This window comes from Flavobacterium pokkalii (assembly GCF_014596575.1).
Lineage (GTDB): Bacteria > Bacteroidota > Bacteroidia > Flavobacteriales > Flavobacteriaceae > Flavobacterium > Flavobacterium pokkalii.
Genome location: NZ_NASZ01000017.1, coordinates 1 through 88,868, shown reverse-complemented (window position 1 = coordinate 88,868; position 88,868 = coordinate 1). Strand labels below are relative to the sequence as shown.

Annotated in this window: 81 protein-coding genes and 1 pseudogene; 41 read left to right on the top strand and 41 right to left on the bottom strand. The window is 35.6% G+C overall.

The window, feature by feature from the left end; translation table 11 throughout:
• Together B6A10_RS11485 and B6A10_RS11480 are read left to right on the top strand one after the other, a co-directional pair.
• Positions 1-2,221, top strand: a pseudogene (locus tag B6A10_RS11485) (hypothetical protein); the annotation flags it as partial.
• 163 nt (positions 2,222-2,384) lie between these two features.
• Positions 2,385-2,915 (top strand): hypothetical protein, encoded by a 531-nt coding sequence (locus B6A10_RS11480; protein ID WP_188220981.1) that lies wholly within the window; start codon positions 2,385-2,387, stop codon positions 2,913-2,915.
• Positions 2,916-2,970: 55 nt separating this feature from the next.
• On the opposite strand, the gene B6A10_RS11475 is transcribed toward B6A10_RS11480, so the two are convergent.
• Positions 2,971-3,921 (bottom strand): TerC family protein, encoded by a 951-nt coding sequence (locus B6A10_RS11475; protein ID WP_188220980.1) that lies wholly within the window; start codon positions 3,919-3,921, stop codon positions 2,971-2,973.
• 114 nt (positions 3,922-4,035) lie between these two features.
• Positions 4,036-5,055: a glutamine synthetase beta-grasp domain-containing protein gene (locus B6A10_RS11470; protein ID WP_055090904.1), complete on the bottom strand. Its 1,020-nt coding sequence runs from the start codon at positions 5,053-5,055 to the stop codon at positions 4,036-4,038.
• A 272-nt stretch (positions 5,056-5,327) separates the two neighbouring features.
• Between B6A10_RS11470 and B6A10_RS11465 the strand changes: the two genes are divergently transcribed.
• From B6A10_RS11465 to B6A10_RS11455, 3 genes are all read left to right on the top strand, one after another.
• Entirely contained in the window at positions 5,328-7,517 is a 2,190-nt protein-coding gene (locus tag B6A10_RS11465; RefSeq protein WP_188220979.1) for a glutamine synthetase III family protein, read from the top strand.
• A gap of 134 nt (positions 7,518-7,651) precedes the next feature.
• Positions 7,652-8,830 (top strand): AIR synthase related protein, encoded by a 1,179-nt coding sequence (locus B6A10_RS11460; RefSeq protein WP_188220978.1) that lies wholly within the window; start codon positions 7,652-7,654, stop codon positions 8,828-8,830.
• A 100-nt stretch (positions 8,831-8,930) separates the two neighbouring features.
• Complete coding sequence (locus tag B6A10_RS11455; RefSeq protein WP_188220977.1) at positions 8,931-9,293, top strand: hypothetical protein; 363 nt, start codon at positions 8,931-8,933, stop codon at positions 9,291-9,293.
• A 46-nt stretch (positions 9,294-9,339) separates the two neighbouring features.
• On the opposite strand, the gene B6A10_RS11450 is transcribed toward B6A10_RS11455, so the two are convergent.
• Both B6A10_RS11450 and B6A10_RS11445 read right to left on the bottom strand, forming a co-directional pair.
• Complete coding sequence (locus B6A10_RS11450) at positions 9,340-10,821, bottom strand: PAS domain-containing protein (protein ID WP_188220976.1); 1,482 nt, start codon at positions 10,819-10,821, stop codon at positions 9,340-9,342.
• Positions 10,822-10,944: 123 nt separating this feature from the next.
• Positions 10,945-12,840: a heavy metal translocating P-type ATPase gene (locus B6A10_RS11445; protein WP_188220975.1), complete on the bottom strand. Its 1,896-nt coding sequence runs from the start codon at positions 12,838-12,840 to the stop codon at positions 10,945-10,947.
• A 216-nt stretch (positions 12,841-13,056) separates the two neighbouring features.
• On the opposite strand from B6A10_RS11445, the gene B6A10_RS11440 reads away from it, so the two are divergent.
• Entirely contained in the window at positions 13,057-13,497 is a 441-nt protein-coding gene (locus tag B6A10_RS11440) for a hypothetical protein (RefSeq protein WP_055090898.1), read from the top strand.
• A 56-nt stretch (positions 13,498-13,553) separates the two neighbouring features.
• Here the strand turns inward: B6A10_RS11440 and B6A10_RS11435 are convergent, their stop codons facing one another.
• The 7 genes from B6A10_RS11435 to B6A10_RS11405 form a co-directional block, all read right to left on the bottom strand.
• Positions 13,554-13,775 (bottom strand): hypothetical protein, encoded by a 222-nt coding sequence (locus B6A10_RS11435; RefSeq protein WP_188220974.1) that lies wholly within the window; start codon positions 13,773-13,775, stop codon positions 13,554-13,556.
• A 116-nt stretch (positions 13,776-13,891) separates the two neighbouring features.
• Positions 13,892-15,052, bottom strand: coding sequence for a peptidylprolyl isomerase (locus B6A10_RS11430; RefSeq protein WP_188220973.1), 1,161 nt, complete (start codon positions 15,050-15,052; stop codon positions 13,892-13,894).
• A gap of 30 nt (positions 15,053-15,082) precedes the next feature.
• Positions 15,083-16,201 (bottom strand): peptidylprolyl isomerase, encoded by a 1,119-nt coding sequence (locus B6A10_RS11425; protein WP_188220972.1) that lies wholly within the window; start codon positions 16,199-16,201, stop codon positions 15,083-15,085.
• Between the two features lie 15 nt (positions 16,202-16,216).
• A complete protein-coding gene (gene gldI, locus B6A10_RS11420; RefSeq protein WP_188220971.1) occupies positions 16,217-16,885 on the bottom strand; it encodes a gliding motility-associated peptidyl-prolyl isomerase GldI in 669 nt (222 codons plus the stop codon).
• Between the two features lie 5 nt (positions 16,886-16,890).
• A complete protein-coding gene (locus tag B6A10_RS11415; RefSeq protein ID WP_188220970.1) occupies positions 16,891-17,895 on the bottom strand; it encodes a DHH family phosphoesterase in 1,005 nt (334 codons plus the stop codon).
• A gap of 69 nt (positions 17,896-17,964) precedes the next feature.
• The gene (locus B6A10_RS11410; RefSeq protein ID WP_188220969.1) at positions 17,965-19,212 is read right to left on the bottom strand and encodes a voltage-gated chloride channel family protein; all 1,248 of its coding nucleotides are present in this window, start codon (positions 19,210-19,212) and stop codon (positions 17,965-17,967) included.
• 106 nt (positions 19,213-19,318) lie between these two features.
• Positions 19,319-19,705: a RidA family protein gene (locus B6A10_RS11405; protein ID WP_188220968.1), complete on the bottom strand. Its 387-nt coding sequence runs from the start codon at positions 19,703-19,705 to the stop codon at positions 19,319-19,321.
• A 245-nt stretch (positions 19,706-19,950) separates the two neighbouring features.
• Here B6A10_RS11405 and B6A10_RS11400 point away from each other — a divergent pair, with 245 nt between their 5' ends.
• From B6A10_RS11400 to B6A10_RS11345, 12 genes are all read left to right on the top strand, one after another.
• Entirely contained in the window at positions 19,951-20,553 is a 603-nt protein-coding gene (locus tag B6A10_RS11400) for a hypothetical protein (RefSeq protein ID WP_188220967.1), read from the top strand.
• A gap of 131 nt (positions 20,554-20,684) precedes the next feature.
• A complete protein-coding gene (locus B6A10_RS11395) occupies positions 20,685-21,380 on the top strand; it encodes a hypothetical protein (RefSeq protein ID WP_188220966.1) in 696 nt (231 codons plus the stop codon).
• A 123-nt stretch (positions 21,381-21,503) separates the two neighbouring features.
• Positions 21,504-23,033, top strand: a complete 1,530-nt coding sequence (guaA, locus tag B6A10_RS11390; protein ID WP_188220965.1) for a glutamine-hydrolyzing GMP synthase — start codon at positions 21,504-21,506, stop codon at positions 23,031-23,033.
• A gap of 109 nt (positions 23,034-23,142) precedes the next feature.
• A complete protein-coding gene (locus B6A10_RS11385; RefSeq protein ID WP_188220964.1) occupies positions 23,143-25,020 on the top strand; it encodes a PBP1 and LysM peptidoglycan-binding domain-containing protein in 1,878 nt (625 codons plus the stop codon).
• Positions 25,021-25,024: 4 nt separating this feature from the next.
• Complete coding sequence (locus B6A10_RS11380) at positions 25,025-25,258, top strand: DUF3820 family protein (RefSeq protein WP_188220963.1); 234 nt, start codon at positions 25,025-25,027, stop codon at positions 25,256-25,258.
• Between the two features lie 142 nt (positions 25,259-25,400).
• Entirely contained in the window at positions 25,401-27,014 is a 1,614-nt protein-coding gene (locus B6A10_RS11375) for a CTP synthase (RefSeq protein WP_188220962.1), read from the top strand.
• A gap of 67 nt (positions 27,015-27,081) precedes the next feature.
• On the top strand, positions 27,082-28,974 hold the full coding sequence (yidC, locus tag B6A10_RS11370; protein ID WP_188220961.1) for a membrane protein insertase YidC: 1,893 nt from the start codon (positions 27,082-27,084) through the stop codon (positions 28,972-28,974).
• A gap of 105 nt (positions 28,975-29,079) precedes the next feature.
• Positions 29,080-29,793, top strand: coding sequence for a toxin-antitoxin system YwqK family antitoxin (locus B6A10_RS11365; protein WP_188220960.1), 714 nt, complete (start codon positions 29,080-29,082; stop codon positions 29,791-29,793).
• A 90-nt stretch (positions 29,794-29,883) separates the two neighbouring features.
• The gene (gene mnmA, locus B6A10_RS11360; protein ID WP_188220959.1) at positions 29,884-31,071 is read left to right on the top strand and encodes a tRNA 2-thiouridine(34) synthase MnmA; all 1,188 of its coding nucleotides are present in this window, start codon (positions 29,884-29,886) and stop codon (positions 31,069-31,071) included.
• Between the two features lie 79 nt (positions 31,072-31,150).
• On the top strand, positions 31,151-32,770 hold the full coding sequence (locus tag B6A10_RS11355; protein ID WP_188220958.1) for a S8 family serine peptidase: 1,620 nt from the start codon (positions 31,151-31,153) through the stop codon (positions 32,768-32,770).
• Positions 32,771-32,776: 6 nt separating this feature from the next.
• Positions 32,777-33,718 carry an NAD(P)H-dependent flavin oxidoreductase gene (locus B6A10_RS11350; RefSeq protein ID WP_188220957.1) on the top strand — a complete coding sequence of 314 codons (942 nt, stop codon included), beginning with the start codon at positions 32,777-32,779 and terminating at the stop codon, positions 33,716-33,718.
• A 14-nt stretch (positions 33,719-33,732) separates the two neighbouring features.
• Positions 33,733-34,146, top strand: a complete 414-nt coding sequence (locus B6A10_RS11345) for a hypothetical protein (RefSeq protein ID WP_188220956.1) — start codon at positions 33,733-33,735, stop codon at positions 34,144-34,146.
• Between the two features lie 9 nt (positions 34,147-34,155).
• Here B6A10_RS11345 and B6A10_RS11340 read toward each other — a convergent pair whose 3' ends face one another.
• Positions 34,156-34,596, bottom strand: coding sequence for a DUF4268 domain-containing protein (locus B6A10_RS11340; RefSeq protein WP_188220955.1), 441 nt, complete (start codon positions 34,594-34,596; stop codon positions 34,156-34,158).
• Positions 34,597-34,682: 86 nt separating this feature from the next.
• Here B6A10_RS11340 and B6A10_RS11335 point away from each other — a divergent pair, with 86 nt between their 5' ends.
• Together B6A10_RS11335 and B6A10_RS11330 are read left to right on the top strand one after the other, a co-directional pair.
• Complete coding sequence (locus tag B6A10_RS11335; RefSeq protein WP_188220954.1) at positions 34,683-35,330, top strand: NUDIX hydrolase; 648 nt, start codon at positions 34,683-34,685, stop codon at positions 35,328-35,330.
• 85 nt (positions 35,331-35,415) lie between these two features.
• The gene (locus tag B6A10_RS11330) at positions 35,416-36,231 is read left to right on the top strand and encodes a lysophospholipid acyltransferase family protein (protein ID WP_188220953.1); all 816 of its coding nucleotides are present in this window, start codon (positions 35,416-35,418) and stop codon (positions 36,229-36,231) included.
• 1 nt (position 36,232) lies between these two features.
• Here the strand turns inward: B6A10_RS11330 and B6A10_RS11325 are convergent, their stop codons facing one another.
• A complete protein-coding gene (locus B6A10_RS11325) occupies positions 36,233-37,303 on the bottom strand; it encodes a DUF3810 domain-containing protein (protein ID WP_188220952.1) in 1,071 nt (356 codons plus the stop codon).
• A 112-nt stretch (positions 37,304-37,415) separates the two neighbouring features.
• Between B6A10_RS11325 and B6A10_RS11320 the strand changes: the two genes are divergently transcribed.
• A complete protein-coding gene (locus B6A10_RS11320; protein ID WP_188220951.1) occupies positions 37,416-38,879 on the top strand; it encodes an aminoacyl-histidine dipeptidase in 1,464 nt (487 codons plus the stop codon).
• Between the two features lie 70 nt (positions 38,880-38,949).
• Here B6A10_RS11320 and B6A10_RS11315 read toward each other — a convergent pair whose 3' ends face one another.
• The 8 genes from B6A10_RS11315 to B6A10_RS11280 all read right to left on the bottom strand — a co-directional run bounded on the left by B6A10_RS11315 (position 38,950) and on the right by B6A10_RS11280 (position 48,577).
• Positions 38,950-39,717: a carboxypeptidase-like regulatory domain-containing protein gene (locus B6A10_RS11315; protein WP_188220950.1), complete on the bottom strand. Its 768-nt coding sequence runs from the start codon at positions 39,715-39,717 to the stop codon at positions 38,950-38,952.
• An 89-nt stretch (positions 39,718-39,806) separates the two neighbouring features.
• A complete protein-coding gene (locus tag B6A10_RS11310; RefSeq protein ID WP_188220949.1) occupies positions 39,807-41,633 on the bottom strand; it encodes a DEAD/DEAH box helicase in 1,827 nt (608 codons plus the stop codon).
• A gap of 204 nt (positions 41,634-41,837) precedes the next feature.
• Positions 41,838-42,416 (bottom strand): non-canonical purine NTP diphosphatase, encoded by a 579-nt coding sequence (locus B6A10_RS11305; RefSeq protein ID WP_188220948.1) that lies wholly within the window; start codon positions 42,414-42,416, stop codon positions 41,838-41,840.
• A gap of 291 nt (positions 42,417-42,707) precedes the next feature.
• Positions 42,708-44,216 (bottom strand): FMN-binding glutamate synthase family protein, encoded by a 1,509-nt coding sequence (locus B6A10_RS11300; RefSeq protein ID WP_188220947.1) that lies wholly within the window; start codon positions 44,214-44,216, stop codon positions 42,708-42,710.
• A gap of 47 nt (positions 44,217-44,263) precedes the next feature.
• Positions 44,264-45,067: an NYN domain-containing protein gene (locus B6A10_RS11295; protein ID WP_188220946.1), complete on the bottom strand. Its 804-nt coding sequence runs from the start codon at positions 45,065-45,067 to the stop codon at positions 44,264-44,266.
• Between the two features lie 241 nt (positions 45,068-45,308).
• Positions 45,309-46,301: a bile acid:sodium symporter family protein gene (locus tag B6A10_RS11290; RefSeq protein ID WP_188220945.1), complete on the bottom strand. Its 993-nt coding sequence runs from the start codon at positions 46,299-46,301 to the stop codon at positions 45,309-45,311.
• A gap of 168 nt (positions 46,302-46,469) precedes the next feature.
• Positions 46,470-47,501 (bottom strand): methionine synthase, encoded by a 1,032-nt coding sequence (locus B6A10_RS11285; protein WP_188220944.1) that lies wholly within the window; start codon positions 47,499-47,501, stop codon positions 46,470-46,472.
• Between the two features lie 29 nt (positions 47,502-47,530).
• The gene (locus B6A10_RS11280) at positions 47,531-48,577 is read right to left on the bottom strand and encodes a DUF1852 domain-containing protein (protein WP_188220943.1); all 1,047 of its coding nucleotides are present in this window, start codon (positions 48,575-48,577) and stop codon (positions 47,531-47,533) included.
• Positions 48,578-48,714: 137 nt separating this feature from the next.
• Between B6A10_RS11280 and B6A10_RS11275 the strand changes: the two genes are divergently transcribed.
• Positions 48,715-49,200 (top strand): Lrp/AsnC family transcriptional regulator, encoded by a 486-nt coding sequence (locus B6A10_RS11275; protein WP_188220942.1) that lies wholly within the window; start codon positions 48,715-48,717, stop codon positions 49,198-49,200.
• Positions 49,201-49,295: 95 nt separating this feature from the next.
• Here B6A10_RS11275 and B6A10_RS11270 read toward each other — a convergent pair whose 3' ends face one another.
• The 3 genes from B6A10_RS11270 to B6A10_RS11260 form a co-directional block, all read right to left on the bottom strand.
• Positions 49,296-49,646 (bottom strand): DUF2200 domain-containing protein, encoded by a 351-nt coding sequence (locus B6A10_RS11270; protein WP_188220941.1) that lies wholly within the window; start codon positions 49,644-49,646, stop codon positions 49,296-49,298.
• Between the two features lie 22 nt (positions 49,647-49,668).
• A complete protein-coding gene (locus tag B6A10_RS11265) occupies positions 49,669-50,169 on the bottom strand; it encodes an OsmC family protein (RefSeq protein ID WP_188220940.1) in 501 nt (166 codons plus the stop codon).
• A gap of 263 nt (positions 50,170-50,432) precedes the next feature.
• Positions 50,433-51,227 carry a DUF4145 domain-containing protein gene (locus B6A10_RS11260; protein WP_188220939.1) on the bottom strand — a complete coding sequence of 265 codons (795 nt, stop codon included), beginning with the start codon at positions 51,225-51,227 and terminating at the stop codon, positions 50,433-50,435.
• Positions 51,228-51,620: 393 nt separating this feature from the next.
• Here B6A10_RS11260 and B6A10_RS11255 point away from each other — a divergent pair, with 393 nt between their 5' ends.
• Complete coding sequence (locus B6A10_RS11255) at positions 51,621-52,886, top strand: aminotransferase class I/II-fold pyridoxal phosphate-dependent enzyme (RefSeq protein ID WP_188220982.1); 1,266 nt, start codon at positions 51,621-51,623, stop codon at positions 52,884-52,886.
• A 163-nt stretch (positions 52,887-53,049) separates the two neighbouring features.
• Here B6A10_RS11255 and B6A10_RS11250 read toward each other — a convergent pair whose 3' ends face one another.
• Together B6A10_RS11250 and B6A10_RS11245 are read right to left on the bottom strand one after the other, a co-directional pair.
• Positions 53,050-54,168 carry a GTP cyclohydrolase gene (locus B6A10_RS11250; protein WP_188220938.1) on the bottom strand — a complete coding sequence of 373 codons (1,119 nt, stop codon included), beginning with the start codon at positions 54,166-54,168 and terminating at the stop codon, positions 53,050-53,052.
• A 20-nt stretch (positions 54,169-54,188) separates the two neighbouring features.
• The gene (locus tag B6A10_RS11245) at positions 54,189-55,142 is read right to left on the bottom strand and encodes a transporter (protein WP_188220937.1); all 954 of its coding nucleotides are present in this window, start codon (positions 55,140-55,142) and stop codon (positions 54,189-54,191) included.
• A gap of 121 nt (positions 55,143-55,263) precedes the next feature.
• Between B6A10_RS11245 and B6A10_RS11240 the strand changes: the two genes are divergently transcribed.
• From B6A10_RS11240 to B6A10_RS11215, 6 genes are all read left to right on the top strand, one after another.
• On the top strand, positions 55,264-55,545 hold the full coding sequence (locus tag B6A10_RS11240) for a DUF4834 family protein (protein ID WP_026714064.1): 282 nt from the start codon (positions 55,264-55,266) through the stop codon (positions 55,543-55,545).
• Positions 55,546-55,718: 173 nt separating this feature from the next.
• Positions 55,719-58,145: a YfhO family protein gene (locus B6A10_RS11235; RefSeq protein WP_188220936.1), complete on the top strand. Its 2,427-nt coding sequence runs from the start codon at positions 55,719-55,721 to the stop codon at positions 58,143-58,145.
• A gap of 100 nt (positions 58,146-58,245) precedes the next feature.
• On the top strand, positions 58,246-59,538 hold the full coding sequence (locus B6A10_RS11230) for a glycosyltransferase family 4 protein (protein WP_188220935.1): 1,293 nt from the start codon (positions 58,246-58,248) through the stop codon (positions 59,536-59,538).
• The gene (locus B6A10_RS11225; RefSeq protein WP_055090244.1) at positions 59,539-61,008 is read left to right on the top strand and encodes a lipopolysaccharide biosynthesis protein; all 1,470 of its coding nucleotides are present in this window, start codon (positions 59,539-59,541) and stop codon (positions 61,006-61,008) included.
• 113 nt (positions 61,009-61,121) lie between these two features.
• Positions 61,122-61,415 (top strand): hypothetical protein, encoded by a 294-nt coding sequence (locus tag B6A10_RS11220; RefSeq protein ID WP_055090246.1) that lies wholly within the window; start codon positions 61,122-61,124, stop codon positions 61,413-61,415.
• Complete coding sequence (locus B6A10_RS11215; RefSeq protein WP_188220934.1) at positions 61,403-61,999, top strand: hypothetical protein; 597 nt, start codon at positions 61,403-61,405, stop codon at positions 61,997-61,999. Before B6A10_RS11220 ends, B6A10_RS11215 begins: the two co-directional genes overlap by 13 nt.
• A 64-nt stretch (positions 62,000-62,063) precedes the next feature.
• On the opposite strand, the gene uvrA is transcribed toward B6A10_RS11215, so the two are convergent.
• Entirely contained in the window at positions 62,064-64,871 is a 2,808-nt protein-coding gene (uvrA, locus tag B6A10_RS11210; protein WP_188220933.1) for an excinuclease ABC subunit UvrA, read from the bottom strand.
• Between the two features lie 314 nt (positions 64,872-65,185).
• On the opposite strand from uvrA, the gene B6A10_RS11205 reads away from it, so the two are divergent.
• Both B6A10_RS11205 and B6A10_RS11200 read left to right on the top strand, forming a co-directional pair.
• The gene (locus tag B6A10_RS11205; protein WP_026714071.1) at positions 65,186-65,770 is read left to right on the top strand and encodes an RNA polymerase sigma factor; all 585 of its coding nucleotides are present in this window, start codon (positions 65,186-65,188) and stop codon (positions 65,768-65,770) included.
• 54 nt (positions 65,771-65,824) lie between these two features.
• The gene (locus B6A10_RS11200) at positions 65,825-65,968 is read left to right on the top strand and encodes a hypothetical protein (protein ID WP_169736897.1); all 144 of its coding nucleotides are present in this window, start codon (positions 65,825-65,827) and stop codon (positions 65,966-65,968) included.
• 56 nt (positions 65,969-66,024) lie between these two features.
• Here B6A10_RS11200 and B6A10_RS11195 read toward each other — a convergent pair whose 3' ends face one another.
• Positions 66,025-66,672 (bottom strand): endonuclease III domain-containing protein, encoded by a 648-nt coding sequence (locus B6A10_RS11195; protein WP_055090250.1) that lies wholly within the window; start codon positions 66,670-66,672, stop codon positions 66,025-66,027.
• 112 nt (positions 66,673-66,784) lie between these two features.
• On the opposite strand from B6A10_RS11195, the gene bcp reads away from it, so the two are divergent.
• Positions 66,785-67,237, top strand: a complete 453-nt coding sequence (gene bcp, locus B6A10_RS11190) for a thioredoxin-dependent thiol peroxidase (RefSeq protein WP_055090252.1) — start codon at positions 66,785-66,787, stop codon at positions 67,235-67,237.
• A 185-nt stretch (positions 67,238-67,422) separates the two neighbouring features.
• Here the strand turns inward: bcp and B6A10_RS11185 are convergent, their stop codons facing one another.
• Complete coding sequence (locus tag B6A10_RS11185; RefSeq protein WP_188220932.1) at positions 67,423-68,280, bottom strand: hypothetical protein; 858 nt, start codon at positions 68,278-68,280, stop codon at positions 67,423-67,425.
• A gap of 248 nt (positions 68,281-68,528) precedes the next feature.
• The gene (locus tag B6A10_RS11180; RefSeq protein ID WP_055090254.1) at positions 68,529-69,983 is read right to left on the bottom strand and encodes a TonB-dependent receptor; all 1,455 of its coding nucleotides are present in this window, start codon (positions 69,981-69,983) and stop codon (positions 68,529-68,531) included.
• A gap of 102 nt (positions 69,984-70,085) precedes the next feature.
• Between B6A10_RS11180 and B6A10_RS11175 the strand changes: the two genes are divergently transcribed.
• Positions 70,086-70,850: an MBL fold metallo-hydrolase gene (locus tag B6A10_RS11175; protein ID WP_188220931.1), complete on the top strand. Its 765-nt coding sequence runs from the start codon at positions 70,086-70,088 to the stop codon at positions 70,848-70,850.
• A 10-nt stretch (positions 70,851-70,860) separates the two neighbouring features.
• Positions 70,861-71,361: a hypothetical protein gene (locus B6A10_RS11170; RefSeq protein WP_188220930.1), complete on the top strand. Its 501-nt coding sequence runs from the start codon at positions 70,861-70,863 to the stop codon at positions 71,359-71,361.
• A 551-nt stretch (positions 71,362-71,912) separates the two neighbouring features.
• On the opposite strand, the gene B6A10_RS11165 is transcribed toward B6A10_RS11170, so the two are convergent.
• On the bottom strand, positions 71,913-72,980 hold the full coding sequence (locus B6A10_RS11165; protein ID WP_188220929.1) for a branched-chain amino acid aminotransferase: 1,068 nt from the start codon (positions 72,978-72,980) through the stop codon (positions 71,913-71,915).
• Between the two features lie 289 nt (positions 72,981-73,269).
• Here B6A10_RS11165 and mnmD point away from each other — a divergent pair, with 289 nt between their 5' ends.
• The 3 genes from mnmD (at position 73,270) to B6A10_RS11150 (ending at position 74,695) form a co-directional block, all read left to right on the top strand.
• Positions 73,270-73,929 carry a tRNA (5-methylaminomethyl-2-thiouridine)(34)-methyltransferase MnmD gene (mnmD, locus tag B6A10_RS11160; RefSeq protein ID WP_055090261.1) on the top strand — a complete coding sequence of 220 codons (660 nt, stop codon included), beginning with the start codon at positions 73,270-73,272 and terminating at the stop codon, positions 73,927-73,929.
• 142 nt (positions 73,930-74,071) lie between these two features.
• Positions 74,072-74,269, top strand: coding sequence for a hypothetical protein (locus tag B6A10_RS11155; protein WP_026714080.1), 198 nt, complete (start codon positions 74,072-74,074; stop codon positions 74,267-74,269).
• Between the two features lie 225 nt (positions 74,270-74,494).
• The gene (locus tag B6A10_RS11150; RefSeq protein ID WP_055090263.1) at positions 74,495-74,695 is read left to right on the top strand and encodes a hypothetical protein; all 201 of its coding nucleotides are present in this window, start codon (positions 74,495-74,497) and stop codon (positions 74,693-74,695) included.
• 34 nt (positions 74,696-74,729) lie between these two features.
• On the opposite strand, the gene B6A10_RS11145 is transcribed toward B6A10_RS11150, so the two are convergent.
• Positions 74,730-75,671 (bottom strand): LysR substrate-binding domain-containing protein, encoded by a 942-nt coding sequence (locus B6A10_RS11145; RefSeq protein ID WP_055090265.1) that lies wholly within the window; start codon positions 75,669-75,671, stop codon positions 74,730-74,732.
• A gap of 225 nt (positions 75,672-75,896) precedes the next feature.
• Here B6A10_RS11145 and B6A10_RS11140 point away from each other — a divergent pair, with 225 nt between their 5' ends.
• From B6A10_RS11140 to can, 3 genes are all read left to right on the top strand, one after another.
• Positions 75,897-76,181, top strand: coding sequence for a hypothetical protein (locus tag B6A10_RS11140; RefSeq protein WP_188220928.1), 285 nt, complete (start codon positions 75,897-75,899; stop codon positions 76,179-76,181).
• An 81-nt stretch (positions 76,182-76,262) separates the two neighbouring features.
• Positions 76,263-77,900, top strand: coding sequence for a SulP family inorganic anion transporter (locus B6A10_RS11135; protein WP_188220927.1), 1,638 nt, complete (start codon positions 76,263-76,265; stop codon positions 77,898-77,900).
• A 63-nt stretch (positions 77,901-77,963) separates the two neighbouring features.
• Positions 77,964-78,599, top strand: coding sequence for a carbonate dehydratase (can, locus tag B6A10_RS11130; protein ID WP_055090270.1), 636 nt, complete (start codon positions 77,964-77,966; stop codon positions 78,597-78,599).
• A gap of 18 nt (positions 78,600-78,617) precedes the next feature.
• Here the strand turns inward: can and B6A10_RS11125 are convergent, their stop codons facing one another.
• From B6A10_RS11125 to B6A10_RS11115, 3 genes are all read right to left on the bottom strand, one after another.
• Positions 78,618-79,817 (bottom strand): LETM1-related biofilm-associated protein, encoded by a 1,200-nt coding sequence (locus B6A10_RS11125; protein ID WP_188220926.1) that lies wholly within the window; start codon positions 79,815-79,817, stop codon positions 78,618-78,620.
• 119 nt (positions 79,818-79,936) lie between these two features.
• Positions 79,937-80,464: a superoxide dismutase family protein gene (locus B6A10_RS11120; RefSeq protein WP_055090347.1), complete on the bottom strand. Its 528-nt coding sequence runs from the start codon at positions 80,462-80,464 to the stop codon at positions 79,937-79,939.
• Between the two features lie 75 nt (positions 80,465-80,539).
• Positions 80,540-81,064 carry a hypothetical protein gene (locus B6A10_RS11115; RefSeq protein ID WP_055090275.1) on the bottom strand — a complete coding sequence of 175 codons (525 nt, stop codon included), beginning with the start codon at positions 81,062-81,064 and terminating at the stop codon, positions 80,540-80,542.
• Positions 81,065-81,225: 161 nt separating this feature from the next.
• Here B6A10_RS11115 and B6A10_RS11110 point away from each other — a divergent pair, with 161 nt between their 5' ends.
• Positions 81,226-81,750: a DUF4251 domain-containing protein gene (locus B6A10_RS11110; RefSeq protein ID WP_188220925.1), complete on the top strand. Its 525-nt coding sequence runs from the start codon at positions 81,226-81,228 to the stop codon at positions 81,748-81,750.
• Positions 81,751-81,821: 71 nt separating this feature from the next.
• Here B6A10_RS11110 and B6A10_RS11105 read toward each other — a convergent pair whose 3' ends face one another.
• The 6 genes from B6A10_RS11105 to B6A10_RS11080 are packed head-to-tail and all read right to left on the bottom strand — an operon-like array spanning position 81,822 to position 88,593.
• Positions 81,822-83,612 carry an acyl-CoA dehydrogenase family protein gene (locus tag B6A10_RS11105; protein ID WP_188220924.1) on the bottom strand — a complete coding sequence of 597 codons (1,791 nt, stop codon included), beginning with the start codon at positions 83,610-83,612 and terminating at the stop codon, positions 81,822-81,824.
• Between the two features lie 49 nt (positions 83,613-83,661).
• On the bottom strand, positions 83,662-84,015 hold the full coding sequence (locus tag B6A10_RS11100) for a four helix bundle protein (RefSeq protein WP_055090281.1): 354 nt from the start codon (positions 84,013-84,015) through the stop codon (positions 83,662-83,664).
• A 44-nt stretch (positions 84,016-84,059) separates the two neighbouring features.
• A complete protein-coding gene (locus tag B6A10_RS11095; protein WP_188220923.1) occupies positions 84,060-85,241 on the bottom strand; it encodes an acetyl-CoA C-acyltransferase in 1,182 nt (393 codons plus the stop codon).
• Positions 85,242-85,294: 53 nt separating this feature from the next.
• Complete coding sequence (locus tag B6A10_RS11090; RefSeq protein WP_188220922.1) at positions 85,295-85,651, bottom strand: four helix bundle protein; 357 nt, start codon at positions 85,649-85,651, stop codon at positions 85,295-85,297.
• A 40-nt stretch (positions 85,652-85,691) separates the two neighbouring features.
• Positions 85,692-88,082 carry a 3-hydroxyacyl-CoA dehydrogenase/enoyl-CoA hydratase family protein gene (locus B6A10_RS11085; protein WP_188220921.1) on the bottom strand — a complete coding sequence of 797 codons (2,391 nt, stop codon included), beginning with the start codon at positions 88,080-88,082 and terminating at the stop codon, positions 85,692-85,694.
• 46 nt (positions 88,083-88,128) lie between these two features.
• Positions 88,129-88,593, bottom strand: a complete 465-nt coding sequence (locus tag B6A10_RS11080; protein ID WP_055090286.1) for a MarR family winged helix-turn-helix transcriptional regulator — start codon at positions 88,591-88,593, stop codon at positions 88,129-88,131.
• Between the last annotated feature and the right edge of the window lie 275 nt (positions 88,594-88,868).

Here is an 88,868-nt window from a genome sequence, read left to right as displayed (position 1 = left end):
TGATAAAGTATTGACTTGTACTGTAACTTCGATTGCTTTGAGTGGTTCTTCTTCGACAGCAGGAGCTACTTTTGCCTGGGTTGCCAGCAATGGCGGACATATTGTTTCCGGTGCTAACACTGCAACACCAACAGTTGATATGGCTGGTACTTATACTTTGACAGTTACTAATCCGACTAATGGTTGTACCGCTACCGATGTTGCTCTAGTTACTCTTGATGCTTCATTGCCAAATGCCAATGCAGGGGCAGATAAAGTATTGACTTGTACCATCACTTCAATTGCATTGAGTGGTTCTTCTTCAACAGCAGGAGCTACCTTCTCATGGGTTGCAAGTAATGGCGGACACATTGTTTCAGGAGCCAACACTGCTACACCAACAGTTGACATGGCTGGTACTTATACCTTAACAGTTACTAATCCGGCAAATGGCTGTACTGCAAGTGATATTGCTTTGGTAACTTTAAATAATACTCCTCCTAATGCTAATGCAGGAGCCGATAAAGTATTGACTTGTACCGTAACTTCGATTGCGTTAAGTGGTTCTTCTTCGACAGCAGGAGCTACTTTCGCCTGGATTGCCAGTAATGGAGGACATATTGTTTCAGGAGCTAATACGGCAACACCAACAGTTGATATGGCTGGTACTTATACTTTAACTGTTACTAATTCGGCAAATGGCTGTACCGCTACCGATGTTGCTTTAGTGACTCTAAATAATACAGCACCAAATGCTAATGCAGGAGTCGATAAAGTATTGACTTGTACTGTAACTTCGATTGCTTTGAGTGGTTCTTCTTCGACAGCAGGAGCTACTTTCGCCTGGGTTGCCAGCAATGGAGGGCATATTGTTTCAGGAGCTAATACTGCAACACCAACAGTTGACATGGCTGGTACTTATACTTTAACTGTTACTAATCCTGCCAATGGCTGTACAGTTACTGATGTTGCATTGGTAACCTTGAATAATACACCTCCTAACGCGAATGCAGGGGCTGATGCTCAAATTTTATGTGGTGCTGGAGCTGTGGTATTGAATGGTTCTTCATCAACAGTGGGAGCTACTTTTGCCTGGGTTGCCAGCAATGGCGGACACATTGTTTCCGGAGCCAACACTGCAACACCAACAGTTGATATGGCTGGTACTTATACTTTGACTGTTACTAATCCTGCTAATGGTTGTACTAATACAGATATAGCTGAGGTCACTGTTCAAATATGTTCTGCGGCTTTGTGTTCTTATACTCAAGGCTATTATGGTAATGAAGGAGGTATGTCTTGTGCGCCTGACGGTCAAGGCGGATTTGCTAGTTATACAACAGCAGAACTCATAGCTAAAGCTTTGACTTCTTATGGTGGAACCATGACAATTGGTTTACCAGGACATTCTGTTTGGATGATGACACCTGATGATATAGATGATATTATAAGAGTGTTACCTGGAGGGGGTATGAGTAAAGTATTAGCACCTTTTGATTATCAAATCAGTAATTTACCACCTAATTATTTGAAAAATGGAGTAATTAATAATACTTTGTTAGCTCAAACAATTACCTTAGGTCTTAATTTAGGTGTTAATGGTCAGCTTGGTAATTTTGAATTGCAGGCAGGGATTTTAGCAACGGCTGCTTCAGAAGGTGGTTGTGGTTCCGATGTGGCTAAAGTACGTTCTTGTAATCCTGATGGAACAGTGAATAATGAATACGAATACTATACTATTCCAAGTAATGTGGTTAATGCTTTGGGAGGTAACCCTACCGTTCAGGGATTGTTTGCTTTAGCAAATCAAGCTTTGGGAGGAGGAGATACATATGGTCTATCACTTTCCTCTATTGCTGATGTGGTTGATAAAATTAATAATGCGTTTGATGGATGTAGAATACCTGTAGGTTATGGTATTTCGCCTTTAGTTTGTCCGGTAATTGAAACTACAGCTTTTAGCGCTATGATGACTTCAGATGCTGCTAGTTTTGATGCTTATCCAGTGCCTTTTAAAGACCAATTAACCATCAGATACAATTTTGATTATGTGTCAGATGTGAAAATAGAAGTGTTTAATTCAAAAGGAGAGTTAGTTTATTCTATGATTGATACAGGTAGTTATTTAGGGAAAGAAGTAGCTGTAAGTTTTAGTTCTTTCTTAGAACAACAACAAGTTTATGTTGTGAAATTAACTACTAGCTTAGGAAGTAGTACAAAAACTGTGATGTCTTCATATTAAATAGAGTAATTAATTTAATTAAAAACACCCGTTACTGCGGGTGTTTTTTGTTTGTATGAAATAGTCTGATTTCATTTTTTTAAGAAAAAAATATAATTCAAATTAATTTTGGCATAGTTCGTGAATAACAGATTATAACCTTAACCTTTTAAAATTTATTATCATGAAAAAAATAGTTACACTTTTCGCTTTTGTGAGCTTTTTTGCTTTAACAAGTTGTACCACTACCGAAGAATATTATGGAGATGATCAGGATACTATTAGTGAAGTCTTCCAGTTAAGCAATGTGGATTTTGGTTTTAATCCTGATGATGGGTATAATATTTATGAAGAATTAGATCCTGTACTCTTTAATGAGGATGTTATTTTAATTTATAGAAAAGTTGGGTCTATAAATGGTACAAATGCTCCTATTTGGGAACAAATACCAAGAACAATTTATAACTCTAATGGAGAGGTTGATTATGATTTTGATTTTAGTATTGGGCATTTTATAATTTATGCACGTGCAACTTATGATTTAGCGCTAACTCCAAGTTATTTGAATAATCAAACTTTTAGAATAGTTATTGTACCAGGCTCTCCGTCAGGTACAGCAAAAATAGCTAATAAAGTAAAAGAAGATTATTCAGATTATGATGCTGTTATCAAAAAATATAATATCGATGATAGCAATGTTAAAGAGTTGAATTAATATTTTATTAAAAAGTATAAAAAAAAAGGAAATCGCGAGATTTCCTTTTTTTGTATCATGACTTTTTGTGTTTCTTGTCTTTTTGTATTGAAGTTATAATTCCGGATAACAATGCAGTGATTATAAAAAGAAGAGAGGCCCATTCGGGAAGTTGGACAAAATGATGGAAAATCATTTTTAAACCTACAAAGCATAAAATAGCAATCAGACTGTATTCTAAGTAGCTGAATTTTTCGAGCATATTGGCTAAAAAGAAATACATCGAACGCAATCCCAGAATGGCAAAAATATTGGAACTAAATACTAAAAACGGATCTGAAGTAATGGCTAAAATAGCAGGAACACTGTCTAGTGCAAAAACGATGTCCATTAGTTCGATAAGAAACAAAGTAACAAATAATGGTGTAGCGGTATTGATATTGTTTATTTTGACAAAAAAATGTTCGCTTTCGATTTTTGTGGTTATCGGAGTCAGCCTTTTTAGGTATTTGTAAAAAACGGAATTATGAGGATCGTATTCGTGATCTTCTTTTTTGAAAAACATTTTAATTGCCGTGTAAATTAAAAAAGCTCCGAAAAGGTAAGTTGTCCAGGCGAATTTCTTGATGATTAATACCCCAAAATAAATCATGATTCCTCTAAAAACAATAGCTCCAATAATTCCCCAAAACAAGACGCGGTGTTGGTATTTTTTAGGAATTCTGAAAGAAGAAAAGATGATGGCTATCACAAATATGTTGTCGATACTCAGGGAAAGTTCAATTAAATATCCGGTAATGTATTTCATTGAAGCGACCGTTGGTTTTAGTTGGTCCGGATTTTCAATGTAATTGTTTTGGTAAAGCCAGTACACAATTATAGAAAACAGAAAAGATAAAGTAATCCAGATTGCAGTCCATTTTCCGGCTTCTTTAGAACTTATTTCGTGTGGGGTTTTGTTAAAAATTCCTAAGTCCAGCGCCAGGAATAAAAAAATCATCGCTAAAAAACAGATCCAAACTATCATAAAAATTGTATTGTGTTTTTACAAAGATAGTTTTTTGTGTAGGAAGGGCTTAATTTATAGTATAAAAAAATGCCTCCATTTCTGAAGGCATTTTTTAGTTTTATCATTGTGAGATTACAAAGCAGATTTAACTGTTTTGATAATTCTAGCAGCAATTTTGTATGGGTCACCATTAGAAGCAGGTCTTCTGTCTTCTAACCAACCTTTCCATCCTTTTTGAACCGTGATTAACGGAATACGGATAGAACATCCTCTGTCGGAGATTCCGTAAGAGAAATCGTTGATAGAAGCAGTTTCGTGTTTACCAGTCAAACGTTGGTCATTGTAAGCTCCATAAACAGCGATGTGCTCTTCAACAACCGGACGGAAAGCCTCACAGATTCTTTCGTAAGTAGCTTGGTCTCCACAAGTTCTCAACACAGAGTTAGAGAAGTTAGCGTGCATACCAGAACCATTCCAGTCCATATCTTTTCCTAGAGGTTTTGGGTGGTACTCAATATAGTAACCATATTTCTCAGTCAAACGATCTAATAAGTAACGAGCAACCCAAATTTCGTCTCCGGCTTTTTTAGCACCTTTAGCGAATAATTGGAATTCCCATTGTCCGCAAGCAACCTCTTGGTTGATTCCTTCAAAGTTGATTCCGGCAGCGATACATAAATCAGCGTGCTCTTCAACTAAGTTTCTACCGTGAGTGTTTTTTCCACCAACTGAACAGTAGTACATACCTTGTGGAGCTGGGTAACCTCCTACAGGGAAACCTAATGGCAATTGAGTTTTAGTATCCATGATGAAGTATTCTTGCTCAAATCCGAACCAGAAATCATCATCCTCATCATCAATAGTAGCTCTTCCGTTAGATGGGTGTGGCGTTCCATCAGCATTCATAACCTCACACATTACTAAGTATCCATCTTTACGATCTGGATCTGGGTAAATAGCTACTGGTACTAAAGAACAGTCAGAAGATCCTCCTTCAGCTTGTCTTGTAGACGAACCGTCAAATGACCATTTTCCTAATTCTTCTAAAGTTCCTTGGAAGTTGTCATGCTCTTCAACTTTAGTTTTACTTCTAAGATTTTGAGTTGGTTCGTATCCATCTAACCAAATGTACTCTAACTTTATTTTTGCCATAATAATATAAATTAATTTTCTTGATTTAATTTCGAAGTGCAAATATAGAATATTTTTTTTAGTGCTGAAACCTTGGGGGTACTTTTGTTTTGAACAGCTGTTATTTTTCGCATTACTATATTTTGGCGGGGGGTATATTTAAAAAAAAGCAATTTTGAAGCTAAATAAAAAGCAATTTAGCAATAGAGGCTTCGGTTATTTTAGCATAAGATTCTTTATCTTTGTGTTTTTAATTTGAAATTGATTACTAATCGTTTAATAAACAGTATATAATGTCTACAATACGTTTTCAGGCGTTAAGAGAAGCCTCCGGCAGAAAAGCCATTCATTTTGAAGAAAGTCATAGAAAATCCAATATTTTTGGTTCGAATGTGTTTAATGAAAAAGCGATGAAGCAATATTTGACTTCGGATGCTTTTAAAGCGGTTCAGGGAGCTATTGAAAGTGGTGCCAAGATTGATCGAAAATTAGCCGATTATATTGCCATGGGTATGAAAGAATGGGCTTTGTCTAAAGGAGTGACTCATTATACACACTGGTTTCAGCCTTTAACAGGAACAACTGCCGAAAAACATGATGCCTTCTTTGAAACTTCGTTTGACGGAAGTGATCCTGTAGAAAAATTTGGAGGTGCGCAGTTGGTACAACAGGAGCCGGATGCTTCCAGTTTTCCCAACGGAGGAATTAGAAATACTTTTGAAGCCAGAGGATATACTGCCTGGGATCCTACTTCGCCGGCCTTTATTTATGGAACCACATTGTGTATTCCTACTGTTTTTATTTCGTACACCGGTGAAGCATTGGATAACAAAATTCCTTTGTTAAGAGCTTTGGCTGCAATGGATGAGGCAGCTACCGAAGTTTGTCGTTATTTTGATAAAAATGTAAAAAAGGTTACGGCAACTTTAGGTTGGGAGCAGGAATATTTTTTAGTTGATAAAGCTTTGGCACATTCCCGTCCTGATTTGATGATGACCGGTAGAACTTTATTAGGACATACTTCAGCTAAAGGACAACAATTAGATGATCATTACTTTGGTTCGATTCCTACTCGCGCCTTGACCTATATGCGCGATTTGGAACAGGAGTGTATGCTGCTTGGTATTCCGGTAAAAACCCGTCATAACGAGGTAGCGCCTAATCAATTTGAGTTGGCTCCTATTTTTGAAGAGACTAATTTAGCGGTGGATCACAACTGTTTGTTGATGGATATTATGCAAAAAGTAGCCGAACGTCATGAGTTTAAAGTGCTTTTGCATGAAAAACCATTTAAAGGAGTAAATGGTTCCGGAAAACATAATAACTGGTCGCTGGCAACGGATACCGGAGTGAATTTGTTGAGTCCGAGCAAAACGCCAATGAGTAATTTGCAATTCCTGACTTTCTTTATTAATACTATTAAGGCGGTAAATGATTATGAAGAATTATTACGCGCTTCGATTGCTACAGCAAGTAACGACCACCGTTTAGGAGCTAATGAAGCACCACCGGCTATTATTTCTGTATTTATCGGGGAACAATTAACAAAGGTATTAGCTGAATTAGAAAGTGTAACCAGAGGGAAATTATCACCGGAAGAAAAAACCGATTTAAAGCTAAATGTAGTTGGGAAAATTCCGGAAGTAATTTTAGATAATACGGATAGAAACCGAACTTCGCCTTTTGCTTTTACTGGTAATAAATTCGAGTTCAGAGCAGTGGGTTCTTCTGCTAACTGTTCGAATGCGATGACTACTTTGAATACTATTGTAGCCAAACAATTAAGAGATTTTAAAGCGGAGGTAGATGCTTTGATTGAATCCAAAGCCATGAAAAAAGACGATGCTATTTTTAATGTTTTGAGAGAATATATCAAAGTATCGAAAAATATTCTTTTTGAAGGTGACGGTTATAGTGAAGCCTGGGAAAAAGAAGCGAAGAAAAGAGGGTTGAGTAACTTTAAAACAACTCCGGAAGCTTTGAAAGCCAGAGCTTCTAAACGTGCCTTGGATTTGTTTTCCGAATTAGGAATTATGAATCACATCGAAATGGAAGCGCGTTACGAGATTGAATTGGAAGAATATACGAAAAAAATCCAAATCGAGAGTAGAGTTTTAGGTGATATTTCTAAAAACCATGTAATTCCAACGGCTATTCGTTATCAAAATACTTTAATCGAAAATGTAAAAGGTTTGAAGGATATTTTTGGGAAAGAATTCGAATCTGTTGCGAAAGAACAAATCGGTTTGATTAAAGAAATTTCGGTTCATATTGAAGGAATTAATGCTAAGGTGGAAGAGATGACTAATGAAAGAAAGAAAGCTAATGCGCTGAACAATGCTCAAAAAACTGCTGAAGCTTATTGTAACAAAGTGAAGCCTTATTTTGAAATCATCAGAAATCATTGTGATAAATTAGAATTATTAGTAGATAATGAGTTGTGGACTTTGACTAAATACAGGGAGTTATTGTTTACGAAATAATATATTAGTTACAGGTTTTGAGTTAGAGGTTAGGGGCGAGAGTTTCTAACCTCTAACTTTTAATCTCTAACTTCTAAAAAATAATTATCTTTGCGCCAAAATCAAGTTGCCCGGCAACTACACAAATAGAATTCATGAGTTCAGATACTTCAAAAAGATACGCACAGCGTGGTGTTTCGGCATCTAAAGAAGATGTACACAATGCAATAAAAAATATTGATAAAGGATTGTTTCCTAAAGCATTTTGCAAAATTGTTCCGGATTATTTAACCCAGGACGATGATTATTGTTTGATTATGCACGCGGACGGAGCAGGAACAAAATCCTCTTTGGCTTACATGTATTGGAAAGAAACCGGAGATCTTTCGGTTTGGAAAGGTATTGCTCAGGACGCTTTAATCATGAATATTGATGATTTACTATGTGTAGGAGCAACTGATAATATTTTGCTTTCTTCTACTATTGGAAGAAATAAAAATCTGATTCCTGCTGAAGTGATTTCGGCGATTATCAACGGAACAGAAGAATTAATTCAGGAGTTGGCTTCTTTCGGAGTTAGTATTCACTCAACTGGTGGTGAAACTGCCGATGTGGGTGATATCGTTCGTACCATTATTGTGGATTCGACAGTGACTGCCCGAATGAAACGTTCTAAGGTTATTGATAATGCTAATATTAAGGCGGGTGATGTAATTGTAGGATTGGAATCTTTCGGTCAGGCTTCTTATGAAAAAAGTTATAATGGCGGAATGGGAAGTAACGGATTGACATCGGCACGTCATGATGTTTTTGCTAAATATTTGGCAACCAAATATCCGGAAAGTTACGATGCTGCAGTTCCGGAAGAATTAATTTATTCCGGTCAGGTACAATTGACGGATGCTGTTGCAAATTCGCCAATTGACGCCGGACAATTAGTGCTTTCGCCAACGCGTACTTATGCGCCAATTATCAAACAAATTTTAGATAAATATTCGGCAAATGAAATTCACGGTATGGTTCACTGTAGTGGTGGAGCACAAACTAAGATTTTACATTTCGTAGATAATTTACATATTATAAAAGATAATTTATTTCCGGTTCCGCCATTGTTCCAATTGATTCAGGAGCAATCAAAAACCGATTGGAAAGAAATGTATCAGGTTTTCAACTGCGGTCACCGTATGGAATTGTATGTTCCTGCAGAAGTAGCCGAAGATATTATTGCCATTTCAAAATCATTCAATGTTAATGCGCAAATTGTAGGTAGAGTAGAAGCTTCTGAAAGTAAAAAGTTAACTATCAGCAGCGAATACGGAACTTTTGAATATTAGGAATTGTTGAACTGTTTATTTGTTTAAAAGTTTAATCGTGTTGGTTGAACTTATAAACGACTAAACCCTTAAACAAATTAACGATTAAACTTTTTTAAAAATGTACGAATTAGTTTTTTGGAAATATTTAGAAGAGGTTTATTTAAACCATCAGCTTGTTTACGAGGCAATTGATGACCAAGAAACTATTGAAGGTTTGGAAGTATTGCCTGTGGAAGTAATTTTGAATCGTATTGCTTCGATATTTTCAAAATGGGAACGGGTAGATGAAAACAGCTGGAAAAACAAGGATGGTGTTGGTGCTTTTCAGGTGAAAACTACTCCGCAAATCATTCAGATAGACTGTTACGGAACGCAGGGAAAAACCATGGATAAATTGGTGGATATTATGGAAGAATTCAAATGTCCGTTGTATGATCCGCAAATTCCTGCCCGATACGATGAAATGTACGAAGAAGAATAAAATACAAAAGCGTTAAGATTCTCAAACTTAACGCTTTTTTTATGATTTATTCTAAAGGCTTTTTCTTGTCTTTGTCTTCTTCTTTTTCGTCTTTTTTATCATTTTTGAAGCCAATAAGTTTGCGGTATTTGTTTTCGGTTTCTTCGAGTTCTTCTTCCATTTTTTTGTATTGGCTAATGTCTTTGATGGTTACTACGGCAGCTACAATATTGTTGTCTTGATCTACCAAAGGTCGTCCACTGATTAAGACTCTTCTCTTTTCGCGGGAATCCGGATCCCAAAGCACGACATCAACATCGTCGGTTATTTCGCCGTTAAAAGCGCGTTCCATCGGCAGGTTTTGTGCCGGAAAAACCGTTTTTTCGTCCGGGAAATAGAGTTCGAAATGAGCAGTTAAATCCGTTGAAATTTTATCGTCTTCTTCGATTCCAAAAATGTCATTCGCCATATAATTGGCCAGAATTACTTTTTTATCAGCATTGGCAACAATTACCCCTTCGCCAATATTTTCTACAATGACACGCAATTTTTCTTCGTTTTCATACAATTCGTCAACGGCTTTTTGTTGTTCAATTCCCATTTCAACCGTTTCGGTAATATCTCGTGCCGCCGAATAAATAATACCTTCTTTCAGATCGATATTACTGTTCCAGTCCAGCCATCGGTAGGAACCGTCTTTGTGACGTACTCTGTTTTTAAAGCTAATCACAGTCTTGCCTTTTCGAATTTCAGCCAATACTTCATCGGAAGTAGCACGATCCTCAGGGTGAGTTAAATCCATGAATTTTATTTCGTCCAGGTCTTGTTGTGTGTAGCCTAAGGTATTGGTAAAAGCTGCGTTGATTTTGATAAAATGGTCGTTTTTGGCAACTGTAAAAATATCAAAAGACATGTTGAAAAAGGCATCGGTAGCTCTGAGAGAATCTTCGAGTTTTTTTCTTTCGGTAATATCGGTCGAGATACCGCCAATAGCATAAATTCTGCCTGTTGCGTCATATAAAGGAAATTTAACCGCAATATAAGTATGTATTCCGTCTTTTTGTTCGATGGTTTCTTCCGACTTTAATTCGGTGAGTTTTTTGGCTACTTCTAAATCCGAATTGCGATACATTTCGGCAATTTCTTTGGGTAAAAAATCATAATCGGTTTTTCCGATAATGCGTTCGTTAGTTGTGCCAAAAAGTTCTCCGAAATTTTTATTTATTAAAAGGTATTCGCCATTTAGTTTTTTGATAAAAACAGGATTGGAAGTATTATCAAGAATAGATTGCAGTAGTTTTTTATTTTCTTCCAAAAGATTTTGGGCTTTTTCTTTGGCTTTGAGTTGGCTTCGAATGATGAAATAAACCACAATGAGGAGTAAGATAGAAAGAGTAAATAAAAAGATTTCTAAGGCATCGAGTTTGGCATCCATCATGGTGTCACGAGATGTATTGATGCGGATTAAAAAAATCCATGCAGCAACAATTACCACTATTATATTGATGATAAAACCCAGAAAAATTTTTTTTTGAAAAGAGATTGTCATGGTTTTTTGGTTTTGGTTGGAAATCTTAAAATAGCCTGATAGCCAATTTGCTATAAGGAAAGTTACTAAATAATATGCGGATTATTCATTTTATGAGTTGTTTTGTTCGGTTGAAATAACAATTTAAGATTTTGTTTTTTCAAATCGCATCAGGTTCAAACTGAAAAGAATTACAATTAAAGTAACGCCTACATCGGCGGCGATTGCTAAAACTAAGTTGCTGTAACCAAACACAGCCAATAAAATAAAAACCAATTTTGTAATGATTGCTCCAAAAGTATTGGCTTTAATCTGTTTCATGGTTTTTTTACTCAACCGGATGAGGAACGGAATTAAGGAAAGTTGGTCGTTCATTAAGGCAATATTCGCTGTTTCGATAGCGGTGTCGCTTCCGGCAGCGCCCATCGCAATTCCTACGGTGCTTAATGCTAAGGCCGGAGCATCATTGATGCCGTCTCCTACCATGGCTACTTTATCGTATTGTTGTAAAAGAGCTTTTATTTCTTCCGATTTTTGTTCTGGAAGTAAGTTGCCAAAAACTTTGGTAATTCCCACCTGACGCGCTACAAAATGAGCGGCTTTTTCGGTATCTCCAGTAAGCATAATCACTGAGATATTTTCTTCCTGTATTTCCTGAATGGCTTGGCGACTATCGGGTTTCATTTCATCGGTTAAGCCAATGATACCAGCTACTCCCTGTCCAAAACTCACCACTACACTGGTTTTTCCTTCGGTGGATAATTGCGCAACAATGGCTTCTACTTCTTCTGAAATATCATGATATTCGCGGATAAATTCCAGTTTTCCTACCAGAACGGTGTCTATTTGACAAACCACACATTTGGCAGTAGCTCCTTTACCCAAAATACTTTTAAAATCCTGAGCAATATGAGGTTCAAAACCTTCTTGCTTACTGGCTGTAATGATGGCTTGCGCCAATGGATGTTCAGAGAACATTTCGGCTCCGGCCGTGCAGGAAAGCAATTCTTCCCGGCTGGTTCCTATTAGCGGAAAAACATCTGAAACAACCGGAGTTCCATAAGTAATCGTTCGGGTTTTATCAACCGCGATGGCTTGAATGTCGGCTAAGGCTTCAATGTATTTTCCGCCTTTTACCAGCGCTCCTCTGGAGGAAGCGTTCCCAATAGCAGCATAAATGGCAACCGGAGTAGAAATCACTAAAGCGCAGGGGCAGGCAATAACCAAAAGGGTGACGGCCTGTTTTAACCAATGATTAAAATCCAATCCCAAAATAAAAACCGGAATTGTGAAAATTAAAATGGCTATTCCTATAATAATGGGAGTGTAGAGTTTAGAAAATCGTTGAATGAATTTTTGAGTTTCACTTTTGGCGGCTCCTGCTTCAAAAGTCATTTGGATGATTTTGGCAAAAGTGGTATCGGTAGAAAGTTTGGTGGTTTCAATTTCGATGTAGCCATTGGTGATTAGCGTTCCTGCAAAAACGCTGTCGCCTGTTTGTTTTTCCTTCGCAACGGGTTCTCCGGTTATAGCCGATTGGTCAATAAGGCATTCGCCAAAAGTTATTTTGCCATCCAAAGGTATTATAGCCCCGTTTTTTACCTTAATAATGGTACCAATTTCAATTTGGTCAATTGGAATTTCTTTATTTAGTTGTTTTACAAAAGCAGTCTTGGGAGTACTCTGAATTAATTCGTCTAAAGCCGATTTGGAGTTTTCCAGTCCGATGTCTTCCAGGCGTTCTCCTAAAACATAGAGTACAATTACCACCGCAGCTTCGGGATATTCGCCCAAATACAAAGCGGCAATTACCGCGATAGTCATCAATAAATTAATACTGCTGAAATTGAATTTAATCAGGGATTGAAAACCGTTTAAAATAACATTATGACCAATTAAAATAATGAAAGTGCAAAAAACAAAAGGCGCATAAGGCATTGGTAAATGGATTCCTAAAAGCGAAAGAATTTCTAAAACAATGACAACAATTACGGATAGGAGTAAGAAGACAAACTTTTTATCTTGGAAAGGTAGATTCATGAGATTTAGATTTTATTCGAAATAAACAGTTAAATGGTTTATTAGTTTCGATATTTTGAGCAAAATAGCTTTAAAACTTAAAAATCAGCATTATATATTAAATTTACTCAAAATATGTGGTAACCTCTTTAGCTTTAATAAAATCTTAAGATAATAAATTATTAAATTTTTCCGAATATGAAAAAGTTTGCGAACTTTGCGGCAAAATTATTTACTATGAAAATAAACCTAAAAAACGGTATCGATAAGCTTATTTTTGGAATGACACAAAAAGATGTGACTGCCGTTTACGGAACGCCGGACAGGAATTATAAAGACGAAGATGAGAATGTGATTTTTGTGTACAACAGCCATAAAATGCGTTTGACTTTTTATAAAGATGAAGCTTTTAGAATGGGTTATATAGTGGCTTCGAGTCCGGATTTAGAATTGTTTGGTAATAAAGTTATCGGCAAAAATATTAAGGACGTTAAGAAAGAGCTGGCTTCTAAAAGTATTACCAAATTTACGCAGGAAGAATTTGATACGTTTGAAAATTACTTTAATGAAGAGAATTGGTTGTTGTTTCAAACCGAATTTGAAGAAGTGGTTAAATTAGAAGTTGGTGCCATCATCAATGATAAAGATGAATTTGACTGGAAATTTGGAAAAAAATAATCTGTTTTTTATAAAATCAGAAAGGCTTATCGTTTGTAATGATAAGCCTTTTTCATTTATTTCGATTTGTTGATGGTGTAAATTCCACCGCCAAAAAGTAATACCGCCAAACCCAGGTAAATATAGCCTTGCCGCTTTTCGGATTCATTAGAAGCTTCGATTTTCAGTCCCAGAAAATTAACTTCAGTGGTGTTTTCTTTTACTTTGTTCAGCCCGAAATAGCCTAATCCCAGACTTATAACAATTAAAATTATGGCTATTATTTTGGATACATTCATCGTTTAATTTTTCTCTAATATAATAAAAAAAGACGGAGCCTTTTCGTTTTTGGTATAAATAAAAAATCCGATTTGCGATAAACAAACCGGATTTTAAGGATTTTTGCGTTTGGATTTTATTTCTGTTTGTCGAAAATTTCCATTTCAAAAATTAATGTCGCATTAGGCGGAATGACACCACCGGCACCGCTTTCACCATAAGCTAATTTTGAAGGAATGTAAGCAATTATTTTGTCACCGAAAGAAAGCAAATTAATAGCTTCTATAAAGCCGGGAATCATACCGTCTTTTTTACCAATTTCAAATGGAAACGGATTGTAGCCGCCCTGCATTTTTCGCATTTCGTTGTATTGGTTGTAGTTTTTGGCAATTTCTTCACGGCTGCTGTCAAAAAGTTTTCCATTTTCAAAAAAACCGGAATAATGGAAATATACAGTTGTTCCGGCAGCAGGTTTTGCACCGTTTCCTTTTTGGATTATTTTGTAAACTAATCCCGAAGGAGTAGTAGTTGCAGTTGCTTTTTGAGTGTTAAAATAAGCCAGTTTTTCGACTTCTAAAGCGGCCATTTTTTCTTTTTGAATTCTTTCGGCTTCAGCTTTAGCGGCTGCTTCTTTTCTTTCTTCTTCTGCTTTATTGTTGTAATAGTTTGCAAATACTTTCTCGGCTTTGAATTTTTTAGCCAAAGAACCTTTTTGGGTGATGATAATATTTTTTATCACATCATCCTGCGCAATACTGTTTACTACGTCCATTCCCTGAACGACATGTCCAAAGATGGTGTGCTTTCCGTTTAACCATGAGGTTTCTTTATGAGTAATGAAAAATTGACTTCCATTAGTTTTAGGTCCGGAATTAGCCATAGCCAAAATTCCTCCTTTGTCAAATTTCAGGTCAGACAAAAATTCGTCTTTAAAAGCATAACCCGGATCTCCGGAACCATTCCCCATAGGGTCTCCTCCCTGAATCATGAAATCGCTAATCACACGATGGAATTTTAAACCGTCGTAAAAAGGTTTTCCTTTTCGTTTTTTATCGGATACAAATTCATTTTTGCCTTGTGCTAAACTAACGAAATTGGCCACCGTTACAGGTGTTTTATCAAAATACAATTGCAGAACAATAGCACCTTTGTTTGTATTAATAGTAGCGTAGATTCCGTCTTCTTTTATCGGAGCCGCTTTTTCGGTTTTCTTTTTGGTAATTTTTTTTGAAGTTTCCTGTGCCTGAAGCGTGAATAAGGCAAAAAAGGCAACTAATGTTAGTAATTTGGTTTTCATTGGTTCTATTTCTAAGATTGTTTTTAAGAATTATTTTTTGTCAATTAATTCAACTTCAAAAATAAGATTGGCATAAGGCGGGATAATATCTCCGGCTCCACCGGCACCGTAAGCCAAATGAGAAGGAATAAACAGAATGGCTTTGTCTCCAAAAGACATTTTTTCAAGTCCTTCTATAAATCCCGGGATCATGCCTTCTTTTCTGCCTGCCTGAAACGGAATTGGTTCGTAACCGCCTTGTTGAGCTCTTGCAGCATCATATTTTCCAAAAGTTTCGGCTACACTTTGAATATTAGTATCAAAAAGTTTTCCATTTTCAAGAAAACCGGCATAATTCATCGTAATTTGAGTTCCTTTGGTTGGTTTTGTACCCTTTCCTTTTTGAGTAATGATGTATTTTAACCCCGAAGAAGTTCTGCTGGCTTTGCCTTTTAAAGCGTCAAAATACAAGAGTTTGTCTTCAATAACTTTTCCGTATTTGGCTTCGTATTCTCTTTTTTGTTTTTCTTCAAGATCTATTTGTGCTTTTTGTCTTTTGGATTCAACAGAAAAGTAATCGTAGAAAGTTTTTTCGGCATTGAATTTTTTGGCAGCTTCTCCTTTTCGAATAATCGATATCGATTCGATAAGGTCGTTTTGTTCAATAGTATTAACAACTTCCATTCCCTGAACCACATGACCAAAGATGGTGTGTTTTTGGTCTAACCAGGGAGTAGGAACGTGGGTGATAAAAAACTGACTGCTGTTAGTTGCCGGACCATTATTAGCCATAGCCAAAAGTCCGCCTTTGTCAAAAATTACATCGCTGTTAAATTCGTCTTTAAATTTATAGCCTGCGTCTCCGGAACCGGTTCCTAAAGGATCTCCGGCCTGAATCATGAACTCATTGATTACACGGTGGAATTTTAAACCATCGTAAAAAGGACGTCCTTTTAAATGCTCATTGGTAACAAAATCATTGTTTCCTTCGGCAAGCGTAACAAAGTTGGCTACTGTTATGGAGGCTCTTTTATAATCTAATTCTAAAAAAATATCCCCTTTACTGGTTTGAATTTTAGCATATAAACCATCCGGTAAATTATTGTATTCTTTTTTACAGGAATAAAGAGTGCTAACAAGAAGCAATACAATCAGAATGCTTTTTCTCATAAGATTGAAATTTATTTATTGTCCCAAGCTGTCCTGTATTATTGGTTTTGTTTTGGCGCTTGCTTTTCTGGTTTTTTTGATGCTGTCCTGCATCAGTAATACGTTTTTGTTTTGTTCCAATTCTTTTTTATAAACCGCCTCAGGTTTAAAATCATTGAGTGTTACGGTGCAAATGAGTGGCTGGTTAGGACCAATTTTTTTATTGTCACCATGATAGCCGTAAGCAATGTGTGAAGGAAACAGGAAGTTTATTTTTTCGTGTTTTCGCATTAATTTGATTCCTTCTCTCAATCCGGTCATGATTTCCTGCTTGTCCACCCGGTACAGCTGTGGTCTTAATTCGACTTCCGAATAAATGATTGTTCCGTCAAGATCTTTTAATTCGTAGTTAAAAAAAGCAATATCTCCTTTTTTAGGAGTCAGTGAATCTGTTTCGTTTCGGGTTTCATAGGAATACCAATAGCCTTTTGTGGAAGCAAAATAGTTGATTTTAGGATTTTTTTTCATCAAATTTTTGATCAAATCCTCCTCAGAAGCCACGAGTTTTTTATTTCTTGCCACCGATTTTTTCATGAAAACGCCGGTAGCTCTGGAAATTGGGCGTCGTGCATCCTGATGTTGTTTACAGCCAGCGAAAGCAAGGCATAAGCAGAAACTTATCGCAATGATTTGGGGTGCTTTCATGAGGTTTATAGATTTAGGTTTTGGACTAGATTTTCAAATTTAGCAATAGTTTCTTCCATCGAAATTTCCGATTTCCCTCCGGCCGCATTACGATGTCCGCCACCATTAAAATGTGCTCTTGCAAATTCATTAACATCAAAATTTCCTTGCGAACGGAACGAAATTTTAATAATGTTTTCGTCTTTATTTTCGATAAAAATAGCCGTAAACTGAATTCCTTTGATGGTTAAACCGTAATTAACGATGCCTTCGGTATCACCTTTTACATGATTGAATTTGTCTAATTCTTCCTGAGTTAGCGTGATGTAAGAAGTTTTATGTTCCGGAATTACTTTTAAATTTTGCAAGGCCTGACCTAATAATTGTAATCGGTTATAAGAGCTGTTGTCAAAAAGTAAATTAGGAATAATGGTATTTTCGACGCCTAAATCAATTAATTCTGCTACAATTCGGTGTGTGTTTCCGGTAGTATTTGGGAATCTGAAAGAACCGGAATCAGTTAAGATTCCTGTGTAAATACAAGTTCCGATGGTTTTGTCTATTTGGTCTTTTTGCTCTAAATAGCAAATAAAATTATAAAGCATTTCACAGGTAGAACCAAAAGAAGTATTCGAATACATATAGGTTGCATAATCATCCGGTTTTTGATGATGATCAATCATGATATAAGTTGTATCAAGTACTTCCAGTACTTTTTCCATTTCTCCGGTTCGGTGAAAAGCATTAAAATCCAAAGTGAAAATAATTTCGGCTTCTTTTAGGATTTTGGTGCAGTTTTCTTTGTCTTTTTCAAATATCTGAACAGTTTCTGAACCCGGAAGCCAGGCTAGAAAATCAGGAAATTCATTTGGAGAAATTACGGTAGCCTGATGATTGTTTGTTTTTAAAAAATGATACAGCCCCAATGTAGAGCCCATGGCGTCTCCGTCGGGGTTTCTGTGCGGAATAATGGCAATTTTTTTTGGCGTAGCCAATAGTTGCTGGATTGCTTGTATATCTTGTATATTCATAGTTCGCGAATTTACATTTTTTTAGTGTAAACTATGAAATCATTTGAAAATTAACTTCTTTTTACCAACTTAGAAATCATCAAGTTTGTTTCTTCTGAATTTTTCATACAATCGGTGTTTGACGCCTTTTACAGTTTGTGCGTGATAAATACCCACTGAACCTGAAGAAATATAAGCAATGAAGCAGGAAATAGCTATGAAAACAGCGCTTTCGATTCCAAAAAGTTCAATTCCCATAACGGTACAGGCAACCGGTGTGTGCGTGGCTCCTGAAAAAACAGCTACAAAACCCATTCCGGCTAAAAGCGCCATTGGTAGCGGAATATAATTTGATAATGCACTTCCTAAGGTCGCACCCACGAAAAATAAAGGTGTCACTTCGCCACCTTTAAAGCCGGCGCCTAAGGTGAATCCTGTGAATAAAATTTTAAGGATAAAATCGTAATTTTCGCTTGGAGTGTTAAACGCTTCCACAATAGAAGGAACGCCCAGTCCCATGAATTTTGTAGCGCCAAAATAATAAACGACCAAAGCAAAAATAATTCCGCCTACATACGGACGTAAAGGAGGATACGAAATAGTTTTGGAAAATAGCGAACCCCAAAAATGAGTGCTTCTCGAAAAAAGCATGGCTGCAAAGCCAAATAAAATTGCTGCCGGAATAATCCAGAGGAAATTTTCCAGATTGAATTCGGCTACAACAGGAATATGGTAATGTGTATGGTGTACCGGCCAAAGTTCAACCGTGAAATAAGCAAAATAAGCCACTACAAAAGAAAGAATGGCGCTTTTTAAGCTAAATTTATTGCAAAATATGACTTCCAGTGCAAAGATGGCTCCGGCGAGCGGTGTTCCAAAAACTGACGCAAATCCGGCACTGATTCCTAAAATAATGAGTGTTTTTCGGTCATTGGCATCCAAATGAAAAATTCGGCTAAATTGGTCGGCTATGGCTCCGCCCATTTGTACAGCGGTACCTTCGCGACCTGCCGAACCTCCGAAAAGATGTGTAATAATGGTCCCTAAGAGAACAAAAGGAGCCATTTTGAGCGGGATTACTTTTTGTGGTTTTTCGTATTCCTCCAATAAAAGATTGTTTCCTTTTGCAACATCTTTACCATAATAATGATACAGTAATCCAATTAATAATCCTCCAACGGGTAATAGCCACAGCAACCATAAGTTTTGATCTCTAAGCCGGGCAGCCCATTCTAAAGCAATTAAAAAAAAAGCAGAAGCTGATCCGGAAAGGAAACCTATTAAAGCGCAGATTAAAATCCATTTGCCGGAAAGCAGTAAGTTTTTTTTGAAATCCATTATTTCGGAGTTTTAGGATAGTTGTAAAATTATTCGAGCGCAGAAAAAGTGAATTTTAGAAAGCTAAACTACTTTTGCTGCGCTCGAAGATTTTTTAGAAGCTTAATTATTCTGCAATCACGGCAGTTAATTCAATTTCTACCAGGTATTCAGGAGCAACTAATTGGTTGATTCCGTAAAAACCGGTAGTTGGCTTCACGTCTTTAAAGAATTTAGCGTGAGCAATAGCAACTGCTTCAAAAGTGCTTACATCTGTTGTGAAAATACGGGTACGAATCACATCTTTCATGCCGGCATTTAAGTCTTCTAATACTTTTTCAACTCTTTCTAAAATGTTTAAGGTTTGAGCATGTGCGTCATCCGCTTTTACTTTATCACCGTCAACAATTGCAACAGTTCCCGAAACTTCAATGATGTTCCCAATGCGAACTGCACGACAATATCCCATTTTATCTTCCCATGGCGATCCTGTCAGGATGTTTTCTCTTTTCATTTTTTTGATGTAATTAAGTGGTTTTTAGAGGGCTAAACCTCTGTTTGAAATTTAGAATCTTTGGGTGCAATTTATAAAAAATACCAGAATAAAAAACAATGATTTTGATAAATGAAAATTGGTTTTTTCTGCCTTTGTTTTGTTAGTATTTATAATAAAATGAAAAGTTTGTTGTTATCTATTTGGAATAAGTTCAGAAAAATCGTTTTTTTGAATATAGTTTTTTAATTAAAAAGATAAAAAAGATGAATCGATATTTTAATGTAAAAGGTCGGGTTTTTACTTTAGGCTTACTATTGAGTGTGTTTTCTGCAACTTATGCTCAGGAAGAATTTGGCAGTGAATTTAAGGTAAAGGCGGCTCCGCAAAAAAAGAAAAAGGAAGCGCCTGTAAAAGATGTGAAGTTTAATACAGGAGATTTTAATAAAATTAAATCTTATGTTATACAGGATGTTGAGGAGAATACCTATGAAATTCCTAAAGGAGAGGAAAAAGATCCGGAGAAATTAGCTAAACGCGATCAGGATTTTGGAGTGGTTAAAACCGCTTCGGGAACTGCTAAAGTACAATATCGTGACGCGGCTTATGTTGACGGAGATAAGGTAAGAGTATATGTGAATTATGAAATTGTTCAGCCGGAAGTGCTTTTGAATGGAGAACCTCAGGGATTTGATATTACTTTGAAAAAAGGGGTAAATCGAATTGATTTTGAAGCGATCAACGAAGGTTATGCGGCTCCAAATACAGCTGATTTTAAGATTTTTGATGATAATGGAGCGGTAATTTCGTCTAATCAATGGAATATTGCGCAAGGGTATAAGGCGACGATTATTTTGGAAAAAGAATAATCAAAATCGGGTTAGGCGGGTTATTAGGTTAAAATTTCTTTAATGTTCCGTGAGGTTTTGTTTTATACAATGAAAGCTTGGTATATTTGTTGATACTATAGGATTGTTAATAAAGCAAAACAAGAAGTACGATGAAGCAATTATTATTAGGTATAATGATGTTTTTGGTAATGAATAGCTATGCTCAAAGTGAGTTTAGCAAGAAATTCAAACCTATTGCGCCATTGAATCCGACAGTTGCTCCAAAGAAAGTAACACCTGCTGCAACTACTGATGCTCCGGTTATTAAAGCGCCAGATTTGTTTAAAAAACCGGAAGAGACTTTGCCTTCTTTTTCAAAATACCAAATCGGTCAAGCCAAATCTTTTTCGATGGAGCAAACCAATGATTATGTGAATCCCGGGGATAGAATTATGGAAAAGATGACTAAGGATTTGGATAAAACTCTGGTTAGGGAAGGGTTGAAAGAAGATGATCGTTTTTTGGTTAAAATTGATAAAAATTTTGGAGAGATTCGAACCAAATCTAAATATTTTACCGTTTTCTATCGTGATTATATTTATATCGATGGTGATTTAATTAAAGCGACGATTAATGGGCAAATGATAGGAGGAATCATGGAGTTGTATTCCAGTTACGGTCAGTTTGTTTTTAATCTGAAAGAAGGATTCAATACTTTTGAAATGGAAGCTTATAGTAAAGGTACATCAGGAGGGAATACCTGTGAATTTAAGATATATGATGATAAAGGAGTTTTGGTTCGTTCAGAATTGTGGGACAACTGGGATAAGGGAGTTAAAGGAAAATTTGTTATTGTGAAAGAATAGAAATTAATGTGCTGAAAGTGTTGTTTTTTGGATTTAATTAGATGAGAAATTGGGAAAGAAAAAAAATGAAAAATTTCAAAAATCTATTTTTGCATTCCAAATTTTAAAAGTAATTTTGCGCCCATGCAACACAACGTACTTATTTTAGATTTCGGTTCGCAATACACTCAGTTGATTGCGCGTAGAGTTCGCGAATTAAATATATTCTGCGAAATATTTCCATACAATAATATTCCATCAGATTTGTCAAGTTATAAGGCTGTGATTTTGGGAGGGAGTCCTTTTTCTGTAAGAGCAGAAGATGCACCGCATCCCGATTTATCACAAATCAGAGGAAAGATGCCTTTGCTTGCCGTGTGTTATGGTGCGCAATATTTGGCTCACTTTAGCGGAGGTGAAGTTGCTGCATCAAATACCAGAGAATATGGTAGAGCAAACCTTTCTTTTATAAAAGAAGAAGAGCTTTTCTTTGAAGGAATTTCACCAAACAGTCAGGTTTGGATGAGTCATAGTGATAGTATTAAGGCTTTACCAACAAATGGTGTTAAATTGGCAAGTACACATGATGTGGAATTTGCGGCTTACAAAATTGAAGGTGAAACTACTTATGCAATTCAATATCATCCTGAAGTTTACCATTCGACAGAAGGGAAACAAATGTTGGAGAACTTTTTAGTGAAAATTGCTCATGTTCCTCAAAACTTTACACCAAATGCTTTCGTTGAAGAGATTGTAGCGGAAATGAAAGCGAAAATCGGAAACGATAAAGTTGTTCTTGGACTTTCCGGAGGTGTAGATTCTACAGTAGCTGCCGTTTTATTGAATAAGGCTATTGGTGAAAACTTATATTGTATTTTTGTTAATAACGGTTTGCTTCGTAAAAATGAGTTCGAAAATGTATTGAATCAATACAAAGGAATGGGGCTTAATGTGAAGGGAGTAGATGCCGGAGAGCGTTTCTTGTCAGAATTGGCAGGAGTTAGTGATCCGGAAACCAAACGTAAAATTATTGGTAGAGTATTTATCGAAGTATTTGACGATGAATCTCATTTGTTAGAAGATGTAAAATGGTTAGCTCAGGGAACTATTTATCCTGATGTAATTGAGTCGGTTTCTGTAAAAGGACCATCTGCAACAATCAAATCACATCACAATGTGGGTGGTTTGCCTGATTTTATGAAATTACAAGTTGTTGAGCCTTTACGTATGCTTTTTAAAGATGAGGTGCGTAGAGTAGGAGCAAGTTTAGGAATTGATCCTGAATTATTAGGAAGACATCCTTTCCCTGGACCTGGATTGTCAATTCGTATTTTAGGAGATATTACTCCGGAGAAAGTTAGGATTTTGCAAGAGGTTGATTCTGTGTTTATCGAAGGATTAAAATCTTGGGGATTATATGATAAAGTTTGGCAGGCTGGAGCAATCTTGCTTCCGGTAAATAGTGTTGGTGTGATGGGTGACGAGCGTACTTATGAAAAAGTAGTAGCGTTGCGTGCTGTAGAATCTACCGATGGTATGACTGCTGACTGGGTTCATTTGCCTTATGATTTCTTGATGAAAGTATCTAATGATATTATCAATAAGGTAAGAGGAGTGAACAGAGTAGTGTATGATATTAGTTCAAAACCACCGGCAACAATCGAGTGGGAATAATAGAAACACCTTAAAGGGGATTTCTAATAGTATAAAAACGGTATCAGATTTAGAATAAAATTTGGTACCGTTTTCTTTTTAAGTCTAGTAATTTTAATTAATCGATAGAATGAAGTATTTTTTTGCCATTTGGATTTCGCTTTTGATATTTTCTCAAAATGTTTTTTCGCAGGAAACAATAACACATAAGGTGGAAAGAGGAGAAACTATTACTGAAATAGCTAAAAAGTATCAGGTAACTCCTTATGATATTTACAAATTAAATCCTGATGCTAAAGATAAATTAAAGCCGAGAACGGTGCTTTTAATTCCTTCTAAATCGGGTTTGAAAGTTGTAAATACTGGAGTTGAAATTACGCATAAAGTTTTACCAAAAGAAACGTTATTTGGCATTGAAAAAAAATACAATGTTTCGGATGCTGATTTGAAAAAAGTCAATCCTTTTTTAGAAAAAGACGGTTTGCAAATTGGGCAAGTTTTGGTGATTCCTTCTAAAAATGCGGTGAAGTCTGCTGAAAAAGTAATTTATCACGATGTACAGCCTAAGGAAACTAAATATTCTATTGCAAAACAGTACGGAATTACGATTGCGGAATTAGAAAAGAAAAATCCGGAAATTGTTTCTAATTTGCCAATTGGTTATCATTTGTTAATCAAAGGGAATCCGGTTAAGGATAAAGAAATTGTTTCTAATAATGCTTTCACAAATTCGCCATATAAAAATTACGAAATAAAACCAAAGGAAACTTTGTACAGTTTGTCTAAAATGACAGGGATGACTCAGGAGGAATTGTTGGCTTTAAATCCTGAATTGAAAAACGGAGTTGAAATTGGAATGAATATAAAAGTGCCTTCGAATACTGCTTTTTCAAGTGTTTCGGATACTAAAGTATATGATGATTTAACTCCGAAAACTAATTTTTCAGGACGAAAAAAAATAGCTTTGTTGTTACCGTTTAATATCTCCAGAGTGCAGGGAGATACGGTGAATTCAGTTGCGGCACGTTTGAAAAAAGATAAATTTTTAAATATGACTCTGGATTTTTATGCCGGAGCTTTGATGGCGATTGATTCGGCTAAAACCATGGGATTGCCAATTGATGTAAGTATTTATGATTCGGAGGAAACAAAATACGGTTCGAATGTGGCTTCGATTGTAAGTGCTAATAATTTGCAAACAGCAGATGCGGTTATTGGACCTTTTTATCAAAATAATGCCGAGGCAACTGCCCGTTTGTTAGCGGCAAATAATGTTCCGGTGATTTCACCTTTGTCTAAAGACGCCGGAAATCCAATAGCAAATTTATATCAGACGGTTCCTTCGAATGATGTGTTGAGAGCTAAAATGTTTGATTTTATGAGGGCTAAAAGAGGAAATGTAGTTGCGGTTGTGGATAAAAAGAAAACTTCGGTTATTCAGTATTTGAATCAAAATCAAAAAGACGTGCGGTTAGTTCCATTGAATGCTAACGGAACAGTTTCTGCGGAAGCTTTGAAAGCGATGTTGCTTCCTAATGTGATGAATTATGTGGTGATGGAAACGGCGAATACCTGGATGATAAAAACAACTATTGCGGCGATGCTGAGTGCAATGCCTGCCTATCAGGTGCAATTAGTGATGCTGGAACCAAATGATACTTTAGATTCGGATGAAATTAGTTTTGCTAATTTGGTTAAGTTGAAATTGATGTATCCTTCGGTAACAAGAGATAATACATCGCCTGAAGGATTGGTTTTTGGAAATAAATTCAGAAAGTTAAATTCGATAGCGCCAAGTGATTATGCAACCAGAGGTTTTGATGTTACTTTTGATACGATGATGCGTTTGATGCAAAATAAATCTTTTGAAGAAACGGTTAATGCGGTCGCTACGCAGCAGTTTGAAAATAAGTTTCAGTATTACAAAAAAGAGGGGGAAGGTTATGCTAATGAAGGGGTTTATATATTGTATTATGACAGCGATTTGACTGTAAAAGTAGCGAATTGATTTTATGGATGCTTATCAAAAACAGCTGATAAAACTGGCTTATACGCAAATGCCTTTTGGAAAATATGAAGGTCGTTTTTTGATAGATTTGCCTGAGTATTATGTGGTTTGGTATCACAATAAAGGCTTTCCAAAAGGAGAGTTAGGACAACAACTTCAGTTGGTTTATGAATTAAAATTAAACGGATTAGAAGAATTGATACGAAATATTAAAAAAAGATATCCAAAACCTCATTAATTGTAAAATTAATGAGGTTTTTCTTTTTGAGTTGACAAATGTCAATTTTAGAAATTATCTCATTTCCAAATTAGCATAATCTAAATTTATAATCGTATTTTTGCCACGTTTTTTACACAACTACAATACAAACTAGAACAACATGAATCAAACAAAATATATTTTTGTTACTGGAGGGGTTACTTCTTCTTTGGGAAAAGGAATTATAGCGGCATCATTAGCAAAATTATTACAGGCGAGAGGGTATCGAACAACTATTCAAAAATTTGATCCTTATATTAATGTTGATCCGGGAACTTTGAATCCTTATGAGCACGGTGAATGTTATGTAACTGATGACGGAGCGGAAACAGACTTGGATTTAGGTCACTATGAGCGTTTTTTAAATGTTCCAACTTCTCAGGCTAATAACGTAACAACCGGTAGAATTTATCTTTCAGTTATTGAGAAAGAAAGAAGAGGAGAGTTTCTGGGGAAAACGGTTCAGGTTGTACCTCATATTACGAATGAAATTAAAGACAGAATCCAAATTCTTGGAAAATCTGGTGATTATGATATCGTAATTACAGAGATTGGAGGAACTGTTGGTGATATCGAATCTTTGCCTTATATCGAGTCGGTTCGTCAATTAGTTTGGGAATTAGGTGAAAATAACGGAATTGTAATTCACCTTACTTTGGTGCCTTATTTAGCTGCTGCAGGGGAGTTAAAAACAAAACCTACACAACACTCTGTGAAAACTTTGATGGAAAGCGGAATCAAAGCTGACATCTTAGTTTGTAGAACAGAACATGAACTTTCGAATGATTTAAGAGGAAAATTAGCTTTGTTCTGTAATGTAAAAAGAGAAGCCGTTATTCAGTCTATCGACGCTTCAACTATTTACGAAGTGCCAAACTTAATGTTGGAAGAAGGTCTGGATGTGGTTGCTTTGAAAAAATTAGATTTACCTAAAAAAGCGGCTCCGGATTTAAAAACCTGGAATACTTTCTTAAAAAGATTAAAAAGTCCAAAACATACTGTAAACATCGGTTTGATTGGGAAATATGTAGAAATGCAGGATTGTTACAAGTCTATTTTAGAGGCTTTCATTCATGCAGGTGCTGCTAATGAAACTAAAGTAAACGTAGTTTCTATCCACTCTGAATATATTGACAGCGAAAATGTTGCTGATAAATTTAGTGATATCGATGCTATTTTGGTAGCTCCGGGATTTGGAGAAAGAGGTATCGAAGGAAAAATTACAGCGGTGCGTTATGCCCGTGAAAACAAAATTCCATTCTTCGGAATTTGTTTAGGTATGCAAATGTCGGTTATTGAATATTCCAGAAATGTGTTAGGTTATGCTGAGGCAAATTCTACCGAAATGAACGAGCAAACGCCTCATCCGGTTGTGAACTTAATGGAAGAACAAAAAAATGTGACCGATAAAGGAGGAACTATGCGTTTGGGAGCCTGGAAATGCGAAATCAAACCGGATACTTTGGCTTATCAAATTTATGGTGAAACCACAATTTTTGAGCGTCACCGTCACCGTTATGAGTTTAACAGTGCTTACACGGCTGAATTAGAAAAAGCAGGTTTAAAAGCTTCTGGAGTTAACCCGGATACCGGATTGGTGGAAATTGTAGAAATTGAAGATCATCCGTTCTTTATTGGAGTACAATACCATCCGGAATACAAGAGTACAGTAGCTAATCCGCATCCTCTTTTTGTAAACTTTGTGGCGGCAGCTGTAAAAGCAAGAAAGAAATAAGGATTTTCTGAAAATGGAATCTTAAATAGTTTAGGCAATACGTCTGGAAAAATAATTTAAATTAAAAATGGAAGAAAAAAAGTTTGACCCCAATTCGCTGATTGGTTTTATATTGATTTTCGGTATACTACTTTGGATAATGTATCAAAACAAACCTTCTGATGCAGAACTTGCGGCAGAAAAAGCCAAAAAAGAGTTGGTTGTTAAAGGTTCAAAAACTCAGGAAAATGCAGCTAAAATCAGCTCCGTTTCCGGAACAGTTAATGATAGTTTACAATTAGCCCAATTGCAAAAAAGCTTAGGAAGTTTTGCATATTCAGCTACTTTGCCATCGGCTAAAGACGAATTTACTACTATTGAAAATAAATTAGTAAAACTTACTATTGCTAACAAAGGTGGTTATATCGTTGAGGCTACATTAAAAGATTTTGAACGTTCCAAAAAAGGTTCCGGTCAATTGGTACAATTGATTAAAGACAACAATGCGCAATTTAATTTGCAATTGGCCACTGCTGATAATCATACTTTAAATACTAAAGAACTGTATTTTGAGCCAACATTGACAAAAAATGGGGAAGACCAAATTTTGACAATGAAATTGAAAGCTTCTGAAAATGCTTATTTAGCTTATAAATATGTGTTGAAAGCTAACGATTATATGTTGGATTTTGATATTCAGACACAAGGGTTGAATACTATTTTAAAAACAAATAAACCTTTGCAATTAGAATGGGATTTTAAAACCTATGCTAATGAAAAAAGTGTTTCTTATGAAAATCGTTATTCGGAATTGTATTTCGAATATGAAGACGGTAAGAAAGATTATTTAGGTCAGGGACACGATAAAACGGAAACTGTTGATGAAGTTTCTTATGTAGCTTACAAGCAACATTTTTTCTCGTCAATTTTATTGACAGAACAGCCGTTTAAAACCGTAGAGTTGTATTCTAATAATTTGGTAAATGATACCGACAAGGATACCATTTTTACGAAACAGTTTAAAACTGTAGTGCCATTGGCTTTCAAAAACGGAGAGATTGACCAAAAAATGAACTGGTACTACGGTCCTACAGATTATAAATTATTAAAATCTTACGATAGAAATTTAGAAGACATCGTAGCTTTGGGTTGGGGGATATTCGGTTGGATTAACCGTTATCTTTTTATTCCTGCTTATGGATTTTTAAGTATGTTTATTTCTCAGGGATGGGCGATTGTGTTATTTACTATTTTGGTGAAATTAGTAATGTCGCCGGTAACTTATAAGTCGTTCCTGTCTCAGGCTAAGATGAAAGTATTGCGTCCGGAGATTACTGAAATTGGTGAAAAATACAAAGATGAGCCAATGAAAAAACAACAGGAAACGATGAAACTTTACAACAAAGCCGGAGTAAATCCTATGGCGGGTTGTGTGCCCGGTTTGTTGCAAATGCCAGTTTTCTACGCCTTATTCCAGTTATTTCCAGCCTTAATTCAATTAAGACATAAAGGATTCTTATGGGCAGATGATTTGTCATCGTTTGATTCGGTGTATAAATTACCGTTCCATATTCCTGCTTATGGAGATCACGTGAGTTTGTTCCCAATTTTAGCTTCGATTGCCATTTTCTTCTATATGAAAATGACAACAGGAGACCAACAAATGGCGACACCACAACAGGAAGGAATGCCGGATATGGCTAAAATGATGAAAATTATGGTGTACATTTCGCCATTAATGATGTTGTTTTTCTTCAACAGTTACGCCTCAGGATTGAGTTTGTATTATTTTATTTCAAATACGATTACAATCGGAATCATGTTAGTAATTAAAAATTACATCATTGACAGTGATAAAATTCACGCCGAAATTCAGGAGAACAAGAAAAAAGAGCCAAAGAAACAAAGTAAGTTTCAACAACGACTTCAGGAAGCTATGGAGCAACAGGAAGCGATGAAGGCTCAAAGAAAAAAGAAATAATTTGATTCCAAATAGCAATCCCGTTCTGATAATTATCTGAACGGGATTTTTTAATTTGATATACTTTTGTATTTCAAAAAGCGTTTTACAGATAAAAATAATTTTATGAATAGAATAAAAAATATTTGTTGTTTGGCATTTTTATTTTTGACAATGTTGAATGTTCATTCGCAAAATGCAATCAACAATGTAGATGCCAATGGTAAAAAAGACGGCTTGTGGAAAGGTTTTTATCCGGAGTCTAAAAGATTGCGTTACGAAGGCACTTTTTCACACGGAAAAGAAATTGGCGAGTTTAAGTTTTATGATGATACGAAAGCCGGAACCGTAATTGCAACCCGAACCTTCAATCCTAATGATAATGTGGCTTACACGGTTTTTTATGATCAGCAAAAAAATAAAGTTAGCGAAGGAAAGGTCGTTAATAAATTGTTTGAAGGCGAATGGAAATACTACCATCAGGCGGCTACAACCGTTATGACAATTGAAAATTACAAAAACGGAAAATTGGAAGGCTTACGTTCGGTTTATTTTCCGAGCGGAAAAATTGCCGAAGAAACGTATTATAAAAACAATTTAAAAAGCGGAAGTTCAAAAAAATATTCTGAAAAAGGAATTGTTTTGGAAGAAGCTACTTTTAAAAACAACCAATACGATGGAGAGGCGATCTTTCGTGATGTAGATAATAATATTGTTTCCAAAGGGAAATTTTTAAACGGAAAGAAAGTGGGCATCTGGCAATTTTTTGAAAACGGAAAGTTGACTAAGGAGGAGAATATGAGTTATCCGAAAACAAAAAATGCTGTAAAAACGAACTAATTTTTTGAATCGCAAACACGAAATTCAGTAATGAATAAAATCGTTTAAAAACTTCGTACCTTTGCAGCCATAAAAAAACAAATTTTTAGAATGAAACGTGTTGTAGTTGGACTTTCCGGAGGAGTAGATTCGAGTGTTGCGGCTTATTTGTTGCAGCAACAGGGGTATGAAGTGATTGGTCTTTTTATGAAAAACTGGCATGATGATTCGGTAACGATTTCAAACGAATGTCCGTGGTTAGAAGACAGTAATGACGCTTTGTTGGTAGCCGAAAAATTAGGAATTCCGTTTCAAACCGTTGATTTAAGTGAGCAATACAAAGAAAAAATCGTTGATTATATGTTCAACGAATACGAAAAGGGAAGAACTCCAAATCCTGATGTACTTTGTAATCGCGAGATAAAATTTGATGTTTTCATGAAAATCGCTTTGAGTCTTGGTGCCGATTATGTGGCTACAGGACATTATTGCCGAAAAAGTGAAACTGAAGTAAATGGCGAAAAGGTTTATCAATTGCTTTCGGGTGTGGATAACAACAAAGATCAGTCGTATTTCTTATGTCAATTGTCACAGGAACAACTGGCTAAGTCACTTTTCCCAATTGGAGAATTAACAAAACCTCAGGTGCGCGAAATCGCCGCCGAAATGGAATTGGTTACCGCCGAAAAGAAAGATTCTCAAGGATTATGTTTTATTGGGAAAGTACGCTTACCTGAATTTTTACAACAAAAATTACAACCTAAAGCGGGTGTAATTGTTCAGATTGATAAAGACAATTCGGTTTATAATATTGGAATTCCAAAAGGATTGACAGATGAAGAAATTTTATCTTTAGAAGCAAGTCCGATCGAATATACTCCGGAGATGGGGAAAATGGTAGGAAGACATCAGGGAGCACATTATTTTACTATCGGTCAGCGAAAAGGATTGAATGTAGGCGGAACGGTGGAACCTTTGTTTGTCATTGCAACTGATGTGGAATCGAATGTGATTTATACCGGAATGGGTAGTCATCATCCGGGATTGTTCAGAAAAGCTTTGTTTGTAGAACAATCAGAAGTACACTGGATTCGGGAAGATATGACTTTGAATGACGGAGAAATTATGAAAGTAAAAGCCAGAATCCGTTACCGTCAGCCTTTGCAGGACGCTACTTTGCATCAATTCGAGTCGGGATTGTATGTTTCTTTTGAAGAACCGCAATCGGCTATAACCGAAGGACAATTTGTAGCCTGGTATCTTGACGACGAATTAATAGGTTCGGGAGTAATTTCGTAGTTGTAGTTTCAAAAAATAAACAATATATTTAAGTGATTAATTCAAAATGAGTTAATCACTTTTTTTATTTGCCGAAACTATGAAGAAAATTGCTTTGTCGTTTTTTGTACTAATCCCGCTTCTTGTTTTTTCGCAACAGGATGCCTGGGTGTATTTTAAAAGCAAAGCTAATGAATCTTATTTTTGCAATAATCCGTTAGAAATGCTCTCGCAACGGGCTTTAGATAGAAGAACCAGACAAAACATAGTTTTGGATTTCAAAGATATTCCCATAAATCAGGATTTTGTTGCGATTGTGAATAAGGTTACAGACATAAAAGTCATGGCAAAGTCCAAATGGATGAATGCGATACATGTAAGAGGTTCGCAAACGGCAATTAATAGTTTGCAACAATATGATTTTGTAGCTCAAATAGATTTTGCGGATAAATCTTTAAATAATTCGGCTAAAATAGTTTCGGAAGGGAATGTTGTTTTGAATAAAACCAATAAACAAAAGAAAGAGAAATCAATTTTAGCAACAACCGCTTTTGCTACGCAAATAGAAATGCTTAACGGACAATATTTGCACCAGCAAAATTATAAAGGTTCTGGTAAAATTATAGCCGTTTTGGATGCCGGTTTTTTAGGAGTTGATAGTGCTCCTGCTTTTAAAAGAATAAGAGAAAATAACCAAATTCTGGGAGGTTATAATTTTGTTGCCCGTGACAATAGTTTGTATGCGCATGATACGCATGGAACGAATGTGTTGTCCACTATGGCGGCTTATACGGAGAATGCTCTGATTGGGACCGCTATTGATGCTTCTTATTATTTGTTTGTCACCGAAGATTCCGCTTCTGAGAATCCGGTAGAAGAATCCTTATGGGTTGAGGCAACCGAAAAAGCGGACAGTTTAGGTGTGGATATTATCAATACTTCTTTGGGTTATTCAGACTTCGATAATCCGGCTTATAATTTAACTTATAGTGAAAGAGATGGTAAAACCGCTTTTATTTCCAAAGGAGCTGAAATAGCCTTTAGTCGCGGAATGTTAGTTGTTGTTTCAGCGGGCAATGAAGGAAGTAAGTCAGAACCCCATATTAGTGCTCCTGCGGATGCTTTTTCGGTAATTACAGTAGGAGCTGTTCATGCAAATCAGCAAAAAGCAGCTTTTAGTTCGATTGGACCAACAAGTGATGGTAGGATAAAACCGGATGTGATGGCTTTAGGTCAAAATATAATTGTATCGGATGAAAATGGAAATCCAGTGTATTCCAATGGAACTTCTTTTTCAGCACCCATTATCTCCGGAATGTTAGCCTGTTTGTGGCAGGCTTATCCAGATGCAAGTAATCAGGAAATTAGAGATTTAGTCTTGCAATCATCAAATTTATATGCCAGTCCGAATAATAATTACGGTTATGGAATCCCCGATTTTAATTGGGCACTGAATAATGGAAACGATGTTAGAAAGCAGCAATTTGAATATTTTGTTGCTTATCCTAATCCTACCGCTGATCTGTTTTCGATTCATTTTCCGCCTAATTTTAATTCAGCTACGATTTGGCTTTTTAATGCATTGGGACAACAAATTTTTGAAAAAAAGATAAAGGAAACAGAGTCTGCTTTTTCGGTAGAAACTTTGAGTAATGGTATTTATTTTTATAAAATTCAATCGGAGCTTTTTTCGAAAGAAGGAAAAGTGATTAAAAATTAACAGTTTATGAATCGCATCACAACACTTTTTGATATTCAGTATCCCATTATTCAGGCGGGAATGGTTTGGGTCAGTGGTTACAAATTAGCCAGCGCCGTAAGTAATGCCGGAGGTTTGGGTTTAATTGGCGCCGGTTCCATGTATCCGGAAGTGTTGCGGGAACATATTCAAAAATGTAAAAAAGCGACTTCGAAACCTTTTGGTGTTAATATTCCAATGTTGTACCCCAACATTCAGGAAATCATGCAGCTCATAGTGGAGGAAGGCGTGAATATTGTATTTACTTCTGCCGGAAATCCGATGACCTGGACACCTTATTTAAAAGAACATGGCATAACCGTTGTGCATGTGGTGAGCAGTACCAAATTTGCGCTGAAAGCTCAGGAAGCCGGAGTGGATGCCATTGTAGCAGAAGGTTTTGAGGCCGGAGGGCATAACGGGCGGGATGAAACAACTACTTTTACTTTGATTCCGATGGTAAAAGAACAAATAAAAATTCCTATTATTGCAGCTGGTGGAATTGCTAATGGAAACGGAATGCTGGCCGCTATGATTTTAGGTGCCGATGGGGTTCAGGTGGGAAGTCGTTTTGCGGCTTCGATAGAATCTTCGGCACATGAAAATTTCAAGCAGGCAATTTTGAATACTAAAGAAGGAGGAACGCAATTAACCCTGAAAGAATTAACGCCGGTGCGCCTGATAAAAAACAAATTTTTTGATGATATTCAGGAATTATATGCCAAATGTCCAACAAAAGAGGACTTAGCTGCGTTATTAGGAAGAGCGCGTGCCAAAAGAGGAATTTTTGAAGGAGATTTAACCGAAGGCGAATTAGAAATAGGTCAGATTGCCGGATTAATTCACGAAATAAAATCGGCGGAAGCGATTGTTTTCGATATGATGCAGGAGTATCAGTTAGCCAAAAAGAAAGTGTCCCAAATTTTTTAATAATGAAATTTCAAATGACAAAAATAAAATGCCTGTATCTATGCTTCCTTTTTTTAGGAATCGGTATGCAGCAATCTTACAGCCAAACGTATAAATTCCGAACTTCGGGTTTTAGTGTTTTGGAAAGAAACGAAAAAGGCAAATGGGGCAAATGGTCTGATTTGAATTTGGTAAACATTTTGGTTACTCTGGATACTGATAAAAATCGATTTTTGATTTATTCCCGCAACATTCAATTGTATGAAATCCTGACCTACCAACCGGAATCAGAATCGGAAACGGATTTGGTGTATTCCTTCATTTGCCGGGATAATGACGGAGTCGATTGTACCGTGTCCATTATCACCCGTAAAAAACAAGACAACCGAAAGCAATTGTATATCACTTATCCCAATCATGTGATTGTCTATAATATTTTTACAATGTAAAATCTGGTTTTACTCAATCTCAATATCCTTGATAAATTCATCATACTCTAGGTAGAATCGTTCTAAGGCGTCCATTTTTTCATTGTAAAAGTCAAAAATAAGATCCCAGTTGTTGCGGTTACTGAAGCCAACCCCTGATTTTTCTACCCAAATGCGGCTGATAGTTTTACCGCTGTCTAAAACATAGTCTTTTTCAAAAACCAGATCGCTGATGAATTCTTCTTCTAAGATGTTTTTTAAAGCTTCTAATTTTTCAAAATAAGCCGTTCTTTTTTCCGTATTACGAGGCTCAATATCAATAAGAACCTGCGCTTTTTTATTGTCAACAAAAAATTTAAAAGAGAAATCTTTGATTTTTGTGTCATATAATAACCATTTTCTTGGATATTTTTCGGCAAAAGCGACCCAGAATTCCCTTTTTAATCGTTGTGTTTCTTCTTTACTGTACATTTTAGATGCTTTGGTGTTAGAAAACTTGTGCAAAGTGGTTTTCTAAAGTATATTTATATAATGTTTTGCAAAAATAGCTTTTGATTATGGATTTTCAATATTTTTTACAATTTATCCCTGCATTAGTTGGCGCACCGCTTTCGGCTTCGGTTTCACATGAAAAGATGATGCCTTTTGAACGAAAAGAACTTTTGTCGAAAATAAATTTGAAAGATAGAAATCCAAAGGAAGCCGCAGTAACCATGCTTTTTTATCCTAAAAATGGTGAAACGCATTTGGTTCTGATTGTTCGTAATTCTTACAAAGGCGTGCATTCGGCTCAGGTGGCTTTTCCCGGAGGAAAATACGAACCTGAAGATGCCGATTTGAAAACTACAGCCTTGCGGGAAACCGAGGAAGAAATTGGCGTCAGCCGTGATAAAATTGAAATTCTAAAAGCGTTTAGTTCCTTATACATTCCGCCCAGTAATTTTATGGTGCATCCTTTTTTAGGAATTTGTAAAGAAGAAATTCAGTTTGTTCCCGATCCGGTAGAAGTGGCGGCTATTATCGAATTGCCTTTGGCTGATTTTCGAAATGATGCAATTGTAGGTTATGAAACGCTTACGACTTCCTACGCCCGAAGTATCGAAGTTCCGGCTTTTAAGATTGATAATCATGTGGTTTGGGGTGCCACAGCTATGATGCTTAGTGAATTGAAGGATGTGATGAATTCTGTTTTTACAAATGATTAAGGATTAATGGCTAAGCTTTGGATTTAAGCACACAAATGTTATTTTTGTGGCTTCGCTTTCAAATTTTGAACAGAAAACAGCGTTTATGAAACTCTTTAAAAGAAATCCGTTCGGACATATTTTATTCCTGAAAAAATGGTTAATCCGTATTTTTGGGAGTTTTACGCATAGACGTTACCGCGGTTTTAATGATTTACAAATCGAAGGTTCGGAGATTATTCGGAATTTACCCGATACCAATGTTTTGTTTATTTCTAATCATCAAACCTATTTTGCCGATGTAGTGGCGATGTTTCATGTGTTTAATGCGAGTTTAAGTGGTCGAATCGATTCAATAAAAAATATTGGTTATTTGTGGGAGCCTAAAATGAATATTTATTATGTGGCGGCCAAAGAAACCATGCGTTCCGGTTTATTGCCTAAAATTTTGTCTTATGCCGGAGCCATTCCGGTGGAGAGAACCTGGCGTTCTGAAGGCGTTGATGTGACGGAAAAAAGAGCGGTAAACCCCAATGATACCGAAAATATCAAAAAAGCACTCGACGATGGCTGGGTAATTACTTTCCCGCAGGGAACTACCCGTTCTTTTAAGCCGGTTCGTAAAGGAACGGCTCATATTATTAAACAACATAAGCCCATTGTTGTCCCTATAGTTATTGACGGTTTCAGACGTTCTTTTGACCGTAAAGGGATCCGAATGAAAAAGAAAGGTATTTTGCAGTCCTTTATTATCAAAGAGCCTTTAGAAATTGATTATGAAAATGACTCCATTGACGCTATTGTAGAAAAAATAGAGTATGCCATTGAGCAACATCCTTCTTTCCTGAAAGTAATTCCAATTGAAGAATTAGAAGAGCAGGAAGAGTTAAATAAATTGCGTCAATGGGAAATTGATTCTTAGTTTACAAAGATTTCTTTTTAGAATAATTGATTAACAAATCGATAAATTTACTGTAGCTGTCCATGCCGTCTTTTTGCTGATTGATTCTAAGATAGCGGTCGTAAAAAGCATGGAATCCTTTTTCAATCGGGGTTTCATATTCCATCCAGAATTGTTCGCTTTCGATATAGTTTTTGATAATTCCCCGATGAACCGTTTTTAATAATTTTAGATAAATTTTTTCGTCTCTCATTTGCCAATTTGCCAAACAATAACGCAGTGCAAAACTGTAGCCGGAATATTTAAAATACAAATTCTCATTATTTACCGAAGCTAAAAAACCGATGAAATTGCATTCGCTTTCGCTGGCATAACCCATTTGATGTGCCATTTCGTGGCAACTGGTGGTGGGTAAATTGTATTTGGGCATTAAATCATTTACCTGCGCTTCATTGGTAAACGGATTCAAATAACCGCCAAATCCCATGTAAGTGAGCGGTAAACTAAAAAGCGATTTTTTGATACTTAAATTTTGGTAAGTAAAAAAAGGATAAGTTTCGGCCAGTTTTTGATAACCATTTATATTTTTGGAAAAAGTAACTTCGTCAGAATAAGGATAGCTGACTTTCAGCGTATCGTTTTTGGTAATTTGGGAGTGAATTTCATTGGTTTTGGCAATGATTTTTTTGGTAAAAAAATACAAATCCGCATCTGAATAATCCCGTTCGATTTTCATTTTTTCAAATAGAGGCATGCGGTAATAATTAAGTGCCCACAAAAAATGAAAGAAAAAATAAAACACCGAAAGCACACTTAAAATCGATAAAAAGGAGTCTTTCCAATTATTTTTCCTTCTTATGTTTTGGGATCTATGGTTCCAAAGCCATTTTCCGGCTAAGAAAATCAAAATCAAATAGAAAATATCGCCAACCGAAAACGGAATCCATCCTAAAATAATTCTGGAGAATTTTGATAGAACAGGGTACAGTCCGTTACTGTAATAGCGTTCTACTGCTTCCGGGAAAAAAGGAAGTATTTTAAGAAATAGAATTTGAATAATTAATAAAAAAGGCAGGATGTGTTTTCGTTTCAAAATTGCAATTTTATAGTCTTGTAAATATATTATAATATTCCGTTTAATGAGAGAAAAGGCTTTTAATCTTTGTAACTTTGAGTCTTTAATTATTACAAATTCAAATTAAAATATGAGTCAGGAAATACAAAATTTAGAACCAAAGGCATTATGGAATAATTTTGCCAATTTGAATGCCGTACCAAGACCTTCCAAAAAAGAAGAAAGAGTAGTGGCATTTATTAAAGATTTTGGTGAAAAACTTGGGTTGGAAGTTATTGAAGATGCGGTTCGCAATGTAATTATTCGCAAACCGGCAACTGCAGGAATGGAAAACCGAAAGCCAATTGTATTACAAGGTCATTTGGATATGGTACATCAAAAAAATGCTGATACCGTTTTTGATTTTGAAAAACAGGGCATCGAAATGTATGTTGATGGTGACTGGGTTCGTGCCAAAGGAACTACTCTGGGAGCTGATAACGGTTTAGGAGTTGCTGCAATTATGGCTGTTTTAGAAAGTACAACGATTGCGCATCCGGCTATTGAAGCTTTGTTTACCATTGATGAGGAAACCGGAATGACCGGAGCGATGAATTTACAAGCAGGAGTGCTGCAAGGGCAAATTTTGTTGAATCTGGATACCGAAGAAGATGACGAAATAGATATAGGTTGTGCCGGAGGAGTAGATGTTACTGCTGAAGCCGAGTATGATGAAGAAGAAACTCCGGAGCATTCGATAGGCTATCAAATTACCGTAAAAGGTTTAAAAGGCGGGCATTCCGGGATGGATATTCATAAAGGATTAGGAAATGCCAATAAAATAATGAACCGTTTGTTATTTGACGGATTTGATAATTTTGGTTTGCAAATTTCGGAAATTCAGGGCGGAAGTTTGCGTAATGCGATTCCGCGTGAAAGTGTGGCTAAAGTAATTATTGCTTCAGTTTATGATGAAGCCTTTGTGTTTGATATGCAGCAAATTGTAAACGAAATTAAAGCAGAGTTAAAAACTACCGAGCCGAATTTAGAAATTAGTTTCGAAAAATTAAAAAAAGCGCCTGCTAAGGTGATGCCATCGATGGCGCAATATTATTTTGTGCGTTCTATGGCTGCGGCTGCCAATGGAGTTCATCGAATGAGTGCCGATTTTGAAAACTTGGTTGAAACTTCTAATAATATAGCCAAAGTAAGTCTTGGAAAAGGAAAATTAACGATTCAATGTTTGACACGTTCTTCGGTTGAATCAGCTAAGTTTGATTTGGCGAATGAATTGCGTTCGGCTTTTGAGCTGATGGGCTGTGAAGTTGAAATTTCAGGTTCTTACCCGGGATGGGCACCTAATCCGGATTCGGCAATTTTGAAGACTTTGGTGTCAATTTATGAAAAATTAAATGGCGAAAAACCTAAAGTAGTTGCCTGTCATGCCGGTTTAGAATGTGGAATTCTTGGCGGAATTTATCCGGAAATGGATATGATTTCTTTTGGTCCAACCATTCATGGAGCGCATTCTCCGGATGAAAGAGCGAGTATTTCTTCTTCTCAAAAATTCTGGGAGTTTTTAGTGGAAGTTTTGGCTTCTATCCCGGTAAAATAGTATTCAGTATTTAGTCGCAGTGTTCAGTTAGAAACTGAGAACTGCGACTGAAATCTGTAATCTTAGTTTTTTATTTCTTTTTCAGGACTTTATATTGCTCATAACAACCACTTATAGCATCCATAATTTGAAGGTCGTTTGCGGTTTGAATAAAAGATTCCGAATAGTTACATCGTTGCAGGATTTCGGGGATTTCTTTTTTGTCAATTCCTAATAAAACAGCCAGTGTTTCGCGGTCAAATTTAGATTCCAAAAGATTTCTAACCGTGTCGTCTTTCTTCATTTCTTTGAGTTTTTTCAACTCAGTACCTTTTTTTCCGAAGAAATTATACAACATATCGGCAGGGTTGAAAATAGAACCCAATACTTTTCCAAAAGCTCCGGGTGAATATTCTCCGGCTTCGTAACCACTGTTTAATCCCGAAATGTTGTATTGGTAGTTTTTGTTAATAGGAATGGTTTTGGAATCTACTTCCAAATAGCCCGTTAGGTTAAAAGGTCGAATGACAACTTCTTCCAGTGCAATGGCTTTTTCGGTCAGGAAAATTTTGGCAACTTTATTTTTTATCCAGTCATTAGTCACTTTTACTCTTAAGGATTGAAATCCTATAAGGGTAAAATGCAGGGTGTCAGTCGGATGAATGTCAATTTCGAAATATCCTTTGGAGTCGGTGATAGCACCTCTTACTTTATTGATGTTGATAACGTTAACGCCGCTCAAAGGTGCTTTGCTGTTGTCGTTATAAACATAACCTGTTACTTTTTGAGAAGTAATTGCTTCCTGAGCGAATGTAGGTATAGCCAGGGCTAAAAATAAAAAAACTACAAAATATTTCATAAACGGTTTTAAAACTCTAAAAGTAATAAAACGGCTTTAAATATTTTGTAGTTTATTATTTTAATTATAAGAAAATTAACAAGGGCTTGTTAGTCTCTTCTTGGTCTTCTTGGTCTTGGTGAGTCACCAAAGCTTTCCGAACGTCTTGGAGCTCTGTCGGAAGCACCTTCTCTTCGTGAATTGCTTCTTTCGCCTCTGAATCCGCCTTCTCTTCTCTCACTTCTAAAACCACCTTCGCGTCTTCCGCCATCACGTCTTCCACCAGAGTTTCTTCCGTTATGATCGCGTCTTCCGCCACCGTCATTTTTAGAAATTTCAACATTAATACGACGTCCTTCTAATTGTACGTTGTTTAAAATGTCCATTACTTTGTCAGTGTGTTCCGCATCAGTGTTAAAGAAAGAGAATCCTTCTTTTACATCTACTTTAAATACGTCATCACGACCTAAGTCTAAGGTTTCTTTCAAATAATCTTTCAAAGACATCCAGTCAAAGTTGTCTCTGGAACCAATGTTTACGAAATATCTCGTTGCACCACCGTTGTTGTTTTCTCTTGGCGCACGTTCGCTGTTGCGCTCACGTCTGTCAGATCCGGAAACTGAAATGTCTCGGTTCTTTTTGTAATAATTAATAAAACGGTTGAATTCTACCGAAACCATTTTCTTAATCAATTCTTCTTTCGATAAACCTTCCAAAACATCGTTGATAGCCGGTAAGTAGTTGTCAATTTCGTGATCTACTTCAGTATCTTTGATTTTGTTAGCTAAGTGTAATAATTGAATTTCGCAGATTTCGATTCCGGATGGAATAGATTTTTCTTCAAATTTTTGTTTGATGATTCTTTCGATAGAAGAAATTTTGCGCAATTCACTTTTCGTTACAATTACGATAGACGTTCCTAATTTACCTGCACGACCCGTACGACCTGAACGGTGGTTGTAGGTTTCAATTTCGTCCGGTAATTGGTAGTTTACTACGTGAGTTACATTGTCAACGTCAATTCCACGAGCAGCTACATCGGTAGCAACAAGCATTTGGATTTGTCTTCCACGGAAAGATTTCATTACCGCATCACGTTGTGCCTGAGATAAGTCTCCGTGCAAAGCAGCAGCGCTGTATCCGTCTTCGATTAATTTTTCTGCGATAGCTTGTGTGTCACGTTTTGTTCTACAAAAAACTACAGAAAAGATATCCGGATTAGCATCCGCTAAACGTTTCAAAGCTTCGTAACGGTCACGAGCATTTACTAAGTAAAATTCGTGAGAAACTGTTGCTGAACCTGAGTTTTTGGTTCCAACTGTAATTTCTTCCGGATTGCTCATGAATTGTTTTCCAATTCGGGCAACCTCTGCCGGCATGGTAGCAGAAAACAACCATGTGCTTTTCTCGTCAGGGGTATCAGATAAAATCGCGCAGATATCATCATAAAATCCCATGTTCAACATTTCATCGGCTTCGTCAAGAACACAATAATCGATGTTTTTGATGTTTACCAATCCTCTGTTGATCATATCCTGCATTCTTCCCGGAGTTGCTACGATAATTTGAGCCCCTCTTTTTACTTCTCTGGCTTGTTCGGTAATGCTGGCACCACCGTAAACGGCAACTACATTGATACCTTTTTCGTATTTAGAGTAGTTTTTAAGTTCGTTAGCAATTTGTAAACAAAGCTCTCTCGTTGGAGATAAAATTAACGCCTGTGTATTTCTGTTGTCAGCATCAATTTTCTGGATAACTGGAAAACCAAAAGCTGCTGTTTTCCCGGTCCCCGTTTGAGCCAACGCAACTAAATCTGTATCTTTTTCCAATAATAGGGGAATCGCTTTCTCCTGTACTTCCGACGGATTCTCAAATCCTAGATCTTTAATCGCCTTCAGTAACGATTCACTCAATCCTAATTGTTCAAATTTATTCATTATGTCTTTTTAAAATAGGGCGCAAAATTACTGCGAAAAATCGACATAAACTAATGCATTTCTAAGTTTTGCTGATTTAATATCTTTTGATTATCAGAAAGTTATGTTTTTAGCCGGAAATTAGACTGGCTGTTTTTTGATTTTTGACTGTAAATAAGCCGGCTGCTTTTTGAAAAAAGGAATAAAAACTTGGATTTTAGACAGTTATTTTAATTCGTTTAAAAAAGAGATTAGCAATTGGGTTGCTTTTCCGCGATGGCTAATTTTATTTTTTGTTTCTAAAGACAAATCGGCAAAAGTTTCCTGAAAACCTTCCGGTTGAAAAATCGGATCATAACCAAAACCCTGATTTCCTGATTTTTCTGTGATAATTTGTCCTTTGGCAATTCCGGTAAACAGTTGTTGGTCTCCGTTTATGTTTAAAGCAATTACTGTTTTAAATTGGGCTGTTCGGTTATTGTTGTTATTTAAGGCGTTCAGTACTTTATCCATGTTGTCTTCGGCATTTTTTTGCTCACCTGCATAACGTGCCGAATAAACTCCCGGCTCTCCATTCAAGGCGTCAATTTCCAGTCCGGTATCGTCGGCAAAACAATTGTAGCCGTATTTTTCAGTCACATAATTTGCTTTTAGAATAGCGTTGCCTTCAATAGTATTGGCAGTTTCCGGAATTTCTTCATGACAGCCTATGGATTCCAGACTTAAAATTTCTATTGAAGCCGGAAGTAGTTCCTGAATTTCTTTGATTTTATTTTTGTTGTTAGAAGCGAAAACAAGTTGCATTTTTTATATGTTTTTTGATGTTTTGATGAATAAATTAATAGAGATTGTTAGTGGTTTGTTTTTAATCTTAAATTATTGATAATTAACCATTTGTGTTTTAAAAATATTAAAATAATTTGTGTTTATTTAAATTAAAATCGTAACTTTATACTGTGGTTTTGATTCATTACTTGTGTATGTTAATTTGGGTAGAAAAATGAAAACACAATCATCAGCAGCATTTAGTTAATTATAAGTTGAGAATAGTAAATCAAAACCAATACTGGAGGGCTTTAATAGCCCTCCTTTTTTTTAATGCTTGGTTACATTTGTTAAGTTATTTGGGAAATATAAATCGGAAAGATGGGTAAATTCATCTCCTCGCATAAATATGGAAGCATCTACCTCCTGATAGCTTGTTTTTCCTGCGGCGGCCAGTAATTCATTGGTGGCATGAAGCGTGTTTTTGTGAAACTGATACACTCTTTCAAATTTATCAGTTACCGATAGGCCTTTAATGAGCATTTTGTCCTGAGTAGCCACGCCCACCGGACAATTATTGGTATTGCAACGCAAGGCCTGAATACAGCCTAAGGAAAACATAAAACCGCGGGCGCTGTTGCATAAGTCGGCACCCAGGGCAATTGCTTTTAAAATAGCATGACCCGAAATGATTTTTCCGCTGCAAATAATGCGTATTTTATCTCTGAGATTTAATCGGATCAGAGTTTTGTTTACAAAAATTAAAGCCGGTTCTAACGGCATTCCTACTCCGTCTGAGAATTCCAAAGGAGCAGCTCCTGTTCCGCCTTCGGCACCATCAACGGTAATAAAATCAGGATAACAATTTTGCAAAATCATTTCCTGACAAATGGCTTCAAATTCTTCGGTTTGCCCAATGCATAATTTGAATCCAATAGGTTTTCCCTGGGCCAGTTTTCTTAAATGAGCCACAAATTCAATTAAACCTTTTGGCGAATTGAAAGCCGTATGACATGGTGGCGAAAGAATCGTTGTGTGCGGTTTTACACCTCTGATTCGGGCAATTTCTTCGGTATTTTTTGCGGCAGGTAAAACGCCTCCGTGGCCGGGTTTGGCTCCCTGAGACAATTTAATTTCAATCATTTTTACCGAAGGGAGATTGGTTTTTTCTTTGAACTTTTCGGCATCAAAATTACCTTCGTCATTGCGGCAGCCAAAATATCCGGTTCCTATTTGCCAGCAAATATCGCCACCCTGTAAGTGGTAATCGGTCAATCCGCCTTCGCCGGTGTTGTGGTAAAAATTTCCTTTTTGAGCACCTTTGTTAAGTGCCATAATCGCATTTTCACTTAAAGAGCCAAAACTCATCGCCGAAATGTTTAATAAAGAAGCCGAATAAGGTTGTTGGCAATCCGGGCCGCCAATAGTTATACGGGGTAATTCTTCATTCACGTGAGCCGGAAAAATAGAATGTTTCAGGCCTTCGTAAGTGGAGGTGTTAATGTCTAATTGTGTTCCAAAAGGAGTGGTTCCTCCCACATTTTTGGCACGTTGGTAGGCTAGTGAACGTTCGTTTCGGGAAAAAGGTTTTCCGTCGGTGGTTCTTTCGATAAAATATTGTTGGATTTCCGGAGCAATTTCTTCAAAAGCATATCGGAAATAGCCTAGAACCGGAAAATTTCTAAGAATGGCATGTTTGTGCTGGAAGCTGTTAAAAACACCGATGATTAATAAGATGAAAATAAAAATCGCAATTAACAGGCTGGTTTTGAATAAAAAATGAGCGGCAAGACTAAGGATAAATAATCCTGTTCCGATGATAAAAAATTCTTTTCTCATAATAAAAATGTTGTAAGTGTCTGTAAAAACAATTTTGTACGCTATTTTTAGCTGAAAAGCAGACGTACATAAACGTGTTTGATGCCTTTTTTATCTGAATCTCTTTCGTCGATTTCTAAAATATCTGTTAGGGATTTTAGCATCGGGGTGAGTTTAGAAAAACCATAATTTCGGGGGTCAAACTCGGGTTTTTTCTTGACAATTAAGTTTCCTACATCGCCCAGGAACGCCCAACCGTCATCGTCGGCGAGGTCTTCAATGGTTGATTCGATGAGTTCGATGGTAGGTTCGTCAATTTTATTTAAAGGTTTTTGCGTTGGTTTTTCAGCAGTTTTAGTTGTCGTGGTTTTTTCAACCGGTTTTTTAGAGTCAATAACCGATTTAGTTGCTTTTTTCTTTTTAATAGCACCGTCTAAAACTTCGATGAAGATAAAACGATCGCAGGCACTAATAAAAGGTTTTGGTGTTTTTTGTTCGCCAATTCCAATGACTTTCATACCGGATTCCCGCAATCGGGTGGCCAGACGGGTAAAATCAGAATCGCTGGAAACAATGCAAAATCCGTCCAATTTTCCGGAATACAACAAATCCATCGCATCGATAATTAGTGCCGAATCGGAAGAGTTCTTTCCGGTGGTATAGCTGTATTGTTGAATAGGAGTAATGGCGTGTTCCAGTAAAACGCCTTTCCATCCGTTGGCATTGGGTTTAGTCCAGTCGGCATAAATACGTTTGGTGGTGGGTGTACCGTATTTGGTAATTTCTTCCATCATTCCTTTGACATTGCTGTAAGGAACGTTATCGGCATCTATAAGAACAGCAAGTTTGAGTTCTTTGTTGTTTTGTGACATAGTATTTTCATTTGAAAGCTAAAGGTACTAATTCTTTGGCGAGAAAAACTTTTAAAATGTCTTTAATGTTTTGTTAATATTGGGTTTGTTGTTTTACAATTGTTAACTTTTTGAGCGAGTTGGAATAGTGGTGTAGCAGTTGTTATTGATGCCATGACTAGCTGCTACTAGCTTGTACCCGTTTAAAAGTTTTTAGACCTTCTTGTGGTTACAAGCTAGAGGTACAAGCTGTAAGTAGAAATTATACTTTTTTTTGTCGAGCCATATTCTGAGCAATGATACTGGCGGCAATCAATTGCAAAGCATGATAAAGCATGAGTGGTAATAATACGATACCGGTAATAGTACTTTGTTGAAACAGTACTTTTGACATAACAGTTCCGTGTACCAATGATTTTTTAGATCCACAGAATAATACTGTAATGCGGTCTTCGTCTGAAAAGCCAAACAAGCGGCTGAGAAGTCCCACACAAAGAAATACGGCAAAAAACAAGACCATCATCCCTGTAGTGAGTCCGGCAAGTTCAAGGGCGGTGAAGTCTTCAAAAAGATGTTCGGAGAATGATTTACAAAACGAGGTGTAAATGATAGTAAGGATGATTGCCTGATCGAAATATTTGAGCTGTTTCTTATATTTTTCAGCAATGGCGCCAAAACGAGAATTGAGGCTTATACCAATTATGACCGGCAGCAGGACTTGAAGAATCAACTTTATAACAATGGTAGTGATGTCAAAATTGCCTGTTGCAGAAGCGATGAACAGCCCAACCCAAAGTGGCGTAACCACTACTCCGATTAAACTGGAAATGCTCGCATTAAAAATGGCTGCGGGCATGTTGCCTTTGGCGATGGAAACCATAACCACAGAAGAGGAGACCGTAGATGGTAATGCTGCTAGAAAAAACACACCCAACCAGAGCAACTCGAAGCCGGCGTTGATAAACAAGGGGCGAAATGCCAAAACAATCAACGGAAAAAACAAAAAGGTTGTTAACTGGACGATAATGTGCATTTTCCAATTGGCAAGCCCAGCTTTTAGTTTTTCAACACTCAGCCGCAAGCCATAAAACAAAAAAATAAAGGACACGCCTATATTGGCAATTTCTTCTAATGAAACGGGTTCTTTGACCATTCCCGGCTGCGGCAAAAAATAAGCCAGTAGTATCATGGTGGCTATCATTAACAGGAAACCGTCTAAACCTACTTTACTTAATACTTCTAATAATTTCTTCAATGTGTTTTACTATTATTCCTCCGTTGAGGCAAGATTACAAAAAAAGATCAAGCAGATAAACTTGGTAACGTAAAATATCCGTGGATGAGGCAGATGTACTTCATTTTTCTATTAATAAAGCTGCATCATTAGCGGAATGTCCCAAGCTATCTGATGAATACATTCGGTTTACATTCCAAGTTCTTTACGAATAATTTCGGCTCCTTGGCTTAAAGCGGTTAACTTACCTCTGGCTACGTTTCGGGACAAAGGAGCCATGCCGCAATTTGTAGAAGGGTAAAGATTTTCAACAGCTACAAATTCAAGTGCTTTGCGTAGCGTATTAGCGACTTCTTCGGGTGTTTCGATAGTGTTGGTCGCGACATCAATGGCACCTACCATTACTTTTTTGCCACGAACAAGTTCCATTAAGTGCAAAGGTACATTGGAGTTATGACATTCTAATGATACCACATCAATTTTAGATTTTTGAATTTTAGGGAAAATTTCTTCGTATTGACGCCACTCTGATCCCAATGTTTTCTTCCAATCATTATTGGCTTGGATTCCATAACCGTAGCAAATATGTACCGCCGTTTCGCAATGTAAACCTTCTATAGCTCGCTCTAATGCTGCCATTCCCCAATCGTTTACCTCATCAAAGAATACATTAAATGCCGGTTCGTCAAACTGGATAACATCTACTCCTGCATCTTGCAGTTCCCTAGCTTCTTCATTGAGTGCTTTCGCAAATTCCCAAGCTAGTTTTTCCCGACTTTTATAATGATCATCATACAAAGTATCTACCATAGTCAATGGACCTGGTAATGCCCATTTTATGGGTTGATTAGTTTGTTTACGTAAAAATTTAGCATCTTCAACAAAAACTGATTTTTGACGTGTAATCTCGTCTACAACAATAGGAACACTCGCATCATAACGGTTGCGAATTTTTACGATTTTACGATTTTCAAAATCGACACCGCCTAAATGCTCTATAAAAGTAGTTACAAAATGTTGACGTGTTTGTTCGCCATCGCTAATGATATCAATTCCGGCCAATTGTTGTTCCTGCAAAGAAATGCGTAAAGCGTCTTGTTTTCCTTCCAATAACTGATTGCCTTCTAATTTCCAAGGGGACCAAAGTTTTTCAGGTTGTGCAAGCCAGGCAGGTTTGGGTAAACTTCCAACAATTGAAGTTGGTAATAGTAATTTCTTCATATTCAAATAATTTTAAGGTGTAGTATCAATTAAAGGCTAAAATTAGCAGACCACTTTTCCAGAATGTTTTTGTAAGGCTTAATAAAATGCTTTTCGGTAAATTTACCTTGCTCGATGCCTAATCTGGTGCGTTCTTCCCGGTCGTAAATAATTTTTGTTAACGAATGATCTTGATTTTGTAAACTAGGATTGTAGCACTGTCCTGCGATAGCATTGGCATTGTAAATTTCAGGTCTGTAAATCTTTTGGAAAGTTTCCATTGTGCTAATAGTACTGATTAATTCAAGGTTTGAATAATCTGTTACTAAGTCGCCAAAGAAATAAAACGTTAAAGGTGCAACGCTGTTAAGTGGCATAAAACAACGAACCTGTAAGCCCATTTTTTTGAAGTATTGTTCTGTTAAGGAAGATTCGTTTACTTGGTATTCGAAACCTAATATCGGGTGGTGGTTTGTTGTTCGAGTATAGGTTTTATTATGTGATACGCTCAAACATATAACAGGTGGTTTGCTAAAGTGTTTTTTGTAAGTTTCAGAATTCACAAAATGCTTAAATATATTGCCGTGCAATTCACCAAAATTATCCGGAATGCTATAGTCGCTTTTATCCTTATTGTGCTCTAAAAGTAATACGCTAAAATCATAATCCCGCACATACGAAGAAAAGTTGTTCCCAACAATACCTTCAATGCGTTGGCCTGTTTTATGATCAATAATATGCGTTTTTAATATTTCAATCGTTGGGAATGTTGTGCCACTACCGTCAATATCTATGTCAACAGAAACAATTTCTAATTCTACTGAATAACGGTTGTTATTAGGGTTATCCCAGTTGGCCAAGGCATTAAAACGATTGTTAATCATAGTGATCGTGTTGCGTATGTTTTCCTGGCGACTTGCTCCTCTGGCCAAGTTTGCAAAGTTGGTCGTGGTACGAGTACTGTTAGAAGGAATATAGTCCTCATTGAAATAAATACTCTTTATTGTGAAGGCAAAATCATTCTTGACTGTATTCTGGTGGTTTTCACTATCCTTTTCTCCGTTTATTCTGAAATCTTCTTGTAGGTCTGTTTTCATTTAATAATAATGTTTTAGTATTTTTATCTTACAAATTTCAATATAAAAGATTAGGTTTTTTAATTTTAAATTAAAATTAGATAATATATCTGTTTTTGTTATTTTTGTAGATAATTAATCTTTTAGTGGTTGTAATAATGAAAAAAACAGATAATTTCTCTTTAGAAAATATAGATATGATCGATCTGGAGCTGTTGAAAGTGCTTCAAAAAGATGCAAAATTGACGACCAAAGAAATCGCGAACCGAGTAAATTTATCTCCTACACCCGTTTATGAAAGAATTAAACGATTGGAAAAAGAAGGTTTTATAGAGAAGTACGCTGCTATTGTAAATGCTGAAAAATTGGGCTTGCAATTAACCGTATTTTGTAATATCACTTTAAAGGAGCATACCAAAGAAATAGGAAATAAGTTTGTTAAGGATATCGTTTCGATTAAAGAAGTGGTCGAATGTTACAATATTTCGGGCGATTACGATTTTTTATTGAAAATTATGGTTAAAGATATGAAGCATTATCAGTCTTTTGTGATTAACGATTTAGGCTCGGTAAAAAATATCGGAAGTGCGCACAGTACGTTTGTTATTGGGGTTATAAAACAAAACTTTGCTGTGCCGATATAAATGATAATAAGCTATAATCTTGGGTGAAATTATCTTTGATTTTTGAAATTCCATCCTAATTTGTTAATTCTAAGTTTTTGTAGACAAAAATAATTTTATTTCCTCAAAATTTTATCCATTGATTTCCCTTTAGCCAATTCGTCAATTAATTTATCCAGATAACGAATTTTCTGCACCAGCGGGTCTTCGATTTCTTCCACACGATAACCGCAAATAACTCCTGTAATTTTAGTAACATTTGGGTTAATTTGTGGTGCTTTTGCAAAGAAATTTTCAAAATCAGTTTTGTTGTTCAGAATTTGTTGTAAATCCTGTTCGTTATATCCGGTGAGCCAAAAAATAATTTCATCCACTTCTTCTTTGCTGCGTCCTTTTTTTTTGGCTTTGGCAATATAATGCGGATAAACTGAAGCAAAAGCCATTTTAAAAACTTTGGTATTATTCATTTTTAGAATTTGATTTTAACGGCTATTGAAAAGTGGTGGCAACCGGAACGCCTTTTACGAGTGTTTGGTAAACCACACAGTATCTTTCGGTTAATTTTTGGAGTGTTTGAAGCTCTTCGGGAGTGGTATTGCTGTCAATTTCGAAGTGAAGACGGATACTTTGAAAACCGACATTTACTTCTTTGGAAACGCCCAAAGTACCACGAAAATCCAAATCGCCTTCGGCTTTGATAACGGCATCGTTGATTTCGAGACCAATTGCAGTAGCAACGGCATTTAGTGTCACGCCGGCACAGGCGACTAAGGCTTCCAGAAGCATATCGCCTGAGCAGGCGAGTGCGCCGTTTCCCCCAGTAGCGGGATGAAGTCCGGCTTCGACCAGTGCTTTTCCGGTGGCAACTTTACAGGAAATACCATCGCCAATTTTTCCCTCGGCTTTGAGGGTGATGATGGCCGTTTCGGGTTGGTTGCGGTATTTTTCTTTTAGGGGTTCCTGTATTTTTTTTAATTCTTCGGCATTCATGGGGTTGTTTTTTAGGTTGTGTTACGATCAAAAAAAAGCCTTTTAAAAGTACAACTTTTTAAGGCTTTATATTGTTTTTAGTACCGCTTTTTGTGGCTAAGTAAATTTGAAGTTTTTTAAAAGTGCTCAGATTTTATAGTATAGCACGCAGATTAAGCCGATTTTAGCCGATCTTAGAATTTGATTGTCTAAAATTTTCTTTGTGTGCACGAGCGTGACGCTCGCGTCAGCTGGGGAGAGACGCTCGCGCCAGCTGGGACTTGTTAACGACTCATGATTTCTGTTATAAATAGAAGAACGTTATTTGCATCGTCTTTAGTTAAAACTATTTCAGTATTATGTGCAGCACTGTTACGCATTCTAATCAATGCGGACATTTTTTCTGAATCTTCTTTTTTAATTATTTTCAATTTAAAACTTGTTTGAAGCAACTCATATAATGCTCTCGGTGCACGATGATTTTTTTCTATGATTTTTTTTTGCAGAAAAGATTCTAACGCTTTGAAAGATTCTAAAATCGAACTGGCATAATATCCGTCCGCATATAATCTTTTCGCACTTTCAATTTCTGTGATCTGTTTATTTTCAGCTGCTTCTTTAATATCTTCTTGATGCTTTTTGAATAATTTTTTTCCACCAACAAAAGATACAATTACGCTGATTCCGTTTATAATTGTTAATATCAACGATAAAACTTCAGCTTTTTCTTCTTCAGTTTTTTGAAGAAAATAATTGTAAATTTTTACCGAAAGAATGTTTAGAAGTACTAGTATCGGTGAAATTAAAATAAAAATAAAGGTTCCGTATGCAATCGCTATTAGATAGTCGAAAATTTTCCACTGTCCAATTTTAGTTTCTCTTACAGCATGCTCGATAATATAGAAATACAAGCACAGGCAAAACCCAAAAACTGAATATAAAAAATACTGTGAAAGTGAAATTTTTATAAATCCGAGTTCAAGATTAATTTGAGAAAGCTCGTCTTTAAATGCACTGAGCGAAATGATAAGAGTTGCAAACCCTAATATAATTTCGTATTTGCCTTTAATTTTTTCCATCTAAGTCTGTTTTTTTAGCTTTGTCGGTAACTTGTTTATAAGTAAAACAAGCCTTCATGTATACACCCAAATTCGGGTAGATTGGCGAAAGTTTGTTTTGCTTTATCCTTTTTTCAAATATATTCATTAATTCCTTACAAAGATTCTGCTTTTTATTGTTTTGGAAAAGAATCCTTCTTTTCTAGCCCCGATAGTTCCGAAGTGTCGGGAGCATCCTCTTGTGTCTTGTTTCTTTAACGAGACAGAAGAGATGTAGCGGATAGCAGGTGAAAATGTTAATTATAACATCGGTGCGTAGTGGCTCCTGAAAATAATTTTACTTAGAAGACCTTTATAAAATATAAATAATTATTTTTGCAACCTCTTAAAATTAAAATTATTACTGGATATATTATGGTAAAAGATTTATTCGAAAGAATTCAAAGCAATAAAGGACCGTTAGGAAAATGGGCTTCACAGGCAGAAGGATATTATGTGTTTCCAAAATTGGAAGGGGAGTTAGGGCCTAGAATGAAGTTTGGTGGGAAAGATATTTTGAACTGGAGTTTGAATGATTATTTAGGTTTGGCTAATCACCCTGAGGTGCGTAAAGCCGATACAGATGCTGCGATTCAGTTTGGAGCTGCTTACCCAATGGGAGCGCGTATGATGAGCGGACATACTAATTATCACGAACAATTAGAAAGAGAATTGGCTGAATTCGTTATGAAAGAATCGGCTTATTTGTTGAATTTCGGTTACCAGGGAATGGTATCTATCATTGATGCTTTGGTGTCTAAGAATGATATTATTGTGTATGACGTGGATTCTCACGCTTGTATTATTGACGGGGTTCGTTTGCACATGGGTAAGCGTTTCACTTACAAACACAATGATTTAGAGAGCATGGAGAAAAACCTGCAACGTGCTACTAAAATGGCTAAAGAAACCGGAGGAGGAATTTTATTCATCACGGAAGGTGTTTTTGGAATGCGCGGGCAACAGGGGAAATTGAAAGAAATTGTAGCTTTGAAAGAGAAATACAATTTCCGTCTTTTGGTTGACGATGCACATGGTTTTGGTACACTTGGAAAAACAGGTGCCGGAGCAGGTGAGGAGCAAGGTTGTCAGGACGGAATTGATGTTTATTTCTCGACTTTTGCTAAATCAATGGCTAATATTGGTGCTTTCGTAGCTGCTGATAAAGATGTAATTGATTATTTGAAATACAACTTACGTTCGCAAATGTTTGCTAAGGCTTTACCAATGATCCAAACATTAGGTTCTTTGAAACGTTTGGAATTATTGCGTGAATCTTCAGCAATTAAAGATAAACTTTGGGAAAATGTAAATGCGTTGCAAAACGGATTGAAAGAAAAAGGTTTTGATATTGGTGATACGAATACTTGTATTACACCGGTTTATCTTAAAGGATCTATTCCTGAAGCGATGGTAATGGTAAACGACCTGAGAGAGAATTACGGTATTTTCTTGTCAATCGTGGTTTATCCGGTAATTCCAAAAGGAATTATCTTGTTGAGAATGATTCCTACGGCTTCTCATACTTTAGCTGATATTGAGGAAACATTAACTGCTTTTGAAGCTATCCGTGAGAAATTAACTAACGGAACTTACAAAGCAATCGCTGAAAAAACTACTGTAGATATGGAAGCGCAATAATTAGTTGTCAGTTATCGGTTGATAGTTGACAGTTGATTCTCTATAATAACAAAAAACCATTCGCTTTGCGAATGGTTTTTTTATGGCTAATATTTTTTGTTCTTTTTTTCTGAAATCTGCATGCTGTGTTCTGAAGTTTGCGACTGAACACTGCCCACTTTGATTAAAGATCTTTTTTATACGTTTTTCTACGGCAATGAACCACAGGTTCAAAGTGTTTCCAAATATTATGAATAGCATGATTGTCTGATAATTCAGGAGTTCTAAAGCAATATTCTACTCCTTTTTCTTTGAATGTGTCATAGTATTCGTTGAACATCACAGCGGTAACCGCTTTGTTTTGGTATTCGGGATGGATTCCAATTAAATAGAAAATCATGTCTTTGCTGTTTTTTCGGGCATTTAGTAAATGAAAAATTCCGAAAGGGAAGAGCTTTCCTTTAGCTTTTTGCAAAGCACGGGAAAACGAAGGCATCACAATTCCAAAAGCAATGATATTTTTGTTTTTATCTTCGATAAATTTGATGTATTCCGGATTGATAAAGCTGATGTATTTTTTCTTGAAATACGCTTTTTGTACTTCTGAAATAGGGACAAAAGAAGATAGTTTTGCGTAAGTTTCATTGAATAAATCAAACATTTTATCCGCATAAGGCATGACGTCTTTTGTAGCGGTAAAATTGATAGGAGTCAATTCGTATCTTTTCTTAACGACTTCACTGGCTTTTTGGAAAAATTCCGGTTTTACATTAGAAAAAGGGAATTTACTCTCGATGTATTCTTTTTCTACCACATAACCCAGTTGTTCGAAATGAGTTGCATAATACGGATGGTTGTACCAGGTTATCATGGTTCCCAGTTGATCAAAACCTTCGGTTAAAACCCCTACTTTATCTAAATTTGAAAAACCCATTGGTCCTTCAATATAATCTAAATTGTTTTTCTTGCCTAATTCGTACACTTTTTCCAGTAAGGCTTTGGTAACTTCGATGTCGTTAATTACATCAAACCAGCCAAAGCGTACTTTTTTCTTGTGTTGGTCGTTCACTTCAGCCCAGTTGATAATGGCGGTAACTCTTCCTGCAATTTTTCCGTCTTTATACGCGATATACGAATAAGCTTCGGCATTCTCAAAAGCCGGATTTTTAGTTTTATCAAATGTTTCTAATTCATCGGCAATGATGGGTGGTACCCAAAATTCATTGTCTTTGTAGAGTGAAAAAGGAAATTTGATGTATTCGGTGAGTTCTTTTTTGGTTTTGGCTTCTTTAATTGTTATCATCTTTTCGTTTTATCTTTTCTTTATTCAAATGCGTCTTTTCGTTTTTGGTCTCTTTTGGCTGCTTTTCTAACAGAGCGGGGTTGCGATGGAGCGTCGTCCAGATTAATTCGGACTTCTTTGTAGCCGGCATCGTAGCGCCAGGAGAATCCGACTCCACCATAGAAAACGCTTGGCGTGTCTTTAATATTATGACTGATGGAAGCGTCCACCTGTATGTTTTTGCCAATCAGGAAAGCAGCTCCGCCTCGCAAAATGGAATCGCTGTAAAAATCACTTTTGAATCCCTGATTTTCAATAAACCCCGACCATTTTCGACCAAAACCTTTGGTTAAGGTTAAAATATAGCCATAACTGGGATAATCGCTCATGATGTAATCGGCAATAATATTGGTTACAAAAACCAAGGAACCGTCACCTAAATGGTTTTGGGTAATCAACATTGCTTTTGGTGAAATCATTGCATCGGGTGAAAAAGCATAAGGATTGTTTTTCATTGTAAAATTAGCCCCTGCATAAATCGATACGGCAGGAATTAACTGGTGCCAGTTAAAGGAATGATTGGCTTTCCAGCTGTAAATATTTGTTTTCTTTTCGTAATTTTTATAGGGATCATAAATCAGATATTTGGCACCTAAAGCAGTTTGCTTTAAATCGGATTTACTGTATTGGTTGTAAGCGTACACAAAATCTTCTTTTTGGTATTGAATATTTGCCATTACTTCCAGTCGTTCCATTAGAAAACCATAACGCAAATCAAGGTCAAAACCGTAACCGTTAGCATCATACCCTAAAAGACTGTGGTTCTCATTAATGCCATAAACGCCTGCTTCAGCCTGAATTACTGATTTTCCAACAGCATAAGCCGACATGCTTTTTCCGGGTCTGTTGGAATTGATTTCGTCAGTATGTTGTCCGTAGTTGTAATTGGTCAAAAGACAAATAGCTAAGACTATTAAAATTTTAAATTGCGACATGATGTTTGTGATTTTAAAAGTAATAAGCTTTCCAAAAGTACTATATTTTATTATTTATTTAAGAATGATATTCTAATTTAGAACCTAGTATTTGTTAATTTTGCTAAAAAAATAGTTGATTATGCAAGAAGCTTCGTTTTCAGGATTTATCAGAACCTTATTTTATATCATCACTTTCTATTATATTTTTAGATTTTTGGCAAAATTGTTTTTGCCTGTTGTGGTTAAAAAAGTAGTGGAAAAGGCGAGTGAGAATATGCAGCAACAGCAGCAACGTCAGTATCAGGATTCCTGGCAGAGAACTGCTGAGGGCGAGACTGTTATTTATAATACCGACAATGTAAAAAAATCCCGCGAAACCAAAAAAGTGGGCGATTATGTGGATTACGAAGAAATAGACTAATTATTTCATTTTTTTGATTAAGAATTTCTGATTTTAAATATCTTTGATTTTTTTTAAGAGGGAAATTCAACTTTTTTTCTAAAAAAATAATCATGATTTTCGGCCTTAGAATCGGAAATCATCAAGCGTTAATTCTCTCCCGAAACTTCGGGATTAAAATCTAAATTTATATAATGAAGCAACTTCAAAAGTTCTATCCGCATGCTTTAGCCGTTCTTGGTTTTGTTTTAGTTTCACTCCTTTATTTTTATCCTGTACTTCAGGGAAAACAAATTTTTCAATCGGATATTGCCCAATATACCGGTATGGCTAAGGAACAAAATGATTTCCGTGCCACCGAACATGTAGAACCTTATTGGACGAATTCGGCTTTTGGAGGAATGCCTACGTATCAGTTAGGAGCCAAATATCCCTATGATTTTATTGGTGCTGTAGATGATTTTTTACGTTTCTTACCGCGTCCAGCCGATTATTTATTTCTTTATTTCTTAGGTTTTTACGGTTTGCTTTTGGTTTTAAAAATGGATCCTTTAAAAGCATTTTTTGGAGCCATAGCCTTTGGTTTTTCTACTTATCTGATAATTATTCTGGGGGTTGGTCATAATGCGAAGGCGCATGCTATTGCTTATATGCCTTTGGTAATTGCCGGATTTTTATTGGTTTACCAGAAAAAGTATGTGTTGGGAGGCTTGTTGACGATGTTTGCCACAGCCTTGGAGATTAATGCGAATCACTTTCAAATGACGTATTATTTGCTGATTTTCTTATTAATTTTATCGGCTTATTATGCGTTTCATTTTATAAAAGACAAGGAGTACAAATCCTTTTTAACGGCTATGGGAGTTTTGATGGTGGCCGGTATTTTTGCCATTGGTGCCAATGCGACAAACTTATTAGCGACAGCGGAATATGCTGATTTTAGTACCCGCGGAAAAAGCGAACTAACCGTTAATCCGGATGGAACCCGAAGCACCAATACCAGTGCGATGACGCGCGATTATATTACCGAATACAGCTATGGAATTGCCGAAAGTTTCAATTTGATTGCCCCAAGACTTTTTGGAGGTTCTAATCATGAGGCTTTAGGAAAAGACAGCAGCATGTATGATTTTATGATTGGTCAGGGAGTGCCGGAATCTCAGGCGGCTGATATTATTACGGCTATGCCAACTTATTGGGGTGATCAGCCTATTGTGGCTGCTCCGGCTTACATTGGAGTTGTGGTTTTCTTTTTGGGAATTTTGGCTTTAATAATCGATGAAAGAAAAATAAAATATGTGTTCCTTTCGGGAGCAGTTGTCGCTTTGTTACTTTCCTGGGGGAAAAATTTACCCGCATTAACCGATTTCTTTATCGATCATGTACCGATGTACAATAAGTTTAGAGCGGTTTCTTCGATTCAGGTGGTTTTAGAATTGTGCTTTCCGGTGTTAGCCATTATGGGATTGCAGTCTTTTTTTAAAGTTGATAAAACCGAACAATGGAGAGGTTTGTGGCAGTCGGCTGCTATTGGTTTGGGAACGATAATAATTTTGTTTCTGAGCAAAAGTATGTTTAGTTTCACCAGTGCTAACGACGAATATTTTATCCAAAGTTACGGACCGGGTTTTGTGGATGCACTTAAAAATGACCGAAAAACCTTGTACAGCGCCGATTTATTACGTTCCGGTTTCTTCATTCTTTTAACAGCCGGAATGTTATGGATGGTAATTAAAAACCGTCTGGCGCAAAACACAGCCATTATTTTAATTGGTTTGTTTATGATTTCCGATTTGTTTTTTGTGGATAAAAAGTACGTTTCGGCTAAGGATTTTGTGAGCGGAAGAGAAGTTGAAGTTCCGTTTCAGGAAACGCCTTCCGATGCTCAGATTTTAAGAGATACGACACATTATCGTGTGTTTGAAGTGAGTGGGAATTTCTCCAGCGCCCGAACTTCTTATTTTCATAAATCAATTGGTGGTTACCATGCGGCAAAACCACGTAGAATGCAGCAATTATTTGATTATCAGATTGCCAAAAATAATTTGGAAATCCTGAATATGCTGAACGTAAAATATGTGATTCAAACGGATAAAGAAGGAAAAGAATTTCCAACGGTTAATCCGGATGCTAACGGAAATGCCTGGTTTGTTCACAACATAAAATTTGTAAACAAAGCCAATGATGAAATGAAAGCATTGGATCATATCAATACGAAAAAAGTAGCGGTATTTAATATGCAGTTGTACCGAAATAAATTTAAAAACGCCCGTTTAAAACGCAATTTAGACACGACAGGAACTATTCAGTTGCGAGTTTATAAACCTAATTATATTAAATATCTTTCAGATAGTAAGAAAGAAGGGTTGGCGGTTTTTTCTGAAATTTATTATCCAAATGGCTGGAATGCTTATGTGGACGGTGTGAAAACCGACCATTTTCCGGTGGATTATGTTTTAAGAGCGATGATGATTCCGGCAGGAGTTCATACCATAGAATTTAAATTTGAGCCAGAAGTTATTCAAACAGGAAGCACTATAACATTAATCAGTGGTGTAGGAATGCTGTTGTTGTTCATTGGCGGTGTTTATTACGAACGAAAAAAAGGATTAAAGATTTAAGAATAACGATTTTTGATTGCAGATTTTAATCAGTAATCAAAAATCGTTAATCTTCATTCAATAATCATCTGCTTCATTATTATAAAAAGTAAAAAGGAAATTGGAACCAAAAAAAATCCTTATCATCACTTATTATTGGCCACCAGCCGGAGGACCGGGCGTACAACGCTGGCTGAAATTTGTAAAATATTTGCCTGATTTTGGAATTCAGCCTGTTGTTTATATTCCTGAAAATCCAACGTATCCTATTGTTGATGAAAATTTAGGAAATGAAGTTTCGGATAAGGCGATTATTTTGAAGCAAAAAATCTTTGAACCGTACCAATTAGCTTCCTTTTTATCGAAAAATAAAACGAAGAAAATGAATTCGGGGATTATTCCTAATCAAAAAAAACAATCTTTTTTAGACAAAGTTTTTCTTTGGATTCGTGGTAATTTGTTTATTCCGGATGCCCGTTTTTTTTGGGTAAAACCATCTGTGGCTTATTTGGAAAAATATATTTTGGAAAATAATATTGATACTATCGTTACTTCGGGGCCTCCGCACAGTTTGCATTTGATTGGTTTGGATTTGAAAAAGAAACTAAATCTGAAATGGTTTGCCGATTTTAGAGATCCGTGGACAACGATAGGTTATCATAAATCTTTGCGATTGTCTGATTTTGCGGCCAAAAAACACAAACAATTGGAGTCGGAAGTGTTGAATACAGCCGATACGATTATTGTAACTAGTAAAAGCACTAAAAAAGAGTTTGAAGTACTTACGACCCAACCTATTGCAGTAATTACTAATGGTTATGATGTAGAAAAAGTGGAAAAGCAATCATTGGATTCTAAGTTTTCTCTGGCTCATATCGGTTCGTTTCTTTCGGCCAGAAATCCTAAATTATTATGGGAAGCTTTGGTGGAATTGCTTAATGAGATTCCGGAGTTTAAAAAACATTTAGAGCTGAAATTAATTGGCGCGGTAAGTCAGGAAGTTTTAGATACAATTGCGGCTTTTGGACTGAATGCTTATGTGAACAATTTAGGTTATGTTTCGCACGAAGAAGCCATAGCACACCAACGAAAATCTCAGGTTTTATTACTTATCGAAATTGATTCGGAAGAAACGAAGAGTATTATTCCGGGAAAACTGTTCGAATATATGGTTTCTAATCGCCCGATTATTGCTATTGGACCCAAAGATTCTGATTTTGCAGAAATCATTACCAGTACAAATACCGGAGTGTTTTTTGAATATACTGAAAAAGAGAGGTTGAAAAACACAATTGTAACGTACTATAGCCAGTTTCTTGAAGGAAAATTACAATCTCATGGTGTTGGTTTGCAAAAGTATTCGAGAAAAAATTTGACAGAGCAATTGGTGCAACTTCTAACTTCATACTTATAAATGGGACTTGTTTTAAATCAGTCGTTAAAGAATACGATTTTAACCTATATTGGTTTTGGAATTGGTGCAGTTAATACCATTTATTTGTATCCTTTCTTTTTAGGAGCAACTTATTATGCGTTGAATAATTACATTCTGTCGGCAGCGGCGATTATCATGCCTTTGCTGGCTTTTGGAATGCAAAATACACTGGTAAAATTCTTTTCTCAGTGTAAAAATGATACCGAAGAAAATCAGTTTTTGTCCTTTGCGGTTTGGTTTCCCTTAGTTTTGTCAGTTCCCTTATTATTAATTTGTTTGGTTTTTTACGGAGATATTGCGGCCTATTTGTCCAAAGTAAATCCGATAGTTAAAGACTTTTTATGGCTGATTCCGTTTATTGGCTTGTGTATGGCTTATTTCGAAATATTTTATGCCTGGGCCAGAGTGCAAATGCATTCGGTTTTTGGAAATTTTATTAAAGAAGTAGGCTTGCGCTTGTTTTCATTAATTGCTTTGATTGGGGTTTATTACAAATGGATTACACCTATTCAGTTTATTTATGTTACTGCAGTTATTTATTTTATAGCCTTTTTGGTGACGATGTTTTATGCATTTTATTTAAAAAAACCGCATTTTCAGCTGACTGTTCCACACAATGTAAGGGATATTAGCGTTTATACTTTTTTTATCATTTTGTCCGGCGGTGTAGCTTCTTTGTTGTTGGATATTGACAAGTTAATGCTGAATCAGTATATCAAAATTGAGAATATTGCTTATTATTCAGTGGCAACATACATTGCCTTGGTGATTTCGGTGCCAAGCCGTGCCATGCATCAAATTGTGTATCCAATTACTGCCAAATTAATGCACGAAGAAAAACACGACGAACTGAATGATTTGTACAAGAAGACTTCAATCAATTTGCAAATCGTAGGCGGTTATGTGATGCTGTGTATTTTTGTCAATATCGGTCAGCTGTACGAAATGATTCCGGAGGAATACAAAGGCGGAATTTCGGTGGTGTTTATGATTGGGCTTTCCAAATATTTTGATTTGATTTTAGGGAATAACAATGCGATTATTTTTAATACAAAATATTACCGGGCGGTGTTGTTTTTGGGAGTGATATTGGTTTTTCTTACTGTTGGACTGAATATGATTTTTATTCCGTTGTACGGAATTATCGGTTCGGCTTTTGCGACACTGTTGTCAATTACTTTGTATAGTTTGGCTAAGTTAATGTTTGTTGTAAAACGATTGCATTTGTATCCTTTTACCAATCAAACTTTGTATTCCATGGGACTTACATTTGTATTGTTTTTAGCTTTTTATTTTTGGGAATTTCCTTTAAATCCTATTATCGCCATTGGAATAAAATCGGTTTTGGTGACGATTGCTTATGTGTATTTGAATTATAAGTTTGTTATTTCTTCTCAAATTAACGAGGTGATTGACGGATTAATCCAAAAGTATCTTAAAAAAGTTTAGTTTTTAAGTGTTAATCACCAAAAGTGGGTATTGTACATCGTAATTTGTGGTATTAATTTTGTGGTAAATGAAGTCTTTTTAGTGAAGTACTAATTTCTAAAATTCCTCAAATCATGAAAAATACAATGGTCGTGGCAGTCGAAAATGTAGCGTTAACTCAAGTTGTAGCTCAAAAAATCAGAAAAGGATTTGTTGTTGAAGAGGTGAATAATAAATTGCCTTTTGCGGTTTTGTCTAAGAAACCGGAGAAAGTAAATCATCAGCTTAATTTTTGGATTTCCTGTGCTACTTTTGGATTGTGGTCTATTCCCTGGATTTATAAATCGTATAAAGCTAAAAAAGAAAAGAAAATTATTGTTGCTATTGATGAAGACGGAAAGTTGTTTGAAGAAGAATGTTACAACTAGTTAAGTTTTTTATGGTGATCAAAGTAGCAATGTTTGCCTTTGTTTTTATTACTTTTTTTTCCTGTAATACTAGAGATAAAAAAGTTAATCTGGCTATCAATCCTAAAAAAGAAGTTGTAATTAATAATTTAGCGGGGAAAGTTTATTTTTTTGCTCCAAAATTAGATACTTTGCAGTGCAAATCTTATGGAGAGTGTGATTGTTGTGCTTCTACTATTTTGTTTCTTGATAATACAAATTTCTTAACAATTTATCATTGTGAGTCAGATGAGGAAATAGTTAAAGGAACTTATCAAATAAAAAGCGATAAAGTTTATTTGGAATATGATACTCTAAAAGTTGTCAAAGAATATAATTGGGAAAAAGAAGCCGATACAACAGGAACAGTTAAAGAGGAATATTTTATAAAAACATTAAATTCAGAATCTTCTAAATCAATTTTGAAATATTTGATGTGCAAAGAACAAGTATGTTTGCAAACAGAAGATGAAGAAAAATTATACGGTACATTGAATACTGAAACTACGCTTCAGGAAGAATTGCAAAAGTTGAAAGATTTAGGTATTTGGGATAAATTAAAATAAATTTTTTGTTTGTACCGCAAATTCGCAGTTTAGAATAGTAATCTGCGAATTTGCGGTTCTTTTTTTACAGCTTTTCTTTAAGGTATTTAGCCGTTATTGATTTTTTACTTTTAACAATTTCTTCCGGAGTGCCTTCGGCTAATAATTGTCCGCCATTTTCGCCACCTTCAGGGCCTAAATCAATAATCCAGTCGGCACATTTAATCAGGTCGAGATTGTGTTCGATGACTAATAAAGAATGTCCTTTTTCAATTAAAGCATCAAAAGAAGCCAGTAGTTTTTTAATATCGTGAAAATGCAAACCGGTTGTTGGTTCGTCAAAAACAAATAAAGCTTTTTCTTTGGCGGCACCTTTTACCAGGAAAGAAGCCAGTTTGATACGTTGGGCTTCCCCGCCCGAAAGAGTAGAAGACGATTGTCCTAACTGTACATAACCTAAACCTACATCCTGCAAGGGTTTTAGTTTTTGTGTGATTTTGGCTTGTTTACTCGTTTCAAAAAAAGCAACGGCATCATCAATAGTCATCGTCAGGATGTCGTTGATATTTTTGCCTTCAAAAGCTACTTCTAAGATTTCTTTCTTGAATCGTTTGCCGTTGCAGGTTTCGCAAGGCAATTGCACATCGGCCATAAATACCATTTCTACATTAATGGTCCCTTCGCCACTACAAGTTTCACAACGACCTCCGTCAACGTTGAAAGAAAAATGTTTGGGTTGATAACCTCTGAGTTTAGAGAGTTTTTCTTTAGCAAATAAATCTCGGATGTCGTCATAAGCTTTGATGTACGTCACAGGATTAGAACGCGAACTTCTCCCAATCGGGTTTTGGTCCACATATTCGATGTGCTTGATATGAGAAAATGAACCTGTGATTTCGGTAAATTGTCCGGCTTTGTCACCTGTATGATCCAATTTTTTTTGCATCGCCGGAAACAGGATTTTTTTAACTAAGGTACTTTTTCCGCTTCCCGAAACACCTGTGATGACCGTAAGTACATCCAGCGGGAATTTGACATCAATATTTTGCAGGTTGTTTTCCCTCGCACCTTTAATTTCTACAAAATTTTTAAAAGCACGACGTTTTTTAGGAACTGTAATTTCTAAATTTCCGTTTAGATATTTAGCCGTTAAAGAACTGGAGTTTAGAATTTCGTCAAAATTCCCCTGAGCGACCAGTTTTCCCCCAAAACTTCCGGCTTCGGGACCAATATCGATAATCATATCGGCGGCTTTCATAATGTCTTCATCATGTTCCACCACAATTACGGTATTTCCTAAATCACGTAACGACAACAATACTTTTATCAGTCGTTCGCTGTCTTTTGGATGCAAACCAATGCTCGGTTCGTCTAAAATATACATGGAGCCAACTAAGCTGCTTCCCAGAGAAGTTGCTAAATTAATTCGCTGTGATTCACCTCCGGAAAGTGTGGCGGAATTTCGATTCAGCGTTAAATAATCCAAGCCTACTTCGCTCAAAAAGGATAAACGATTGTTGATTTCAACCAATAATCTTTTGGCAATTTGGCTTTCGTATGAATTTAACTCTAAGTTTTTGAAAAAATCTACCAAGTGTCTGATTGGCAAATCCACTAAATCAGAAACTGTTTTTTCATTGATTTTAATATAAGAAGCTTCCGGACGCAGGCGTTTACCTTTACAAGCTTGGCATTTAGTTTTTCCTCGATAACGCGAAAGCATCACACGATTTTGAATTTTATAATTTTTCTCTTCCAATTCCTGAAAAAAGTCGTTCAATCCCTGGAAATAAGAGTTTCCGATCCAGATTAGCTCTTTTTGCGCTTCGGTTAACTGAAAGTAAGGCTTGTGAATTGGAAAGTCAAATTTATAAGCCGAATTGACCAATTGGTCGCGGTACCAACTCATGCTTTCCCCACGCCAAGGGAAAATAGCATTTTCGTAAATTGACAAACTGGTATTTGGAATAACCAGTTCGGCATCAATGCCAATGATGTTTCCATAACCTTCACAACTAGGGCAGGCACCGTAAGGATTGTTGAAACTGAATAAATGTACGTTTGGTTCTAAAAAACTAATACCGTCCAGTTCGAAATTATTGGAGTAATCCAAACGTTTTTCTGAATTGTGTTCCTGCAGGTAACAAATTCCTTTGCCTTCGTAAAAGGCAGTTTGTACGGCATCGGCAAGGCGGTTGTAGAATTCTTCTTCGTCTTTTACCACAATTCGATCTACAATTAAAAGAATGTCTTTGTGATCATAATTGTGTTTTTCGGTTACTTCCAGCGAAGTCGAAAATTCGTCTAAGCGAACGGTTTCGTTATTGACTAATATTCTGGAAAATCCTTGTTGAAGCAGCGCTTTTAATTTGTTTTCTAACTGACGTCCTTCTTCCAGATGAATAGGAGCAAGGAGTAACCATCGACTGTTAAGTTCCAGATTTTTTACATCATTGATAACATCAGTAACCGTATTTTTTTTGACTTCACGACCGGAAATTGGCGAAAAAGTTCGGCCAATTCGGGCATACAACAATTTCATGTAGTCGTAAATTTCAGTCGAAGTTCCCACGGTAGAACGCGCATTGGTCGTGTTTACTTTTTGCTCAATAGCAATTGCCGGAGCAATTCCTTTGATGTATTCTACTTTGGGTTTGTCTAAACGACCTAAGAATTGTCGGGCATAGGAAGACAAGCTTTCTACATAACGGCGTTGTCCTTCGGCATACAAAGTGTCAAAAGCCAAACTGGATTTTCCGGAACCCGAAAGTCCTGTAATTACCACTAATTTATTTCGTGGTATTACAACGTCAAGATTTTTTAAATTATGGACCTGAGCCCCTTTGATGATGATGTTTTTCTTAGGATCTATTTTAGAAAAGTCAACTTTCATAGAAAAAATAAAATTTGTACAAAAGTAAACATTTTATAACTGAGAATTGAATAGAATGCAATCCTATAGCTAAAAGTGGTAAGGCTTTGGTTTTTAAAAAATTAAGTTGAAATAATGTAAAATAATAATGAGATTTTGTAAAATATTGTAAAACATTGTTTTTGGTTTAATTTTTGTCAAATTTATTTGCTGAGCAAAATAATTATTTGTTAAATTTGAAAAACAATTCATAAAAAAATAAAAGCGCCTATAGTAAAAAACTACTTTTTAGAAAAATAATACCCTATTAACTCTTACTAAAAAGTATTACTATGATAGCTAATATTCAAATTCCAGACGCCTTGTTGGTACAGGATTATGTGGCAGGTAACGAAGACGCCTTAGCTACCTTAATCAAACGACACGAATCCAAAATTTACGGTTTTATATATTCGAAAGTATCCGACAGGGATGTTTCTAATGATATTTTTCAGGACACCTTTATAAAAGTAATCAATACCTTAAAATCTAATTCGTATAACGAAGAAGGAAAATTTCTTCCTTGGGTAATGCGCATTGCACATAATCTGGTGATTGATTATTTTAGAAAAAACAAGAAAATGCCATTGTATCGGGAAACAGAAGAATTTTCGGTTTTTTCGATTATAACCGATGATTCTTTAACCATTGAAAATAAACTGATTGCTGATCAGGTTGAATTGGATATCCGAAAACTCATTGAAGAACTTCCCGAAGATCAGAAAGAAGTGCTGATCATGCGGATGTATAAAGACATGAGTTTTAAAGAGATTTCAGAAATTACAGGTGTAAGTATCAATACTTCTTTAGGGAGAATGCGTTATGCTTTGATGAATTTGAGAAAAGTAATTGACAAGCATCAAATTATTTTGACGAATTAAGCAATATTCTAATAATTGTCACGTTGTATTCTAACAATATATTAAAAGAACAACATGGCAAAACTTTACTCTAAGAAAAATCTAGTTCCTACGCAGATGAAACCTAAAAAAGAAGTGATTTCTTTTCTGTTAAATTATTCCAAGGCGCTTTATATCATTAAGGTAGCGGATAATAGTTTTGAAATTATTACAAACTAGTTAAGCCAATTTGGCTGTTTGGTAAATCTCACTGCTTGTTAAAAAATCAGTGAGATTTACTTTTTATAGCCATCTAAATTTGTTTTTCTTCCAATGGTTTTGGTGATAATATCTTTTTCCAAATCCAAACCTCTTGCCGGTGAATATTCTCTTCCGTACCAAATAATCTGCAAATGCAAATCGTTCCACAATTCTTCCGGGAATAAGCGTTTGGCATCTTTTTCGGTTTGAACCACACTTTTTCCATTGGATAAATTCCAGCGGTACATCAGGCGATGAATGTGTGTGTCCACCGGAAAAGCCGGAACGCCAAAAGCCTGCGACATCACCACACTGGCGGTTTTGTGCCCCACAGCCGGTAAAGCTTCTAAATCTTCAAAATTTTGCGGAACTTCTCCGTTGTGTTTTTCGATTAATATTTGTGATAGACCATAAATTCCTTTTGATTTCATGGGGGATAAACCACAAGGACGAATGATTTCCTTGATTTCTTCTACCGACATTTTAACCATGTCATACGGATTGTCCGCTTTCGCAAAAAGTAAAGGGGTTATTTGATTGACACGTACATCGGTACATTGCGCCGAAAGTAAAACCGCAATCAGTAAAGTATAAGGGTCTTTATGGTCTAAAGGAATTGGGATAGTAGGATAAAGCTCTTTTAACGTATTTATAACAAATGTTACCCGTTCTTGTTTGGTCATTATTGTAAATTTATATCTTGTAAAAATAATATAAAAAATATCAATTAAGAAAAACAAGTCTTAGTGAACTTTGCGAATGCTTAGTGCACTTTGCGTTTAAATATAAATAATTATGATAACATTAAAAAAAGGCGATAAGGCTCCCGATTTTTTTGGAGTGGATCAGGACGGGAAACCGCATCAATTAGAAGATTACAAAGGCAAAAAATTAGTCGTTTTCTTTTATCCAAAAGCCAGTACGCCGGGATGTACTGCTGAAGCCTGTGATTTAAGAGATAATTTTGAACGTTTTCAGGCGAATAATTATGCGCTTTTAGGTGTTAGTGCCGATTCAGCAAAAGCGCAAGCCAAATTCAAAGATAAATACGAATTTCCTTTTCCGTTATTGGCTGATGAAGAAAAAGAAGTGATTAATGCTTTTGGAGTTTGGGGACCTAAGAAATTCATGGGACGTGAATACGATGGCATTCACCGCACGACTTTTGTAATCGACGAAAACGGAATCATCGATGAGGTGATTGAAAATGTCAAAACCAAAGAGCATGCTGCTCAGATTTTGAAATAAAATTGAAACGCCACAAGTGATTGTGGCGTTTTTGGTTTATATGATTGTGTGAATATTTTTATTAGTTTGCTGGGAAAAAAGTATGTTCATTTTTGTCATTCCGAAGAATGAGGAATCTCATAGTGAATTTCGATAAAAAAAAGCTTTTTTATTATTGTTGCGGGCACGGATTACAATCGGAATTTTTAATTCATTTTATTTTTAAACAAATATGATCTTAATAAATTTTCGTGTATTTGTACAGGTAATTGAAAATAATTTTTTTTTGTGCGAGGGCGTAGAAGATAAAATTTATCAATTTTGATTTTTGTGCTGTCACTTTTTTTATAATATCCTTTTAATCTAAATGCATAAAGCGAATAGAAAGAAGTGTCTTTTGGGATTTCCAAGCTATTATAAAGTGATTCCTCTTTTGCAATAGTTTGACCTTTATAGAATATATTTATATTTTTTTTTATAGTTAATATGTTTCCATTAGGTGTAAAAGCAAAGATGTCAAACATAAAATTAATATTGAAACTTACAGCATCATGTGAAATTATAGTGTATTGAACTTTATAGGTTTTATCTATAAAGTGTGTGCTATCTTTTATTTGTAAATTTGTTAAAGAAATTAATGGTGGTTCTCCATTTATTATAGTAGTTTTAATTGAATCCTTTAATTTTAATACTTGGTTTTTAATCGTATCATATTGCAGTCCTTGTTTTTTAAAAGCAATTGATAAGTTATCAAAAAGTTTTTGTGTAGAACTTTCAATACCTTTTGTTATAATACTATCTCTGGAATTTTGTTCTGATGCTAATATTTTGTCTTTGTAGTCAGTAACTCTACGGTTATTTATTTCCTGTAGTGTCAAAACAATAGCTATGCCTGAGCCGATTGAAATAGCAATCCAGCCTCTTTTTGTTATTTTTTTCCACCAATTTTTATGTCTATGATCTGTTAGTCCTCCTTTTGTAGTCACCATTGTTAACCATAAGGTTAAAAGAGCAATAATAGTTATGAAATATATATTGTCAATAGTAATTGTTGTAATATTCATTTGCTAAATAAAAAAGGGAGTAGTTATTTATAGAATTTAAAATAATGATTATTTCAATATCATAATGTGATTTGTGTTTGCTTTTTGTCAAGCAACATTATTATAAGTTTGATAAAATTAGCTTTATCATTCTAAATAAAATTTCGTTATTTCAAAAATAAGATTTTTATTTCAAGAATATACTATAATCTTCATTAATGAAAAAACGCCACAATCACTTGCGGCGTTTTGATAAATTGAAATAAATATTATTCCGCTAAAACCTTATTAGGGTCGTAGCCAAAAAGTTTTTTCTCTTTAATGATTTCGGCAACACCGGCAGGCAGCATTGGTTCCCATCCTGGTATTCCGTTGTTAATCATTTTCAATACCTCACGGGAGAATATTTTCAGGTTTTCCGGGTTGTAATCTTCCACATCGATTACTTTTCCGTTGAACTTGAAGAATTTGTACAGTTCTTTCATTCGCGGATGCACTTTCAGGTTCTCGGAAGTGGTTACTTCTCCGTTTTCATCCAGCATTGGATACAACAATACTTTCATATCACGGAAGAATAATTTTCCAAAAGCTTCCAAAATTCCACCACTTAAATGACGGTAGTATTTCTCGTCAAAAATATCGACTAAGTTGTTTACTCCCATTGCCAGTCCCATACGGGCTTTGGTATAATTGGCAAAATATTCTACTACTTTATAATATTCCTGGAAATTAGAAATCATTACCGTTTGTCCCAGGGAACAAAGTAATTCGGCACGATCCATAAAATCACGTTCGTCGATTTCTCCGTCTGAACGTAAGTTAGACAAGGTGATTTCAAAAATCACCAAGGTGTTTTCTTTGTCAACCTTATTTTCTTCTAGAAACATTTTCAACGATTTCTCATACATGTCCATATTTACCTTAGTAACCGGACGAAAACTTCCTCTTAAAGCCAGAATATTTTTCTTGTATAAAACGGCAGCAGGAAGAATATTTTTTCCTTTCGGATTGAACATTACTGCATCGGTCATGCCATTTTTTACCAATTGCAAACTGATTAAACGGTTGTCCACATCGGCAAATCGCGGTCCGGAAAAATTGATGGTGTCAATTTCCAGTTGGTCTTTGTCTAAATGGTCGTATAAATAACGCAGTAATTTTTTAGGGTCGTTGTATTTGTAGAAAGCGCCATAGATAAGGTTTACTCCAAGGATTCCCAGTGTTTCCTGTTGTAGTTTGGCATCGGTTTCTTTAAAACGAATGTGAAGAATGATTTCGTTATAATCTTCGTTAGGATCAATCTGATAACTGATTCCTACCCAACCATGCCCTTTGAATTGTTTGGCGAAGTCGATTGTGGCTACCGTATTGGCGTAGCTGAAAAACATTTTGTTCGGATGTTTGTCGCGACTCAGTCGTTTTTCGATAAGGCTTACTTCGTGCGACAGCATTTTCTTCAGTCGGTTTTCGGTTACATAGCGTCCGTCTTTTTCGCTTCCGTAAACTGCATCACTAAAATCCTTATCGTAAGCCGACATGGCTTTTGCAATTGTTCCCGACGAACCACCGGCTCTGAAAAAGTGTCTTACTGTTTCCTGTCCTGCGCCAATCTCGGCAAATGTTCCATAAATATTTTCATTTAAATTGATACGTAGTGCCTTGTCTTTTATCGAAGGGACTTGTGCTATGACTCTGTCTCCTTTTAGTTTTATTTCGCTACTCATTTTTTTGTTTAATTTTTATGTATTTGCCTGATGTTACAAAGTTAATTAAATAGCCAGGCTAATAAAACAGAAATAATCCTATTTTTGTGAAAAAATTAGGATTTGAAGGTATATTTTTTAGGTACAGGCACTTCTCAGGGTATTCCGGTTATCGGTAGCGACCATCCTGTGTGCAAAAGTACAGACAGTAAAGACAAAAGACTACGGGTTTCGGTATTAATTCGTTGGGATGATTATGCTTATGTAATTGATTGTGGTCCTGATTTTAGACAACAAATGCTGACTTCCAACTGTCATAAAGTGGACGGAATTATTTTTACCCATGAACATGCCGATCATACTGCCGGTTTAGATGATATCCGACCGTTTAATTTTCGTCAGGGCGAAATGCCTATTTATGCGCACCAAAGGGTTTTGAAGGATATGAAAAACCGTTTTGGTTATGTTTTTGAAACGGTTAATAAATATCCGGGAGCTCCTTCGGTCAAAACGATTGAAATAGTCAATAATGAGTCTTTTGCTATTGGAGATAAAACGGCGATTCCGGTTAATGTGATGCATGGCGATTTGCAGGTTTTTGGGTATCGTATAGATGATTTTGCTTATTTGACGGATGTCAAAACCATTGAAGACGTTGAAATTGATAAGCTGAAGAATCTGAAAGTTTTGGTAGTGAATGCCTTGCGTGAAGAACCGCATTTTTCCCATTTTAATTTGGAAGAAGCTTTGGCTTTTATTGCTTTAGTAAAACCGGAAAAGGCTTATTTGACGCATATTAGTCACATCATGGGCTTTCATGAAGAAGTACAACAAAAACTGCCGGAAAATGTTTTTCTGGCTTATGATAATTTAGAAATCACCCTGTAATATTTAAACAATGAAAAGATCATTTTTACTCTATGCCTTTATTTTATTGGTTTTAGTGAATGTTTTTACCTACTCTTTTTTGAGTAATGAAGTGAAATTTGAACAAGAACGCTATCAAAGAACCACTAAAAGACTGAAAGATAGTTTGAATTCATTAACGAATAAATTGAATGACGCGAATTATTTTTCGTTAGAAAAAAATGAAAATGCCCAAAATTATTTTGATTCGGCTGTAGCCAATAAAACAATTGCGTATGAAAAGTTAATTCCGGTAGTAACCGAAAAATTAATGGATTATAATGCAAATCCTAAAGGGAATCCGTATGTAGGACAGGATCAGATAGGCGCAAATAAATTTGTGATTAACAAAGTAAAAGTGTTGAATCACCGCTGGATTATTGCTGATTTTAGTGACGGAAATATGTGGGGAGAAGTGTTATTGAAATATTTTGTAAATGAGGACGAAAGCATTTCATTTGAAGTGATCCAGTCTTTGTTGTATGCGAAGTAATTTTTAAATATATAAGTCATATAAGTTTTCTAATAATCTAAATTGAAGTGTTTTTTGGATAAACTCTTATATAGGCTAATTTGTAAGTGTCAAAGACGCTTTAATGACTTATATGTTTAAAAAAATAAAGTGGTTCGCGCAGATTATTTACTGTAATAAGAAGGCTTTGCCTTAATATGTTATAATTATGAGGATGGTAAAAATTCCCAAATTCGTTGGAAACGTTTTTTTTTGCCATTTAAAAGGAAATCTTAATATTCGCAGAGGTTAATCTGGCAAACAGAAAGAACTTCCTTAAGTGGTATCTGTATTATAAAACCAAACTTAGACTTAGTTTTTTTAGCTATTAGGTACACCAAAAAATGTATAAAAAAGGGCAGAATAAACTGCCCTCATTTTTCGTATGTACATCAATCTATTGTTGATTGATTGCTCTTAAGTAGAGTCAATTTTCTTTTCGATTTGATTTTGAAAATAATCAATCTAAAATAAAATTTTACCCACTATTTTTGACCACATTATCTTTTTTTATTAAGTTGAAAATGCAGTAATTACATTTTTACAGTCCAGCCAAATGTGTCTTCGGCTAATTTATGTTGGATATTTGTTAGCTTTTCTTTTAATTGTAAAGCAACTGAATCTTTAATTTTTGGTAATTCAAAATATTCGTCTTTGTAAGCAAATCCTTTTATAGGGCTTACTACGGCAGCAGTTCCGGCTCCGAAGATTTCTTTCAAATTTCTGTTTTTAATGCCTTCGATTAATTCAGAAACCAAGACAGGTCTTTCTTCGATTGCAATTCCTTCTCTTTTTGCCATGTCGATAAGACTTTTTCTGGTTACACCATCTAAAATTCTTTCGCTGGTTGGCGCTGTTACTAAAGTGTCATTGAATCTAAAGAACACGTTCATCGTTCCGGCTTCTTCAAGTTTAGTATGCGTAGCATCGTCAGTCCAGATGATTTGTTGGAATCCTTCTTTATTCGCTAAACTTGTTGGGTAGAATTGTCCGGCATAGTTTCCGGCAGTTTTAGCAGCACCAATACCACCATTAGCCGCTCTGCTGTAATGCTCAGCGATAAGAACTTTTACTTCGCCTGAATAATAAGCTTTTGCAGGCGATAAAATAATCATGAATTTGTATTCATTAGATGGATTGGCAACTACACCAAAACCGGTTGCAATCATAAACGGTCTGATATAAAGGCTGTTTCCTAAACCTTTTTTAATCCAGGCTTCGTCTAATTTTAATAATTGACTGAGTCCTTCCATGAATAAAGATTCAGAAATTTCAGGCATTGCCATTCTAACAGCTGAACTGTTAAAACGCTTGATATTTTCGTCCGGTCTGAATAACCAAATGTCATTATTATCATCTTTATAGGCTTTCATTCCTTCAAAAATAGCTTGCCCGTAGTGGAAAACTCTTGACGAAGGATCCATCATAAATGGAGCGTAAGGTTTAATAGTAGGGTTTTGCCATTCTCCGTTTTTAAAATCGCATTCAAATAAGTGATCAGTAAAAACAGAACCAAAATTTAAATTTTCAAAATCTACTTCGTTAATTTTTGTATTAGGGGCTTTTATAATTTCAATTTTGTTGGCTTGAGCTGTACTCATAATAATAAGTTTTTTGTTTTTTGAATAAATAATTAAGCTTAAGTATAAAAATCTGTTATATGATAAACTAAACTTTGTTTTATGCAAAATTAAATAAAAATGAGTGAAAAGCTTGCTATAATTTTAATAATTGTTGCTAATGAATAAGATTTCTGTAATGTTCAAAAAAAAAGAAAAAAATAATAATTTTTTATATGAAATATGCAATAAATCAATCTTTTTTGAGGTTTTGTATTTGGTTTTTTGAGTAATTTTGGGTTGCAATTTGATAAAATATTAAAATAATAAGTTGAAAAGAGAAGTAATAAAGACTCAGGACGGCTCGACAACCATTCATTTAGAAGAATGGAATGAGAGTTATCATTCGAAACACGGAGCCATTCAGGAGGCTAAACATGTTTTTATAAAAAACGGATTGGCATTATTTTCGGAACAAAAAGTCGCTATTTTAGAAATAGGTTTTGGTACCGGATTAAATGCCTTTATTAGTTTTTTGGAAGCGCAAAAAATGAATCAGAGTGTTGATTACGTAGGAGTTGAAGCTTATCCTGTGGCTGCAAAGGAAATTTTAGAAATGAATTATGTAGCCGAATTGGAAGCTGAAGAGCAACAGCAGGTTTTTGAGAAAATGCACGAGTCTAATTGGAATGAGAAAATAAAATTAAGCGATAATTTTACGATAGTTAAAAGACAGCAATTTTTTCAGGATATTGATGATGTGGCGCAGTTTGATCTGATTTATTTTGATGCTTTTGGTTACAGAGTCCAGCCGGAATTATGGAGTACTTTAATATTTAAGAAAATGTATGATGCTCTCAAGGAAAATGGAGTTTTAGTCACTTATGCCGCAAGGGGAGTAGTTAAAAGAAGTATGATTGAGGTTGGGTTTAGAGTTGAGAAGTTAGAAGGGCCTCCGGGAAAAAGAGAAATGTTCAGAGCTTTTAAGTAAAAAATATTTTTATGAAAATTTTGGCTTAAATTGTTTGTAATAATGTTGACAAATTATCGTTTAAGATATGAAATGTGTTTTTAAAATTTATAATTTTACATAGCCTTTAAATTTTGTTTAACCTTAAAATTGTTGATCTATTATGTCAAAAGTCATGTTTGATTATACAAAATCGATATTAGAAAGAGTAAGTTTTGATTTAGTCCTTTTTAGTAAAGAATTAGAAAAAGCTGTAAAAACCCTTCTGCCATACGAATTAGAGCAGTTAAAAGAGTGGCTAGTATCTTTTATAATAGAGAAACCAGAGTTGAAACCGTCATTAATGATAGTGAATATTTAAAGAAAAAAGGAATCGTAACTGATTCCTTTTTTTTATGTCTTAATGTTGCGTTTTTTATTTTGGATAGTGCTTTCTTTTAAAAGATTAAAGCAGGTTAAATTTTTCTAAATGTTTTAAAGTATTGTCGGTATTTTTAGGTGTTTTTTAACGCTTTCAGTCTAGTGGCTTATCGTTACTTTTTAGTAAATTACATTACTTAATTAGATAACTTTAAACCCCAATATTATGCCTAGATTAATATATGATTATACCAAATCAATACTGGAGAGAGTAAGTTTTGCTCCTGATTTATTTGTAAAAGAACTTAAAAAAGCCGTTAGGAATTTATTGCCTCACGAGATGGAACACCTAAGGAATTGGCTTTTGTATTACACTAAAGAAAAGCCTGAATTACAACATTGTCTTATCTTAGTAGAAAGAAATTAATTAAAAAGTGGAGTCAGATTATTGAAATCTGACTCTATTTTTTTTGAAGTGGACTAATGATTTGTACATTTTGAAAAACAATAGCGCCTTTAATTACTCCGGCAATAGTGCTTCGTAAGGCTTCAATAATTTGAATTTTTAATTCACTTTTTGGAAAAATTAAACTCACTTCTCTAGCTGGTTTAGGTTCCACAAAATGACGAAGTTTAAGTTTGTCTGATTCTTTTAAATCCAAAGTATGCAAATAAGGTAAAAGAGTGGTTCCTAAACCTTCGTCGGCCAGTTTTATTAAGGTTTCAAAACTTCCGCTTTCTATTTGGAAAGCATTTCCTTCATTTTTGGAACTGTTTTTACAAAGATTTAAAATTCCGTCTCTAAAACAATGACCATCCTGTAAAAGTAAAATTTCATCAATATTTAAATCTTCTATTTCAATTTCCTTTTTTTGAAAATTATGATGACTTTCCGGAATATAAGCAACAAAGGGTTCGAAGTATAAAACAATTTCTTTAATTTTTTCTTCTAACAAAGGTGTAGCAGCAATGGCAGCGTCCAAGTGTCCGTTGTTGAGTTTGGTAATAATTTCTTCGGTGTTTAATTCTTCGATAATGAGTTTTACTTTCGGATGTTTTTTGATGAAATTATTCAAAAACATGGGTAATAAAGTAGGCATAATCGTTGGGATTATTCCCAATCGGAATTCCCCTCCGATGTATCCTTTTTGTTGCTCAACAATGTCCTGAATTCTGTCGGCTTCGTTAACAATGTTTTTGGCCTGAGAAACAATTTTTTGACCTATATCGGTTAGCTGGATGGGTTTTTTAGTTCGGTCAAAAATTTGAATGTTTAGTTCTTCTTCAATTTTTTGAATTTGCATACTCAATGTCGGTTGAGTAACGAAACATTTTTCGGCCGCTAAAGTGAAATTTTTATGTTCGGCAACAGCTAAAACATATTTAAGTTGTGTGATGGTCATAAAATAGATGATTTTGATACAAATATAAAAACAATCAATTTAATTTATAGTGGTTTTTGGTCTTTTTCGAAATATATTTGGAAAACCATCTGGATGATACGCGCATGGCTGGAAGAATAGCCGTTAAGGAATATGCGGGTAAATTATTGAAGTAGTTAGATAAAAAATATTTATTTAACTACTTTTTTTATTTTTTGTTGATTGTTTTTTGTTAATTTTATTATTATGAAAATAATCGCTCGCTTTTTTTTAATTCTTTTTATAGGTTTTCTGGCAACTCCTACGATTGTAAAGTTGATAGAAAAATCTGCTGACACGTCTATATTTTTTAACGTTTCGGAAGAAGAGCAGGTAAAAAAAGAAGTTAAGAATCTGGTTTATTTTGTAGCTTCTCCGGCTACTTTTGAATTTAAAGAGTCTATAAAAAGAACTTTAATTCATTTCGAAAACCAGTCTAAACATGACAACGTTTCTAAAAAAATAGTGTCGCCTCCGCCCGATTTGGCATAATACATTTTAGTTGAGATTTGAGTAGTTTTTGATAGTGTTTAAAATGCTGTCAGGATTTAGGTATCATTTAATAATTGTATTATGACAAGAAAAATTAATCTTTTTGCCAACCTTAAAACGGATTTTGCGTCCGGTTTAGTGGTTTTTTTGGTGGCTTTGCCTTTGTGTTTAGGAATTGCAATGGCTTCGGGTGCACCTTTGTTTTCCGGAATTATTACGGGTATTGTAGGAGGAATAATTGTCGGATATTTGAGCCAGTCTCATATTAGTGTTACGGGACCTGCAGCAGGATTAACAGCTATTGTTTTAACAGCGATTTCTGATTTAGGAGCTTTTGATGTTTTTTTGACGGCGGTTCTTTTAGCTGGTGTTTTTCAGTTGCTTTTAGGCTTTTTAAAAGCAGGAACGATCTCTAATTATTTTCCAACCAATGTTATTGAAGGAATGCTTGCCGGAATTGGAATCATTATTATTCTGAAACAATTGCCGCATGCCTTTGGGTATGATGCCGATTTTGAAGGAGATCAGGCTTTTTTTCAAATTGATGGCGATAATACTTTTTCGTCTTTGGTTAAGATGTTGAATTATTTTCAGCCGGGTGCTATTATCGTAACTTTGGTTTCTTTGGTAATTCTTATTTCCTGGGAAAGAGTCTCTTTTTTGAAAAAAATTAAATTAATTCCCGGAGCTTTGATCGCTGTAATTTCGGGAATTATAATTAATGAAATTTTTATTACTACCGGAAGTTCACTGGTTATTGCACAAAGTCATTTGGTTTCCTTACCTGTACCTACTTCTGTCGATGATTTTAAAGCAATAATTGTAACGCCTGATTTTTCAGGATTTACCAATCCTAAAGTATGGACAATCGGATTGACGATTGCTATTGTGGCTTCGATTGAGACCTTGTTGTGTATTGAAGCTTCGGACAGACTGGATCCTCAAAAAAGATATACAAATACGAATGTGGAGTTAAAAGCACAGGGGATTGGAAATATAATCAGTTCTTTGATTGGTGGTTTGCCTATGACTTCTGTGGTGGTACGTTCATCGGCTAATGCTAATGCGGGAGCCAAATCTAAAATGTCGACTATTATTCATGGTTTTATGTTATTGCTGAGTGTACTGATTATTCCGGTGATTTTAAATAAAATTCCACTCGCTACACTGGCTACAATTTTGATTTTAATAGGTTATAAATTAGCCAATCCTGCTAAGATTCGACACTTTTTAGTAAAAGGTAAATATCAGTTTGTTCCTTTCATTGCAACTATGGTTGCTGTGGTTGCCACCGATTTGTTAAAAGGAGTTATGCTGGGAATTGCTATTAGTATTGTTTTTGTTTTGAGAGGAAATTTAAAAAGAGCTTATACCTTTAAAAAAGAAGAATATGTGGATGGAGATATTATTCATATCGATTTGGCACAGGAAGTTTCCTTTTTAAATAAAGCGGCTATTAAGAGTACTTTAAAAGCTATTCCGGAAAATTCAAAAGTGATTATTAGTGCTCATGATACCGTTTATATTGCTCATGATATTTTGGATTTAATTAAAGAATTTAAAACAACAAGAGCTGTGGATGAAAATATTAAAGTAAAACTGAAAGGTTTTAAAGAGGCCTATCAGTTGGAAAATACTGCCGAAGTTCCAAACCATGTTTCCATTGAGCATTATTATGATGTGGCTAAAAGAAGAATGGTTCAAAAGGAAATTTTTTAAAAAATGTAATTTGTCAAAAGAAGTAACAAAAGTTTAAATCAGTTAATTAGAAAATAAAATACAATGGACGATTTTTATAAAAAAATATTAGACAATAATAAAGAATGGGTTGAAAAAGCATTGGAAAAAGACCCGAATTATTTCGCAGATTTAGCAAAAGGACAAACTCCGCCTTTGTTATGGATTGGCTGTTCTGATAGTCGGGTTCCGGCAAATGAAATTATCGGTGCTAAACCGGGTGAGGTATTTGTACATCGGAATATTGCCAATATGGTGGTTCATTCGGATATGAATATGCTGAGTGTTTTGGATTATGCCGTGAATGTGTTAAAAGTAAAACACGTTATTGTTTGCGGGCATTACGGCTGCGGAGGAATCAAAGCTGCTATGGGCAATCAATCTATTGGGATTATCGATAACTGGATTAGGCATATTAAAGATGTGTATCGTTTGCATAGTGTGTATCTGGATTCTATTTTTAATGAAACGGATCGCTTTAATACTTTTGTAGAAATTAATGTGAAAGAACAGGTTTTTGATTTGGCTAAAACGTCTATAGTACAAAACGCCTGGAAAAAAGAGCAGGATTTAACCTTACACGGTTGGGTTTACGGATTGAATTCCGGTTTTGTTACCGATTTAGATGTTAATATGAGCTCCAATCAGGAATTAGACGAAGTCTATCAGTTAAGTTTTTAAAATGTTAAAAGCTTAGTTTTATTCGTTATCCAGATTTTCATTAAAGGCTGAAGGCATTAACTTCGGGATAAATTTAATCAGAATTGGAAGTAATAAACTTCCGCCCGGAAGTAAAAAAATAGTTAGGGACGGTATTGTTTTACAAATATCCAACAGCTGTTTTTTTACTTTCTTTTTTTCCTTTTCGCTCAAATCCCTGCGCGTAGAATAAGCCAGTAAAACCATTAACTCTTTACTTTGAATGATTTCTTTAAGCAGCCTGTTTTTATTGCGCGTAATAAGCGTGATAACACTTTGAGTTGTTTGGTCGTAAAAATGTTTTACCGGATTGGAATAATTAAAATAAGGAATCTCTGCTTTGTATTTTGTGATAAAAGCATCGGTGTTTTGAATGCTTTCAGTCACAAAATCAGCTGAAATTTTCAGATTTTGAGCTAGTTTGTGCAGAAAATAAATTTCTTCATTTTCAATTTCGCCGTCACTCCATAATGCCATTCCGGCCATATCCGTCAAATAGTATTTTTCTAAGTCAGAGCTAAAATAATCCAGATTGAGTTCTTCCAGATTTTGAGCACCAATTTTAGAAAATTTACTGTAACGAACAGAAGCTTCGAAAAGTTTGATTAATAAATCGTCGTAATTAGATTTAGTGGTTTTAATTTTTAAAGCTAACGAAACAACGCTAATAACGGCTTCCTCAATTTTTTTTAGATATTTTTCCGGTATTTTTCCATGAATTAAGTATTGCCTAAAAGCTAAAATATCCATGAAAAGTAGCGCATTGGTAACAATATGCGAGAAATTTTTGTTGATAATATCAACATTTGTCTGAACGCGGGTATCAATAATTTTCTCCAGATTTAATGAAGGAGCTCCATTAGGTAATATTTTCTTAAATAAATCAAAACCCTGCGGATGCATATCGTCGTAAAAGTCTAAGGCTTTTTTTATAAAAGTATCGGAATCAGTATCCTGAGTGATTAAGCCGTAAATTCCGAAGAGTGTGTTTAGTAAAGAAACCTTTGGGATCTCATTTTGAACCCATCCTTTAGTGTCAATAAATACAGGAGTTTCAAAAGAAATAATATGACCATAGATAAAACCGGTAGCTCTTGTCTTTTTATAGAAAGAATCGGTGTCCGGAAAAAGATGTTGTTTTCCGAATTCTTGTTTGAGAAAGAATTTATCGATCCAACCAGATGCAGAAGGGTTAATCATAGTCTTGCTTTGAGGTTACAAAGCTATGTTTTTTTATACTTTTGATGTTATATAAAAATAAAAAAACCGTCTCAAATTTGTTAAATTAAGACGGTTTTGAAATTTATATAGAAAAATTTCTATTTGATTATCGCTGAACAGGCTACTCTGGCACCTGCATTTCCGGCAGGTTGAGAGGTGAAATCATCGGTGCCTTCATGAACAATTAGTCCTTTTCCTAAAATGTCTTTAGTTTGATCGCCGCAACCAATGCACCATTCATCTGTAGTTATTTTTATAGAACCATTTCCGTTAGCATCTGCGGTGAAATTTCCAATATCTCCTTTATGATATTCGCCAACGCCCCATTTTCCGTGTTTTTTAAATGTTGGATTCCAGTGTCCTCCTGCCGAACTTCCGTCTGGAGCTGAACAATCGGATTTTTCATGGATATGGATGGCGTGAACTCCCGGTTTTAATCCGGATAATTTGGCTTCAAAAGTTACTTTTCCATTTTTTTCTATAAAAGTAGCTGTTCCGGAAACTTTACTGTTACTCTTAGCTTCAAATGCAATATTGATTTTCTTGGTATCAGCCGATTTATTTTGAGGTTTACATCCAATTAAAACCGAACTGATTGCTAGTGTAAGGACAATAAATTTTTTCATGATTTTTTTAAATAAGGTTTTCAAACCATAAAAATACTATAAAAAGCCGCGATAATCAAAGATAATTCGGGTTTTCTATTTTGATTTTTCTCCTACAAAATTATGATTTGGTGATTTAAACAGCACATTAAAAGAAGTCAAACTGCCATAAATGCGGGTGATGTATTGTTGAAGTTCTACTTTTTCAATTTCTTCCAGATTGCTGGAATTGATTTTTTGTTCCATAACTCTTAAACGGTCACGTACCATCACAATCTTATGAAAAAAAGTGTCAATAGGCATTTCTTTAGACGCCAAATTAACCTGTCCGGGTTCTAAAATGATTTTTCCACCTTTCCATTTATCTCCAATTGGGACAATTTCAGAGACATCAGCCCATTTTCTGAGTAAATTTTTCAGAGTCGTTTCAACATCTGAAAAGCTTACTGTATCGACTTCGTTTTCGGCAGCTTCGATAATTTCAAAAGTATCGTTTAAGGGAATTGTTTCTAAGCCATTTTCAATAAAAGTGACCCAGTACTCTTTAGAAGAAACATTCGTGATGACTCCTTTTCCGTATTCGGGATGTGTAATTCGGGAACCGATTCCTAGTATTTTCATATGTAGTGATTTATTGTTTTTTATCTAAAATAGGAACAATTTTTGTGATTTCAAAAGAAGAATAATTTATTAAAACACAATGTTTATTGTCTTAATTTTAGAGAATATTAAATTGTTGTTTTCCAGAGTTTTGTTTGTTTAAAAATTAAAATATAAAAGTTATGAAAAGCTTAAGAATAGTCCTTTTATTACTACTTTGTTGTAATGTTTTTGTGGGATTTGCACAGGAAAAGACCAAAAAACAATTGAGAATAGAGCGAAGACAGGAAAAAGAAAAAGAAATTGAAAAATTAATTGATGCCCGAGAATTCGAATTTGTTGCTCAAAATTTGAGTTCACAAATATTTAATTTTGTTGATTTGACAACGAATCCCAATTTTATAAAATTTAAACCTGATTTTGTAAAAAGTGAGATGCCTTATTTTGGGAGAGGTTTTAGCGGATTAGCATATGCAGGAAGTGATACAGGTTTGAAATTTGAAGGGAAACCAGAAAGATTTACCGTGAAGAAAAACAGAAAAGGGTATCAGGTAGATGTTGTGGTTAAGGGACAGCAGGATTTTTTTAATTTAGGTCTTTCTGTTGGTTTTGATGGGAGTGCGACTTTATCGGTTACTAGTAATAACAGAAGTCCGATTAATTATTTCGGGGCTATCTCTACAATAAAGGAAGAGAAAAAGCCGTAATTTTTGAAATTCCATAAACAAAAACGTCCCGAAAATTTCGGGACGTTTGGTTTTTTTATAGGAGTTATTGGCTAAAAACAATATTTGTTCTCGGCAATAATTTTGGCGCTGATGGTACGTCTGATTTCTACAATATTTGGCATATTGGTATATTTAGTATAACGTCTTAATCCCATAAGCATCATGCGTTGTTCATCGCCTTCGGCAAAAGAGATGATACTTTCTTTTCCTTTTTGGGTAATAATATCAACCGCTTTGTACAAATATAATTTTGCCATCGCAATTTGTTCTTTAATATTGGCTTCGCCTACTTTTTTAGCCAACTTTTCAGTTCTTAATATAGTAGATTCGGCCATATAAATTTCGATTAAAATATCAGCTGAAGCAATTAATAATTGTTGGTGTTCGTCTAAATCCGGACCGTATTTTTGAACAGCGCCACCGGCAACCATTAAAAAGGCTTTTTTCAATTTGCTAATCATTTCTTTTTCCTCAGCAAATAATTCAGAATAATCCGGAGTTTCGAAAGAAGGAATACTCATTAAATCTTCCTGTACTTTTGAAGCCGGACCTAGTAAATCCACATGACCTTTCATGGCTTTTTTGATAAGCATTCCTACGGATAACATGCGGTTAATTTCGTTAGTTCCTTCGTAAATTCGGGTAATTCGGGCATCACGCCAGGCACTTTCCATCGGAGTGTCTTCGGAAAATCCCATTCCACCTAAAATTTGGATTCCTTCATCGGAACAATTCTGAATATCTTCGGATACGGCTACTTTCAAAATAGCGCATTCGATAGCAAATTCTTCCACGCCTTTCAATTCGGCTTCCTGATGAGATGCTCCTTCGTTTTCACGAATCGTAACACGTTCTTCGATACTTTTAGCAGCTCTGTAAACAGCACTTTCTCCGGCATAGCAGCTGGTTGCCATTTCGGCTAATTTGTATCGAATGGCGCCAAATTTCGAAATAGGAACATTGAATTGGATTCTTTCATTCGAATATTTAGCCGCATTAGAAATAATTCTTCGTTGCGAATCTAAACAGGCAGCGGCCAATTTGATACGACCAACATTTAGCGCATTCATAGCAATTTTAAAACCGTTTCCACGCTCCGAAAGCATGTTTTCTACCGGAACTTTGGTCTCATTAAAAAACACCTGTCTTGTTGATGAAGCGCGAATTCCTAATTTGTGTTCTTCTTCATTTGTAGTAATTCCGTTATTTGGGTCGTTTTCAACAATAAATCCGGTGATGTTTTTATCGTCTTCAATTCGGGCAAAGACAATGAAAAGCGAACAAAATCCGGCATTGGTAATCCACATTTTTTGTCCGGTAATTTTATAATGCGTTCCGTCTTCGGATAAAACCGCTTTTGTTTTTCCGGAATTAGCATCACTTCCTGCACCTGGTTCCGTTAAGCAGTAAGCACCAAACCATTCTCCTGATGCGAGTTTAGGAACGTATTTTTGTTTTTGTTCTTCAGTTCCGTATAAAGTGATTGGTAGTGTTCCAATTCCCGTGTGTGCTCCAAAAGCACTCGAAAACGAACCCGTAGCTCCCGAAATGTAATCACAAACGAGAACCGTATCTACAAATCCCATTCCCATTCCGCCATAGGCTTCCGGTACCGAAATACTCAAAAGTCCTAATTCGGCAGCTTTGTGCATGCATTCAATGGTAAAGGCGTAGTCTTTGTTTTCAAAACGCATTTTGTTTGGCCAAAGTTCTTTGTCAACAAACTCTTTGACCATATCGCGCATCATTTTTTGTTCCTCCGAAAAATCTTCCGGGATAAAAATATCGTCACATTTTGTTTCTTTTACGAGGAATTGTCCTCCTCTTGTTTTGTCGTCCATGGTTTTATTTTTTAATTAGAAAATAGAATAGAGAGAATAGAAAATAGACCTACTTGAGGTTATTTTGGAATGACATTGTCATTCGTTGAAATTCTTCTATTTTAGTTTCTAGTAGGTTAAAAGTTATATCGTTAATGTATTTTCGATGCTTTGCGACTATTAATTGAGTATTTAATTCAAATGAAGAACCTAGAGAAACATCTATAAAATGACTAAAAGATTTATCCGTTCTGGCCGAGCCTTCAGCAATATTACTAGGTATTGAAACGGAACATCGGCTTAATTGAGAGCTTAAATCATATCTTTCATGTTTGGGAAATTCTAAAAGAATATCAGAAATGTCATTTGCAATCTCTATTCCAAGTTGCCAAATTTTCAAGTTTTTATAGTTGTGTCTTATCATTCTAAGTTTCGTCTATTTTCTATTCTCTGTATTCTATTTTCTTTCTAAAGCAACTCAAAAATCCCCGCTGCTCCTTGTCCGGTTCCTACACACATAGTTACCATGCCGTATTTACTGCCTCGAAGTTTCATTTCGTCAAACAATTGAACGGACAATTTTGCTCCTGTACAACCCAACGGATGTCCTAAAGCGATTGCACCACCGTTTACATTTACAATATCAGGGTTTAAATCTAATTCCCGGATTACGGCTAAGGATTGTGAAGCAAAAGCCTCGTTGAGTTCAATTAAATCAATGTCTTTCAATTGTAATCCGGCTTGTTTTACGGCTTTTGGGATTGCTTTTACAGGACCAATTCCCATAATTCTGGGTTCCACTCCGGCAGAAGCATAGTTGACTAATCGCGCTATTGGAGTTAAGTTTAGTTCTTTTACCAATTCTTCGCTCATTATGAGTACAAAAGCAGCTCCGTCACTCATTTGCGATGAGGTTCCGGCAGTTACTGTTCCGTTAGCTGCGAAAACGGGTTTTAATCTGGCTAATGCTTCCAGCGAAGTATCAGCTCTGGGACCTTCGTCTTTGTTTATGAGGTAAGATTTGGTTTCTTTTTTGCCATTGGCATTAATAAAAGTCTGCTCAATGTTGATAGGAACGATTTGTTTGTCAAATTTACCTTCGGTTTGTGCTTTTAAAGCTTTTTGATGTGAATTAAAAGCAAATAAATCCTGATCTTCACGCGAAATATTGAATTGTTTAGCCACGGCTTCAGCAGTTAAGCCCATTCCCCAATAATAATCTTCGTGTCCGGCTTTTGCAACCGCATAATCGGGAGTAGGACGATAGCCTCCCATTGGTATAAAACTCATGCTTTCGGCTCCACCGGCAATAATGCAATCGGCCATTCCTGACTGAATTCGGGCAGTTGCCATTCCAATAGTTTCTAATCCGGAAGCACAATAGCGATTCACGGTAACTCCCGGAACATCATTGATTTCTAATCCCATTAAGGAAATTAAGCGACCAAAATTCAATCCTTGTTCTGCTTCCGGCATGGCATTTCCTACCATAACATCATCTATGCGTTTTTTGTCAAAATCCGGCAATTCATTCATCATGTGTTGAATGGTTTCGGCAGCTAACTCATCTGGTCTTTTAAATCGGAACAATCCTTTTGGGGCTTTCCCAACGGCTGTTCGGTATGCTTTTACGATATAGGCTGTTTTCATATATTTTGTATTAAGATTGGAGTATTAAGTATTAAGACTTCCAATTGATATTGTTATTGTTTTTTTAGTGATTTTTGAAGTGCAAAATTCATATTGCTTACTTCTACTAATTCGTTTATTATTGGAGAAACTTTTTCTTCACCTAATAAATTCAAACGTTTTGAAATTATTAATTGAGTAATGAGTTCATAAGTTGAACCATTTGCAATTCCTAAGAAATGAGTAAATTCATTATTAGAATTACGACCAGATCCTTCTGCAATATTCGAAGGAATTGAAACAGCACATTTTTTAATTTGATGTGTTAAGTTGAATTTTTCATCAGAAGGTAATTCCGAAGTGACTTTATAAACATCTACAGTAATGTCTATTGCTTTTTGCCAAATTTTTAATTTTTCAAATTGATGCATAGTCTTAATACTTGATTCTTATTACTTAATACTCAAAAAATTAGTTTCTCAAAGGTTTCCCCACTTTCAACATATATTGGATTCTTTCCATCGTTTTTTTCTCCGTACATAAACTTAAAAAAGCTTCTCTTTCTAAGTCCAATAAATATTGTTCGGATACCAATGTAGGTTCGGATAAATCACCGCCGGCCATTACATAAGCCAGTTTGTTGGCAATTTTTTTATCGTGATCCGAAATATAATTTCCGGCTACCATTTGGTCGGTTCCTACTAAGAACATTCCCAAGGCTTGTTTACCTAAAACTTTGATATCATTGCGACGAATAGGCTGTGTATAACCAGCTTCCGCCATTAACAAAGCATGTTTTTTGGCTTCGGCAATCTGGCGGTCTTTGTTTACCACGATGATGTCTTTACCGTGTTGTAATAAACCGCTGTCATAAGCTTCGTAACCAGAAGTTGAAACCTTAGCCATAGCAATTGTCAAGAAATATTCCTGTAAAGTGTTTAATTCCACATCGTTTTTACGGAATAAATCAGAAGCACGTAAGGTCATTTCTTTCGAACCGCCACCACCGGGAATCACTCCAACTCCAAATTCCACCAATCCCATATAGGTTTCGGCAGCAGCAACCACTTTATCGGCGTGTAAACTCATTTCGCAGCCACCACCAAAAGTCATTCCGTGCGGTGCGACAATCACCGGAATGGATGAATAACGCACGCGCATCATGGTATCCTGGAAATATTTTATAGAAAAATTCAATTCGTCATATTCCTGTTCGACTGCCATCATAAAAATCATTCCCAAATTGGCTCCCACCGAAAAATTCGCAGCCTGATTTCCTATGACCAAACCTTCATATTCTTTTTCGGCTAAATCAATTCCTTTGTTGATAGCCTGTAAAACATCGCTGCCAATAGTGTTCATCTTCGATTTGAATTCGATATTCAAAATACCATCTCCTAAATCTTCAATAATAGCACCGCTATTGCTCCATATTTTTTTGCTTTGGCGAATATTATTCAAAAAGATAAAAGCATCCTGACCGGGTACTTTTTCCTCAGATTTTTTGGCAATATCATAGAAATAAGTAGCTCCTTCTTTTACAGTATAAAAACTGCTGTTTCCGGAAGCTAACATTTCATTTACCCAGGAAGCAGGGGTAAGATTTTCGGCTTTTATTAATTCGATACCTTTTTCAACACCGATGGCATCCCAAATTTCGAATGGTCCATTTTCCCAGCCAAAACCGGCTTTCATGGCATCGTCAATTTTGTATAATTCGTCGGATATTTCAGGAATTCTATTGGATACATAAGCAAATAAGGCGGCGAAGCTTTTTCTATAAAATTCTCCTGCCTTGTCAGTTCCTTTAATTAAAACTTTAAAACGATCAATAGGTTTATCGATAGTTTTTGTCAATTCTAAAGTTGCAAACGAAGCCTTCTTAGCCGCTCTGTATTCTAAGGTGTTTAAGTCTAAAGAAAGAATGTCTTTGTCTACTTTTTTATAAAATCCCTGTCCTGTTTTGCTTCCAAACCATTTATTCTCCACCATTTTGCTGATGAACTCAGGAAGTTGGAATAAATCATGTGCCTCATCATCCGGACAATTTTCATAAATACCATTGGCTACGTGAACCAAAGTATCCAAACCAACCACGTCAACGGTTCTGAAAGTTGCCGACTTGGGACGACCAATAACAGGTCCGGTTAATTTATCTACTTCTTCGATGGTAAGGTTCATTTCTTTTACCAAATGAAACAAACTTTGAATCCCAAAAACTCCAATTCGGTTTCCGATAAAGGCAGGAGTATCTTTGGCAACCACTGAAGTTTTACCTAAAAATTGTTCTCCGTAATTATTCAGGAAGGCTAATACTTCGCCCGAAGTTTTCGGTCCCGGAATAATTTCGAGTAACTTTAAGTAACGCGCTGGATTAAAAAAGTGTGTTCCGCAAAAATGCTTTTGGAAATCTTCCGAACGACCTTCACTCATAAAATGAATCGGAATACCGGAAGTATTAGAAGTTACCAAAGTTCCCGGAGTTCGGAATTGATCAATTTGTTCGAAAACCATTTTTTTGATATCCAAACGCTCCACAACTACTTCGATAATCCAATCTGCTCCGGCAATTTTTGCCATATCGTCGGTTGTATTTCCGGTCGAGATTCGGCTGGCAAATTTAGCACTGTAAATAGGAGAGGGATTCGATTTTAAAGCATTGGTCAAATGTTCATTGACAATTCGGTTTCTTACCACTTTACTTTCCAAGCTAAGACCTTTTTTGGTCTCGGCTTCAGTTGGTTCTTTTGGGATAATATCCAAAAGCAAAACTTCTACTCCAATGTTAGCGAAGTGGCAGGCAATTCCGGAACCCATGATTCCGGAACCAATTACGGCAACTTTTTTAATGGTACGTTTCATAGTTTGTTACTATTTTATATTGAAGTTGATTTTGTTTTATTCAAAATCAACTAATTTCATTTTCATTGTTTTCGGCGGAATTAAATATTTTTTTTTCCTGAATTAACTGATTGATGGTTTCGGCAACTTCGATGAAGTTTTCCCATTTTTCATCAGAAATATGTTTTTTTATGCTTTCGTTAAATTGAATAACGGTGTTTTTAGATAAGGCTCTTTTTTCTTTGCCATAATCTGTAAGGTAAATCAGAACGCCGCGTCCGTCATTTGGATTTTTCTTTTTAAGAATTAATCCTTTTTCTTCCATGGATTTCAAGGTGCGGGTTAAACTCGTGGCTTCTATTCCCATTTTAGGACCTAAAGTTGTTGAAGGTGTTCCTTTTTCCTTATCAATACTCAATAATGCAAATCCTGTTGCCATAGTAGCTCCGTATTTGCTCGCTTCTTCATTGTACATTCTGGAAATAGCCTGCCAGGTTGCTCTTAAAACATAATCTATGGTTTTATTTTTCATAGGGCATGCGTATTATATTTATAGCAAAATCAGAGTAGATATTTTATCATAATTGTTTTATTTTAGGTTAAAAATTATGATATGATTATATCGCTTGTTTCAAATATACTAAAAAATAGTATGCATGCATAACAAAAAAGCGCTATTTTTTTGTTAAATAAAAAACATGAAGCAAAAAAAAGAAGCCGTCTCAAAACTGAGGCGGTTTTTTTTGTGCTTTATATTTGGTTTAACATAAGTTATTTCGTATGTTTAGTCGTTGATTTACAACTGAT

Bases quoted from the DNA above. Each gene is read 5' to 3' on its own strand.
- B6A10_RS11480 (WP_188220981.1), top strand. From the start codon at position 2,385: ATGAAAAAAATAGTTACACTTTTCGCTTTTGTGAGCTTTTTTGCTTTA.
- B6A10_RS11475 (WP_188220980.1), bottom strand. From the start codon at position 3,921: ATGATAGTTTGGATCTGTTTTTTAGCGATGATTTTTTTATTCCTGGCG.
- B6A10_RS11470 (WP_055090904.1), bottom strand. From the start codon at position 5,055: ATGGCAAAAATAAAGTTAGAGTACATTTGGTTAGATGGATACGAACCA.
- B6A10_RS11465 (WP_188220979.1), top strand. From the start codon at position 5,328: ATGTCTACAATACGTTTTCAGGCGTTAAGAGAAGCCTCCGGCAGAAAA.
- B6A10_RS11460 (WP_188220978.1), top strand. From the start codon at position 7,652: ATGAGTTCAGATACTTCAAAAAGATACGCACAGCGTGGTGTTTCGGCA.
- B6A10_RS11455 (WP_188220977.1), top strand. From the start codon at position 8,931: ATGTACGAATTAGTTTTTTGGAAATATTTAGAAGAGGTTTATTTAAAC.
- B6A10_RS11450 (WP_188220976.1), bottom strand. From the start codon at position 10,821: ATGACAATCTCTTTTCAAAAAAAAATTTTTCTGGGTTTTATCATCAAT.
- B6A10_RS11445 (WP_188220975.1), bottom strand. From the start codon at position 12,840: ATGAATCTACCTTTCCAAGATAAAAAGTTTGTCTTCTTACTCCTATCC.
- B6A10_RS11440 (WP_055090898.1), top strand. From the start codon at position 13,057: ATGAAAATAAACCTAAAAAACGGTATCGATAAGCTTATTTTTGGAATG.
- B6A10_RS11435 (WP_188220974.1), bottom strand. From the start codon at position 13,775: ATGAATGTATCCAAAATAATAGCCATAATTTTAATTGTTATAAGTCTG.
- B6A10_RS11430 (WP_188220973.1), bottom strand. From the start codon at position 15,052: ATGAAAACCAAATTACTAACATTAGTTGCCTTTTTTGCCTTATTCACG.
- B6A10_RS11425 (WP_188220972.1), bottom strand. From the start codon at position 16,201: ATGAGAAAAAGCATTCTGATTGTATTGCTTCTTGTTAGCACTCTTTAT.
- gldI (WP_188220971.1), bottom strand. From the start codon at position 16,885: ATGAAAGCACCCCAAATCATTGCGATAAGTTTCTGCTTATGCCTTGCT.
- B6A10_RS11415 (WP_188220970.1), bottom strand. From the start codon at position 17,895: ATGAATATACAAGATATACAAGCAATCCAGCAACTATTGGCTACGCCA.
- B6A10_RS11410 (WP_188220969.1), bottom strand. From the start codon at position 19,212: ATGGATTTCAAAAAAAACTTACTGCTTTCCGGCAAATGGATTTTAATC.
- B6A10_RS11405 (WP_188220968.1), bottom strand. From the start codon at position 19,705: ATGAAAAGAGAAAACATCCTGACAGGATCGCCATGGGAAGATAAAATG.
- B6A10_RS11400 (WP_188220967.1), top strand. From the start codon at position 19,951: ATGAATCGATATTTTAATGTAAAAGGTCGGGTTTTTACTTTAGGCTTA.
- B6A10_RS11395 (WP_188220966.1), top strand. From the start codon at position 20,685: ATGAAGCAATTATTATTAGGTATAATGATGTTTTTGGTAATGAATAGC.
- guaA (WP_188220965.1), top strand. From the start codon at position 21,504: ATGCAACACAACGTACTTATTTTAGATTTCGGTTCGCAATACACTCAG.
- B6A10_RS11385 (WP_188220964.1), top strand. From the start codon at position 23,143: ATGAAGTATTTTTTTGCCATTTGGATTTCGCTTTTGATATTTTCTCAA.
- B6A10_RS11380 (WP_188220963.1), top strand. From the start codon at position 25,025: ATGGATGCTTATCAAAAACAGCTGATAAAACTGGCTTATACGCAAATG.
- B6A10_RS11375 (WP_188220962.1), top strand. From the start codon at position 25,401: ATGAATCAAACAAAATATATTTTTGTTACTGGAGGGGTTACTTCTTCT.
- yidC (WP_188220961.1), top strand. From the start codon at position 27,082: ATGGAAGAAAAAAAGTTTGACCCCAATTCGCTGATTGGTTTTATATTG.
- B6A10_RS11365 (WP_188220960.1), top strand. From the start codon at position 29,080: ATGAATAGAATAAAAAATATTTGTTGTTTGGCATTTTTATTTTTGACA.
- mnmA (WP_188220959.1), top strand. From the start codon at position 29,884: ATGAAACGTGTTGTAGTTGGACTTTCCGGAGGAGTAGATTCGAGTGTT.
- B6A10_RS11355 (WP_188220958.1), top strand. From the start codon at position 31,151: ATGAAGAAAATTGCTTTGTCGTTTTTTGTACTAATCCCGCTTCTTGTT.
- B6A10_RS11350 (WP_188220957.1), top strand. From the start codon at position 32,777: ATGAATCGCATCACAACACTTTTTGATATTCAGTATCCCATTATTCAG.
- B6A10_RS11345 (WP_188220956.1), top strand. From the start codon at position 33,733: ATGACAAAAATAAAATGCCTGTATCTATGCTTCCTTTTTTTAGGAATC.
- B6A10_RS11340 (WP_188220955.1), bottom strand. From the start codon at position 34,596: ATGTACAGTAAAGAAGAAACACAACGATTAAAAAGGGAATTCTGGGTC.
- B6A10_RS11335 (WP_188220954.1), top strand. From the start codon at position 34,683: ATGGATTTTCAATATTTTTTACAATTTATCCCTGCATTAGTTGGCGCA.
- B6A10_RS11330 (WP_188220953.1), top strand. From the start codon at position 35,416: ATGAAACTCTTTAAAAGAAATCCGTTCGGACATATTTTATTCCTGAAA.
- B6A10_RS11320 (WP_188220951.1), top strand. From the start codon at position 37,416: ATGAGTCAGGAAATACAAAATTTAGAACCAAAGGCATTATGGAATAAT.
- B6A10_RS11315 (WP_188220950.1), bottom strand. From the start codon at position 39,717: ATGAAATATTTTGTAGTTTTTTTATTTTTAGCCCTGGCTATACCTACA.
- B6A10_RS11310 (WP_188220949.1), bottom strand. From the start codon at position 41,633: ATGAATAAATTTGAACAATTAGGATTGAGTGAATCGTTACTGAAGGCG.
- B6A10_RS11305 (WP_188220948.1), bottom strand. From the start codon at position 42,416: ATGCAACTTGTTTTCGCTTCTAACAACAAAAATAAAATCAAAGAAATT.
- B6A10_RS11300 (WP_188220947.1), bottom strand. From the start codon at position 44,216: ATGAGAAAAGAATTTTTTATCATCGGAACAGGATTATTTATCCTTAGT.
- B6A10_RS11295 (WP_188220946.1), bottom strand. From the start codon at position 45,067: ATGTCACAAAACAACAAAGAACTCAAACTTGCTGTTCTTATAGATGCC.
- B6A10_RS11285 (WP_188220944.1), bottom strand. From the start codon at position 47,501: ATGAAGAAATTACTATTACCAACTTCAATTGTTGGAAGTTTACCCAAA.
- B6A10_RS11280 (WP_188220943.1), bottom strand. From the start codon at position 48,577: ATGAAAACAGACCTACAAGAAGATTTCAGAATAAACGGAGAAAAGGAT.
- B6A10_RS11275 (WP_188220942.1), top strand. From the start codon at position 48,715: ATGAAAAAAACAGATAATTTCTCTTTAGAAAATATAGATATGATCGAT.
- B6A10_RS11270 (WP_188220941.1), bottom strand. From the start codon at position 49,646: ATGAATAATACCAAAGTTTTTAAAATGGCTTTTGCTTCAGTTTATCCG.
- B6A10_RS11265 (WP_188220940.1), bottom strand. From the start codon at position 50,169: ATGAATGCCGAAGAATTAAAAAAAATACAGGAACCCCTAAAAGAAAAA.
- B6A10_RS11260 (WP_188220939.1), bottom strand. From the start codon at position 51,227: ATGGAAAAAATTAAAGGCAAATACGAAATTATATTAGGGTTTGCAACT.
- B6A10_RS11255 (WP_188220982.1), top strand. From the start codon at position 51,621: ATGGTAAAAGATTTATTCGAAAGAATTCAAAGCAATAAAGGACCGTTA.
- B6A10_RS11250 (WP_188220938.1), bottom strand. From the start codon at position 54,168: ATGATAACAATTAAAGAAGCCAAAACCAAAAAAGAACTCACCGAATAC.
- B6A10_RS11245 (WP_188220937.1), bottom strand. From the start codon at position 55,142: ATGTCGCAATTTAAAATTTTAATAGTCTTAGCTATTTGTCTTTTGACC.
- B6A10_RS11240 (WP_026714064.1), top strand. From the start codon at position 55,264: ATGCAAGAAGCTTCGTTTTCAGGATTTATCAGAACCTTATTTTATATC.
- B6A10_RS11235 (WP_188220936.1), top strand. From the start codon at position 55,719: ATGAAGCAACTTCAAAAGTTCTATCCGCATGCTTTAGCCGTTCTTGGT.
- B6A10_RS11225 (WP_055090244.1), top strand. From the start codon at position 59,539: ATGGGACTTGTTTTAAATCAGTCGTTAAAGAATACGATTTTAACCTAT.
- B6A10_RS11220 (WP_055090246.1), top strand. From the start codon at position 61,122: ATGAAAAATACAATGGTCGTGGCAGTCGAAAATGTAGCGTTAACTCAA.
- B6A10_RS11215 (WP_188220934.1), top strand. From the start codon at position 61,403: ATGTTACAACTAGTTAAGTTTTTTATGGTGATCAAAGTAGCAATGTTT.
- uvrA (WP_188220933.1), bottom strand. From the start codon at position 64,871: ATGAAAGTTGACTTTTCTAAAATAGATCCTAAGAAAAACATCATCATC.
- B6A10_RS11200 (WP_169736897.1), top strand. From the start codon at position 65,825: ATGGCAAAACTTTACTCTAAGAAAAATCTAGTTCCTACGCAGATGAAA.
- B6A10_RS11195 (WP_055090250.1), bottom strand. From the start codon at position 66,672: ATGACCAAACAAGAACGGGTAACATTTGTTATAAATACGTTAAAAGAG.
- bcp (WP_055090252.1), top strand. From the start codon at position 66,785: ATGATAACATTAAAAAAAGGCGATAAGGCTCCCGATTTTTTTGGAGTG.
- B6A10_RS11185 (WP_188220932.1), bottom strand. From the start codon at position 68,280: ATGAATATTACAACAATTACTATTGACAATATATATTTCATAACTATT.
- B6A10_RS11180 (WP_055090254.1), bottom strand. From the start codon at position 69,983: ATGAGTAGCGAAATAAAACTAAAAGGAGACAGAGTCATAGCACAAGTC.
- B6A10_RS11170 (WP_188220930.1), top strand. From the start codon at position 70,861: ATGAAAAGATCATTTTTACTCTATGCCTTTATTTTATTGGTTTTAGTG.
- B6A10_RS11165 (WP_188220929.1), bottom strand. From the start codon at position 72,980: ATGAGTACAGCTCAAGCCAACAAAATTGAAATTATAAAAGCCCCTAAT.
- B6A10_RS11155 (WP_026714080.1), top strand. From the start codon at position 74,072: ATGTCAAAAGTCATGTTTGATTATACAAAATCGATATTAGAAAGAGTA.
- B6A10_RS11150 (WP_055090263.1), top strand. From the start codon at position 74,495: ATGCCTAGATTAATATATGATTATACCAAATCAATACTGGAGAGAGTA.
- B6A10_RS11145 (WP_055090265.1), bottom strand. From the start codon at position 75,671: ATGACCATCACACAACTTAAATATGTTTTAGCTGTTGCCGAACATAAA.
- B6A10_RS11140 (WP_188220928.1), top strand. From the start codon at position 75,897: ATGAAAATAATCGCTCGCTTTTTTTTAATTCTTTTTATAGGTTTTCTG.
- B6A10_RS11135 (WP_188220927.1), top strand. From the start codon at position 76,263: ATGACAAGAAAAATTAATCTTTTTGCCAACCTTAAAACGGATTTTGCG.
- can (WP_055090270.1), top strand. From the start codon at position 77,964: ATGGACGATTTTTATAAAAAAATATTAGACAATAATAAAGAATGGGTT.
- B6A10_RS11125 (WP_188220926.1), bottom strand. From the start codon at position 79,817: ATGATTAACCCTTCTGCATCTGGTTGGATCGATAAATTCTTTCTCAAA.
- B6A10_RS11120 (WP_055090347.1), bottom strand. From the start codon at position 80,464: ATGAAAAAATTTATTGTCCTTACACTAGCAATCAGTTCGGTTTTAATT.
- B6A10_RS11115 (WP_055090275.1), bottom strand. From the start codon at position 81,064: ATGAAAATACTAGGAATCGGTTCCCGAATTACACATCCCGAATACGGA.
- B6A10_RS11110 (WP_188220925.1), top strand. From the start codon at position 81,226: ATGAAAAGCTTAAGAATAGTCCTTTTATTACTACTTTGTTGTAATGTT.
- B6A10_RS11105 (WP_188220924.1), bottom strand. From the start codon at position 83,612: ATGGACGACAAAACAAGAGGAGGACAATTCCTCGTAAAAGAAACAAAA.
- B6A10_RS11100 (WP_055090281.1), bottom strand. From the start codon at position 84,015: ATGATAAGACACAACTATAAAAACTTGAAAATTTGGCAACTTGGAATA.
- B6A10_RS11095 (WP_188220923.1), bottom strand. From the start codon at position 85,241: ATGAAAACAGCCTATATCGTAAAAGCATACCGAACAGCCGTTGGGAAA.
- B6A10_RS11090 (WP_188220922.1), bottom strand. From the start codon at position 85,651: ATGCATCAATTTGAAAAATTAAAAATTTGGCAAAAAGCAATAGACATT.
- B6A10_RS11085 (WP_188220921.1), bottom strand. From the start codon at position 88,082: ATGAAACGTACCATTAAAAAAGTTGCCGTAATTGGTTCCGGAATCATG.
- B6A10_RS11080 (WP_055090286.1), bottom strand. From the start codon at position 88,593: ATGAAAAATAAAACCATAGATTATGTTTTAAGAGCAACCTGGCAGGCT.